95 protein-coding genes, 1 tRNA gene and 2 pseudogenes (1 of these 98 running past the window's edge) are annotated in these 115109 nt (G+C 63.9%); 41 read left to right on the top strand and 57 right to left on the bottom strand.

Features of this window, described 5'->3' with window-relative positions; translation table 11 throughout:
• The 4 genes from CAG00_RS24295 to CAG00_RS24280 form a co-directional block, all read right to left on the bottom strand.
• Nucleotides 1–2427, bottom strand: the 5' portion of a protein-coding gene (locus tag CAG00_RS24295) for a dermonecrotic toxin domain-containing protein (RefSeq protein ID WP_085665515.1). It extends 2004 nt beyond the left edge of the window; 2427 of the gene's 4431 nt are visible here — the first part of the coding sequence; the start codon lies at nucleotides 2425–2427; its stop codon lies beyond the left edge, outside the window.
• A gap of 120 nt (nucleotides 2428–2547) precedes the next feature.
• Nucleotides 2548–7056 (bottom strand): NEL-type E3 ubiquitin ligase domain-containing protein, encoded by a 4509-nt coding sequence (locus CAG00_RS24290; RefSeq protein ID WP_085665514.1) that lies wholly within the window; start codon nucleotides 7054–7056, stop codon nucleotides 2548–2550.
• A 78-nt stretch (nucleotides 7057–7134) separates the two neighbouring features.
• Nucleotides 7135–8157, bottom strand: coding sequence for an AraC family transcriptional regulator (locus CAG00_RS24285; RefSeq protein WP_015269649.1), 1023 nt, complete (start codon nucleotides 8155–8157; stop codon nucleotides 7135–7137).
• A 57-nt stretch (nucleotides 8158–8214) separates the two neighbouring features.
• Complete coding sequence (locus CAG00_RS24280; protein ID WP_015269648.1) at nucleotides 8215–9078, bottom strand: LysR substrate-binding domain-containing protein; 864 nt, start codon at nucleotides 9076–9078, stop codon at nucleotides 8215–8217.
• 112 nt (nucleotides 9079–9190) lie between these two features.
• On the opposite strand from CAG00_RS24280, the gene CAG00_RS24275 reads away from it, so the two are divergent.
• Nucleotides 9191–10297 carry a 2-aminoethylphosphonate--pyruvate transaminase gene (locus CAG00_RS24275; protein WP_085665513.1) on the top strand — a complete coding sequence of 369 codons (1107 nt, stop codon included), beginning with the start codon at nucleotides 9191–9193 and terminating at the stop codon, nucleotides 10295–10297.
• Nucleotides 10298–10331: 34 nt separating this feature from the next.
• Nucleotides 10332–11159, top strand: coding sequence for a phosphonoacetaldehyde hydrolase (gene phnX / locus CAG00_RS24270; RefSeq protein WP_025338370.1), 828 nt, complete (start codon nucleotides 10332–10334; stop codon nucleotides 11157–11159).
• A 170-nt stretch (nucleotides 11160–11329) separates the two neighbouring features.
• On the opposite strand, the gene CAG00_RS24265 is transcribed toward phnX, so the two are convergent.
• Nucleotides 11330–12394, bottom strand: coding sequence for an AI-2E family transporter (locus CAG00_RS24265; protein ID WP_025338369.1), 1065 nt, complete (start codon nucleotides 12392–12394; stop codon nucleotides 11330–11332).
• A 133-nt stretch (nucleotides 12395–12527) separates the two neighbouring features.
• Between CAG00_RS24265 and yegQ the strand changes: the two genes are divergently transcribed.
• Complete coding sequence (gene yegQ / locus CAG00_RS24260; RefSeq protein WP_025338368.1) at nucleotides 12528–13847, top strand: tRNA 5-hydroxyuridine modification protein YegQ; 1320 nt, start codon at nucleotides 12528–12530, stop codon at nucleotides 13845–13847.
• Between the two features lie 9 nt (nucleotides 13848–13856).
• Here yegQ and CAG00_RS24255 read toward each other — a convergent pair whose 3' ends face one another.
• Complete coding sequence (locus CAG00_RS24255; RefSeq protein ID WP_238067495.1) at nucleotides 13857–14723, bottom strand: hypothetical protein; 867 nt, start codon at nucleotides 14721–14723, stop codon at nucleotides 13857–13859.
• Between the two features lie 53 nt (nucleotides 14724–14776).
• Between CAG00_RS24255 and CAG00_RS24250 the strand changes: the two genes are divergently transcribed.
• The 3 genes from CAG00_RS24250 (at nucleotide 14777) to CAG00_RS24240 (ending at nucleotide 16716) form a co-directional block, all read left to right on the top strand.
• Nucleotides 14777–15205 (top strand): DUF411 domain-containing protein, encoded by a 429-nt coding sequence (locus CAG00_RS24250; protein ID WP_015269641.1) that lies wholly within the window; start codon nucleotides 14777–14779, stop codon nucleotides 15203–15205.
• Nucleotides 15205–15642, top strand: coding sequence for a YqaA family protein (locus CAG00_RS24245; protein WP_013971818.1), 438 nt, complete (start codon nucleotides 15205–15207; stop codon nucleotides 15640–15642). The genes CAG00_RS24250 and CAG00_RS24245 overlap by 1 nt, the downstream gene beginning before the upstream one ends.
• A gap of 75 nt (nucleotides 15643–15717) precedes the next feature.
• Nucleotides 15718–16716, top strand: a complete 999-nt coding sequence (locus CAG00_RS24240) for an alpha/beta fold hydrolase (RefSeq protein ID WP_085665511.1) — start codon at nucleotides 15718–15720, stop codon at nucleotides 16714–16716.
• Nucleotides 16717–16891: 175 nt separating this feature from the next.
• On the opposite strand, the gene CAG00_RS24235 is transcribed toward CAG00_RS24240, so the two are convergent.
• The 6 genes from CAG00_RS24235 to CAG00_RS24210 all read right to left on the bottom strand — a co-directional run bounded on the left by CAG00_RS24235 (nucleotide 16892) and on the right by CAG00_RS24210 (nucleotide 22494).
• The gene (locus tag CAG00_RS24235) at nucleotides 16892–17473 is read right to left on the bottom strand and encodes a DinB family protein (RefSeq protein WP_085593228.1); all 582 of its coding nucleotides are present in this window, start codon (nucleotides 17471–17473) and stop codon (nucleotides 16892–16894) included.
• Between the two features lie 14 nt (nucleotides 17474–17487).
• Nucleotides 17488–18594 carry a cell division protein ZapE gene (zapE, locus tag CAG00_RS24230; RefSeq protein ID WP_085665510.1) on the bottom strand — a complete coding sequence of 369 codons (1107 nt, stop codon included), beginning with the start codon at nucleotides 18592–18594 and terminating at the stop codon, nucleotides 17488–17490.
• Between the two features lie 151 nt (nucleotides 18595–18745).
• Complete coding sequence (locus CAG00_RS24225) at nucleotides 18746–19897, bottom strand: PQQ-dependent sugar dehydrogenase (RefSeq protein ID WP_085665509.1); 1152 nt, start codon at nucleotides 19895–19897, stop codon at nucleotides 18746–18748.
• Between the two features lie 23 nt (nucleotides 19898–19920).
• Nucleotides 19921–20238 carry a hypothetical protein gene (locus CAG00_RS24220; protein WP_085665508.1) on the bottom strand — a complete coding sequence of 106 codons (318 nt, stop codon included), beginning with the start codon at nucleotides 20236–20238 and terminating at the stop codon, nucleotides 19921–19923.
• Between the two features lie 185 nt (nucleotides 20239–20423).
• Nucleotides 20424–21389: an agmatinase gene (gene speB, locus CAG00_RS24215; RefSeq protein ID WP_085665507.1), complete on the bottom strand. Its 966-nt coding sequence runs from the start codon at nucleotides 21387–21389 to the stop codon at nucleotides 20424–20426.
• 25 nt (nucleotides 21390–21414) lie between these two features.
• A complete protein-coding gene (locus CAG00_RS24210) occupies nucleotides 21415–22494 on the bottom strand; it encodes an extracellular solute-binding protein (protein ID WP_085619387.1) in 1080 nt (359 codons plus the stop codon).
• 102 nt (nucleotides 22495–22596) lie between these two features.
• On the opposite strand from CAG00_RS24210, the gene CAG00_RS24205 reads away from it, so the two are divergent.
• The gene (locus tag CAG00_RS24205) at nucleotides 22597–23487 is read left to right on the top strand and encodes a LysR family transcriptional regulator (protein WP_085665506.1); all 891 of its coding nucleotides are present in this window, start codon (nucleotides 22597–22599) and stop codon (nucleotides 23485–23487) included.
• Between the two features lie 753 nt (nucleotides 23488–24240).
• Here CAG00_RS24205 and CAG00_RS24190 read toward each other — a convergent pair.
• Both CAG00_RS24190 and CAG00_RS24185 read right to left on the bottom strand, forming a co-directional pair.
• Entirely contained in the window at nucleotides 24241–26667 is a 2427-nt protein-coding gene (locus CAG00_RS24190; RefSeq protein ID WP_085665503.1) for a TonB-dependent receptor, read from the bottom strand.
• Nucleotides 26668–26893: 226 nt separating this feature from the next.
• On the bottom strand, nucleotides 26894–28015 hold the full coding sequence (locus tag CAG00_RS24185; RefSeq protein WP_085665502.1) for a sigma-70 family RNA polymerase sigma factor: 1122 nt from the start codon (nucleotides 28013–28015) through the stop codon (nucleotides 26894–26896).
• Nucleotides 28016–28150: 135 nt separating this feature from the next.
• Here CAG00_RS24185 and CAG00_RS24180 point away from each other — a divergent pair, with 135 nt between their 5' ends.
• The gene (locus tag CAG00_RS24180) at nucleotides 28151–28633 is read left to right on the top strand and encodes an LEA type 2 family protein (protein WP_075044241.1); all 483 of its coding nucleotides are present in this window, start codon (nucleotides 28151–28153) and stop codon (nucleotides 28631–28633) included.
• A 17-nt stretch (nucleotides 28634–28650) separates the two neighbouring features.
• Here the strand turns inward: CAG00_RS24180 and CAG00_RS24175 are convergent, their stop codons facing one another.
• A complete protein-coding gene (locus CAG00_RS24175; RefSeq protein WP_025338356.1) occupies nucleotides 28651–28914 on the bottom strand; it encodes a hypothetical protein in 264 nt (87 codons plus the stop codon).
• Between the two features lie 129 nt (nucleotides 28915–29043).
• Between CAG00_RS24175 and CAG00_RS24170 the strand changes: the two genes are divergently transcribed.
• Nucleotides 29044–29364: a YqjD family protein gene (locus CAG00_RS24170; RefSeq protein WP_025338355.1), complete on the top strand. Its 321-nt coding sequence runs from the start codon at nucleotides 29044–29046 to the stop codon at nucleotides 29362–29364.
• A 22-nt stretch (nucleotides 29365–29386) separates the two neighbouring features.
• Here the strand turns inward: CAG00_RS24170 and CAG00_RS24165 are convergent, their stop codons facing one another.
• Nucleotides 29387–30004 (bottom strand): tRNA-(ms[2]io[6]A)-hydroxylase, encoded by a 618-nt coding sequence (locus CAG00_RS24165; RefSeq protein WP_085665501.1) that lies wholly within the window; start codon nucleotides 30002–30004, stop codon nucleotides 29387–29389.
• A gap of 154 nt (nucleotides 30005–30158) precedes the next feature.
• Between CAG00_RS24165 and CAG00_RS24160 the strand changes: the two genes are divergently transcribed.
• Nucleotides 30159–31022, top strand: a complete 864-nt coding sequence (locus CAG00_RS24160; RefSeq protein ID WP_025338353.1) for a universal stress protein — start codon at nucleotides 30159–30161, stop codon at nucleotides 31020–31022.
• A 163-nt stretch (nucleotides 31023–31185) separates the two neighbouring features.
• On the opposite strand, the gene CAG00_RS24155 is transcribed toward CAG00_RS24160, so the two are convergent.
• From CAG00_RS24155 to CAG00_RS24125, 7 genes are all read right to left on the bottom strand, one after another.
• A complete protein-coding gene (locus tag CAG00_RS24155; protein ID WP_015269628.1) occupies nucleotides 31186–31389 on the bottom strand; it encodes a formate dehydrogenase subunit delta in 204 nt (67 codons plus the stop codon).
• Nucleotides 31386–34268: a formate dehydrogenase subunit alpha gene (gene fdhF, locus CAG00_RS24150; protein WP_025338352.1), complete on the bottom strand. Its 2883-nt coding sequence runs from the start codon at nucleotides 34266–34268 to the stop codon at nucleotides 31386–31388. The genes CAG00_RS24155 and fdhF overlap by 4 nt, the downstream gene beginning before the upstream one ends.
• The gene (locus tag CAG00_RS24145) at nucleotides 34265–35842 is read right to left on the bottom strand and encodes an NADH-quinone oxidoreductase subunit NuoF (protein WP_085665500.1); all 1578 of its coding nucleotides are present in this window, start codon (nucleotides 35840–35842) and stop codon (nucleotides 34265–34267) included. Before CAG00_RS24145 ends, fdhF begins: the two co-directional genes overlap by 4 nt.
• Nucleotides 35836–36318 carry a formate dehydrogenase subunit gamma gene (locus CAG00_RS24140; RefSeq protein WP_015269625.1) on the bottom strand — a complete coding sequence of 161 codons (483 nt, stop codon included), beginning with the start codon at nucleotides 36316–36318 and terminating at the stop codon, nucleotides 35836–35838. The genes CAG00_RS24145 and CAG00_RS24140 overlap by 7 nt, the downstream gene beginning before the upstream one ends.
• 440 nt (nucleotides 36319–36758) lie before the next feature.
• A complete protein-coding gene (gene sfnG / locus CAG00_RS24135) occupies nucleotides 36759–37853 on the bottom strand; it encodes a dimethylsulfone monooxygenase SfnG (protein ID WP_085665499.1) in 1095 nt (364 codons plus the stop codon).
• A gap of 177 nt (nucleotides 37854–38030) precedes the next feature.
• A complete protein-coding gene (locus CAG00_RS24130; protein ID WP_085617267.1) occupies nucleotides 38031–38318 on the bottom strand; it encodes a DUF3077 domain-containing protein in 288 nt (95 codons plus the stop codon).
• Between the two features lie 103 nt (nucleotides 38319–38421).
• Nucleotides 38422–38679, bottom strand: a complete 258-nt coding sequence (locus CAG00_RS24125) for a hypothetical protein (protein WP_085665498.1) — start codon at nucleotides 38677–38679, stop codon at nucleotides 38422–38424.
• 483 nt (nucleotides 38680–39162) lie between these two features.
• On the opposite strand from CAG00_RS24125, the gene CAG00_RS28555 reads away from it, so the two are divergent.
• The 3 genes and pseudogenes from CAG00_RS28555 to CAG00_RS24105 all read left to right on the top strand — a co-directional run bounded on the left by CAG00_RS28555 (nucleotide 39163) and on the right by CAG00_RS24105 (nucleotide 42551).
• Nucleotides 39163–39585 carry a hypothetical protein gene (locus tag CAG00_RS28555; protein ID WP_139832828.1) on the top strand — a complete coding sequence of 141 codons (423 nt, stop codon included), beginning with the start codon at nucleotides 39163–39165 and terminating at the stop codon, nucleotides 39583–39585.
• Between the two features lie 932 nt (nucleotides 39586–40517).
• A pseudogene (locus tag CAG00_RS24110) lies at nucleotides 40518–40847 on the top strand (nucleotidyltransferase family protein); the annotation flags it as partial.
• 291 nt (nucleotides 40848–41138) lie between these two features.
• On the top strand, nucleotides 41139–42551 hold the full coding sequence (locus tag CAG00_RS24105) for an ATP-dependent endonuclease (RefSeq protein ID WP_085665496.1): 1413 nt from the start codon (nucleotides 41139–41141) through the stop codon (nucleotides 42549–42551).
• A 382-nt stretch (nucleotides 42552–42933) separates the two neighbouring features.
• Here the strand turns inward: CAG00_RS24105 and CAG00_RS24100 are convergent, their stop codons facing one another.
• On the bottom strand, nucleotides 42934–43794 hold the full coding sequence (locus CAG00_RS24100; protein ID WP_085665495.1) for an OST-HTH/LOTUS domain-containing protein: 861 nt from the start codon (nucleotides 43792–43794) through the stop codon (nucleotides 42934–42936).
• A 295-nt stretch (nucleotides 43795–44089) separates the two neighbouring features.
• On the opposite strand from CAG00_RS24100, the gene CAG00_RS24095 reads away from it, so the two are divergent.
• Both CAG00_RS24095 and puuE read left to right on the top strand, forming a co-directional pair.
• The gene (locus CAG00_RS24095; protein ID WP_085665494.1) at nucleotides 44090–44962 is read left to right on the top strand and encodes a GNAT family N-acetyltransferase; all 873 of its coding nucleotides are present in this window, start codon (nucleotides 44090–44092) and stop codon (nucleotides 44960–44962) included.
• The gene (puuE, locus tag CAG00_RS24090; protein ID WP_061302810.1) at nucleotides 44962–45855 is read left to right on the top strand and encodes an allantoinase PuuE; all 894 of its coding nucleotides are present in this window, start codon (nucleotides 44962–44964) and stop codon (nucleotides 45853–45855) included. The genes CAG00_RS24095 and puuE overlap by 1 nt, the downstream gene beginning before the upstream one ends.
• Nucleotides 45856–45888: 33 nt before the next feature.
• Here puuE and CAG00_RS24085 read toward each other — a convergent pair whose 3' ends face one another.
• Complete coding sequence (locus CAG00_RS24085) at nucleotides 45889–46926, bottom strand: sterol desaturase family protein (RefSeq protein WP_085665493.1); 1038 nt, start codon at nucleotides 46924–46926, stop codon at nucleotides 45889–45891.
• 243 nt (nucleotides 46927–47169) lie between these two features.
• Between CAG00_RS24085 and CAG00_RS24080 the strand changes: the two genes are divergently transcribed.
• From CAG00_RS24080 to CAG00_RS24055, 5 genes are all read left to right on the top strand, one after another.
• The gene (locus CAG00_RS24080; protein WP_085665492.1) at nucleotides 47170–49581 is read left to right on the top strand and encodes a TonB-dependent receptor; all 2412 of its coding nucleotides are present in this window, start codon (nucleotides 47170–47172) and stop codon (nucleotides 49579–49581) included.
• A 253-nt stretch (nucleotides 49582–49834) separates the two neighbouring features.
• The gene (locus CAG00_RS24075; RefSeq protein WP_085665491.1) at nucleotides 49835–51355 is read left to right on the top strand and encodes an NCS1 family nucleobase:cation symporter-1; all 1521 of its coding nucleotides are present in this window, start codon (nucleotides 49835–49837) and stop codon (nucleotides 51353–51355) included.
• A gap of 346 nt (nucleotides 51356–51701) precedes the next feature.
• Nucleotides 51702–52712, top strand: a complete 1011-nt coding sequence (gene dusA, locus CAG00_RS24070; protein ID WP_085617249.1) for a tRNA dihydrouridine(20/20a) synthase DusA — start codon at nucleotides 51702–51704, stop codon at nucleotides 52710–52712.
• A 345-nt stretch (nucleotides 52713–53057) separates the two neighbouring features.
• Nucleotides 53058–53984 (top strand): transaldolase, encoded by a 927-nt coding sequence (gene tal, locus CAG00_RS24060; protein ID WP_085665490.1) that lies wholly within the window; start codon nucleotides 53058–53060, stop codon nucleotides 53982–53984.
• 206 nt (nucleotides 53985–54190) lie between these two features.
• The gene (locus tag CAG00_RS24055) at nucleotides 54191–56041 is read left to right on the top strand and encodes an alkaline phosphatase D family protein (protein WP_085665489.1); all 1851 of its coding nucleotides are present in this window, start codon (nucleotides 54191–54193) and stop codon (nucleotides 56039–56041) included.
• A 140-nt stretch (nucleotides 56042–56181) separates the two neighbouring features.
• Here CAG00_RS24055 and rssC read toward each other — a convergent pair whose 3' ends face one another.
• Both rssC and rssB read right to left on the bottom strand, forming a co-directional pair.
• Nucleotides 56182–56664 (bottom strand): anti-sigma factor antagonist RssC, encoded by a 483-nt coding sequence (gene rssC / locus CAG00_RS24050; RefSeq protein ID WP_013971741.1) that lies wholly within the window; start codon nucleotides 56662–56664, stop codon nucleotides 56182–56184.
• Entirely contained in the window at nucleotides 56661–57845 is a 1185-nt protein-coding gene (gene rssB / locus CAG00_RS24045) for a two-component system response regulator RssB (protein WP_015269551.1), read from the bottom strand. Before rssB ends, rssC begins: the two co-directional genes overlap by 4 nt.
• Before the next feature lie 282 nt (nucleotides 57846–58127).
• Here rssB and CAG00_RS24040 point away from each other — a divergent pair, with 282 nt between their 5' ends.
• The gene (locus CAG00_RS24040; protein ID WP_025338339.1) at nucleotides 58128–58427 is read left to right on the top strand and encodes a PilZ domain-containing protein; all 300 of its coding nucleotides are present in this window, start codon (nucleotides 58128–58130) and stop codon (nucleotides 58425–58427) included.
• A gap of 166 nt (nucleotides 58428–58593) precedes the next feature.
• On the opposite strand, the gene CAG00_RS24035 is transcribed toward CAG00_RS24040, so the two are convergent.
• Complete coding sequence (locus CAG00_RS24035) at nucleotides 58594–59301, bottom strand: VacJ family lipoprotein (protein ID WP_015269550.1); 708 nt, start codon at nucleotides 59299–59301, stop codon at nucleotides 58594–58596.
• A gap of 200 nt (nucleotides 59302–59501) precedes the next feature.
• Here CAG00_RS24035 and CAG00_RS24030 point away from each other — a divergent pair, with 200 nt between their 5' ends.
• Entirely contained in the window at nucleotides 59502–60065 is a 564-nt protein-coding gene (locus CAG00_RS24030) for a phosphonoacetaldehyde phosphonohydrolase-related protein (RefSeq protein WP_085665488.1), read from the top strand.
• A 122-nt stretch (nucleotides 60066–60187) separates the two neighbouring features.
• Nucleotides 60188–60451 carry a DUF4404 family protein gene (locus CAG00_RS24025; protein ID WP_015269548.1) on the top strand — a complete coding sequence of 88 codons (264 nt, stop codon included), beginning with the start codon at nucleotides 60188–60190 and terminating at the stop codon, nucleotides 60449–60451.
• 146 nt (nucleotides 60452–60597) lie between these two features.
• On the opposite strand, the gene queF is transcribed toward CAG00_RS24025, so the two are convergent.
• Entirely contained in the window at nucleotides 60598–61428 is an 831-nt protein-coding gene (gene queF / locus CAG00_RS24020) for an NADPH-dependent 7-cyano-7-deazaguanine reductase QueF (RefSeq protein ID WP_085617240.1), read from the bottom strand.
• Between the two features lie 264 nt (nucleotides 61429–61692).
• Here queF and cinR point away from each other — a divergent pair, with 264 nt between their 5' ends.
• Both cinR and CAG00_RS24010 read left to right on the top strand, forming a co-directional pair.
• Nucleotides 61693–62373: a two-component system response regulator CinR gene (gene cinR / locus CAG00_RS24015; RefSeq protein WP_025338336.1), complete on the top strand. Its 681-nt coding sequence runs from the start codon at nucleotides 61693–61695 to the stop codon at nucleotides 62371–62373.
• Complete coding sequence (locus CAG00_RS24010) at nucleotides 62370–63722, top strand: heavy metal sensor histidine kinase (RefSeq protein WP_085617238.1); 1353 nt, start codon at nucleotides 62370–62372, stop codon at nucleotides 63720–63722. The genes cinR and CAG00_RS24010 overlap by 4 nt, the downstream gene beginning before the upstream one ends.
• Nucleotides 63723–63863: 141 nt before the next feature.
• Here the strand turns inward: CAG00_RS24010 and CAG00_RS24005 are convergent, their stop codons facing one another.
• The 3 genes from CAG00_RS24005 to CAG00_RS23995 form a co-directional block, all read right to left on the bottom strand.
• Nucleotides 63864–65105 (bottom strand): lipoprotein-releasing ABC transporter permease subunit, encoded by a 1242-nt coding sequence (locus CAG00_RS24005; RefSeq protein WP_085589453.1) that lies wholly within the window; start codon nucleotides 65103–65105, stop codon nucleotides 63864–63866.
• 61 nt (nucleotides 65106–65166) lie between these two features.
• Nucleotides 65167–65850, bottom strand: a complete 684-nt coding sequence (gene lolD / locus CAG00_RS24000) for a lipoprotein-releasing ABC transporter ATP-binding protein LolD (RefSeq protein WP_176240912.1) — start codon at nucleotides 65848–65850, stop codon at nucleotides 65167–65169.
• 7 nt (nucleotides 65851–65857) lie between these two features.
• A complete protein-coding gene (locus CAG00_RS23995) occupies nucleotides 65858–67108 on the bottom strand; it encodes a lipoprotein-releasing ABC transporter permease subunit (RefSeq protein WP_085665486.1) in 1251 nt (416 codons plus the stop codon).
• Between the two features lie 93 nt (nucleotides 67109–67201).
• Here CAG00_RS23995 and CAG00_RS23990 point away from each other — a divergent pair, with 93 nt between their 5' ends.
• Both CAG00_RS23990 and CAG00_RS23985 read left to right on the top strand, forming a co-directional pair.
• Nucleotides 67202–67786, top strand: a complete 585-nt coding sequence (locus CAG00_RS23990; protein WP_085617234.1) for a PilZ domain-containing protein — start codon at nucleotides 67202–67204, stop codon at nucleotides 67784–67786.
• Nucleotides 67787–67817: 31 nt separating this feature from the next.
• A complete protein-coding gene (locus CAG00_RS23985) occupies nucleotides 67818–68540 on the top strand; it encodes a glycerophosphodiester phosphodiesterase (RefSeq protein WP_015269542.1) in 723 nt (240 codons plus the stop codon).
• 42 nt (nucleotides 68541–68582) lie between these two features.
• Here the strand turns inward: CAG00_RS23985 and sthA are convergent, their stop codons facing one another.
• The 3 genes from sthA to CAG00_RS23970 all read right to left on the bottom strand — a co-directional run bounded on the left by sthA (nucleotide 68583) and on the right by CAG00_RS23970 (nucleotide 72837).
• Complete coding sequence (gene sthA / locus CAG00_RS23980) at nucleotides 68583–69977, bottom strand: Si-specific NAD(P)(+) transhydrogenase (RefSeq protein ID WP_015269541.1); 1395 nt, start codon at nucleotides 69975–69977, stop codon at nucleotides 68583–68585.
• Nucleotides 69978–70179: 202 nt separating this feature from the next.
• Nucleotides 70180–71178, bottom strand: coding sequence for an FAD:protein FMN transferase (locus tag CAG00_RS23975; protein ID WP_085665485.1), 999 nt, complete (start codon nucleotides 71176–71178; stop codon nucleotides 70180–70182).
• Between the two features lie 195 nt (nucleotides 71179–71373).
• Complete coding sequence (locus CAG00_RS23970; protein WP_031324543.1) at nucleotides 71374–72837, bottom strand: glyceraldehyde-3-phosphate dehydrogenase; 1464 nt, start codon at nucleotides 72835–72837, stop codon at nucleotides 71374–71376.
• A 167-nt stretch (nucleotides 72838–73004) separates the two neighbouring features.
• Between CAG00_RS23970 and mfd the strand changes: the two genes are divergently transcribed.
• The 3 genes from mfd to CAG00_RS23955 are packed head-to-tail and all read left to right on the top strand — an operon-like array spanning nucleotide 73005 to nucleotide 80382.
• The gene (gene mfd / locus CAG00_RS23965) at nucleotides 73005–76454 is read left to right on the top strand and encodes a transcription-repair coupling factor (RefSeq protein WP_085665484.1); all 3450 of its coding nucleotides are present in this window, start codon (nucleotides 73005–73007) and stop codon (nucleotides 76452–76454) included.
• A gap of 9 nt (nucleotides 76455–76463) precedes the next feature.
• Nucleotides 76464–77036 (top strand): CsiV family protein, encoded by a 573-nt coding sequence (locus tag CAG00_RS23960; RefSeq protein WP_004376408.1) that lies wholly within the window; start codon nucleotides 76464–76466, stop codon nucleotides 77034–77036.
• A gap of 1 nt (nucleotide 77037) precedes the next feature.
• Nucleotides 77038–80382 carry a DEAD/DEAH box helicase gene (locus CAG00_RS23955; RefSeq protein WP_085665483.1) on the top strand — a complete coding sequence of 1115 codons (3345 nt, stop codon included), beginning with the start codon at nucleotides 77038–77040 and terminating at the stop codon, nucleotides 80380–80382.
• Between the two features lie 338 nt (nucleotides 80383–80720).
• On the opposite strand, the gene nagZ is transcribed toward CAG00_RS23955, so the two are convergent.
• Genes nagZ through CAG00_RS23940 form a run of 3 tightly spaced genes read right to left on the bottom strand, consistent with a single transcriptional unit; the run spans nucleotide 80721 to nucleotide 83020 of the window.
• Nucleotides 80721–81719: a beta-N-acetylhexosaminidase gene (gene nagZ / locus CAG00_RS23950; RefSeq protein WP_176240913.1), complete on the bottom strand. Its 999-nt coding sequence runs from the start codon at nucleotides 81717–81719 to the stop codon at nucleotides 80721–80723.
• Nucleotides 81720–81741: 22 nt separating this feature from the next.
• Nucleotides 81742–82266, bottom strand: a complete 525-nt coding sequence (locus CAG00_RS23945) for a L,D-transpeptidase (RefSeq protein WP_085665482.1) — start codon at nucleotides 82264–82266, stop codon at nucleotides 81742–81744.
• Between the two features lie 40 nt (nucleotides 82267–82306).
• A complete protein-coding gene (locus CAG00_RS23940) occupies nucleotides 82307–83020 on the bottom strand; it encodes a TetR/AcrR family transcriptional regulator (protein WP_025338327.1) in 714 nt (237 codons plus the stop codon).
• A 215-nt stretch (nucleotides 83021–83235) separates the two neighbouring features.
• Between CAG00_RS23940 and lexA the strand changes: the two genes are divergently transcribed.
• Nucleotides 83236–83844: a transcriptional repressor LexA gene (gene lexA, locus CAG00_RS23935; RefSeq protein WP_004376420.1), complete on the top strand. Its 609-nt coding sequence runs from the start codon at nucleotides 83236–83238 to the stop codon at nucleotides 83842–83844.
• A 13-nt stretch (nucleotides 83845–83857) separates the two neighbouring features.
• On the top strand, nucleotides 83858–84334 hold the full coding sequence (sulA, locus tag CAG00_RS23930; RefSeq protein WP_085589440.1) for an SOS-induced cell division inhibitor SulA: 477 nt from the start codon (nucleotides 83858–83860) through the stop codon (nucleotides 84332–84334).
• A 49-nt stretch (nucleotides 84335–84383) separates the two neighbouring features.
• Here the strand turns inward: sulA and CAG00_RS23925 are convergent, their stop codons facing one another.
• The 7 genes from CAG00_RS23925 to CAG00_RS23895 form a co-directional block, all read right to left on the bottom strand.
• A complete protein-coding gene (locus CAG00_RS23925) occupies nucleotides 84384–84617 on the bottom strand; it encodes a hypothetical protein (protein ID WP_004376430.1) in 234 nt (77 codons plus the stop codon).
• Nucleotides 84618–84667: 50 nt separating this feature from the next.
• Nucleotides 84668–85183 carry a DUF6586 family protein gene (locus CAG00_RS23920; protein ID WP_025338325.1) on the bottom strand — a complete coding sequence of 172 codons (516 nt, stop codon included), beginning with the start codon at nucleotides 85181–85183 and terminating at the stop codon, nucleotides 84668–84670.
• Nucleotides 85184–85370: 187 nt separating this feature from the next.
• Nucleotides 85371–87980, bottom strand: a complete 2610-nt coding sequence (gene topA / locus CAG00_RS23915) for a type I DNA topoisomerase (protein WP_025338324.1) — start codon at nucleotides 87978–87980, stop codon at nucleotides 85371–85373.
• Nucleotides 87981–88080: 100 nt separating this feature from the next.
• Complete coding sequence (locus CAG00_RS23910) at nucleotides 88081–88332, bottom strand: DUF1653 domain-containing protein (RefSeq protein ID WP_023661154.1); 252 nt, start codon at nucleotides 88330–88332, stop codon at nucleotides 88081–88083.
• A 77-nt stretch (nucleotides 88333–88409) separates the two neighbouring features.
• On the bottom strand, nucleotides 88410–89585 hold the full coding sequence (gene fadA / locus CAG00_RS23905; RefSeq protein WP_013971712.1) for an acetyl-CoA C-acyltransferase FadA: 1176 nt from the start codon (nucleotides 89583–89585) through the stop codon (nucleotides 88410–88412).
• Nucleotides 89586–89616: 31 nt separating this feature from the next.
• Nucleotides 89617–91764: a fatty acid oxidation complex subunit alpha FadB gene (gene fadB / locus CAG00_RS23900; protein WP_085665481.1), complete on the bottom strand. Its 2148-nt coding sequence runs from the start codon at nucleotides 91762–91764 to the stop codon at nucleotides 89617–89619.
• A gap of 636 nt (nucleotides 91765–92400) precedes the next feature.
• Nucleotides 92401–92838 (bottom strand): hypothetical protein, encoded by a 438-nt coding sequence (locus CAG00_RS23895; RefSeq protein WP_013971710.1) that lies wholly within the window; start codon nucleotides 92836–92838, stop codon nucleotides 92401–92403.
• A gap of 110 nt (nucleotides 92839–92948) precedes the next feature.
• Here CAG00_RS23895 and CAG00_RS23890 point away from each other — a divergent pair, with 110 nt between their 5' ends.
• Complete coding sequence (locus tag CAG00_RS23890) at nucleotides 92949–93389, top strand: universal stress protein (protein ID WP_085665480.1); 441 nt, start codon at nucleotides 92949–92951, stop codon at nucleotides 93387–93389.
• 125 nt (nucleotides 93390–93514) lie between these two features.
• On the opposite strand, the gene CAG00_RS23885 is transcribed toward CAG00_RS23890, so the two are convergent.
• Nucleotides 93515–95443 (bottom strand): ATP-binding cassette domain-containing protein, encoded by a 1929-nt coding sequence (locus CAG00_RS23885; RefSeq protein ID WP_085665479.1) that lies wholly within the window; start codon nucleotides 95441–95443, stop codon nucleotides 93515–93517.
• 221 nt (nucleotides 95444–95664) lie between these two features.
• On the opposite strand from CAG00_RS23885, the gene CAG00_RS23880 reads away from it, so the two are divergent.
• A complete protein-coding gene (locus CAG00_RS23880; protein WP_085665478.1) occupies nucleotides 95665–97590 on the top strand; it encodes a transglycosylase SLT domain-containing protein in 1926 nt (641 codons plus the stop codon).
• Between the two features lie 127 nt (nucleotides 97591–97717).
• Here the strand turns inward: CAG00_RS23880 and CAG00_RS23875 are convergent, their stop codons facing one another.
• Both CAG00_RS23875 and CAG00_RS23870 read right to left on the bottom strand, forming a co-directional pair.
• Nucleotides 97718–98521 (bottom strand): MOSC domain-containing protein, encoded by an 804-nt coding sequence (locus CAG00_RS23875; RefSeq protein WP_085665477.1) that lies wholly within the window; start codon nucleotides 98519–98521, stop codon nucleotides 97718–97720.
• A gap of 56 nt (nucleotides 98522–98577) precedes the next feature.
• Nucleotides 98578–99513: a chemotaxis protein CheV gene (locus tag CAG00_RS23870; RefSeq protein ID WP_015269524.1), complete on the bottom strand. Its 936-nt coding sequence runs from the start codon at nucleotides 99511–99513 to the stop codon at nucleotides 98578–98580.
• Nucleotides 99514–99863: 350 nt separating this feature from the next.
• Here CAG00_RS23870 and CAG00_RS23865 point away from each other — a divergent pair, with 350 nt between their 5' ends.
• The 3 genes from CAG00_RS23865 (at nucleotide 99864) to CAG00_RS23855 (ending at nucleotide 102294) form a co-directional block, all read left to right on the top strand.
• Nucleotides 99864–100373, top strand: coding sequence for a hypothetical protein (locus CAG00_RS23865; protein WP_025338319.1), 510 nt, complete (start codon nucleotides 99864–99866; stop codon nucleotides 100371–100373).
• A gap of 375 nt (nucleotides 100374–100748) precedes the next feature.
• Nucleotides 100749–101645: a sensor histidine kinase gene (locus tag CAG00_RS23860; protein WP_084785094.1), complete on the top strand. Its 897-nt coding sequence runs from the start codon at nucleotides 100749–100751 to the stop codon at nucleotides 101643–101645.
• Nucleotides 101635–102294: a response regulator transcription factor gene (locus tag CAG00_RS23855; protein ID WP_025338317.1), complete on the top strand. Its 660-nt coding sequence runs from the start codon at nucleotides 101635–101637 to the stop codon at nucleotides 102292–102294. The genes CAG00_RS23860 and CAG00_RS23855 overlap by 11 nt, the downstream gene beginning before the upstream one ends.
• On the opposite strand, the gene yegS is transcribed toward CAG00_RS23855, so the two are convergent.
• On the bottom strand, nucleotides 102278–103165 hold the full coding sequence (gene yegS / locus CAG00_RS23850) for a lipid kinase YegS (protein ID WP_085665476.1): 888 nt from the start codon (nucleotides 103163–103165) through the stop codon (nucleotides 102278–102280). The two genes, CAG00_RS23855 and yegS, sit on opposite strands and share 17 nt — an antisense overlap.
• Before the next feature lie 406 nt (nucleotides 103166–103571).
• Here yegS and CAG00_RS23845 point away from each other — a divergent pair, with 406 nt between their 5' ends.
• A complete protein-coding gene (locus CAG00_RS23845; RefSeq protein WP_085665475.1) occupies nucleotides 103572–104798 on the top strand; it encodes a glycosyltransferase family 4 protein in 1227 nt (408 codons plus the stop codon).
• Between the two features lie 9 nt (nucleotides 104799–104807).
• Here the strand turns inward: CAG00_RS23845 and glp are convergent, their stop codons facing one another.
• Complete coding sequence (glp, locus tag CAG00_RS23840) at nucleotides 104808–105995, bottom strand: gephyrin-like molybdotransferase Glp (RefSeq protein ID WP_085665529.1); 1188 nt, start codon at nucleotides 105993–105995, stop codon at nucleotides 104808–104810.
• A 22-nt stretch (nucleotides 105996–106017) separates the two neighbouring features.
• Entirely contained in the window at nucleotides 106018–106557 is a 540-nt protein-coding gene (moaB, locus tag CAG00_RS23835; protein ID WP_025338313.1) for a molybdenum cofactor biosynthesis protein B, read from the bottom strand.
• A gap of 188 nt (nucleotides 106558–106745) precedes the next feature.
• Between moaB and CAG00_RS23830 the strand changes: the two genes are divergently transcribed.
• Complete coding sequence (locus CAG00_RS23830; protein ID WP_025338312.1) at nucleotides 106746–106967, top strand: YgdI/YgdR family lipoprotein; 222 nt, start codon at nucleotides 106746–106748, stop codon at nucleotides 106965–106967.
• A gap of 80 nt (nucleotides 106968–107047) precedes the next feature.
• Nucleotides 107048–107124: transfer RNA gene (locus CAG00_RS23825), tRNA-Pro, on the top strand.
• Between the two features lie 200 nt (nucleotides 107125–107324).
• Here CAG00_RS23825 and mqo read toward each other — a convergent pair.
• From mqo to CAG00_RS23810, 4 genes and pseudogenes are all read right to left on the bottom strand, one after another.
• Nucleotides 107325–108899, bottom strand: coding sequence for a malate dehydrogenase (quinone) (gene mqo / locus CAG00_RS23820; RefSeq protein WP_085665474.1), 1575 nt, complete (start codon nucleotides 108897–108899; stop codon nucleotides 107325–107327).
• 307 nt (nucleotides 108900–109206) lie between these two features.
• Complete coding sequence (locus tag CAG00_RS29360; RefSeq protein ID WP_371915774.1) at nucleotides 109207–109911, bottom strand: methyl-accepting chemotaxis protein; 705 nt, start codon at nucleotides 109909–109911, stop codon at nucleotides 109207–109209.
• A 228-nt stretch (nucleotides 109912–110139) separates the two neighbouring features.
• Nucleotides 110140–110250: pseudogene (locus CAG00_RS29355) on the bottom strand (hypothetical protein); the annotation flags it as partial.
• A gap of 764 nt (nucleotides 110251–111014) precedes the next feature.
• Nucleotides 111015–112778 (bottom strand): ABC transporter transmembrane domain-containing protein, encoded by a 1764-nt coding sequence (locus CAG00_RS23810; protein ID WP_085665528.1) that lies wholly within the window; start codon nucleotides 112776–112778, stop codon nucleotides 111015–111017.
• A gap of 213 nt (nucleotides 112779–112991) precedes the next feature.
• Here CAG00_RS23810 and CAG00_RS28905 point away from each other — a divergent pair, with 213 nt between their 5' ends.
• Nucleotides 112992–113165: a PA1571 family protein gene (locus CAG00_RS28905; protein ID WP_170978823.1), complete on the top strand. Its 174-nt coding sequence runs from the start codon at nucleotides 112992–112994 to the stop codon at nucleotides 113163–113165.
• A 175-nt stretch (nucleotides 113166–113340) separates the two neighbouring features.
• Here the strand turns inward: CAG00_RS28905 and pdxB are convergent, their stop codons facing one another.
• Together pdxB and tusA are read right to left on the bottom strand one after the other, a co-directional pair.
• Entirely contained in the window at nucleotides 113341–114483 is a 1143-nt protein-coding gene (pdxB, locus tag CAG00_RS23805; protein ID WP_025338308.1) for a 4-phosphoerythronate dehydrogenase PdxB, read from the bottom strand.
• A gap of 60 nt (nucleotides 114484–114543) precedes the next feature.
• A complete protein-coding gene (gene tusA / locus CAG00_RS23800) occupies nucleotides 114544–114786 on the bottom strand; it encodes a sulfurtransferase TusA (protein WP_003248727.1) in 243 nt (80 codons plus the stop codon).
• Between the last annotated feature and the right edge of the window lie 323 nt (nucleotides 114787–115109).

The following is a 115109-nucleotide window of genomic DNA, read 5'->3' as shown; positions in this document are numbered from 1 at the left end:
TGGCTGCATCGCGAGTTTTCGGCCTCGCCCGTCGTACAGGGCAAAAACCCCTTGCTCACGCACCAGCACCCGCTGGTCGACCACGTCAGCAACCGAACCGATGCGCTTCAGCTCCACGGCATCGGAAACAGCTTTTCTCAATGCCAGGCTGAACGCATCCATGGCCTCGACATTCAGCAATGCCAACACAAGCATTCCCGTTTCATCGCTATACGCGCTCGGCAGATAAAGCCCTGCCATCGCCCTGCTCACCTTCGCCACCGAGCACAATGACCTGGCCTGGATGGCCAACCTGTGCGACAGCTGCCCACTGTTGACGAACTGCTGACGGGCCTCGTGACTTGCCCCATCGGCCAGATCGCGCGCATAGGGTTCAGGCAACCCCAGCGCCATCAGCGGCTTGAGCAAAGGTTCCGACGATTCTTGCAGGCGTGTCAGCCGAGCGAACAGCAGGTCGCTTGACCTTGGTCGGTCCGCAAGCACTGCGGCACGCCCTTTTTTACTGCCCGGTCGGGCCTCGCACCAGGCCAGCAGCTGCAAGTCCTGATCGGAGACAGTGTCGCGCTCCAGATCGCGAAAGAATGTGTCGATCCGAGCATCGGCATCGAATGCCCTGAGGGTTTCCCGCAAGCTGGCGGGCGTTCGCCGGTTTTCCACCAGCAGGCCGCGCAGCTCGTCCTCATCGATGCCGGCCATGCGCAAGATCTGCTGCGCCTGATGGCTATCGAAAGGTTGATTGCGCGGCCAAAGGGTATCGAGCATTTTCGCAGGGTCGCGCCAGCGCTGCGGCTCATCGTGCATCAGGCGCCAGCCACGTTCGCCATTGTGCAGCACGACCGGGCCATACGCCTCTTCGCGACCGGGATGGCGCAGACGCCAGGGACCATCGGGGTCAGGCCGGTGAACCTCGTAGAAGACTCCGTCGGCCTTTATCCAGCGGCGCCCTCCATCGGCATAGGCACCGTCCGCGCCCAAGGTGACCGCTCCAGGTGTCGAGGCAAAGACCGCCAAGTCACCGGCCCACAAGCGCCCCGCCCCATTGGCGAGCCTTACCGGCTCCAGCGCCGCGACGAACGCGCTGCGCACGAAGGTGACGCCCGCCACCGTCGCGGCGGTGCCCGCCAGTATCTCGGCAACGCCCAGCATGTGCTCCAGCGCCTCGTGCTGATGGCCTCGCAACCAGTCCTGCGTGCCCTCGAAAACCTCCGAGAGGGTGTGGGCCACCAGTTGCCCGAGCAGCAAGCCACCCACCACCGGAATGAACAGGCCAGCGAGGTTGAGCACATCGAGGCCGGCGGCCTTCCACGCCTCATGCCGTTCACGCGACGCAGCTTCATCGGCATCGGCGGTCGGCACCAGCAACAGGCGGCCATCCTGCTTCACCCGGTTTGTCTGCTGTGCAGCCAGCGCCTGGAAAATGTCATGCTGCGGCACGCTGCCATCGAGCTCCAGGTCCGGCTGGTCATCCTCCAGTCGGGCCCGCAGCTTGTGCATGAACCCGGCACGCTGATCCAGGCCGATCAACTGGCTGAATGACTGGCGATAGGGTTCATGGCGCAGCTCGGCCACCAGCGCGCGGTTGATCGAGGCATGGCTGTCGAAGTGTCGCAACGCCTGTACCGGGTCACTGGGCAGGTAGAGCACGCCGCCCTGCGTTTGCCCATGTCTGTCGCGAAGTTGAATCCACACACCATCTGCCACTGGGCAACCGAGGGCTTCGAGCAGGCCCGGGTGGCCCGTGAGGCTGGCAGATCGCCGATCCGCGGGTTTATCCACCAGGGCGTGCAATGCCTCCTTGACCGGCTCGGTAATCTCGCCTTTCAGCGCGGCAACCTGCACGGCCAGGCGCAGCCCGGAGCGTTTGTCTTCACACAAGATGCGCTGTGCCGCGGCATCGAATGTGCGGTCCAGTTCCTGCTGGTACAGGCGCCCGGCATCGAGCTTGCGGCACGCCTCGACCAGTTCATCGGTGCCTCGCGAAAGTACCCGTTCCTGCCCCGGCGCGACCAACCCGGTTCCCAGGTAGAAATCGTTGCTGACGGCAAAGTTGCGCATCAGGCGGAGCAAGCCGTTTTCACGCCGTTGCCCGTAAGTGGGAAATGGCGGCTCTGCGCCGGGCGTGGACGAAAAACGATGGGAAACCTCCAGCCACTCCAACTGCCAGAACGCTACGTCGCCCGGCAGCGGCTCGCGCAACAAACTGGCGAATTGCCGTTCGGCGAACTGCTGCGGTGACGGCAACGCCAGGGTGATCCCGCGCAACCGGGCCTGGGTGGCATGATGGGCTTCCAGGCTTTCGCGCAAGGTGCGTATCTGGCTTTGCGTGGCCTGTTTGAGCCAGGCAGGCAACCGGTCACCGATGAAACCGTCGTGCAAGTGGCTGGAAGACGCAGAGGCGGGCTGTGGGGCGTGTGGTTCGCGGGTCATGGCAGGTCCCTGGATGACTGTCGAAAGCCACGCATGGTGTGCAACCTGCCGGCGCTTGCGCAGAGGGAACCCCTGCGGTAGAAGCAGGACGGCACACTGCGTGCCGCCCCTGAAGCACCGTCACTTTGCCTCTGGCACCATGAACGCTTCGCGCGTAAGGCGCTGGGCAAGGCTGGCCAGGGCCTGCTCGCGCTCGTCGCGCAGAGCGTTGCTCAGGTTCCAGTACTCGTCACTGGTCAAGGCCTCCCTTTGCTCGTCCAGTGTTTCCAGCCGCAGGGAGAATTGCGTTTCCAGGCTTTCGAAGTCGTCCGCATGCTCTGCCCGCAGTACCGGCAACCAGAAATCACGCTCGCTTATGAACACGATCCGTTGCTCGCCCGCCTCAACCTCAAGCACTTCCTTGAAGGCCTCCTCCAGTTGCAGCGGCGACACGTTGGCCAGCCTGCCAAACTGCATGTGGCGAGGTTGGCCCAACAGGTCCAGGCGCTGGGCCAAGCCGCTGAGGTAGGCAAGATTGACCTCCACCTCCTCTTCATCATGGTTCCCGCGGCTCCAACGTCCGTCCTGGTAGCGGGCGTCGATTTCGCGTCGGGCGATTTTCTCTACCCAGTGCACGCGAAACAGCCGCTTGGCCAACTGCAGGCGTGCCGCGCGAGTCGAAATCGGGTCGCCGCCGCGGGTGACCTGCTCGACATGCATGCGCACCTCAAGGCGGCTGAACACGGTGGAAACGCTGTCCACACAGGTGGTGGGCTCCGCTGCCAGGTCAAACAGCGCCATGCGCGTGGTGGTATCGGCATGGGCGGCATCCAGCATTGCCCATACCCTGAACCCGAGTTCGGCCGGCGCCTTGCTGAATTCGGCCGTGCTCGTAAGTTGCCTGAGCAGCTCGAAGAAAGCCAGGCTGCCGGGCTCGGCATTCAGCGCATCCCATTTCCCTTGCTGCTCCTGCCGCGCCGCTGGGTCCAGGGTCTGCAGCCATTGTTCCCGGGCCGGGGCGTGCCGTTGCGGGCGGGGCGTGGCCAACAGGCGTTCGGCGGCATAAAGGCGATCGAGATCCTGCACTGGCAGCGCATTGCCCTCCAGGTGCATGGCGCGGCGCAACTGCAACGGGGCCTGAAACAAGGTTGCCGGCAACTCGGCTATCTGGTTGTTGCGAAGGTCGGCGAACACCAACAGGCCACACCACTCCAGGCCCCGGGGCAGCGCCGTCATCTGCACCCGGTTCAAGCGCAGGATCCGCAAGCTGGGCAGCCGCTCGAACTGTAGCCTGATGTCGCCGAGCGGGTTGTCACTCAGGTCCAGCGAACGCAAGAGCGCCAGGCCAGTCAGCACATTGGCCTGCGGCTCCGAGATACGAATACGGTTGCGCGGCATCAGCAACTGGCGCAAGGCGGTCAACCGCTCCAGCCCCGCAGGTAGCGCGCGCAAGGCGTTGTCGCTCATGTCCAGGCACAGCAGATCAGGGAAGCAGGCGAGGAACCCCGACGGGATGGCATCCAGACCGAGCGCCGACAGGGTCAATTCCGACACGTGCGAGAAGTCCGTCCCGATCGGCAATACAGGCAGGCTGCCCACCGGTACGGCGACGATGCTCAGGCTGAGCACCGCATCGTTGCCGATAGCCCCGACGGCGCGGTCGCTGCGCATCTGCCAGGCACGCCGCAACGAATCTGCGACGCGTCGGCGTGCGCGGCTGGCGCTGCCCGCCACCTCTGCAACCCAGGCCTGCAAGCTGTCATCCAGGCGGCGGTATTCCTGCTCGACACGCAGCAGGTTCTCGAACAGGCCCCCGCGCATGTCCAACAGGCTCTGGACATAGCGATCGACGCCGACATCCCCGATACCGGGGTACAAGGCGCGCACCCGCTGCCGCACCACACGCTCCGGCGAGCCGATGCACGACTGGCAGCCACCCAGTGGATAGCCCGCTCGGCCATCGGCCAAACGCTGCATGGGCGATGCCATGGGCCTTGCCTCCCGCCAGCCGAGCAGGCGCAGCAGGGCCTGCCGGTCACCGGGTAGCCAGGCCTGCATCTGCTCGCGGATTCTGGTCGGCGCATCGGTGCCATTCCAACCCTGTCGCACCCGGTATTCCACGGGCAGGCAAGCGGCCAGCACCTCGAACAGCCCCTGGGGGGCGGCGACCTCGCGCTCATCCGGCAAACCTCTGTCGTTGTAGAGCTGGAAGCGCCCTTCCCGCCTGACCAGCACCACGTCCTGCTCAAGGTCGGTCTCGGCGAACAGCCGTTCCATCGCCGCCCCAGCATACGGGTCACGACGCAACACCAGGTTGAACCCGGCAGCGCCGGGGCCATGCCGACGCAGCAGGGCAAAGGCCAGCGCCACCACTTCCGGCCGGTAACTGCCTTGCAGGTACAACGCTTCGCGCATGCGGGTCAGGCGCGCCAGTTGCAGGGCCACCCGCGCCTGCTCAGCCAATGCCAGCGGCAGACGGGACTCTGCCTGCATGCGCAAGCGTACAGCCTCGGTGGCCTGCTCCAGCACATCGAGGGCATAGGCTTCTGGCAGCGTAGGGAAGTCGCGCTGGATCAATCCCAGCAGCGGGTCGTCAGCCAGGTAAAGCCTGGAGAAATGCTCGAGCATCGCCTCACGCAACTCGATTGCCGCGTCACCGATCGACAGCGCCTGTTCTTCGACGGTTTCATCCTGCAGCTGCAGCCTTTCGATGCACCATTGCCACAAGTCGGAATCGGTATCGGCCTCCCCCGCTTCCAGCCGGCTGAAAAAGGCTTGCGCGCGCGCGTCCACGGCAAAGCGCTGCAAGGTATCGCGCAGCTGCACTGGCATCGCTCGCCGCTCCACCAGCAGGCCACGCAGGTAGGCCTCGTCGACATCCGCGACTTTCAGCACCTGCTCCACCCGCACAGCGTCCATCGCGGCCGCAGCCGGCCAGAGCCGCCCGAGCAACAGCGCGGCGCCCTGCCATTCCAGTGGCCGCTCATAAGCCAGCCGCCAGCCACGCGCAGAGCAGCGTTCCAGCACCGGCCCGAACGCTGCCTCACCGTCGGCATGCAGCAAGCGCCAGACGCCATTGGCGGTTTGCCTTACCCGATACAAGGCTCCATTCAACCGCCACCAATGGCGCTCACCCTCGGCGAGCAAGCCGTTGTCGAGCTCCGTCAGCTGTACTGGTGGTGTAATGTCCTGGTAAGGCGCCAGCTCATTGCGCCAAAGCCGTTGCCGGCCATCCTCGGTGATAATCGGCTCCAAGGTTTCGACGAATGCGCTGCGGGCCAGATGGACACCGACAACCACCGCACCGGTGGTTGCCACGCTGAAGGCCACCTGAAGCATATGCGTCAAGGCCTCATGCTGATGGCCCAACTGCCAGTCACGCACGCCCTCGAAAGTTTCGGTCAACAGTTGCCTGGCAAGGTCCGCCAGCAGCAAAGCCCCGATGACCGGCACGAACAGGCCCGCCAGGTTGAGCAATACCAGGCCGGCGCCTTTGAGCTCGTCCAGGCGCTGCTCCGAAGCCGCGTCATCGGCCTGGGCGGTGGGCACCGCAAGGAAACGTGCATCGGCCTTGATTCGCTGAATGTGCCAGGCGGCCATCGACGCAAAACCGTCCCCCGCTTCCAACACCCTGCGGGGTTCCAGGTCAGGTTGTGCATCCTGCAAGCGTGTGGCCAGGGCCTGCTCACAAGTGGCGCGATCACCCAAGGCAATGCGCCGCACGAATGCCTGCCGATAGTCCTGGTTGCCCATCGCCGTGGCCAGGACGCGGTTCGCCTCATCCCAGTTGGTGAACGCGCGCAGGGGTTGCGCCTGATCGTCAGGGGTGTACAGGATCACTCTTTTCAAGCGCCCAGGTACCCCGAAGGGAAACGTGGACTGGTGGCGGGACTGCTCGATCAATTCAACCGCCAGCGCGCCATCCACCCGGCAGCCAAGGACCTCAAGCGCACCGATCTCCAGCTGCAGCGGCCCCTTGATCACGGCGTGTTCATCCTTGCACGCGACACGCAGCAGCAGCAGGTCTTGCGGATCCAGCTGCTGCTTGATGGCCGCGATCTCGACCGCCACGGCCAGTTCCAGGCGCCGGTCGGTGGTCAGGGCTTTTTCATAGTCAGGGGTCAATACCTGCGCCAGGTGCCGCTGGTAGGCGCTGCCGACATCCACCTGGCGGCACAGGCTGACAATCCGGTCGATGTCTTCGCTCACCACCTGCTCGTCCTGGTGGGCTCCCGGGAGGGTCAAGGCGGTGCCGAGGAAGAAGGACTCGTTGGCCTTGAAGTTCTGCAACAGCTTTTGCAAGGCCGGCATGCGCACGAAGTACGGTTGATAATCAGGGATCAAGCCGGTTCTCACATCCAGCCGTGCGCGTGTTTCGCGCCACACCAGCTTGTCCAGGTCAACCTGCAGCTTCAGCTGGCTGTCCTGACGCAAGGCAGGCTCGAACAGTTGCTTGGCAAAACGGTCCAGAGGCTGCAGGCGGTCGGCGAACCCTGCCATCTGCCGCTGACTCGCAAGATAGGCATTGAAACGCAGTTGCAGCCTGGCAAGCTGCTTGGGCTTGGCCGCCTTCAACCAGGCGGGCAAGCTTTGGGCGATGAAGTCTTCGGCGGGGTGAAGCAACTTGGGATGCAAGGCAGGTTGAGACATCGTCGATTTCCTGGTCAGTGATCGACTCGTCACGATGCTTGCCAGCGGCGGCGGCCGGCAGCGGGAAGGCGTGGTCCCCTAGCCGCCACTGCCGCGCTTGAGGATCAGCGCACGGTAATGCCCGGGGTTGCAGCCGAACCACTTGCGAAACGCCTTGTAGAACGAACTGCTGTCGGCAAAGCCCAGGCGTTCGGCGATTTCGCTCATGGCTGCGTCTTCCTGGCTCAGCCAGGCAATCGCCAGCTCACGCCGCACACTGTCCTTCAACCCCTGGTAATTCTGACCCTCTTCGGCCAGCCGCCGGCGCAGGGTAGAGGGCGACAGGCACAACTGCCGCGCCAGGCTGTCACCATCGGGCCACTGCCCCGGATCCAGGCGCAGCAGGTCGGTGCGAATGCGCCGCCCGAGGCTGGCCGGGTCACGGTACTTGACCAGGATGTTGCCCGGCGCCTCGGCCAGAAAACGCTGCAGTTCTTCTTCGCTGCGCCGCAGCGGCAGCTCAAGGCATTCGGCAGCGATGATCATGCGCGTGCGCGGGCGCTCGAACTGCAGGTTTTCCGAAAACATCACCCGGTAGTCATCGCAGAACGGCGGCTCGGCACAGCGCAGATCGATGGCCAGGATCGGGATACGCCGCCCGGCCAGCCAGCAGGTCACACCGTGCACGATCATCCAGAAGGTGAAATAGGTGAAAGCGCGGCGCGGTGTGTCACGCGGCTCGTTGATGACGATTTCGGCCAGGCCTTGCTGGCGCACCAGGCTTGGCTGCAGGTCTTCAAGCATCAGTGACAGGAACGCCAGCGCGGTTTCCAGGCCAGCGCCCAGGGTCGGCTGGCCCATGCTGGCACGGCACATGAACGCCAGGCTGCCGCTGCGCAGACCGCGCGGGTCCATGGCGAAGAACTCATCGTTGCAGCGCCGCGCCAGCAGGCGCCAGAGCCGGGCATAGGACTCGGCGCTGACTCGCGCCGCAGGCAGGTGCAGCTGTTCGACGGCGATACCCGCCCGGGCCAGCAAGCCGATATCGGGCTCGCCAGCGGGGCAGGTCTGCAACAGCGCCTCGCGCACCAGCTGCATGGAAATGGTGTCTTTCTCGCTCATCGACGGTCCTGTCGGCTCAATGCCGGCCATCTTAGGCCGCCCCGTTGAAAACAGCCATCACAGCCCTGCCGCCAGGCCGAGGAACGCCTGGATCAGGCGCAGCTCACGGCGGCGCTCCAGGCAGCCGATCAGGTGCTGGTTGACCAGGCCGTCACCGGCCAGCGGGCGCGCCACTACCCGCGGGTCATTGGCGACTTCGGTGGACGACACCACGCCAATGCCCAGCTCCGAGGCCACCGCTTCGGTCACCGCCTCGCGGCTATCCAGCTCCAGCAGCACCCGAGGTTGCACGGCGGCCTTGCTGCAGGCCTTGTCGAAGGTGCGCCGGGTGGTGGAGCTGGGCTCGCGCAACACCATGATCTGCTGGTGCAGCTCGGCCAGCGGCAAATCACCTTCGCCGCTGGCCCAGGCATGCCCCGCCGGCAGCAAGGCGCACAACCGCGACTCGCACAGGTTCTGCAAATGCAGGCCTTTGCGCGGCTCGATCTCGGTCAGCACGGCCACGTCGGCATGTTCGCTGAGCAATGCCGCCAAAGTTTCCTGGGCATTGCCCAAGCGCAGGTTGACGGTAATGCCCGGGTAGCGCTCGCGCAGCAGCGCCAGCATCGGCATGACCCGGTGCGGGCCATCGGCCGCCACCTCCAGGCGCCCGGTCAGCAATTGGCGATTAGCCTCGAGCATGGCCTGCGCCTCTTCGGCCAGCCCGAACATGGCGCGGGTGATGGCTGCCAGGCGGGTGCCCTCTTCGGTCAACTCAACCCGCCGCGCGGTACGCCGCAGCAAGGTGATCTGGTAGTGCTCCTCCAGCGCCTTCACGTGCCCGGTCACTGCCGGCTGGCTGATGAACAGGCGTGCGGCGGCACGGGTGAAGCTGCCCTCACGGGCCACGGCATCGAAGGCACGCAACTGGAACAGGTTCATATTTATCGGCCTTACTTATAGCTCGGATAACAACAAACAATTTGATTGATGGCAACGCCAATTGCAACCTAGGCCCCGTAGTTTCAGCCCACCGCTTGTGAGGAATAACGGAATGAGCAACGCCCCGATTCTGCTGACCCCCGGTCCCCTGACCACATCAATCCGCACCCGCCAAGCCATGCTGGTGGACTGGGGCTCCTGGGACCGCGACTTCAACCAACTGACTGCCAGTGTCTGCGAGCAACTGCTGGCCATCATCGACGGCAGCGCCAGCCACCACTGCGTGCCCCTGCAAGGCAGCGGTACCTTCGCCGTGGAAGCGGCCATCGGCACCCTGGTGCCGCGTGACGGCAAGGTTCTGGTGCTGATCAATGGCGCCTATGGCCAGCGCCTGGCGAAGATCTGCAAAGTGCTGGGCCGTGCCTACAGCACCTTCGAAACCGCCGAAGACCAGCCGACCACCGCCGCCGACGTCGACCGCCTGCTGGCCGCCGATCCGGCCATCACCCACGTCGCGCTGATCCACTGCGAAACCAGTACCGGCATCCTCAACCCGCTGCCCGAGATCGCCCAGGTGATCAAAGGCCACGGCAAGCGCCTGATCATCGACGCCATGAGCTCGTTCGGCGCACTGCCGATCGACGCCCGCGCCATCCCCTTCGAGGCGCTGATCGCCGCCTCCGGCAAATGCCTGGAAGGGGTACCTGGCATGGGCTTCGTGTTCGCCGAGAAAACCGCCCTGGCCGCTGCCGAAGGCAACGCCCACTCGCTGGCCATGGACCTGCACGACCAGCACACCTACATGGCCAAGACCGGCCAGTGGCGCTTCACCCCGCCGACCCATGTGGTCGCTGCCCTGCACGAAGCGCTGCAGCAATACAACGAGGAGGGAGGCCTGCCGGCACGCAACCGGCGCTATGCCGACAACTGCAAGACTTTGCTCGACGGCATGGCCGCCATCGGCCTGCGCAGCTTCCTGCCCGCCGAGATCCAGGCGCCGATCATCGTCACCTTCCACGCACCGAACGATCCCCGCTACCAGTTCAAGGACTTCTACGAGCGGGTCAAGGCCAAGGGCTTCATCCTCTACCCGGGCAAGCTGACCCAGGTGGAAACCTTCCGTGTCGGCTGCATCGGCGTGGTCGGAGCGGATGGCATGCAGGCCGCCGTGAATGCCGTGGCCGAGGTGCTGCGGGAAATGGAAGTGCTGGACATCTGACCCTTTGCCCACCCAATTTCAGGAACAAGCGCACATGAACTACAGCAACCCTACCCAGCTGCAAGCCGCCATCCTTGACTGGGCCGGCACCGTGGTCGACTTCGGCTCCTTCGCCCCGACCCAGATCTTTGTCGAAGCCTTTGCCGAATTCGATGTGCAGGTGTCCATCGAAGAAGCCCGCGGCCCGATGGGCATGGGCAAGTGGGACCACATCCGCACCCTGTGCGATGTGCCGGAAATTGCCGAGCGCTACCGCAAGGTGTTCGGCCGCACCCCGACCGACGATGATGTCACCGCCATCTACAACCGCTTCATGCCGCTGCAGATCGAGAAGATCGCCGTGCACTCGGCGCTGATCCCCGGCGCTCTGGACACCCTCACCGGGCTGCGCCAGGACGGCCTGAAGATCGGCTCTTGCTCGGGCTACCCGAAGGTGGTGATGGACAAGGTGGTGGAGCTGGCCGCGCAGAACGGCTACGTGGCCGACCATGTGGTGGCTACCGACGAAACCCCGAACGGCCGCCCATGGCCGGCCCAGGCCCTGGCCAACGTGATCGCGCTGGGTATCGACGATGTAGCGGCGTGCGTGAAGGTCGACGATACCGTGCCGGGCATTCTCGAAGGCCGCCGTGCCGGCATGTGGACCGTGGCCCTGGTGTGCTCGGGCAATGCCCTGGGGCTGACCTGGGAAGGCTACCGCGCGCTGAGCGCCGAGAAGCTGGAAAGCGAGCGCCAGCGCATCCACGCCCTGTTCGCCGGCTCCCGCCCGCACTACCTGATCGACACCATCAACGAACTGCCAGAAGTGATCGCCGACATCAACCGGCGCCTGGCCAAGGGTGAGATGCCGCAGGCATCCTGAACGTTTGCGCGATAGATGTAGGAGCGGCCTTGTGTCGCGATCGGGCTGCGCAGCAGCCCCAGGGTTTCTGCGTCAATGCGAAATTTGCTGGGGCTGCTGCGCAGCCCGATCGCGACACAAGGCCGCTCCTACAAGGATCGCCGTATCGGCAGGCCTTTCTCGAACAAGTGCTACTCCGGCAACTGCACCCGGGGTTTGGTTGCCGCGAAGATCGCCCAACTCGACACGAACAGCGCCGCGATCAATGGCCCGATCACGAAGCCATTGAGCCCGAACACCGCCAGCCCGCCCAGCGTCGACACCAGAATCAGGTAGTCCGGCATGCGCGTGTCCTTGCCCACCAGGATCGGCCGCAACAAGTTGTCCACCAGGCCGATCACCAGCACGCCGAACGCGGTCAGGATCACCCCCGACAAAATCGCACCGGTCAGCAGGAAGTACGCCGCCACCGGCGCCCACACGATCCCCGCCCCTACCGCCGGCAACAGCGACAGAAACGCCATCAGCACCGCCCACACCAGCGCACTCGGTATATCCAGCACCCAGAAAATGAAACCACCCAGCGCCCCCTGGGTAATGGCCACCAGCACGTTGCCTTTTACCGTCGCCCGCACCACACGGTTGAACTTCAGCTGCAAACGGCGTTTCTGGTGTTCGGGCAGCGGCACTGCCAGACGCACCTGGCGGGCGACCTCCGCGCCTTCGCGCAGGAAGAAGAACAACAGGTACATCATGATGCCGAAGCTGATCACGAACTCGAACGTGCCCTGCCCAAAGTTGAACGCCTGGCTGGCCAGCACCTGGCTGCCTTGGGTGGCCCATTTGGTGATCTTGTCGCGCAGCCCGTCGAGATTGCCCATGCCCATGCTGTCCAGCCCCCGCTGGGCAAAAGCCGGAAGCATGTCCTTGCCGCGCTCGACATAGCCGGCAATATCCAGCTCCCCGTGCTCGATGCGCTGGTACAGGGCGGCTCCCTCCTGCACCAGCAGCGCGCTGGTGATGATTACCGGCAGGATCGCCACCAGCAGGCACACCAGCAAGGTGGCCGCCGCAGCCAGATTGCGCCTTCGGCCGAAACGCAGCAGCAGGTGGCGCTGCAGCGGGGCGAACAGGATGCCGAGTATCACCGCCCAGAAGATCGCACCGTAGTACGGCAGCAGGATCCAGATGAAGGCAATGGTCACCAGCGCCAGCAGTACTGCCAGGGCTTTGTTCTGCAGGGCGGTCTGGTTCATCGCGGGTCCTCGCATGGCTTATGCGTTATTAGTGCGCCGCACCTTGGCAAAAGTGCCGCCATTCCCTTGATGCAAATCAATACGGGCCGTATCTGCCAGCCCTAGCATCCGCGCCTTTTGCTCCGGTGCGCACATGACCCCTATCGCCAAGCCCGAACTGCTGGCCCCCGCCGGCACCCTCAAGACCATGCGCTACGCCTTCGCCTATGGCGCCGACGCGGTCTACGCCGGCCAGCCACGCTACAGCTTGCGGGTGCGCAACAACGAGTTCGACCATGCCAACCTGGCCTTGGGCATCCAGGAGGCGCATGCCTTGGGCAAGCGTTTTTACGTGGTGGTCAACATTGCCCCGCACAATGCCAAGCTCAAGACCTTCCTCAAGGACCTGGCGCCGGTGATCGAGATGGCACCGGACGCGCTGATCATGTCCGACCCAGGCCTGATCATGCTGGTACGCCAGCACTTCCCGCAGATGCCGGTGCACCTGTCGGTGCAGGCCAACACGGTCAACTGGGCCAGCGTGCAGTTCTGGCAGCAACTGGGCCTGAGCCGGGTGATCCTGTCGCGCGAGCTGTCGCTCGAAGAGATCGAAGAAATCCGCCAGCAGGTGCCGGAAATGGAGCTGGAGGTGTTCGTCCATGGTGCCCTGTGCATGGCCTACTCCGGCCGTTGCCTGCTGTCGGGCTACCTCAACAAGCGCGATGCCAACCAGGGCAGCTGCACCAACGCTTGCCGCTGGAAGTATGACGCCACCCCGGCCACCGAGAACGCCACCGGCGACATCGTGCGCGAAGTGCAGCCGACGCTGGGCCTGGGTGCACCGACCGAGCAGGTATTCCTGCTGCAGGAAAGCAACCGCCCCGGCACCGAAATGCCGGCGTTCGAAGACGAGCACGGCACCTACATCATGAATGCCAAGGACCTGCGCGCCATCCAGCACGTCGGGCGCCTGGCCGCCATGGGCGTGCACTCGCTGAAGATCGAAGGCCGCACCAAGTCGCACTTCTACTGCGCCCGCGCCGTGCAGTCGTACCGCCAGGCGATCGACGACGCGGTGGCCGGGCGGCCATTCGACCGCTCCCTGATGGACAACCTCGAATCCCTGGCCCAGCGCGGTTACACCGAAGGCTTCCTGCGCCGCCACGTGCACGACGAATACCAGAACTACCAGCGCGGCAATTCGGTGTCCGAGCGCCAGCAGTTCGTTGGCGAGCTGACCGGGGTGCGCGTCGACGGCCTGGCCGAGGTCAAGGTGAAGAACCGCTTCGCCGTGGGCGACCATCTGGAACTGATGACCCCACGCGGCAACTACCACTTCGATCTCGAGCACATGAGCAATGGCCAGCAGCAACCGCTGCAGGTCGCCCCGGGCGATGGCCACACCATCTACCTTCCTGTTCCCGAGCAGGTGCCATTGGCATACGGCCTGCTGATGCGTGACCTGCCAGCTTGAGCGAGGTGGCTAGAGTTCAATCCTGGTAATGGCGCCAAGCCGCCGGTCACCCAATTCCTTACGAATCTGCTGACGAAAAGCGGCGAAACGTTCCACGTCAAAACGGTAAGCAGTGCCGGTGTTCCACACGACGATGTCACGCTGGGCCTCGCTCCAGAACCCGAAGTCGCGCATCTCCACGGTGCCGTTGAAACGAAACGAGTAGACCGCCAGATGGATCTGGCCCTCCTCGTCCTTCTGGCAGGGTGTTATCAGAAACGATGAGGCGACGTCGTTCTGCCAACCAGACTGCAGGAACTTGCTGGCGTGTGCACTGATGCGCAGTTCCTGCATGGATGCGCGCGCCAGTTGGGCCAACAGCGTTGGTGTGCTGCCTGTGCCGATGGGCTCGAGCCTGGTATCGAAATCGTCATGGTCCCTGATGACCTGGGGCGGCAACTCCAGGGCGGCCGTCCTTACGCAGCCATGTTTCTCCAGGCGATTGCGGAAGCGGTCGAACCAGCTTTTCCATAGCTCGTCCCGGTCGAGGAAGCGGCTTGCGAACTCATCGGCATGGTCCAGCAACGTTTGCACGTCCTGGCGTTCCTCGTCGGACAGGTTTGGTCCGATGCCGATCAGATTGGTCTTGGAGTACAACAGGCAGTCCAGTGGTAGCGTCATGATCCAGCAGGCTCTCAGATAGGTGTGCCGCACGTTAGCCAGCGTGATGACAGGCCGGCATCCGGAACCACTACCTGACAGGTAGACTGGCTGCCTGACAACGCTGGCGAACAGCAACAGGCCGCGCTGCGCCTGGAAGCCGCTTACGCTATGCTGCTGGCCGACCGCTGGATATCGGACCGCCCCTGGGGCCGCAACGACACCGGGCGCGTGCAAGGCATAGGCCTGGTCGCCGGTATCCGCCCACGTTTTTGAAGGAGTGCTTCATGATGCTGCGTAAACACCTGCTGCCCCTGGGCCTGCTGGCCATCACCGGCCTGGCCCAGGCTGCCGAGACCATCGACGTCTACCGCGACCCCAACTGTGGCTGCTGCAAGGCCTGGATCAGCCACCTGCGCGACAACGGCTTCACCGTCAACGACCATGTCGAGCCGAACATGAGCGAGGTGAAACAACGCCTGGGCGTGGCGCCACGCCTGGCGTCGTGCCATACCGGGGTGATCGATGGCAAGTTCGTCGAAGGCCACGTACCGGCCGAGCAGGTGCGCCTGCTGGCCAAACGCAACGACCTCAAGGGCCTGGCCGTGCCAGGCATGCCCATGGGCTCGCCCGGCATGGAAATGGGTGACCACAAGGATGCCTACCAGGTCATCGGCGTGACCCAGGACGGCAAGGACACCGTGGTCGCCAACTACTGATGCTCAGCCTGTGGGCGCTGTTCCTCAGCGCCTTCGGCGCCGCCACCCTGCTACCGCTGCAATCGGAGGCCGTGCTGGTCGGCCTTTTGCTGCGCCAGCCCGAGGCCTGGGCCACCCTGCTGCTGGTGGCGACCCTGGGCAATGTGCTGGGCTCGGTGGTCAACTGGGTGCTGGGCCGGGCCATCGAGCACCTGCGTGACAAGCGCTGGTTCCCGTTCAGCCCTGCCCAGCTGGAACGCGCGCAACAGCGCTACCAGCGCTGGGGGCAATGGTCGCTGCTGCTCAGCTGGATGCCGGTGATCGGCGACCCGCTGACGCTGATCGCGGGCATCATGCGTGAGCCGTTCTGGCGCTTCCTGCTGCTGGTGACCCTGGCCAAGGCCGGCCGCTATGGGGTGCTGGCGATGATTACCCTGGGCTGGTTTCACGCCTGGTAACACCTTTCACGTTCCGCGTGGTCCACTGGCTGTTACAGTCGCCCCTTCCTACATGGCCCTACACGGAGTGCCCCCATGCTGCGCGCAACCGCCCTGGCCCTGGCCTGCCTCGCCGGCAGTCCGGCCATCGCCGCCGAATCGCCCACCTACGGCCCCCAGCTGGAGGGCTTCAGCTACCCGCATCCGCTCAAGCATTTCGACTTCAAGTCCCAGGGCCAGGCCCTGCAGATGGGCTACATGGACGTGCCTGCCCAGGGCCAGGCCAACGGCCACAGCGTGGTGCTGATGCATGGCAAGAACTTCTGCGCCGCCACCTGGGAAACCACCATCGATGCCCTGAGCAAGGCTGGCTACCGGGTCATCGCCCCCGACCAGGTCGGCTTCTGCAGCTCCAGCAAGCCGGCGCATTACCAGTACAGTTTCCAGCAGCTGGCGAGCAACACCCATGCCCTGCTCGAACAGCTGGGCGTGAAGCAAAGCATCGTGCTCGGCCACTCCACCGGCGGCATGCTCGCCACCCGCTATGCGCTGATGTACCCGCAGCAGGTGGAGCGCCTGGCGATGGTCAACCCCATCGGACTGGAAGACTGGAAAGCCCTGGGCGTGCCCTACCGCACGGTGGACCAGTGGTATGCGCGCGAGCTCAAGCTGGATGCCGAAGGCGTGCGCGAGTATGAGCGCAAGACCTACTACGCCGGGCGCTGGAAGCCGGAGTACGAGCGCTGGGTGCAGATGCTGGTGGGCCTGAACAAGGGGCCGGGGCATGAAGCGGTGGCGTGGAACTCGGCGCTGATCTACGACATGATCTTCACCCAGCCGGTGTACCACGAGTTCAAGGACCTGCAGATGCCCACCCTGCTGCTGATCGGTGACCAGGACACCACAGCCATCGGCAGTGATATCGCACCGCCGGAGGTGAAAGCGAAGCTGGGCAAGTATGCAGTGCTGGGGCCGCAGGTGGCCAAGCTGATTCCCAAGGGTGAGCTGATTACCTTTGAAGGCATGGGGCATGCGCCGCAGATCGAGGAGCCGGTGCGGTTCAACCGCACGCTGGTGGAATGGTTAGGGCGCTAGATCTAATTTGGGGGCCGCTTTGCGGCCCATCGCCGGCAAGCCAGCTCCCACCTTGACCGCATCAACCTCAAGCTTTGTTCAGCACCTGTGGAAGCTGCCCTGCTTCTGAACCTAGCGCGGTCGAGGTGGGAGCTGGCTTGCCGGCGATGGGCTGCGCAGCAGCCCCATTGGCCCGTCACATCTTCCAGACCTGCTCCTCGGTCCAGCCCAGCTCGGCAAAGTCCGCCGCCCGCAACCCCGCCTCTTCCTCGCAGAAAAACTCATCCAGCTGCGGCGGCCTCACTGCCGTGTCACTGAGCATCGCATGCACCTGCCCACGGTGATGTACCTGGTGCTCGAACAGGTGCGCCAGCAGCCGCAGCCGTTGCTCGCGCTGTACCCGCTCGGGGCGCACGATGCTCACATAGCGCCCCAGCTCACCATCGCGCAGGCCGCGGCAATAGGCGATCAGCCGGTGATCGGCCTGGGCCTGTTCGGCATGCAGGTCGGTGCAGGTGGCAAACGGCTGTTCGGGGTCGAAGAAGCGCTCGCCGTCGGCGTCGGGCTGCTCGCCACGCTGCTCGCACTCGAGCATGTGCAGGTAGAACCAGTCCACCGTCAGCAGGTGGTTGAGGGTGGCCTTGATCGACGGGAAAAAGCTGCAGCGCGGGGCGACGAATTCGTCCTGGGTCAGTTGCAGGCAGGCCTTGTACAGACGGTGGTTGGCCCAGCCATTGTTGTAGGCCTGGGTCAGCAGATGATGCGACAGCGGCTCCATGGTTCGGCTCCTTTTCAGGCGAAGCGTTGCAGTTGCATCTCCCGTAGCCGGCTCAGGGTCCGTTGGTACGGGAACGCCAGATACCCTTGAGTGTAGAGGGCATCCAGCGGCACCTGTGCCTCCAGGTACAACGCCACCCGGCGGTCGTAGCATTCGTCGACCAGGGCAATGAAGCGGCGCACCGCGTCGTCCTTGGGCGACAGCGCTGGCAGCTCGCGGTCACCCGCCACCACCCGCGCCGCAGCATCCTCGGTGCCCCGGGCAATGCGCCCGGCCCGCTGTTCACCCCCCAGCGCCGGAATGCCCGACACCAGGATGGCCGGGAACCGGTCGCACAGGGCCATGAACTCCATGGCCGCCAGCGGCTGTTCGCACAGGTCGGTGAAGCGGCACCAGATGGCCTGCGCGCTGCGCCGCACCACCTGCACCTGCCGGGAGCCGATCGCCAAGGGCTGATCGTGGCCTGCGTCGCCGGGGCTGAGCTGGCGGAACACCTCGCCCAGCTGGCTGGCCTGCCCCGCTTGCGCCACCCAGTAACGCTGGCGCTCGGCGCCGGGGTGCAGGCGGTGGTCCTGCTCGCCGGCTACCGGCAGTACCTGCATGTGCCGCTGGATGGCGGCGATGGCCGGCAGGAAACGCTCGCGGTTGAAGCCGTCGCGGTAGAGCTGCTCGGGTGGCTGGTTGGAGGTGGCGACGATAACAACGCCTTGGTCGAACAGTATCTGGAACAGGCGGCCGAGGATGATCGCGTCACCGATGTCGTTGACGAACAGCTCGTCGAAGCACAGCACGCGAATCTGCCCGGCCAGTTCCCCGGCCAGCGCCAGCAGCGGGTCGGCGGTGCCGTTGAGCTGGAACAGGCGCTGGTGGACCCAGGCCATGAAGTGGTGGAAGTGCTGGCGCCGGCTGGGTACCCGCAGGCAGTGGTGGAACTGGTCCATCAGCCAGGTCTTGCCGCGGCCGACCGGGCCCCAGAGGTAGATACCCTGGGTGGGGCGGCCCTGTTCGACGGCCTGGAAACAGGCCTGCAAGGCCTCGACGGCGCGGGCCTGGGCGGGGTCGGCGACATAGCCCTGGGTGGTCAGGGCCTGCTGGTAGAGGGAATGGGGATCGATAGCCATGCGGCATTCTACACATACCTTGTGGGAGCGGCCTTGTGTCGCGAAAGGGCCGCGCAGCGGCCCCAGCAATATTCGTCGTGACGCGAAAATCCTGGGGCCGCTCTGCGGCCCTTTCGCGACACAAGGCCGCTCCCACAAGTACTGTACTGCGTCAGGTGCCGTCGCCCAGGCCTACCTTGAGCAACGCGCCGTCCTTGTCATCGGTCAGCACATACAGGTAGCCATCCGGCCCCACCCGCACATCGCGGATACGCGCCTTCAGCTCACCCAGCAAACGCTCTTCATGCACCACCTTGTCGCCATCCAGTTGCAGGCGGATCAGCTCCTGGGTAGCCAGCGCGCCAATGAACAGGTTGTGATCCCAGGCCTTGAACCTAGAGCTGTCGTAGAAGGCCATGCCGCTGATACCCGGCGACTTCTCCCATACATGGTGCGGGTCGACCATGCCCTGCACATGCTTGCCCTTGGCCTCGGGAATCGGCAGCAGCGAATAGTTGATGCCGTGGGTCGCAATCGGCCAGCCATAGTTCTTGCCAGGCTCGGGAATGTTGATCTCGTCGCCGCCGCGCGGGCCGTGCTCGTGGGTCCACAGCTTGCCGGTCCACGGGTTGAGTGCGGCGCCTTGCTGGTTGCGGTGGCCGAACGACCAGATCTCCGGCCGCACGTTGTCCTTGCCGACGAAGGGGTTGTCCCTGGGCACTTCGCCGTCCGGCAAGATACGCACGATCTTGCCTTGCAGCTTGTCCAGGTCCTGGGTGGTCGGGCGCTGGTTGTTCTCGCCAAGGGCGATGAACAGGTAGCCGTCGCGGTCGAACACCAGGCGCGAGCCGAAGTGGTTGCCCTCCGACAGCTTGGGCTGCTGGCGGAAGATAACGTTGAAGTTTTCCAGCCGGACGCGGTCCTGGGACAACTGGCCACGGCCGACCGCCGTACCGGCCTTGCCGTCACTGCCCTCTTCGGCGTAGGACAGGTAGACGGTGCGGTCCTTGGCGAACTCCGGCGACAGCACCACATCCAGCAGGCCGCCCTGGCCCTCGGCCCAGACCTTGGGCACACCGCTGATCGGCGGGCCGACCTTGCCTTCGGCATTGACCACCCGCAAGTTGCCGGCGCGCTCGGTGACCAGCATGTCCTTGCCGCCCGGCAGGAACGCCAGGGCCCAGGGGTTGCGCAGGCCGTCGGCCAGGGTGCTGACGGTCAAGGTGCCTTCTTCACTGCGAAACTGCTGTTCGGCCGCCGCCTGTGCCAGCAGGGGCAGAAGTGCGGCGGCGGTCAGGGTGACAAGCCAGGGTGCTCGAAGCATGCAGGATTCCTTTCGTAGGGCGCTCATGGCGCGCGCGGGTTGCCGCGGGGTGGTCGGGTGGGCTCCAGGTTCGGGGTTTGCTGCTGGCGGCGCAGGTTGTCGCCATTGCCGATGCCGCGGTTGTCCAGGGTGGGCGTGCGCTGGTACGGGTCGGTAGACGGGCCGCGCACGGGAGGTGCGGCCGGCATGCTGCCCTGGCGGCTGTTGGGGTTGGCGCGCTGGATCGGGCTGTTGTAGGGGTTGTTGTTGCCGGCGGCGAGTTGCAAGGGCGGCTCGGGGGCCGCTTGCGCGGGCAGGCACAGCACCAGGCCGAGGGCCAGGATGGGCAATGTCGGGGTCATGCTTCACCTCCTGTACGAAAATGCCGCGCCTGGTGGGTTTGATAGCCTAAGGCGCGAAGGGTTCGCGGCAAAAGTGTGAATGCGGGTGGAGATGATTCCTGATGTTTCAGTATGGGCCCTGGGGGCTGCTACGCAGCCCTTTCGCGACACAAGGCCGCTCCCACAAAGACCCTACGGACGCCGAATTACTGGCCCTTGTCCACCTTGTGCCGCGCCGCATACAGGCACAGCATTTCCATCGCCAGGGTCGCTCCGGCCAGTGCGGTGATATCGGCATGGTCATAGGCTGGCGCCACCTCCACCAGATCCATGCCCACCAGGTTGATACCGCGCAGCCCGCAGAGGATCTCCAGTGCCTGCACCGTGCTCAGCCCGCCGCACACCGGCGTGCCGGTACCGGGCGCATAGGCCGGATCGAGGCAGTCGATATCGAAGGTCAGGTACACCGGCCGCTCGCCCACCCGCTGGCGAATCGCCGCGATCACCGCCTCGGTGCCCTGCCGGTGCACCTGACGGGCGTCGAGGATGGCAAAGCCCTGGCTGTCATCATTGGTGGTGCGCAGGCCGATCTGCACCGAGCTGGCCGGGTCCACCAGGCCTTCGCGGGCGGCATGCCAGAACATGGTGCCGTGGTCGATGCGTTTGCCCTCCTCGTCCGGCCAGGTGTCGCTGTGCGCATCGAAGTGGATCAGCGCCAGCGGGCCATGGCGGCGGGCATGGGCCTTGAGCAGCGGGTAGCTGATGAAGTGGTCGCCACCCAGGGTGAGCATGGCGCAGCCTGCTTCCAGAATATGCGTGGCATGGGCCTCGATGCTTTCCGGTACCGACTGCGGGGTGCCGCTGTCGAAGGCGCAATCGCCATAGTCGATCACCGCCAGGTGGTCGAACGGGTCGAACGCCCACGGCCAGTGCCGGGCCCAGGCCTGCTGCACCGAAGCGGCGCGGATCGCCCGCGGGCCGAAGCGCGCACCGGGGCGGTTGCTGGTGGCAGTATCGAACGGCACACCGCTGACCACCACATCGACGCCACGCAGGTCGCGGCTGTAGCGGCGGCGAGAGAAACTGGTAATGCCGGCGTAGGTACTTTCCGCAGCGGTGCCATACAGGCTGTCGCGGGTCATGGCCTGGTCGTTGTTTGCGGCTTGCTCCACGGTCGGGCTCCTTTGTCGTTATCGGTTACTGGCGGCTGCGGAACGCGGTCCACAGGCGGTTGCGCTGGCGCAGGTCGGCCAGGGCCATGCTGCGGTCGGCATACAGGCGCTGGCGCACCGCGGCCGACGGGTAGATGTCCGGGTCGTTGCGCACCGCTTCGTCCACCAGCGGCGTGGCCGCCTGGTTGGCGTTGGCGAAGAACAGCGTGTTGGTCAGCGCGGCCACCGACTCGGGCTTGAGCATGAAGGCGATGAACGCCCGTGCGGCTTCGGGGTGCGGGGCGTCCTTGGGAATGACCAGATTGTCCTGCCACACCAGCGTGCCTTCGCGGGGGATGCGGTAGATCAGCTCGAACGGCTTGCCGGCGCGGCGTGCCTGGTCGGCGGCCATCGCCGCATCGCCGTTGTAGGTCAGCGCCAGGCACACGCTGCCATTGGCCAGGTCGCTGATCTGCCGGCCATTGGCGACGTAGCTGATCGACGGCTGCAGCTGGCTCAGCAGGCTCTGCGTGGCGGCCAGGTCGTCCTTGTCCTGGCTGTAAGGGTCCTTGCCCAGGTAGTTCAGGGCCACGCCGATCACCTCCTGCGGCGAGTCGGGCATGGCGATGCCGCAGTCCTTCAGCCGGCTGGCGTACTCGGGCTTGAACAGCAGGTCGAGGCTGTCCAGCGGCACATCTCCCAGGCGTTGGCGCACCGCTTCCACATTCACCCCCAGGCCCAGGGTGCCCCAGGTGTAGGGCACGGCATGGCGGTTGCCGGGGTCGGCCTCGGCGAGCTTGGCCAGCAGGTCCTTGTCGAGGTTGGCATAGCCAGGCATGGCCTGGGGGTCGAGCGGCTGCAGGGCGTTGGCCTTGAGCGCCCGGGCCAGCACGGCCGACGACGGCACCACCACGTCATAGCCGCTGCCACCGGTCAGCAGCTTGGTTTCCAGCACTTCGGTGGTGTCGAAGGTGTCGTAGCGCACCTTGTAGCCGGTTTCCTGCTCGAAGCGCTGGAGGGTTTGCGGGGCGACGTAGTCGGCCCAGCTGTAGAGGTTGACGACCTTTTCTTCGGCCTGCAGCGGCAAGGCCAGGACCAGGGACAGCAGGCACAACGATCGACGCATGGCGGACACCTCGGCAAATGGGTGGATGCCGCGAGCATGCCAGCCGGGTTACATTGCAGGAATGGCAAGTTTGCAAAGCTGACATTCACCAGAGGCAATGTAATGCTCGGACAAGTGCACGACCCCGACCTGCACCTGCTGCGGCTGTTCGTCACTGTAGTCGAGGCCGGTGGCTTCAGTGCCGCGCAAGGCGTGCTGGGCCTGAGCCAGCCCACCATCAGCCAGCGCATGGCGCAGCTGGAAGCGCGGCTGGGCTACCGCCTGTGCAGCCGCGGCAAGGGTGGTTTTCACCTGACAGAAAAAGGCGCGTTGTTGCTGGACGCCGCCCGTGGGTTATTGCTGAACATCGAACAGTTTCGCCAGCAGGCCAATGGCGTTGCCGGGCGGCTGCTGGGGACCGTGCGCATAGGCATGGCGGAGAACCAGGACAAGGCGGTGAGCCTGAAGCTGGCGGCGGCCATTGCGGCGTTTCGCAGGCGCGAGGAGGCGGTGCAGCTGGAGCTGATCAGTGCGCCACCGGCAGAGCTGGAGCGCTTGTTGCTAGAGCAGCGGCTGGATTACGCCATCAGCTACTTTTCCGGCAACCAGGCAGCCTTCGATTACCAGCCGCTGTTCGAGGAGCGGCAACGGCTGTATTGCGGCAAGGGCCATGAGCTGTTCGGTGAGGCTGGCGTTGGGCGGGAGCGGTTGCTGGCGATGGACCAGGTGCGCCATCCGTACCGGTTTCTCAAGGGCGGTGAGCCGTTCCAGAGCCAGCGCAGCATGGCGGTGGCGGAGCAGATCGAGAGCGTGCTGACGTTCATTCTGTCGGGGCGGCATATTGGTTATCTGCCGTGCCATTGCGTGCAAGCTTGGGAGGATGAGGGGCTGTTGTGGGCGCTGGACCCGGGGTTGGACTTTGTGGTGCCGTTTACCCTGGCCAGGCACCGGGCGCAGGCGGTTGGCGAGGCACAGCAAGCGTTTGCACAGGATTTGCTGGCGGCGTTTGCCTGACCCGGCCTCTTCGCGGGCTTGCCCGCTCCCACAGGGACCGCGACTTCCTCAGGCATGTGCGGTCCCTGTGGGAGCGGCCTTGTGTCGCGAAAGGGCCGCAAAGCGGCCCCGGCAATATGTGCTGCGAAGCTGAAGTCCTGGGGGCGCTTCGCACCCCTTTCGCGACACAAGGCCGCTCCTACAGAACCGCGCAGCGTCAGTAAGCCATGCTCCAGGTCAGCACCGGGCGGCGAGGCACAGCAGGCGTTTGCACAGGATTTTCTGGCGGCGTTTGTCTGACCGGGTCTCTTCGCGGGTAACCCGCTCCCACAGGGACCGCGACTTCCTCAGGCATGTGCGGTCTCTGTGGGAGCGGCCTTGTGTCGCGAAAGGGCCGCAAAGCGGCCCCGGCAATATGTGCTGCGCAGCTGAAATCCTGGGGGCGCTTCGCACCCCTTTCGCGACACAAGGCCGCTCCCACAGAACCGCGCAGGGTCAGTAAGCCATGCTCCAGGTCAACACCGGGCGGCGAGGCACAGCAGGCGTTTGCGCAGGATTTGCTGGCGGCGTTTGTCTGACCGGGTCTCTTCGCGGGTAAACCCGCTCCCACAGGGACCGCGACTTCCTCAGGCATGTGCGGTCTCTGTGGGAGCGGCCTTGTGTCGCGAAAGGGGTGCGAAGCGCCCCCAGGACTTCAGCTTCGCAGCACATATTGCCGGGGCCGCTTTGCGGCCCTTTCGCGACACAAGGCCGCTCCCACAGAACCGCACAGGGTCAGTAAGCCATGCTCCAGGTCAGGGTGTAGGTACGCCCGCGCCCTTGGTAGTCATACAGGTAAGCCGGCCCGTAAGTCGGCGAGTAGAACAGCGTCGCACGCTGCCCCCAGACCGTGCTGTACTGCTTGTCCAGCAGGTTCTGGATGCCGGCGCTGAAGGTGCCGAAGCCGGTGTCCTGGCTGCCCAGCAGGTCGAAGGTGGTATAGCCGTCGATCTCGTGGTCGGCATCGTCCTTCAGGCTGAAGGCATGGTTGGCCTGCAGCCGTGCACTGCGGCCATCGCCCTTCCAGCCGACGAACGCTGTAGCCTTGGACAACGAGGCATAGCGGGCATCGCGCTTGATCCAGCCACCATCGACATCCTCTTCCTCGGAGCGGGTCAGGTGCAGGGTGCCACCGGCTTCCCAACCTGTCTGGAAGTGTCGGGTCAGAGCGCCCTCAAAACCAAAGTCGCGGCTTTTCTGCTCTTCCACGTTGATGGTCAGCGTCTGCGAATCGACGTTGATGATCTTGTCCGACCAGATGTAATACAGCGCCGCCTGGGCATCCCAGTCCAGGTCGGCATAGCGCCAGCCCAGCTCCACCTGGCGGCTCTTGATGCCGGCCAGCGGGTTGTCGGCCACGCTCAGGCCGGGCTTGCCGTAGTACTTGGCCGGGTCGGGCAGGTCGAAGCCTTCGCCGTAGTTGGTCCATACCTGGTGGCCATTCTTGAAATCGTAGATGGCACCGACGTTGAACAGGTTGACCTGGTAATCGTTGCTACCACCCGGCACACCCTTGAAGTCGCTGACGTCCACATCCATCTGCTGGCGCCGGGCGCCGCCGGACAGGGTCAGGTTATCGGTGGCATGCCAGTCCAGTTGGGCGTACACCGAAACGCCATCGACTCGGTAGCTGGGGTAGCGTGCGGCCTTGCTTTCCTTTTCCAGCTCCAGGCCACCCGACTCGGACGACGTCTGGGCGTTGAAGGTGGTCTGTTCGGCATTGAAGCGCTCGCGGTCCAGGTCCACGCCGTAGGTCAGCTTCAGCGCGTCCCACTGCTTGGCGAACAGGCCCTTGAGGCTGGTGACTTCGAAGTTTTGCTGCGAGGCGGCGAAGTACACCCCGCGCGAGCCGGTGGGCGTGGCGCGGTTGTAGTACGGGAACGGGTAGAAGTTGTCGTCTTCCTTGCGGTACGAGGCCTGCAGGTAGAAGTCCTGGCCCAGCACGTCGGTGTGGTGGTAGTTGGCGTTCAGCAGCAGGCGCCGGGTGCGCGGCTCCAGGTCCGACGAGTAGCCGCTGCGCAGCTCGGCGTCTTCAAGGTCGGATGGGGCGTTGTGGTTCAGGTTGGGGAAGTAGATACCGGTGCTGCCGTGGTTGCCCGAGTCATAGTACTGGGCCAGCAGGTCGAGGCTCTGCTGGTCGTTCAGTTGCATCCCCAAGGTGCCGAGCACGTCGATGGTGCGGTTGTACTGCAGGTCGGTCTGGGTGTTGTCGATGAAGATCTGGTCGCCGGCGCCATCGTAGAAGGCTTCGTTCTGCTCGCCGGAAACCCCCAGGCGGGCATTGAACCGCTCGTTGCCGCCACTGATCGACTGGGCAAAGCGGGTGGCCAGGTCGTCGCTGTTGTTGAAACCGCTGCTGGCGCCGAGCTGGGTCTCGAAGCGCGCCGGGCCGGGTTCGCCCTTCTTGGTCACGATATTGATGATGCCGCCGGTGGCGCCGCCGCCGTAGATGGCACTGGCGCCAGACAGCACTTCGACGCGCTCGACGTTGAACGGCGAAATGCTGTCGAACTGGCGCGACAGGCCGCGCGAGCTGTTCTGGCTGACCCCGTCGATCATCACCAGCACGTTGCGCCCGCGCATGTTCTGGCCGTAGTTGGTACGGCCTTCCGGCGCCAGGTCGAGGCCTGGCACCAGCTTGCCGATGGCTTCCTTCAGGCTGACGCCGCTGTCGATCTGCTCGCGCAGCTGCTGTTGGTCGACCACCCACACGGTGCCGGGGATTTCGCTGATCGCGGTGCTGGTGCGCGAGGCCACGCTGACCTCGATCGGCTTGAGGTTGACCGCCTGCGGCGCAGCGTCGGCCTTGCGCAGGGTCACCGTGCGGGCATCGCTGAAGTGCCAGCTCATGCCGCTGCCGGCCAGCAACTGCTGCAGGGCCTGCTCGATGCTGTAGCTGCCCTGCAAGGCCGGGCTGGCTTGGCCGGCGACATCGCCAGTGGTGTACAGCAGGTGCAGGCCGGCCTGGTCGGCGAAGGTGGTCAGGGCCTGGTCCAGCGGCTGGGCCGGCAGGTCGAGCTGGACCAGGCGGGCCTGGGTCTGGGCCTGTTCGGTGGCGGTCGAGGCAAACGCCTGCAGCGGGCCGACCAGCATGGCCAGGGCACTGCAGGACATCAGGGCATGGTGAAGCGGACCGCGGCGGCGGTGCAAGGGCTTGAGCATCAGAGGCACGAATGAGCTTCCTGACAAGTCGTAAATGAGAATTGGTTGCTGATCAGTCCCACTACGACGATCTGGCAGGCAGGAACTTGCAGTGCAAAATAAAAAATTTTTCCTGTGCCGGCCTCTTCGCGGCTAAAGCCGCTCCTACAGGGATCTCCACAGCCTTCCAGACCTGTGCAGTACCTGTGGGAGCGGCTTCAGCCGCGAAGAGGCCGGCACAGGCGAATCAATGAACCACGGCCAACCACGGCAGGTAGGTCACCTTCAGCCCATAGCGCTGCTCAAGGGTCCGCAACAGGGCCTCCGGCTCATCGAGGTCGAACACCCCGCTGACCTCCATCGCCGCCAGCTTGCTATCGGACAACACGATCCGCCCATGCCGGTAACGCTCGAGCTCCGCCAGCACCTGCCCCAGCGGCTTGCCGTTGAAGATCAACTTGCCGCGCTGCCAGGCCATCTGCGTGCCGGCATCGGCCGCTACTGCCAATTCATGCTCGCCAACCTTGGCTTCGCCGTGTGCCAATACCACGCGGCCATCGCGACGCACGCTGAAGGTAGCCGCACTCCCTTGCACCCGCTCACCGGCCGTGTCGACCACAAAGGGCCGTGAATCATCGGTGGTTTCGAACAAGGCCTCACCAGACTCCAGCACCACCCGCCGCTCACGGTCGCTGAATACCACGCTCAGGGCAGTGGCGCTGTTCAACGTCACCCGCGTGCCGTCGGCCAGGGTAATCACCTGTCGCTCACCGACCCCGGTGTGGTAATCCGCCAGCAGCACCGGCGCCTGCTGCCAACCTGCCACAGCAACGGCAAATACCAGCGCCGCAGCCACGCCCGCCTGTTTGAGCCAGTTGCGGCAATGGCGCAGGGCCTGGCCGATGTACTTCGCCACCATGCTTTCGGAAACCCCCAGGCGTTGCGCGATCTGCGCCTGGGTCAGGCCATCGACGCGGTTTAGCAACAGTGCCTGGCGGGCATTGTCGGACAGCTGCAGCAGCGCCTGATCGAGGATCTGCAGGCGCTCCCGGGCCAGCAAGGCCGCTTCGGGTGCAGGCGCCGGGCAGGCCACCTCACCTGCCCGCTCGCTGTCGTCGTGGCTGGCGGCAATGCGCTGCTCACGGCGCAAGGCATCGATCGCCAGGTTGCCGGCCACGCGGAAGATGAAACTGCGCGCGTGCAGCACCGGCACCGCCTGCTGGTCGATGTTCACCAGCCTCAGGTAGGTTTCCTGCGCGACGTCGGCAGCGCGCTGACGGTCGCTCATGCGCCGGGTCAGGAACTGCAGCAGGTCGTCGTAGTGCTCCTGGAAACTTGCCAGCAGGCCCGGCGCGGGAGAGGTCAGCATGGGTTTGGGAACGGCCAGTAGGAGAAGTTATCGGGCGTTAATGAGAAACAGTATCTTTCATCTGGGCGGAGACTTTCAACGCCGACGCGTATTTGCCACACTGCCCATTCGCCCACTCTGGCAAGGTCGCACCCCATGGCTGCCCGTCTGCACCGCTACGCCCGCCTGTTCCTGGTCCTGCTGCTGGCCTGCGGCCTGGGGGCCTGTGCGCTGTTCCAGGCACACGACCCGGTCAATATCAGCGTGATCGGTATCGAACCGCTGCCCGGGCAGGAGCTGGAACTGCGCATGGCGGTGAAGATGCGGGTACAAAACCCCAACGAGGCGCCGATCGACTACAACGGCATCGCCATCAACCTGGAAGTGAACGGCCAGCCGCTGGCCGCCGGGGTCAGCGACCAGCAGGGGCACATCGGCCGTTATGGCGAAGCGGTGGTCGTGGTGCCGGTGAGCATCACGGCGTTTTCCTTCCTGCGCCAGGCCTATGGGCTGGGCCGGGTGGACTCGTTGCAGGGCCTGCCCTATGTGCTGCGCGGCAAGCTGGCCGGCGGGCTGCTGGGGACCGTGCGCTTTACCGACGAGGGCAAGCTGGACCTGCCCAAGGGCGCCTACTGGTAGGCGCCTGGCGGGTGTGATCAGCGGTTGGCGCTGGCTGCGGCCATCAGCTTGTTGACTTCGCTGCGCACCATGTTGGCGTATTCGGGCGGCGACATGCCATCCAGCTCGGCGCGCACCCACTCGGCCCATTTGCCTTTGCGCCGGGGTTTTTCGGCGATCAGCCGCGCCGCTTCGCCCTTGGCCTTGCCCAGGTTGTTCTGCCACAGCTCGAACAGCCGGGCCTTCTCTGCCTCGATCTGCGCCCGTTCCTCGAAGCTCATGTTGGCCAGATTGAAACTCATGAAGGTACCTGCAGGTTTGAAAATGGCCGCTATCTTACACCCAGGTACTGCAACAGCCCAAAGCCGCCGCAACTTTCCCGACGCGCCGGCATCCATTGTTCAAACCACACCATCGACGAGGACGAGTTCATGGCCCGGAAAAACGCCGCGCTGGCCGACAGCGATCAGATCAAGGACCAGGTATTCAGCGAACTGCAGGCGCTGATCGAAGAGTCGGAAAGGCTGCTGAACGACAGCGCCGCCCTGGTGGGTGACGAGGCGGAAACCCTGCGCGCGCAGGTAAGCCTCAAGCTACGCCAGGCGCGCCATGCCGCCGACAAGGTGCGTAGCAAGGCGCAACCGGTGGTGGAGGCTACCCAGGACTACATCGGCGGCCACCCGTGGCAGACCGTGGCCATTTCCGCAGGCCTCGGGCTGGTGGTCGGCCTGCTGCTGGGCCGCCGTCACTGACGCCTGGGCCGCCTGGTGCGAATCAGGCGGCCTGCGCCATCGGGATACCGCTGTGGAAGCGCAGCTCCTGGTCCGGTGACTGGATCAGCTCCACCTCCGCTGCGCGCACCAGTTCCACCCGGCGGGCGATGTCTGCCTCATCGCCGTAGTTGTGCGCCAGTTTCAGGTAACCCTGGTAGTGGCGCGCTTCGCTCTTCAGCAGGCCGTGGTAGAAGCGGCCCAGCTCCTCGTCCAGGTGCGGTACCAGCGCGGCAAAGCGCTCGCAGCTGCGCGCCTCGATGAACGCCCCCACCACCAGCGTATCCACCAGTTTGACCGGCTCGTGGGCGCGCACCAGGCGCCTCAGCCCCGACGCATAACGCCCCGCCGACACCGGGCGCAGCGGCACGCCGCGGCGCTTCATCAGGCGCAGCACCTGCTCGTGGTGCACCAGCTCCTCGCGGGCCAGGCGCGACATCATGTTGATCAGGTCGAGGTGGGTGTTGTACTTGGCGATCAGGCTCAGCGCGGTGCTGGCAGCCTTGAATTCGCAGTTCTTGTGGTCGATCAGCAGGGTTTCCTGGTCGGCGAGCGCCGCTTCGATCCAGGCGTCTGGTGTCGGGCAACCAAGAAAGGCGTCGATTTCGGGGATCAGGGACATGAGCGTGCAACCACAAAGAACAGGCAGGGCCGGCGATTATACCGGCGGCGGCGGGCGGCGCCAGTGACTATGCTTGATGTACATCAAGCGCCAGCGGGGGAAGCGCCGACTATAGTCAGGCATTGGTCGCCACCTTTGAAGGGAGTTAACGCCCATGCAAGCCGTCCGCAGCATCCTCGTCGTCCTCGACCCCGAGCACGCCCACAGCCGGGCGCTGACCCGGGCCAAGCTGATCGCCGGTGTCACCGGCGCGCGCCTGCACCTGCTGATGTGCGACAAAAGGCATGACCACAGCGCGCTGCTGAGCCTGCTGAGCAGCCAGTTGCATGATGACGGGTACGACAACGTCACCCATGAGGAGGCCTGGCGCGACAACCTGCACGACACCATCATCTACGTGCAGCAGGCCGAGGGCTGCGAGCTGGTGATCAAGGAACACCGCCCGGACAACCCGCTGAAAAAGGCCCTGCTCACCCCCAGCGACTGGAAGCTGCTGCGCCAGTGCCCGTGTGCCGTGCTGATGGTCAAGAGCGAGCGGCCGTGGACCGGCGGCAAGGTCCTGGCCGCGGTGGACGTGGGCAACCAGGACGAGGACCACCGCCGCCTGCATGCCAGCATCATCGACCATGGCTATGACATTGCTGCGCTGGCCAAGGGTGAATTGCACGTCATCAGTGCGCATCCGTCACCGATGCTGTCGGCGTCGGACCCGGTGTACCAGCTGAGCGAGACCATCGAAAAGCGCTACCGCGAGGCGTGCAAGGCATTCCAGGCAGAGTACGACATCAGCGAAGACCGCTTGCATGTGGCCGAAGGGCCGGCGGATGTGCTGATTCCGCATACCGAGAAGAAGATCGATGCCGTGGTGACGGTGATCGGCACGGTTTGCCGCACGGGGATTTCCGGGGCGTTGATTGGTAATACCTCGGAGGTGGTGCTGGATTCGCTGGAAGGGGATGTGCTGGTGCTCAAGAGCGAGGAGGCAATTGCCCACCAGGCGGAACTGGCCCGCGGCTAAAAGTGACGCGCGCCATGTAGGAGCGGCCTTGTGTCGCGAAAGGGCCGCAAAGCGGCCCCAGGATCCTGGCGTCTACGCAGGAATCGCTGGGGCTGCTACGCAGCCCTTTCGCGACACAAGGCCGCTCCTACAAGGACCGCGCACGTCTTGGAACTTGAGCCAGTCAGGCCAACGCTTCCTGCACCTTCGGGTCCAGCCCCTCCCCTGCATTGGCCTCGATCCATTGCGCCAGCTGCCGGCGCATCGCCGGCGTCCAGAAGCTCTGCAGATGCTGCCGTACCCCTTGCACCGCCAGCGCCCGGTCTGGCTCGCTGTCGAAGTAATGGGCAATCTGGTTGGCCATCTTGACCAGGTTCTCACTGCTCATCGGCGCACCTCGGCTTTTTCCGCAATACGGCGCTCCTTCAGCAAGCGCCGCTGCTCGTCACTGAAGTCCTGGTAGCGCTTCTGCCACTGCGAAGGCTGGAACACTTTCACCACCTCCACCGCCGTCACCTTGTACTCAGGGCAGTTGGTGGCCCAGTCGGAGTTGTCGGTGGTAATCACGTTGGCCCCCGACTCGGGGAAGTGGAACGTGGTGTACACCACCCCCGGCGCCACCCGTGCACTGACCTTGGCGCGCAGCACCGTCTGCCCGGCGCGGCTGCCGATGCCGACCCAGTCACCGTCCTGGATGCCACGGCTTTCGGCGTCGGTCGGGTGGATTTCCAGGCGGTCGGCGTCATGCCAGGCGACGTTGCCGGTACGCCGGGTCTGGGCGCCGACGTTGTACTGGCTGAGAATGCGCCCGGTGGTCAGCAGCAGCGGGTAGCGGTTGTTGACCTTCTCCTCGGTGGGCACGTAGCCGGTAAGCATGAAGCGCCCCTTGCCACGTACGAACTGGTCGATGTGCATGGTCGGCGTGCCATCCGGCGCTGCGTCGTTGCACGGCCACTGCAGGCTGCCGTGGCGGTCGATCTCGGCGTAGCTGACGCGGTGGAAGGTGGGCGTCAGGCGGGCGATCTCGTCCATGATCTCGGACGGGTGGCGGTAGTTCATCGGGTAGCCCAGGGCATTGGCCAGGGCCACGGTCGCCTCCCAGTCGGCCTTGCCGGCCAGCGGTTCCATGACCTTGCGCACCCGCGAAATGCGCCGCTCGGCGTTGGTGAAGGTGCCGTCCTTCTCCAGGAACGAGCTGCCCGGCAGGAACACATGGGCGAACTTGGCTGTTTCGTTGAGGAAGATGTCCTGCACCACCACGCATTCCATGGCCAGCAGGGCCGCGGTGACGTGCTGGGTGTTGGGGTCGCTCTGGGCAATGTCCTCGCCCTGGCAGTACAAGGCCTTGAAGCTGCCGTCCAGCGCCGCTTCGAACATGTTGGGGATGCGCAGGCCCGGGTCGGGCTGCAGGGTCACGCCCCAGGCACGCTCGAACTCGGCGCGCACGCCCTCGTTGGAAATGTGCCGGTAGCCGGGCAATTCGTGAGGGAACGAACCCATGTCGCACGAGCCCTGCACGTTGTTCTGCCCGCGCAGCGGGTTCACCCCTACCCCTTCGCGGCCGATGTTGCCGGTGGCCATGGCCAGGTTGGCGATGCCCATCACCGCGGTGCTGCCTTGGCTGTGCTCGGTCACGCCCAGGCCGTAGTAGATCGCCGCGTTGCCGCCGGTGGCGTACAGCCGGGCGGCGGCGCGGATCTGCTCGGCAGGCACGCCACAGACCGGGCCAAGCACTTCGGGGGCGTTTTCCGCCAGGCTGACGAAGTCGCGCCAGCGGGCGAAATCTTCGGTTTCGCAGCGGGCATCGATGAAGCGCTGGGCCAGCAGACCTTCGGTGACGATCACGTGGGCCAGGGCGTTGAGCATGGCCACGTTGGTGCCGGGGCGCAGTTGCAGGTGCAGCTCGGCACGGGCGTGCGGCGAATCGACCAGGTCGATGCGCCGTGGGTCGATCACGATCAGCCGCGCCCCCTGGCGCAGGCGGCGCTTGAGCTGCGAGCCGAATACCGGGTGGGCGTCGGTGGGGTTGGCGCCGATCACCAGCACCACGTCGGCCTGCATCACCGAGTCGAAGCTTTGTGTACCAGCCGACTCACCCAGGGTCTGCTTCAGGCCATAGCCTGTGGGCGAATGGCATACCCGCGCGCAGGTGTCGACGTTGTTGTTGCCGAACGCCGTGCGCACCAGTTTCTGCACCAGGTAGGCTTCTTCGTTGGTGCAACGGCTGGAGGTAATGCCGCCGATGGAATCGCGACCGTACTTCAGCTGGATGCGGCGGAACTCGCTGGCGGCGTAGGTCACCGCCTCGTCCCAGCTGACTTCCTGCCATGGGTCTTCCAGGCGCTTGCGGATCATCGGCTTGGTGATGCGGTCCGGGTGGGTGGCGTAGCCCCAGGCGAAGCGGCCCTTGACGCAGGCGTGGCCGTGGTTGGCGCCGCCGTTCTTGTCCGGGACCATGCGCACCAGCTGGTCGCCCTTCATTTCGGCGCGGAACGAGCAGCCGACGCCGCAATAGGCGCAGGTGGTGATGACCGCACGCTCGGGTTGGCCCAGCTGTACCAGGCTCTTTTCGGTCAGGGTCGCGGTCGGGCAGGCCTGCACGCAGGCGCCGCACGACACGCACTCGGAGGCGAGGAAGTTCTCACCACCCGCCGCCGCCACTCGCGATTCGAAGCCGCGCCCGGTGATGGTCAGGGCGAAGGTGCCCTGGATATCCTCGCAGGCGCGCACACAGCGGCTGCAGACGATGCACTTGCTCGGCTCGTAGTCGAAATACGGGTTGGATACGTCCTTTTTCTCGGCCAGGTGGTTGGCGCCGTCGTAGCCGTAGCGCACCTCGCGCAGGCCCACCTGGCCGGCCACGGTCTGCAGCTCGCAGTTGCCGTTGGCCGAACAGGTCAGGCAGTCCAGCGGGTGGTCGGAGATGTACAGCTCCATCACGTTGCGGCGCAGGCCGGCCAGGCGCGGGGTTTCGGTGTGCACCACCATGCCTTCGCTGACCGGGGTGGTGCAGGAGGCCGGGTAGCCGCGCATGCCTTCGATTTCCACCATGCACATGCGGCACGAGCCGAAGGCTTCGAGGCTGTCGGTGGCGCACAGTTTGGGAATGCTGGTGCCGAGCATGGCCGCGGCACGCATCACCGAGGTACCGGCGGGCACAGTGATGGCACGGCCATCGATGCTCAGGCTGACCTGTACCTCGCTGTCACGGGCCGGGGTGCCGAGGTCGCTGCTTTTATCAGAAGCGGGGTCGAAGAAATTGATCACTGCGCGGCCTCCGTGTGGGTCAGCCCGAAATCGGCGGGGAAGTACTTCAGCGCGCTGGCCACCGGATAGGCGGTCATGCCGCCCATGGCGCACAGCGAGCCGTACTGCATGGTGTCGCACAGGTCGCGCAGCAACAGAGCCTGGTCATGCCGTTCGGTCATGTCGCTGGTGGCGATCAGCCGGTCGACCACTTCCATGCCCCGGGTCGAGCCGATGCGGCACGGGGTGCACTTGCCACAGGACTCCTCGGCGCAGAACTGCAAGGCAAAGCGCGCCATGCTGGCCATGTTCAGGGTGTCGTCGGCCACTACCACACCACCGTGACCGAGCATCGCGCCCATGGCGGCGAAGGCTTCATAGTCCAGCGGCGTGTCGAAGTGGCTGGGCGGTACCCAGGCACCGAGCGGGCCACCCACCTGCGCAGCCTTCAGCGGCCGGCCGCTGGCCGTGCCGCCGCCATAGCCTTCCACCAGCTCGCGCAGGGTCAGGCCGAAGGCGCGTTCCACCAGGCCGCCCTGGCGGATGTTGCCGGCCAGCTGGAACGGCATGGTACCCAGCGAGCGACCCATGCCGAAGTCGCGGTAGAACGCCGCGCCCTTGGCCATGATGATGGGTACCGAGGCCAGGGTGAGTACGTTGTGCACCAGCGTCGGCAGGCCGAACAGGCCCTGCAGCGCGGGCAGCGGAGGCTTGGCGCGGACGATGCCGCGCTTTCCTTCGATGGATTCGAGCAGCGCGGTTTCTTCGCCGCAGATATAGGCGCCGGCGCCGACCCGCACTTCCAGGTCGAAGGCCTGGCCGCTGCCGGCCACGTCGCTGCCGAGATAGCCGGCGTCACGGGCGATGGCGAAGGCCTGGTCGAGCACGCGGATGGCGTCGGGGTATTCCGAACGCACATAGATGTAGCCCTTGTCGGCACCCACGGCGAGGCCGGCAATGATCATGCCTTCGATCAGCAGGAACGGGTCGCCTTCCATCAGCATGCGGTCGGCGAAGGTACCGGAGTCACCCTCGTCGGCGTTGCACACCACGTACTTCTGCCCGGCCCCGGCGTCACGCACGGTGCGCCACTTGATGCCGGCCGGGAACGCCGCACCGCCGCGGCCGCGCAGGCCGGAATCGAGCACGGCGGCGACCACCTCGGCACCGTCCAGGGCCACGGCCGCTTCAAGGCCGGCGAAACCGCCATGGGCACGGTAGTCGTCCAGCGACAATGGGCGGGTGATGCCGGCGCGGGCGAACAGCAGGCGCTGCTGGGTCTTGAGGTAAGGGATGTCCTCGACCGGCCCCAGGGCCAGCGAGGGGCCAACAGATTCACCGGGCTCACCGGGCTCACCGGTAAAGGCGTCGAGCAAGGACGGCACGTCTTCCGGGGTGACCGGGCCGAAACCCAGGCGCCCTTGCGCGCTGTCGCACTCCAGCAGCGGCTCCAGCCAGTACAGCCCGCGGGAACTGGTGCGCTGGATGTCCAGCGGCAGCTGGCGGCGCTCGGCCTCATGTTGCAAGGCATCGGCGACCTGGTCGGCGCCCACGGCACGGGCTACCGAATCGCAGGGGATGTACAGCTTCAGCATGCTGCGTCCTCCCGGCAAGCGTTGACCAGCGCGCGCAGGCGCTCAGGGGTAAGGCGCGCATGCACCTGGCCGTCCAGTTCCAGCGCTGGCGAGCAGGCACAGGCGCCCAGGCAGTACACCGGGCGCAGGCTGATGGCGCCGTCGGCGCTGGTGCCGTGGTCGTCCAGCGCCAGCTGTTCGCGCAGTTGCGCGGCCAGCGCCTCGGCGCCCCGGCTCTGGCACGACTCGGCGCGGCACAGGCGCAGGGTGTGGCGCGCCGGTGGCGTGGTGCGGAAATCGTGGTAGAAGCTGATCACCCCACGCACCTCGGCCAGGCTGAGGTTCAGGGCATGGGCAATTTCGGCGACAGCGGCATCGGGGATGTAGCCGATGTCGTGCTGGATGGCATGCAGGATCGGCAACAGCGCGCCGGGGGTATCCTTGTCACGGGCCAGAATGCGGTGGATCACAGGCAGGTGGAGCAATTCATCAGGCATACAGCGGACCTCGGCATCACGGACCCTGCCTGAATTGTTGTAAGGGCAGGTATCCGGCGTGTTCTGCTGCGGCGCGCCGGCCACGTCACGGTTGCGTGGAGCCAGCGGCCTCCTTGCCTGCGGCCGTACGTCTGCGCGCACTGGTCCGAGGCATCCTGCAAGCATGGCACTTGTGGCGCCGGGGGGTTGCGTGCGAACGACCAGGCGCATCCTGAAACCGACGCGGGTTGTTTCTGGCCTTATGCAGTCTGCTGCGCTGTCGCTTAGAGAACTGAATTCACAAGCGGTCCGCGTACCCTGTGGGAGCGGCTTTAGCCGCGAAGAATCCAACGCGGTGCATGGCACCGGCTACGCCGGTGCTCCGGTAGCCCAAGGAATGCGCCCTACCTGTGGGAGCGGGCGCGCCCGCGAAGAATCCGACGCGGTGCATGGCATCGGCTTCAGGCCACCGCCTTGTCCACGCTGCGCCCGGCCTCCAGTTCACGCACCAGCGGCAGCACATGTTCGCCGAAGTACGCTACTTCCTCCTGGAAGTGCAGGAACCCGGACAAGATCAGATCCACACCCACCGCCTTCAGCACAACGATGCGCTCGGCAATCTGCCGTGGTGTACCGATCAGGTTGGTCTTGAAGCCATCGTTGTACTGCACCAGGTCTTCGAAGCTGGACCTGGCCCAGTTGCCCTCGCCCTCCGGGCTGGCAGAACCGGCATGCTTCACTTCCTGGCCAAACGCCCGCACCGCCTCGGGGTTGGCCTTGGCGATGATCTCCTGCAGCACCGCACGCGCCTGCTCTTCGGTGTCGCGGGCGATGATGAAGGCATTGACTCCAACCTTTACCGAATGGCCGTTGGCCGCCGCCTTGGCGCGGATATCGTCGACCTGCGCCTTGATCCCTTCCACGCTGTTGCCGTTGGTGAAGTACCAGTCCGACACGCGCGCCGCCATGTCCCGTGCGGCACGCGAGCTGCCGCCCTGGAAAATCTCAGGGTGCGGCTGCTGCAGCGGCTTGGGTTTGAGGTTGTAGTCGCGAAAGCGATAGAAGTCGCCGTTGAAGGTGAAGTTGTCCTGGGTCCAGATGCCCTTCAGCGCGCGGATGAATTCCTCGGAACGGCGATAGCGTTCGTCGTGGTCCAGCCAGGGTTCGCCGATGGCGTGGAACTCGCCCTTGAACCAACCCGAGACCACGTTGATGGCGATGCGGCCATTGGTGAACTGGTCGATGCTCGCCAGCTGCTTGGCCGCCAGCGCCGGGTTCCACGGGCCTGGCAGGATGGCGGCGATGACCTTGAGCTTTTCCGTGGCAGCAAGCAGCGCGTGGCTGATGGTGACCGACTCGTGCTGGTTGTCGGCGCCGTAGCCGGCGGTGAAACGGATTTGCGACAGGGCGTAGTCGAAACCAGCCTGTTCGGCGATTTGCGCGAGCTTGCGGTTGTAGTCGATGTCCCAACTGGTGCGCTGTTCGATGGTGCTGACCACCAGGCCACCACTGACGTTGGGGACCCAGTAGGCGAACTTGATCGGGGCTTGGCTCATGGTAAGGCTCCTTGGTGATCCTCGGGTTCAAGGAGGCAGGAGCAGCAAACATGCCAGGCTTTAAAGTGTTTTTATTTCAATTGGTTAGCTGAAATTGGCGGCGATGTTGGCTGCATGCGGTCGAACAAGCTGCTGGATCGCTGTTGGCTGCACAACATCGCCGCCCGGGGGGGCAGGTCAGCGGTTCTTGCGCATGCCCATATGCGCGTCATCCATCAGCGCCTTGGCCATGTCGCAAAGAAAGTGCGAAGCCCAGACCAGCACCGGTTCGTTGTCCATAACCCCGATAAACGATGCTCGCCGAGAGCAGTCCATCAACACCGACGCTTGTTCGATGGCATGGTCGCAGCAGTTTCCCGGTTCTACGCGGAACAGTTTCCTGCCGTCCAGCACACCGTCCAGGAACGTGGCCGCGCCTACGGTCAGGCCCAGCGTGCCGGTGTCGTCATCCAATTCCTTGTCCATCTGAAACCCTCTTTTGAATCTGCCGGCCAGTGCGATTTCCCGGTTGCAGTCCCTGGCAGGAAAACCACACCGCCCAGGCTGGCAAAATTTGAAAATCAGCTCATCAGTGCAATGTATGCACCGGCTGCCCGGCCCGAAGCTGCACCTGCGCAATCGCCGACTCCAGCAGCGTGCGCACAGCCTCCATTTCATGCATGACCGCCAGGGTCATGATCGTGGCGGGAGACTTGGGGAGCGAGGCTATCGCGTGATGGCCTACGGACAAGGCGCAGAGTACGTATTCCGTGGCCTGGATCAGGGTGTCTTCCAAGTGATGGGGTGAGTCAGTGGAGAAAGGTGGATCGGGAACGAGTTTCAGCATGACAGCCTCCAGACAATAACAAGTCGGACCGTCGCCAGATCACTTGCAGATGATAGGGTGGCGGCTACATGCGGGCCTGCAAGACCGGGCTTGGAGGTCGATTCCCGGCTGGCCCGAAGACCACCCGCACGCAGCCACCGTTGAACGAAGCCAACAGCAAACTGAGACCAAACCAAGCATCGGGCTTGCAGACCCGGTCGTTGAATTTGCAACGACAGGGCGAGACTAGGGGGCTCAGGTTTCCATCGCAATGGTGAAACGGCTTGAAAAGGATGATTCAGAAATGGACTACGAGGAAGGGGAAAAAACTGATTCGGTCTTGTAGGACCAGCTCACACCGACGCACCAGAACCATACGCTCAACGTTTTTTAGGCTTACAATTTCCAGACTTGGCAGCAATTGACTATCAGGCTTCAACGCCGATAATTGCCCCCAAGTTTTCAGTAATCGCAGCAAAATCCGAGCAGCAAATGGAGGTATTCATGCCAGTCAAAGCAGCAGCACCGGCGCTCATCGTCGCCGCGCTCGCATTGGTGGGTGATTACACAACTCTCTCACTTCAATCACGTGCCGTTGAGGTTCGTGAAGCCAGCGCTACCCCCCCCTCTTCCCCTGACCTGCGCAGCGTAATCGCTGAGCTGACTCATGGCTGGCTGGTCCTGGAGTCGATCTATTCGAGGCGTGTCGTTGCACTCATGAAATCGGATACCTTCGACCAGACCAAATACCTCAAGAATGCTGAGTTGCTCAAAGCGGTAAGGCAGTTGGAGGGCGGACTGCAAGCGGCAAACGTGCCAACCGCTCTTTACGATGAGCACCAGAACCTGCGCCGAGCAGTGGAAGGTACGCAGCAAAATGGTTGTCATCGATGGGATCTACCAGCAGTTCTTCCTCACGCCGGATGAGTTCCAGAGCGCACTGAGTGCCCCTGGCCTTCGCGATCTTGCCGATCACACTACCCGCAAGCTCAACCGACTGGCGTAAGGTGACCAATGCCAGTCTGGTTATGGCCGGATGCGCACACCAAAGCCCGGGATATTTCGACCATGCAGTATCTGGCTCGACTGGCGAAAGAATGGCGCGATAACAATTGATCGCGATTATCCGAAACGACGGCGTGACTCTCGGATGGCTGGCGTAGATTGAGGTGTAAGGGCGACCACGCCATCGCAACGGAAACACACACCCACCAGGATATCCTTGACCACCCCTTGACCATCGCTGAACGGTACATCACGGCGTGCATAGTACGTAGGCACCACTACCTGGCAGTGTTCGCAAAGCGCTTTACCGGTGACCCCTTCGGCAAGAATTTTCATTATCTGAGTACTCGTTAGTGAATGCTGATCAACCGGATGACCTGGCCGGAGCAATAATTGGCGCCGTAGCCTGCTAAACTCGAAAAAGCATGCATTATGAACCCATCGTCCGCACCGTAGCGCAGAGCTGTGTAACCAACGCTTTCATGACTAGCCCCGACTGCCCAGTTCGCGGGTAAACTCTCCCCAGGGAACACCTCGCTCAGGCATTCAACTACACGAAATCCGGCGCTGTTCAGCGCCACGGCGGGCGGGCGCTCATAGAGCAGCACATAACTCATTGCATTAGCAGGGACCCTGTGGGAGCGGCTTTAGCCGCGAACACCGGCGCAGCCGGTGCCATGCACCGCGTTGGATCTTCGCGGCTAAAGCCGCTCCCACAGAGTACGCGCCAGCACAGGCCAACGGGCTGGACGATCTTCCAATGGGATCACGGCAAGCAGCAACCCATTGCGCACAGCCACTCACCCTGGCATTCAGGTAAGCTCAGCGCAATGCAACCACCAAGGACGGTACCCATGCATTCACTGACGAATGAACAAGTGCTGGCAATCATCCACGAGAACCCGATAAACCGGGCATTGCTGGCCGCCCTGCCAGCGCTGGATGTCCCCCACTGCATGCTGACGGCAGGCGCCCTGTTCCAGACATTCTGGAACCACCGCGCCGGGCTACCTTCGGAGAGGGGCATCAAGGACTATGACATCGCCTACTTCGACGCCGACTTGTCCTGGGAGGCAGAGGACCGTGTCATCGCCCGGGTTCATCAGGCGTGCGCGCACCTGGGCGTCAACGTGGAAGTGCGCAACCAGGCCCGTGTTCACTTGTGGTACGAGGCGAAGTTCGGCGCATGAGCGAAATTGAAATACTGTCCGTTCCGCCTGAACGCCCGTTCATTCTGTCTACTATCTCTAAACCGCGTTGAGATACTCTGTAAATTTCAGTTAGAGTTGGTTCGCTGGCGCATTTGGCCAAAATCTAATAGTCAATAATTCGTTCGTTTCTAGGCAGCTGTGGGCAGCAGAAACACACCTAGGTTTGCCTAAGACTACGGTCTAATAGGCGTCGGGCAGCCAGCGATGAGCCTTGTGCATAGCCTACTGTAGGGGCTTACCTCTTTTTAGTTTGGATCATAAATAATGCCAATCAAAACCATCAGCATCCTGGGTTACCGTGGCTTCAAGAATCGTGGAACAGTGACGTTTTCTGTGCCAAATGGCAAAGAAGGCAGTGGTCTCACTATAATTACTGGAGCTAACAATGCAGGGAAGTCTTCCATTCTGGAGTGCCTAAGAGCTCGTAACGGTTATGCAACTCCGAGCTTCAGTGCCGGGGTGCGACATGCTGCCGTCGGACTGGTTGAGATTGATTACGTCTTTGACGGTGCCAAGGAATCCATCCATTCGCTCCGCAAAGGGGCCAGCGAGACCAAACGCATTGGAGAAAAAGCCGAAGAGCGAATATTCGTACTACCATCGCGGCGTGCATTCAACCCTTACTTCAGCAAGCATGCGTATACACGGCATGAGCACATTGAGGGATCGGTGTTGCCACCGCAACGCAGCCCGACGCTCAGCGGTTTCGAATACCGCTTGTTCAATATTCTGAGTGATGAAGCCAAGCTGGCCGCGTTCAATTTGCACGCCTCCGAGGTGCTAGGATTCACCCCAGATTGGTCGATTGACCTATCTGAACAAGGGCAACATTTTCTCAAGTTTTTCTCGGCCGATAACGCCCACTCCAGCGATGGCATGGGCGAAGGCATCGTCAGTATCTTTGCCATTGTCGATTCGCTCTATGACTCGATTGAGGGAGATGTTGTCGTCATCGACGAGCCCGAGCTTTCATTGCATCCTGCCCTGCAAAAACGTTTAGCACGGTTGATCCGAAAGTTCTCTAGCGACCGGCAAATTGTGATCTCCACTCACTCTCCATACTTTGTTGATCTGGAAGCATTGAAAAATGGCGCTGGCTTGGTCCGGGTCACCACTGGCGCCAATGGAACTAAAATCAATCAGCTTGGCCCATCGGCACTTGAGTCGATCAAAAAGTTGTCAGCCCGCAACGTGTACAACCCGCATGTGTTTGGGCTTGATGCACGTGAGCTGTTTTTCCAGGAGGATGGGCTTGTGCTTACCGAGGGTCAGGAAGATGTGGTTCTCCTGCCAGAGATTGCCAATCAACTTGAGCAGGATATGCCAGGCACTTTCTTTGGCTGGGGTGCTGGCGGTGCCGGCAACATCAAGCATCTTTGTCAGATTTTGAGTGAGCTAGGATTTTCACGAGTTGCTGCGGTGTTTGACGGCGACAAGGCTGCCGACGCTGATGAGCTTAAATCGCTCTTCCCGGACTATTTTTCCTGCATACTCCCTGCCGACGATATTAGGACTAAGCCAGCGCGCCCAGCGACGGGAGCGAAGGATGGTGTTCTGGACAGTAAGCACAGCGTTCGCCCAGAATATGTAGATAGCATGGCGGCCGTTTTGGACTCGCTGAGGGCTTATATGGCGGGTCAGCCAAGAACTGTACCGGTTGGCACTGACAATTTCTAAACAGCCCGACGTCTGGTTTGAGCGAGAGCAAATCAATGTCCGCTTCTGGCCGATTCATGCCCTTCACGAACGGCCGCTATGGGTCGATAGCGGCCATTCGCGACTGGCTGCTCCCGACCCTCCTCCTCCCTTCAAGTCCTACCATCCAAGCGGGTTTACCCGCGATGCAGGCGCTGCGGTGGATGGCACCGGCTGTGCCGGTGTTCGCGGGTAAACCCGCTCCCACAAAGATTGCTGTTCGGCTCACCGGCAGCAACGGGTCGATAGCTGCCGGTCGTGGATGACCGCTTTCGCTCCAGAGCGGCCCTTGGCGGAAGGTAACTAACGACCAAAAGCAGTCCCTAAGCGCGCCGACAAATAGAGTGACGATCCAGCGGCCCTTTCAACTGACCTTGCTGCGATACCAAACGCTAGTCCGTTCATTATCAGCTTGGGATTTTCGTATTTCGAACTGCCGTGATTCGTGCAGGACATGCCTCCAGCGATTGCAACCGTAGCGCTTGGGCGACTGCTCTGGATAGGTATCACTAATCCAGCGGATCGCTGCTTCCAGTCGAGTCCAGCCACCTTCGGCAAGCTTGGCTTCTGCCTCACGTAAACAGGAGCAGATCCCACAGCCAAGCCAATCGACCGAGCCGTCCTCCCGTATGCCGTCGAGCGCATCTGCAAATGCCTGGCTCTGTATAAACGAAGCCAATTTAACTTGTGCCTCGCCCATGGTTCTGGCCCAACATCGCAGGTTCAAACAATGCCGATTGATGGTTTGGTAGCTTTCCTCCAGATAACCATCCGCAGCCTGGCAGCCTGACTCTGACCAGAGATCGAAATGCTCAATGAAGTGGTGAACCAGCTTGTTACGCAGGTCGACCAACGCCTTGGTAGCCACCTTCGTTGCCTCATAGTGCTCGACTGGCATTTTCAACTGGTTTCGATAGCTGAACCCGATCTGGTCACCAGCATCGGCTTCCGTCTCTGACTCTTCATTTTGGGGCGACTGGACCAGAAAGCTGTCGGCCAACATCCCGACCAACATGCCCATGGTTTTTTTCTTGGTACGTGCGATCTTCTGCTCACGGATGGCATGCAGCCGATCCACAGGGCCGCTCAACTCAGCATGCGCGACTATGACTTTCAGCAGCTGTTCGTATTGTTGCAAACGCAACAGACAGCGTCCGAGCTTGCGCTGCACCACAGGTTGAAGTTCAGGTACATCATCCGCGGGCATGGTAGTGACTTCATCCATGATCAACGACTCACCTAAAAGTGGCAGTGCTGGAGCAATTCACGGCAATGCGCTTGCCCTGCAAGGAGGGCCTGCAATGCGTATATAAGGCGCTTTTCAAGCGTCAGTATAGGTTGAGGACTTTTTACTCGCATCGGTCGACAGCTACCCCTGGCTCTCAGGACCATTCAATGGCGACGAGCCTGTTCTGCAGGCGTCGTAACGGCCTGGATCAATACTCGTGTTGAAGCTATACCCAAAGGGTTCAGAGTAACGATGAACCATCCGCCCTGTTATCGACCGGGGGAACTTTGCGGTGTCAAATCAGCTGGTCATACGCAACATGACCCGTCCCGAACTGGACAAGCTCGTCGATTGGGCTGCCCGTGAGGGTTGGAATCCCGGCGTTCACGATGCCGATTTGTTCTGGGCCACGGACCCTGCCGCCTTCATCGCGGCGTCCCGGGGCGGCGAATTGATCGGCGGCGGTGCAATCACTTCCTACAACGGCGAATTCGGTTTCATGGGCTTTTTCATCGTCCGGCCTGAGTATCGCGGTCAAGGCCTGGGCGATACCCTCTGGCACGCACGCCGCGAGCGACTCCTCGCCCGCCTGCGCCCAGGCGCTAGCATTGGCATGGACGGCGTGTTCGCGATGCAGGACTACTACGCCAAGGGTGGGTTCGTCTTCTCCCATCGCAACATGCGTTTTCGGGCCAAGGCCACCGAACGCCCGGCGCCTTCGCAGGTAGACAACCAGGACATCGTTCCGCTGGCCTCCTTCCCGTTCGATGAGGTGGTCGATTACGACCGCACCTGCTTCCCTGCCGCGCGCGCAGCCTTCCTGAGCGGGTGGATAGCCCAGGCCGATGCACTTGCCGTGGGTTGCCGCCGCGAGGGCAGGCTTAGCGGCTATGGCGTGGCAAGGCGCTGCCGGGAAGGCTACAAGATCGGCCCCTTGTTCGCCGATGACGCCCTGGCAGCCAATGCCCTCTACGCACGCCTGGCAGAATTTGCGCAAGGTTGCCCGCTGTTTCTGGATGCCCCCGAGAATAACCCCGCCGCGATGGCGCTTGTGCGCCAACAGGGCATGATCGAGGTTTTCGGCTGCGCACGCATGTACCTCGGCCCTCCTCCGGTGATCGCACACGAACGTGTGTTCGCCGTCACGACCTTCGAGCTGGGCTGATGTCCGCTCGCAACCTGATCGGTTATGGCGGCAACCCACCCCACCCGCGATGGCCCGGTGGGGCGCGCGTCGCGGTCCAGTTCGTACTCAACATCGAAGAGGGCGCGGAGTCATGCATGCTCAATGGCGACGCACAGTCGGAGGCCTGGCTTCATGAGCTACCGGGCCGCCCGCCGCGTGTGGGGGAACCGGACCTGAGCGTCGAGGGCATGTACGAATACGGATCGCGCGCAGGTGTATGGCGCATTCTGGAGCTGTTCGGCGCCAGGGGCCTGCCGCTGACCGCCTTTGCCGTTGGCCGAGCACTGGAACTGACCCCGGCGATTGGCCATGCGCTATGCGCCGCCGGGCATGAGATTGCCGGGCATGGCTACCGTTGGCTGGACTATCGCGACATGCCTGAAGACCAGGAGCGGCGCCATATCCGCCTCACCATCGACGTGATCGAGCAGATCTGCGGTAAACGCCCCGTAGGTTGGTATACAGGAAGGGTCAGCCAGAACACCCGCCGCCTGTTGCGTGAGGAAGGTGGGTTTCTCTATAGCTCGGATGCCTACAACGATGATCTGCCCTACTGGCTCCCAGGCTCGCCCGCCCACCTGGTGATTCCGTACACACTGGTCAACAACGACGCCCGCTATCTGCTGCCCAATGGCTTCGCCTGCGGTGAAGACTTCTTCCGGCTGCTGAAGGATGCTTTCGACCTGTTGTGGCAGGAGGGCGCGCACCACCCGAAGATGATGAGCGTGGGCCTGCATGGGCGGATCAGTGGCCATCCTGGTCGTGCGATGGCGCTGGCGCGCTTTCTCGATTACGTGCAGGGCCACGACGGGGTGTGGGTCTGCCGGCGCGAAGAGATTGCCAGGCACTGGATAGCCCAGTTCCCCGCCTGAGCGGTCAGTCGTTCGCAACAAACACGGGATCAGCTAACGACCCGCCCTGCCGGACGCGCCGAGCACAGCCTTGCGCTGGCATTTCATCAGGACCTTACGGCCAGTTTCGACAAAGGGCGTGACGATCAGGCTATAGACCGTCAGGTAACGCTGGTGGTCCTGCTCACCGGTGCCGAAGCGGATGCTTTCGGGCGTTGATGTAGTGACATAGAGCGTGCCGAACATCCAGTCCCAGAGGGACAGGTTGGTGCCGAAGTTCCGGTTGAAATGGCGCGGGGCATCACTGTGATGGATCTGGTGCTGGGCCGGGCTGTTCAACACATGTTCCAGCTGCGGGCCGAACGACAGCCAGACATGGCTATGCCGCAGGTTGGCCGCCAGGCTGTTGAAGATGAACACCAGGTAGGTCACGCCGAACAGGGTGTAGCGGCTGACTTCACCGCCGCAAAGGTACCAGAAGCATCCGGCGTAGAAGCCGATGCCAATGCCGGTGCTCAGTTTCTCGACGATCTTTTCCACGAAATGCACCCGGCTCGCTGTCGCCGGCACCAGCACGGGCGCCGAATGATGGACCTTGTGAAAGGCCCAGAGCCAGCGGGAGTGAAAGGCCCGGTGCGCCCAGTAATGGATGAAGTCCTTGAGCAGGAACACCCCCAACCCATAGAGCAGGGACAGTGCAAGGTTCTCGCCCAGGCGCGGGCGCGCGCCCCAGAGGTTGCTGAAAAAGACCAGGTAATCGCCGGAGCGCAGGATGTAGGGGTCGACCAGTTGGACGACGGGCAGCACCAGTGCAACCTTGAGGATGGCCCGCACGAAGTAGTAGCGGTAGTCCAGCAGCGCCGAGGGATGCAGATGTACCCGGGCGCCGCCGATGAATTGCCAGAACGACTGGGCGTCGCTCAGGCCGCGCTGCTTCCTGAAGCGGAACAGGCCATAGGCTGCGCCATAGGAGATGCAAAGGAACAAGGCCCCGAAACGGCCGTTCACATTGAAAATGCCAAGAAACTGGTCGGTAACGGGCGTGATCACCCAATCGGTCAGGTGCTCATAGACAAGCGACAGGGCATCCACGAAACGTCAGCCTCGGCAAAAGGGACGCAATTGTAAATCAGATTGATTTACTCGAGTGGCTTTCTGCATGAAGTGGTGCTTCAAGCACCGGGTAATCGATTGCCCCCACCCGCAAAACACAACACACCGATTGACAACTGCAGGAGGAAGGACAACTATCCGGCCGCCTATATGCGAAGCTTTATCATTATCAATACGCTTCTCATCATTGCGCCCGCATAGTCCATCGAAAGGAGCCAATGGATGTCCGCCTGTTTTTCTCCCCCCGCCTTCAGCATTCGCCAAGCCGCACTGGTAGCAAGCCTTTCTGGCTCGCTGCTGGCCAGTGCCAATGCCTGGGCCGTGCCTGTCAGCTACAGCATCCCGGCGGGGCCGCTGGGGGCCGCAATCAATCAGTTCGCCACGGCAAGCGGGGTGACTGTCAGCGTCAGCAACGAAGAAATTGCTGGCCAGCGCAGTGAGGGACTGCAGGGTAGTTACGAGCTGGAGCAAGGCCTCGCGCAACTGCTGCAAGGCAGTGGCCTGCAGGTGCTGCAAGCGGGAGACAAGCACTACATGTTGGCCCGCCCGAGTCAGGATGGCACGATGGAACTCGCTGCAACGACGGTCTCCAGCGTGGGGCTGGGTGCCACCACCGAAGGCACCGGCAGCTACACCACAGGTTCGGCCAATACGGCAACCGGGCTGCGCCTCTCGGCACGCGAAACACCACAGTCGATCAGCGTGGTGACCCGCCAGCAGATCGAAGACCAGAACCTGAACGATGTTGCCCAGGTACTGGAACAAACCCCAGGCGTGGTCGTCGATAGCATGGGGCCGGCCGGCAGCGACGCCAATCATATCTACGTACGTGGTTTCGAGGTCGGCACCATCCAGGTCGACGGCCTCAACCGGCCTGACAGCTTTGGCTTTCGCGATGACCTTGCCGACATGGTGTCGTATGACCGGGTCGAGGTGGTACGCGGGGCCACGGGGCTGATGTCCGGCACCGGTGACCCCGGTGCGACCGTCAACCTGATCCGCAAGAAGCCTACCTTTGAAACGCAACGCAAGCTGACCCTGAAAGCAGGCTCGTGGGACACCTACCGCACCGAGTTGGACGTGTCTGGCAAGCTGTCGGAAAGCGGCAATGTACGCGGGCGCCTCGTGGCCTCGAACACCGACAGCCAGAGCTACGTCGACCGCCAGTCCCTGGAGCGGCAGGTGGGCTATGGGGTGCTGGAATGGGACATCACCGACAGCACGATGCTGACCGTGGGGGCGGAATATCAGGAAATGGACAACGATGGCGCCGGTAACCACGGCTTCCCGATGTACAACTCCGATGGCAGTCACTTCAGCCCTTCCCGCTCGTTCAACTCGGCCTCGGACTGGAGCTACCACAAGCGTCGCACCAAGACCCTGTTCACCACCCTGGATCACGACCTGGCCAACGGCTGGCACCTGAAATTCAATGCTGAGCACAGTCGCCGAAGCTATGACGACGTATTTGCCACCGCCGCCAGCGGCACCGTCAACCCTGATGGCAGCGGCATCCAGACCTGGACTGGTCGTTGGGCAGGCGAACCTCGGCAGACCTCGTTCGACCTGTCGGCTACGGGCCCGTTCGAAGTGCTGTCGCGCGAGCACCAGGCGTACGTCGGGCTCAGCCACTACCGGGCCTACTACCGCAACGACGGCTACCATCTGTGGACTTGGCAGGACATCGACAACATCCATGACTGGGATGGCTCGTTGCCGGTACCTGACGCCATCCACAACAAGACGACGGAAAATGCGCTGGACGAAACCCAGGACGGCCTGGTGGCTTCGGTGCGCTGGAGCCTGGCCGATGACCTGTCGCTGATTACCGGCGCACGGGTGATCGACTGGCGACGTGACGAAACCGAGGAGCAGTTGGCGAGCGGTGAAACCAAACACACCTCGCGCAACGAAACCGGGGTCGTCACCCCTTACATCGGGCTGGTTTACGACATCAACGACAACTGGTCGGCCTATGCCAGCTACACCACCATCTTCAACCCGCAAGACAAACAGACTGCATCGGGCAGCTACATCGATCCGTTGGAGGGCGTGAACTACGAGCTGGGCCTGAAGAGCGAGTTCTGGGACAAGCGCCTGACTGCTGCACTCAGCGTGTTCGAAGTGCACCAGGACAACCTGGCCGTGGCGGACGGCGACGTCCAGGCGCCGGACGGCAACCAGGCCTACCGGGCCGAGTCCGGCACCAAGACCCGCGGTTTCGAAATGGAAATGGCGGGCGAGATCCTGCCTGACTGGCAAGTATCGGCCAGCTACACCTATGCCGTGAGCAAGAACTCGGATGGCGACCGCCTGCTCACCGAGGTGCCCCGCGACACCCTCAAACTGTTCACCAGCTACCGCCTGCAGTCACTGCCGCAACTGAAAGTGGGCGGCGGTGTGCGCTGGCAAGGATCGGAGTACGAGAAAAACGCAGACCCCAACAAAGAGACCTTCACCCAAGGCGCCTACAGCGTGGTCAACCTGATGGCGCAATATGCCTTCACGCCGCAAACCAGCGTCTCGCTGAACCTCGACAACCTGTTTGACAAGACCTACTACACGGCGATCGGCTCACGTGGCTGGTACGGCAGCCCACGTAGCGCCACGGCCACGTTGGTGTACGCGTTCTGACCCAGCCGGCGTTCGCTGCCTATGCCCGGCAGCGGCGCCGAACAAGTATCCATATTTGGCGCAGCCAGTAACACATGCGCACAATATGTGTGTACAAATTTCCCATCTCCAGGCTCGCATAAAATGTGACGGCGACCAATGAAGAGGATACAAAAGCCCGAGCACCGCCAACTCCAACTCCTCGGCGGGTTGGTATGAATCTTGTTTGTATACAAAACCAAAAATAAAAGTACACAAGAGTTACGGAGTCCCGATGGCGTCAATTTCACGTTCCGGTGTCAGCCAGCTTGATGTTCTCCCTGCCGAAACGGCTGGGCCCACTCAGTTGGAGTTGAGCCCGCGCCTTTACAGTGCCGACCTTGCACCGACCCGCGCGGCAAATCGCACCTGGGGCCGCTACAGCCTGTTTGCACTGTGGACCAACGATGTGCACAACATCGCCAACTATTCCTTCGCCATCGGCCTCTTCGCCCTGGGCATGAGCGGCGCCCAGATCCTCGCAGCCTTCGCGCTCGGCGCACTGGTGATCTACGGCCTCATGAACCTGTCCGGCTACATGGGGCAGAAGACCGGCCTGCCCTACCCCGTCATGTGCCGGATCAGCTTCGGCATCCATGGTGCGCAGATCCCGGCACTGATCCGCGCGGTCATCGCCATCGCCTGGTTCGGCATCCAGACATACCTCGCCTCGGTAGTGCTGCGCGTTCTGCTCACCGCCATCGCTCCCGAGCTCAAGCCCTACGACCAGAACTCGATCCTCGGCCTGTCGACCCTGGGCTGGATCACCTTCCTCGGCATCTGGTGCGTGCAGGTGGCGATCTTCGCCTATGGAATGGAGATGGTGCGCCGCTACGAATCCTTCGCCGGGCCGATCATCCTGGTCGCCTTCGCAGGCCTGGCGGGCTGGATGTACTGGCGCAGCGGCCTGTCGATTTCCTGGTCCAGCGGCAACGCGCCGACCGGCGCCACGATGTGGCTGAAGGTACTGGGTGCCGCCGCGCTGTGGGTCTCGCTGTACGGCACCATGATCCTCAACTTCTGCGACTTTACCCGCAACTGCCCGGACCGGCGTACCATCAGCGTGGGCAACTTCTGGGGCCTGCCGGTGAACATGCTCGGTTTCGCACTGATCGCCGTGGTGCTCGCCGGTGCGCAGTTCAGCATCGACGGCAAACTGGTGCAGGGCCCGACCGAGATCGTTGCAGCCATCCCTAGCACCGCCGGCCTGGTGCTGGCCTGCCTGGCCTTCCTGATCGTCACCGTGGCGGTGAACATCATGGCCAACTTCGTCGCCCCGGCCTACGTACTCACCAACCTGGCCCCGAACCTGCTGAACTTCCGCCGCGCTGGCTTGCTCAGTGCCGGCATCGCCGTGCTGATCCTGCCCTGGCACCTGTACAACAGCCCGTCCGTGATCGTGTATTTCCTCGGCGGCCTGGGCGCCCTGCTCGGCCCACTGTACGGGATCATCGTCACCGACTATTACCTGGTTCGCCGCAGCCGGGTGAACCTGCCAGAGCTGTATAGCGAAAGCAGCGAGGCCGCCTATCACTATCGCGGCGGGGTCAACCTGCGCGCCGTAGCGGCCTTCATCCCGGCGTCGCTGATCGCCATCGTGCTGGCGCTGGTGCCGGCGTTCGATACGCTGTCGCAGTTCTCCTGGTTCTTCGGCGCGGGCCTGGGCGGGCTGATCCATTATGCCCTCGCCAACCGCAGTGCCAGATACCTTGAGGTATCCGGCGAAAGCATCGCAGTGGATAGCACGAACCACTGATCGGGGCTGCCAGCGCGGCCCCCTGTAGGAGCGGCCTTGTGTCGCGAAAGGGCTGCGCAGCAGCCCCAGCAATTTGTGCCTCTGCGCTGAACCCCTGGGGCTGCTGCGCAGCCCTTTCGCGACACAAGGCCGCTCCTACAAGGGTCCCAGCAGCCAGCTGAGATGCCCGCTCGCTCGGCAGGACCATCCGATCTGTTTCCAGACGCATGCCCTGCTCTCTTGGTAAACTAGCCGCCTGCCCTGGCAATCACCGATCTCCTGCCGCCGACTTTTGCTACGTCGCGCCCTCGGTTTGCTACAAACACCCTCGAAATTGCTGAATTTGGTACAAGACACGTTGAACGATATGACCACAAACCCAGGCTCTAACCCAGCAACCACGCGCCCTGAGCCTTCCCGTCGCTTCAGCGTTGCACCCATGATGGACTGGACAGACCGCCACTGCCGCTTCTTCCTGCGCCTGCTTTCCAAAAACACCCTGCTGTACACCGAAATGGTCACCACCGGTGCCCTGCTGCACAACGACGCCCACCGTTTCCTGCGCCACGACGTCTCCGAGCACCCGCTGGCCCTGCAACTGGGCGGCAGCGTGCCGGCCGACCTGGCTGCCTGTGCCCGGCTGGCCGAGGAGGCTGGCTACGATGAGGTCAACCTCAACGTCGGTTGCCCGAGTGACCGGGTGCAGAACAACATGATCGGCGCCTGCCTGATGGCACACCCGGCGCTGGTGGCCGACTGCGTGAAAGCCATGCGTGACGCGGTGTCGACCCCGGTGACGGTCAAGCACCGCATCGGTATCAATGGCCGCGACAGCTACGCCGAGCTGTGCGACTTCGTCGGCCAGGTGCGCGAGGCAGGTTGCCGGAGCTTTACCGTGCATGCGCGCATCGCGATCCTGGAAGGTTTGTCGCCGAAGGAGAACCGTGAGATTCCGCCGCTGCGCTATGACGTGGCGGCGCAGTTGAAGGCGGACTTCCCGGACCTGGAGATCGTGCTCAACGGCGGGATCAAGACCCTGGACGAGTGCCAGGCACACCTTGAAACCTTCGATGGGGTGATGCTGGGGCGCGAGGCGTACCACAACCCTTACCTGTTGGCCGAGGTGGACCAGCAGCTGTTCGGCAGCGAGGCGGCGGTGGTCAGCCGCAGCGAGGCGCTGGCGCAGTTGCGGCCTTATATCGTCGCGCACATGGAAAGTGGTGGCGCGATGCACCACGTTACCCGGCATATTCTGGGGCTGGCCCAAGGGTTCAAGGGGGCGCGGCGCTTCCGTCAGCTGCTGTCGGCGGATATCCATAAGGCGGCGGAGCCGCTGGCGGTGTTCGACCAGGCGGTGGAGTTGTTGCAGGGGCGGTGATTCAGCAGGTGGGCCTCATCGCCAGCAAGCCATCCCCTGCAGGATGCTGCAGGGGTTCAGATATATGCAGATCCTGTGGGAGCGGGTTTACCCGCGAAGAAAACAACGCGGTACATGGCACCGGCTTCGCCGGTGTTCGCGGGTAAACCCGCTCCCACAGGGATGGCGCAAACCACCACATTTTGTGTAAGCCAGTTGTATCTCCAGCGGCCCTTGCAAGCAGATGCGGAACCTCGGGGCCGCTTGCGACTCGAAACCTCACCTTTCGCACCGCGCTTCGCGAGCCCTTGAGTGGCCGTCGGGGCTCGGGTAATGTCGAGTCATTGCACAGGACAGAGCACGCCCATGACCTCCAAGCTGGAACAACTCAAGCAGTTCACCACCGTGGTCGCCGACACCGGGGACCTGGACGCCATCACCCGCCTGAAACCGGTCGATGCCACCACCAACCCGTCGCTGCTGCTCAAGGCTGCGGCCATCCCGGGTTACGCCGATCTGCTCAAGCAGGTAAAGGCCGATGCAAAGGGTAATGTCGACCTGGCCTGCGACAAGTTCGCAGTGGCCGTGGGCTCGGGCATCCTCAAGGTCATCCCGGGGCGTATCTCCACCGAGGTCGATGCCCGCCTGTCGTTCGATGAACCCGCGCTGCTGGCCAAGGCGCGCAAGCTGATCGAGCTGTACGAAGCCGCTGGCATTGGCCGCGACCGCGTGCTGATCAAGCTGGCCTCCACCTGGGAAGGCATCCGCGCCGCCGAAAAGCTGGAGAAGGAAGGCATCCAGACCAACCTCACCCTGCTGTTCTCCTTCGCCCAGGCCCAGGCCTGCGCCGATGCCGGGGTGTTCCTGATTTCGCCGTTCGTGGGCCGTATCTACGACTGGTACAAGAAGAGCACCGGCAAGGAATACGTGGGCGCCGAAGACCCGGGCGTGCAGTCGGTCACTCGCATCTACAACTACTACAAGGCCAACGGCTACAACACGGTGGTCATGGGTGCCAGCTTCCGCAATATCGGCCAGATCGAGCAGCTGGCCGGCTGCGACCGCCTGACCATCAGCCCAGAGCTGCTGCAGCAGCTCAGCGATGACCAGGGCGACCTGCCACAGGTGCTGAAGCCGGGCAATGCCGGCGAGCCCAAGCAACAACTGAACGAAAGCCAGTTCCGCTGGGCCATGAACGAAGATGCCATGGGCACCGAGAAGCTGGCCGAGGGCATTCGCCAGTTCGCGCGGGACCAGGAGAAGCTGGAGAAGTTGATGGCTGAAACGGCCTGATACATTTCGGGATTGCCTGACGGGCGGGAAGTGTTCAGCATTTTCCGCCCGTTTTGTTTTACCTGGCCTTAGATTTGTATTGAATTCCAAGGCCTCTTCGCGGGTAAACCCGCTCCCACAAGGATCCCCACAGGCCAGAAGTTGGCGCTGTACCTGTGGGAGCGGGTTTACCCGCGAAGAGGCCCGAGAAGCCACCTGAGCTGTCGATGACCTCCTCTACCCCATTGCCCCTCGTACTCGCCGGCCCGGTACTGCGCCGCCTGGAACCCCAGCGCCTGGCCATCTGGCTGGTCGCCACGCAACCGCTGCAACCCGAACTCATCTTCCCGGCAGGCGAGGCCCAGGTCGATTGCCAGGTGGTCGCGGTGGGCCAGCACGCCTTCATCCACCTGCTGGACATCCACTTCGCCCAGCCGCTGCCCTGCAACCAGCTGCTCGACTATGACCTGCTCATCAACGGCCAGGGCATCGCCGGCTGGGCGCCGCACCTGCTCTACCCCGGCGCCCGGCGCCCAAGCCTGGTGCTGCGCGATCGGCTCGACCACCTGCTGCACGGTTCCTGCCGCAAGCCGCATTTTCCGGCCGCCGATGGCCTGCTCTGCGCCGACCGCCTGCTGCAGGCCTGCGAAAGCCCCGCGGACCGCCCCGCCGTGCTGCTGATGACCGGCGACCAGGTCTATGCCGACGACGTCGCCGGCCCGATGCTGCGCGCCATCCACAGCCTGATTGCGCGCCTGGGCCTGTTCGACGAGCAACTTGAGGGCGCGGTGGTGCCCGACAGCCAGGCGCTGTACCAGCACCCGGCCTGCTATTACCACCGCGCCGACCTGCTGCCGGCGCAGGAACGCAACGAAACCCTGCGCGAACGCTTTTTCGGCGGCAAGCGCAAGCCGATCTTCTCCTCCAGCAACGCCGACAACCATCTGGTGACCTTCGCCGAGGTCATGGCCATGTACCTGCTGGTGTGGTCACCGGTGCCCTGGCAGCTGGTGAACCTGGACATGCCCAACGGGCTCACCGCCCCGCGCCAGGCCCGTTACCGGCAGGAGCTGCCGCTGATCCAGGCGTTTGCCGACAACCTCGGCCAGGTAGCGCGAGTGATGGCCCACCTGCCGTGCCTGATGATCTTCGACGACCACGACATCACCGACGACTGGAACCTCTCGGCGCTGTGGGAAGAAACCGCCTACGGCCACCCCTTTTCGCGGCGGATCATCGGCAATGCCTTGCTCGGCTACCTGCTGTGCCAGGCCTGGGGTAACGACCCGCAGGGTTGCAAGCCCCTGGTCGGGCAATGCCAGGCGTTGAACAGCCAGACCCAGGATGAGCTGATCGGCGCACTGCTGCGCTTCCAGGGCTGGCAGTTCAGCCTGCCCACCAACCCACCCTTGCTGGTGCTGGACACCCGCACCCGCCGCTGGCGCAGCGAAAGCAGCCTGGCCAAGCCGTCCGGCCTGCTCGACTGGGAGGCGCTGAGCGAGTTGCAGCAAGCACTGCTGGACCACCCGTCGGCGATCATCGTGTCGCCTGCGCCGATTTTTGGCGTGAAGCTGATCGAGACAGTGCAGAAGCTATTCAGCTGGCTGGGCTACCCGCTGCTGGTGGATGCCGAGAACTGGATGGCCCATCGCGGTGCAGCGCAGGTCATCCTCAACATCTTCCGCCACTCGCGCACGCCGGGGCACTACGTGGTGCTGTCCGGCGATGTGCATTACTCGTTCGTCTATGAAGTGCTGATCCGCCACCGCCAGCGCAGCCCGCACTTGTGGCAGGTGACCAGCAGCGGGATCAAGAACGAATTCCCGCGGCGCCTGCTGGATGTGCTCGACCGGCTCAACCGCTGGCTGTATGCGCCACGCTCGCCGCTCAACTGGTTTACCAAGCGGCGGGAAATGGAGGTGGTGCCGCGTACACCCAGCCATAGCAAGGCTGGCGAGCGGTTGTGGAATGGCGCGGGGTTGGGACAGGTGTTCTTCGATGAACAGGGGCGGCCGGCGCGGGTGTATCAGCTGGATGCGGGTGGGGGTGAGGCTACCGAGTTTGCGCGGCGGGGGTGATCAGGCAGGTAATGCTTGTGTTGGCCTTGCCGGCCTCTTCGCGGGCACGCCCGCTCCCACAGGACCACCACAGGTTCCGAATGCAGCGCAGTACCTGTGGGAGCGGGCGCGCCCGCGAAGAGGCCGGTACAGGCTGAAGATCAGGTCCGCTCCAGCGCATTGACCAGGTCATGGAAGGCTTCGCGGTTGGAGTCGTTCAGGCCCATGAGGATCTTGTGCGCCTCCAGCACCTTGGAGCGCACCACGTCTTCGTTCTGGTCCTGGGACGGCAGGTCGGTCAGGCATTCCGGGCACGGGATCGGCCGATCGACGATGTTGAACACCTGATCGAAGCCCATCGACTGCAACAACCGGGAAATGTCCGGGTTGGTGGTGACCACGGTCGGCAACAGGCCCACCTTCTGGCGCGACAGGATCGACAGCTTGGCCAGCAGGCCCAGGGTGGTGCTGTCGATGCTCTCGGTTTCGGTCAGGTCGATGACAATCGCCGAGAAGTTCAACGCGGTGAAAATCTTCTCGATCGTCGCATCCAGCGCCGAACACAGGGTCAGGCGCACTTCACCGACGAATTTCAGGACGAAGGTACCGCTCTGCTCGGCGAACTGGATTCTACCGGTACTCATTGAAGGTTCCTGCTCAACACCAATAGGGCGATATCATCCGGCATCTCCCCAAGCGTAGCCAATCCAAATCGTTGACGCAGCCCATCCAGGCTGCCACCTGCTGCCCTGACGATTTCCGGCAGGGCGGTTTCTTTATCTTTGAGCGTGTCACCCGGCAAAAGGTCCAGAATGCCATCGGACATCAGGCTGAGGCTGAACTGCGGCGGCAGCTCCACTACCAGGTCCTGGTAGGTGGCCTCGTCGAACAGCCCCACCGGCAGGCCGCGGCCTTCCAGGTAGCGGGTGTGCTCGGGGGTGTGCAGCACCGGCAGCGGCAGATGGCCGCCAACGGCGTAGGTCAGCAGGCCGGTGTCTTCATCGATCACCCCGCCAACCATGGTCACGTGCTTGCCCAGCTTGCAGTTGATCAGCCCGCGGTTGATGTGGCTGAGCACCTGCGAGGGTTTGAACTCGCGCATCTTGCTGCCGCGCTTGAATTCGAACAACAGCCGCGTGGTCATGAACTTCAGCAGCACGGTGACGAACGCTGACGACGCGCCATGCCCGGAGACGTCGGCGAGATAGAAAGCGATGCGCCGTTCGTCCACCCGGAAGTAATCGGCAAAATCACCCGACAGGTACAGCGACGGGATGATCTGGTGCTCGAAGGCGAACTCGCCGGCCACCCAAGGGCTTTCCGGCAGCATGTTCATCTGCACCTGGCGACCGGCGGTCTGGTCCTCCTGCAGCAGGTGCAGGCTGGCCTCCAGTTCGCGGTTGGCGGCTTCGAGCTTGTCGCGGTAGCGCTGGTTTTCCAGCACCAGGCGCGAGCGGTCGAGGGCGCGGCGCACCGAATGCTCGAGCACGGCCAGGTCTTCCAGCGGCTTGATCAGGTAGTCGGCAGCGCCCAGGCGCAACGCTTCCACCGCATCACTCATGACGCCGGCACCGGACACCACGATCACCGGTAACTGCGGGGCGCGCTCGCTGACCTGGCGGATCAGTTCGAGGCCGCCCATCTGCGGCATGCGCAGATCGCAGATCACGAGGTCGGGCTGGTGTTCTTCGAAGACCTGAAGCCCCTGCTGGCCATTGCCGGCCTGGAGGACGCTGAAGCCACTGTCTTCAAGATAGGCGGCGAGGCTTGCACGGACCACGTCGTCGTCATCGATGATCAGCAGCGTTGCACTGGTTTTCTGCATGTGGGCGAACGGCGCCGATTTAGGTTGGTGCAGCGGTGTCGGCAAGGCAGACGGCCAGCTACGGGAATTCTTTGTGGTCACACTCTACTTTGAGTTGTAGGACAAGATCACCTGCCCGGCAACTGTCCGGCAACTGTGAGAGCTACCTTGTAAGGCGCAGACGGTACTCCCATCCGGCAGGCGTTTCAAGCATGCAAGGGTCGACCTCGGCGCACTTTACAGGGCAAATCACCGGGAGTTATAAGAAAGTCGACCAGCGCAACCCGACGGGAAGGATGCAGCATGCCCCACACGCCCTCCAGCCATGGCGAGAAACGCGATTTCATCCGCATGCGCATCGACACCGAGGTCAGCCTGCTGCACGAAGGCCAGGTGATCGCGGCAGTGTGCCTGGACCTGTCCAGCGGCGGCATGCAGGTGCAGGCACCGCAGCGCTTCCACGTGGGAGACCATATCGAGGTACGGATCGAGTCCGACCACCCGGCGCTGAAGGGGCTGCACGCCAGCACCGAAGTGGTGTGGATTGCCGACCAGCCGGGCGGGCAGCAGAAGTTCGGGTTGCGGATTCTGGCGATGCATTGATGGGTCTGCTGGGCACCCCTGTAGGAGCGGCCTTGTGTCGCGATGGGCTGCGCAGCAGCCCCCGGCTTCAGCTTCGCCACATGAATTGCCGGGGCCGCTTTGCGGCCCTATCGCGACACAAGGCCGCTCCTACACGGGGACTGTGCAGGACCAAGCACGCGCAGGATCAGAAGTCGTCTTCGACCTCGCCATCCTTGACCTTGAACTCGCGGTTCTGCAGGTAGGCGTTGCGAATGAAGATGTACTTGTCACCCTGGATCAGCTTCTCGGCCGACAGCAGGTCGGCGCGGGTGTCGATGATGTCCAGGGCGAAGATCGAATTGCGCGTCGGCACATGGTCGATGTAGCGGTAGGGCTTGGTGTAGGTATCCGGGTACTTGGCCACGCCGTCACGCACGGTGCTCGGGCCCAGCAGCGGGATGACCACGTACGGGCCGCTCGGCACGCCCCAGTAGCCGAGGGTCTGGCCGAAGTCCTCGTCGTTGCGCTGCAGACCCATCTTGGTACCCACGTCGAAGAAGCCGCCCAGGCCGAAGGTGGTGTTGACGATCAGCCGCGCCGTGTCCACGCCCGCAGCATGGGGCTTGAACTGCAGCAGGTCGTTGGCCAGGTTGGTCACATCACCCAGGTTGCGGAAGATGTTGTGGATGCCATCTTCGAGGAACTGCGGGGTGACCGCCTGGTAGCCCTTGGCCAATGGCTTGAGGGCATAGGTGTCGAGGGTATCGTTGAAACGGAAGATCGGGCGGTTGACCGCTTCCCAGGGATCTTCCTCGGTGGCGGCCTGGGTGGCTGCCACGGGCGCCAGCAGCATGCTGGCGCAGACACAGGCCTGGGTGACTCGTTCGATCACACTGGCACCGATCCTACGCATAGGTGTTTCTCCATCGAATTTCTCGGCCGCAAGCGCAAACGGGTGCGCTGCTGTACGGCGGCAGTATAGAGGCTTGCGGGCTGATAAACAGCTTTACACATCTCTGCTCAATATTTTGTGAACAACTGTTGCGCGGTGCCCGTTGTCACAGGGCGGTAACAATCGCCGCATAGCCTGCGGACTATTTGAGGGAAGTTGCCATGGACGCTGCACCCGCCTTCACCGCTGTGCTGTTCGGCTTGCGCGGCTGCCTGGTTCAAGCCGCCAATGGCGCCCCCTCGCCCGCCCCCGGCGCCCTGGCCACCCTCGCCAGCCTGCGCCAGCGCCAGGTGCCATGCATCTGGCTGGACGACCTCGACGCCACCCAGAGCAAGCGCCTGGCGCACGTACTGCCCGCCTGGCTGCCGGGGCATTCGGTGAACGGCGCGCGCTGGCCGGCGCCGAATGCCTGCTGGCAGGCCCTGATGACGCTGGACAGCCAACGCCTGGACGGCTGTGTGCTGGTCAGCGGCGACCCTCGCCTGCTGCAATCTGGCCTGAACGCAGGGTTGTGGACCGTAGGGCTGGCAGCCTGCAGCCCGTTCTGCGACCGCAGCTCGCGGCAATGGCAAGCCATGTCTGCGCAGGAACAGGACCTGGCCCGTGGCAAGGCGACGCTGGAACTGTTCAGCCTGGGCGTGCACTCTGTCATCGACCACCTGGAAGCGCTGGACACCTGCCTGCAGGACATTGCCCAACGCCGGCGCAAGGGCGAAAAACCCTGATACAGCACCTTTGACGCGGATCATGCAAAGCAACGGCAGGTGGATTACGCTGAAGACAGGCCAGAACCTTTGCCGCTTCGCTGAGGTCCATGGCTTGCCAAGCCATTGATGGAGAACTGCCAATGCCTGCCCGCGAATTGCAAGAGCGCCTGAACAGCTTGCGCGAGCAACTGGACCGCAACGTGCCGCTTTCTGACGAGGAACTGGCCGCGCTGCACGAAGAAGCGCGCCAGATCGAGGCGCAACTGAAGCTTGAGGAAGCCACGCCAGACCATAACCTGGTGGACGGCGTGAACCTGGCGATCGAACGCTTCGAGGCCGATCACCCCGACCTCACCGCCACCCTGCGCAGCATTGCCAACTCGCTGCACAGCATGGGGATCTAGAAATACTGGGGCCGCTTTGCGGCCCTATCGCGACACAAGGCCGCTCCTACAGATACAGCGCAAGATTTGAGGCTTGCGCTGTACCTGTAGGAGCGGCCTTGTGTCGCGATAGGGGCGCGAAGCGCCCCCCTGCGTACTTGCGAACCTTACTGCCGAACCAGGCGCTTGTTGTCCGGGCTGATCGCCCCCGTGCTGCGGTAAGGGTTGATATCCAGCCCACCCCGGCGCACATAGCGCGCATACACCGTCAAATGCTCCGGCTGCAGCAGGTTCTTCAAGTCCAGGTAGATCCGCTCCACACACTGCTCGTGGAAGTCGGCATGCTGGCGGAAGCTGATCAGGTAGGTCAGCAGGCTGGCATGGTCCAGCGCCCTGCCCTTGTACTCGACCACCACGCTGCCCCAGTCCGGCTGGCCGGTGACCGGGCAGTTGGACTTCAGCAGGTGGCTGTGCAGGGTTTCTTCCACCTGCCGCTCCGGGTTGCAGTGCAGCAGCTCTGGCTGTGGCTGTTCGTAGTTGCTGATGGCAACGTCCAGCGCATCGATGCAATGCCCCGGCAAGGCCACCACGCCTTGGGCCTCGACCTCGGCCAGGGTACGCACTTTCACGCCGACCGGCTTGCCGGCGGCGGCGGACAGGTCTTTCTCCAGGCACGCCTGCAGTTCGCCAAGCGAGGCGAACACCGTCTGGTTCAATGAGTTCAGGTACAGCTTGAACGACTTGGACTCGATGATGTTCGGCGAATCGGCGGGGATGGCGAACTCGCCGATTGCCACCACCGGCTTGCCCGACGGCAGCAGCCAGCTCAGCTCGAAGCAGTTCCAGTAATCCACACCCTGCCACGGCAAGGTCTGGGCGGTAACGCCCAGTTCGGCCCACTTGGCGGTACGCGGGATCGGGAACAGCAGCTCCGGAGAATAGGTGGCAATGTATTCGCTGGACTTGCCTAGCGGGGAATGTTCGGCAGCGGGATGCATGGAAACTGACCTGAAGGTTCGAAATTGCCCCTAGTCTACCGGTTTTGCCCCCCGCCTTGGAGCGCAAGTCAGCGGGATTACATCTTCGTCAGTTTGGGGCGAGCGGGTGCATCGTCACGTATCATCTCAGCATCACCCAACCCCTGTGGGAGCGGGTTCACCCGCGAACACCGGCAAAGCCGGTGCCATGCACCGTGTTGAATTCTTCGCGGGTAAACCCGCTCCCACAGGGTTTTGTGCCGTTTGCTGGAGTCAATTCACCCAATGAAACTGCTGATCGTCGAAGACCAGGCCCGTACCGGCCAGTACCTGAGCCAGGGCCTGAACGAGGCCGGCTTCGCCACGGAACTGGCCACCGACGGCGAGACCGGCCAGTTCCTCGCCCTGACCGGCGACCACGACCTGCTGATTCTCGACGTGATGCTGCCTGGCCGTGACGGCTGGCAGATCCTCCAGGCCGTGCGCCAGGCCGGCCTGGACACCCCGGTGCTGTTTCTCACCGCCCGCGATGCCGTGGAAGACCGGGTGCACGGCCTGGAATTGGGCGCCGATGATTACCTGGTCAAGCCGTTCGCCTTCTCCGAACTGCTGGCGCGGGTACGCAGCCTGCTGCGCCGGGGCACCAGCCCCAGCCAGGACACCACCCTGGGCCTGGCCGACCTGCGCCTGGACCTGATCCGCCGCCGCGCCGAGCGCGCCGGCCAGCGCATCGACCTGACCGCCAAGGAGTTCGCCCTGCTTGAACTGCTGCTGCGCCGCCAGGGCGAGGTGCTGCCCAAATCGCTGATCGCCTCGCAGGTATGGGACATGAATTTCGACAGCGACACCAATGTGATCGAAGTGGCGATCCGCCGCCTGCGCCTGAAGATCGACGACCCACACCCCAACAAGCTGATCCATACCGTACGCGGCATGGGCTATGTACTCGAAGAGCGTACTGAGTGATGCGTCGGGTCTCCCTCGGCAGCCGCCTGGCCCTGCTGTTCGCCGCCTGCACCGCCGCTGTCTCGCTCGGTGCCGGCCTGATATTCAGCCGGGCCAGCGAGCAGCACTTCGTCGAACTGGACCAGCAACTGCTGGACTCGCGCCTGTCGCTGTTCCGCACCCAGCTGGCCGGTATCACCACCCCGGCCGAGCTGCAGGCGCGCCTGCCCGCCTTGCGCGATGAACTGGGCCACCAGGCCGACCTGGCCTTGCGCATCAATGGCAGCGACGGCGCCACCTGGTTCGAAAGCCGCACAGGCCTGCCGCGGACGCCACTGCCCGACGGCCTGGCAACCCTGCATGCGCAAGGCACCGACTACCGCAGCCTGGCCGTGCACCTGGCGCAAGGCGCCCCGCAGTCGCCACAACTGACCCTGTACCTCGACATCACCCATCACCAGCACTTCCTGCAGGGCATGCAACGGCTGATCTGGCTGACGGTGGGCCTGTCGGCACTGGCCACGGCACTGCTCGGTGCCTGGGCTGCACGCCGCGGGCTGCGACCGTTGCGGCAGATGGGCCAGGTGGCTGCCAGTGTATCGGCGCGCTCGCTCACCACACGCCTGCCGGTGGCACAGATGCCCGAAGAGCTGGCCGAGCTGGCGACGGCCATGAACGCCATGCTGCAGCGCCTGGACGATGCCTTCCAGCGCCTGTCGGCATTCTCCGCCGACATCGCCCACGAGCTGCGCACGCCGCTGTCCAACCTGCTGACCCACACCCAGGTCACCCTCACCCGCCCGCGCAGCCTCGAAGAGTACCGCGAAGCCCTGCACGGCAACCTCGAGGAGCTGCAATGGATGGCGCAGATGATCAACGACATGCTGTTCCTGGCCAAGGCCGACCATGGCCTGCTGGTGCCGGGGCAAGCACCGCTGGTGCTGCATGAGGAGGTGGATGCGCTGCTGGAGTACTACGCGCCGCTGGCAGAGGACAGCGGCGTGCAGATGCTGCGCGAGGGTGAGGCGCTGCTGCAGGGCGACCGGCATATGCTGCGCCGGGCGCTGTCCAACTTGCTGGACAATGCCTTGCGCTTCACCCCGTCGGGTGGGCAGATAAAGGTGACATTGGGGCCAGGGCCGAGGATTGGCGTGGCCAATACCGGGGCGGCTATCGAGCCGGCAGTGTTACCACGGTTGTTCGACCGCTTCTACCGGGTGGATCCGGCGCGGCGGGAAGGCAGTAGCGAGCATGCCGGGTTGGGGTTGGCGATTACCCGGTCGATCGTGCAGGCCCATGGTGGAAGCATTCGGGCGCAATGCGAGGATGGGTGGACGCGGTTTTTGATCGAGTTCACTCAGGATCGGTGAAACTGGGGCTGCTTCGCAGCCCATCGCGACACAAGGCCGCTCCCACAGGGATCGCGTCAGCTTGGCCAATTCGCGATGCTTGTGGGAGCGGCCTTGTGTCGCGAAAGGGGCGCAAAGCGCCCCCAGACTCTCAGGTAAACATCAAACCGCCAGACCAATCGCCGGCTGCACCTGCGATGCCCGATAAGCCGGGTAAATGGTCGCCAGGAAGCTCATCACCAACCCGGCAGTGCAGATGATCGCCACATCGCCCCACTGCAGCTGCGACGGCAAGCTGCTGACGAAGTACACATCCGAAGTAAAGATGTGCTGCCCGCTCACCCGCTCCAGCCAACCGACGATCTGGCTGACGTTGAACGCCGCAATCACCCCCAGCACGCCACCGATCAGCGTCCCGACAATGCCGATCAGGCTGCCCTGGACCATGAACGTGCCCATGATCTGCGCCGGTGTGGCGCCCAGGGTGCGCAGGATGGCGATGTCCGGGCCCTTGTCGTTCACCACCATCACCAGGGTGGCGATGATGTTGAACGCTGCCACCGCGATGATCATCAGCAACAGCAGGCCGATCATGGTCTTTTCCATCTTCATGGCACTGAACAGGCTGCCCTGGGTATGCGACCAGTCGTCGGCCCGGTAGGCATCGCCCAGTCCGGCAGCGATGGCCTTGGACACCTGCGGCGCGGCATACAGGTCGTGCAGTTTCAGGCGCACGCCCTGCACCTGGCCCGGCGCCCAGCGCTGCATGGCGCCGGCATCGTCGACGTGGATGTAAGCCTGCGAGCCATCCAGCTCGGCGCCGACCTTGAAGATGCCGACCACGGTCAGGCGCTGCATGCGCGGGGTGATGCCGCCCGGCTCCTTGCTGATTTCCGGCACGATCAGGGTCAGTTTGTCGCCGGTATTCAAGCGGAAGCGCCGCGCAGTCAGCTCACCGATGACCACGCCGAACTCTCCCGGCTGCAGGTCCTGCAGGCGGCCCTGGACGATATGCTGGCCGACGATCGAGACCTTGCCCTCTTCGGCCGGGTCGATACCGCCGACCTGGATCGGCTGCATCGCGCCCTTGTACGACAGCATGCCTTCCATTTCGGTAATCGGCGCCGCCGCCATCACCGCCGGGTCGCGCATGGCCGCGTCGGCCACCTTGTGCCAGTCGTCCAGCGGCTGCACGCCGAGGATGGCGGCATGCGGCACCAGGCCGAGGATGCGCGAACTCATTTCGCGCTGGAAACCGTTCATCACCGACAGCACCACGATCATCGCCAGCACGCCCAGCGACAGGCCGATCATCGAGGTCATCGAGATGAACGAGATGAAGTGGTTGCGGCGCTTGGCTCGGGTGTAGCGCGCGCCGATGAAGATGGGCAAGGGTCTGAACATGTACGAAAACACCCAATGAAAACAGGAAAACGGGGCGGCACCGGCCACCCCGTGCAGTCGATCAGATCGCCACCAAGTGGCCGTCGTCGAGCTTCAATACACGGTCCATCTGGCGCGCCAGGTTGAGGTCGTGGGTGACCACCAGGAACGCCGTGCGCGACGCACTGGACAGTTCCTGCATCAACTCCTGGATGCCCTGGGCGGTGTGGTGGTCGAGGTTGCCGGTCGGCTCGTCGAGCATTACCAGGCCGGGGCGGTTGACCAGTGCCCGGGCGATCGCCACCCGCTGGCGTTCACCACCGGACAGTTCGGCCGGCTTGTGGTTGAAGCGGTGGGCCAGGCCCACGCGCTTGAGCAGCGCCTCGGCACGCTCACGGGCCTCGGGGATCGGCGTGCGGCCGATCAGCAACGGCATGCACACGTTTTCGATGGCCGTGAATTCCGGCAGCAGGTGGTGGAACTGGTAGACAAAGCCCAGCTCGCGGTTGCGCAGCAGGCCACGGGCACGCTCGCCCAATGCCGACAGCTCCTCACCGGCCAGCCAGACACTGCCCTGGGTCGGCCGGTCGAGGCCGCCCAGCAGGTTGAGCAAGGTACTCTTGCCCGAGCCGGAGCTACCCACGATGGCTACCCGCTCACCGGCGTTCAGCTCGAGGTTGAGCCCGGACAGCACCTGCACCGATTCCGGGCCCTCGTCGTAGGACTTGCCCAGGTTGCGGCAACTCAGAACGGCTTTATCACTCATGCGCGACTCACTCATAACGTAGCACCTCTGCAGGCTGGGTGCGGGCCGCACGCCAGGCCGGGTACAGGGTGGCGAAGAAACTCAGGACCAGCGCCGCACCGCAGACCATGTACACGTCCTGGGCCTGGATCTGCGACGGCAGGTAATCGATGAAATACACGTCGGCGTTGAGGAACTTGTGCCCGATCAGTTTCTCGATGCCGGCGATCACCGCGCTCACGTTCAGCGCGGCGACGATCCCGACCACGGCGCCGATCAGGGTACCGATCACCCCGATCACCGTGCCCTGGACCATGAAGATGAGCATGATCTGCCCGGGCGTGGCGCCCAAGGTACGCAGGATGGCGATGTCGCCACGCTTGTCGTTGACCACCATCACCAGGGTGGAAATGATGTTGAACGCCGCCACCGCCACGATCAGCAGCAACAACAGGCCGATCATGGCCTTTTCCATGCGGATCGCCTGGTACAGGTTGCCGTGGGTACGGGTCCAGTCACGGCTGTAGAACTCCTGGTCACCCAGGCGCTGGGCGATGTCCCAGGCCACCCGTGGCGCCTGGAACAGGTCGTCGAACTTCAGGCGCAGGCCCTGTACCTGGTCGGGCTTCCAGCGGTGCAGGCGGGACAGGTCGCTGATGTTGGTCAGGCCCAGGTAGCCGTCGATCTCGCCCGCGCCCACGTGGAAGGTGCCGACCACGGTGAAGCGCTTCATGCGCGGGAACATGCCGGCCGGGGTCACGCTGACCTCAGGGGCGACGAAGGTGAGCTTGTCGCCGATGCCCACGCCCAGCTTGGCCGCGGCCTTGTCGCCGATCATGATGCCCCACTCGCCCGGCGCCAGCTGGTCGAGGCGGCCTTGAAGGACGAACTTGTCGATGATCGACACTTCGCGCTCGCGGGCCGGGTCGATGCCGTTGAGCAGCACCTTCTGCACCTTGCCTTCATGGGTCAGCAGGCCCTGCATCTGGGTGAAGGGCGCAACCGCCACCACCTGCGGATTCTGCTTTACTTGTTGGGCAAGGGCCGGCCAGTCGGCAATGGGCTGGCCGCTCTCCAGCGTGGCATGCGGGATCATGCCCAACACGCGGGTGCGCATCTCGTGGTCGAAACCGTTCATCACCGAGAGCACCACGATCATCACCACCACGCCCAGGGCGAGGCCGATCATCGAGGTCAGGGAAATGAACGAGACGAAGTGATTGCGACGTTTGGCACGGGTATAACGCGTGCCGATGAATGCGAAAAGAGGTCTGAACATGTCGGGGCTTGTTCGGATGAAAGGGAACGTCCTTGTGGCGAGGCGCCTACGGCGGCTTTACACTCGGACCACCGCCGCTACCTTGGGTTCGCCATGACGACATTAGACGAAGAAGATCGCCGCGAATACTACCGCATCGAAGATCGGATCGCACTTCAAATAAGCCCCCTCAGCGCGGCCGAAGCCCTTGACCCAGATGTGTTGCAAGATGATTCGCCACTATTCAACCTGCTCAGCGAACTGCACCTGTCCGACTTCGAGTCGCAGCACCTGCTGCGCCAGCTGAGCGAAAAGGACCGCACCCTCGCCGCCTTCCTGCGCGCGCAGAACAAACGCCTCGACCTGCTTAGCGCGGTGGTTGCCCAGACCCTGATCGGCGAAGTTGGCCAGCCCCAGCCGGTGGTCATCTCCGAGGGCGGCATCGAATTCGCGCAAGCCACAGCGGTGGCCCCCGGCACCCGAGTCAAGGTGAAGATGGTGCTGATGCCGCGCGCCCATGGCCTGCTGCTGCGCGGCAAGGTAACCCATTGCGACCCGCGCCCGGAGGGCGGCTTCGAGGTCGGCACCGAATTCACCGACATGACCGACGCCCAACGGCAACTGCTGGCTCGCTACATCCTGCAGCGCCAGCAGCAGCAACGGCGCCAGCAGCTGGAACAGAACGACCCCGCCTCCTGAGCCCATTTTTCTCTGATTTGAAGGAACGAACGTGACCCTGATCTACGGCCACCGCGGCGCCAAGGGCGAAGCGCCCGAGAATACCCTGAAGAGCTTCCAGCAATGCCTCGCCCATGGCGTGACCCGCTGCGAGCTGGACCTGCACCTGTCGGCCGACAACGAGCTGATGGTGATCCATGACCCCACCCTCAAGCGCACCACCGGCAAACGCGGCAAGGTGGTCGAGCACCCGGCCGCCGAGCTGGTCAAGATCGATGCCCGCAAAGGCGGCCCGGGCCACGTCCAGCCCTGCCCGATCCCGAAACTGGAAGAACTGTTCGAGAAATGCCCGTTCGAGCACTGGCAGCTGGAGGTGAAAAGCGCCTCGCGCACCCGTGCCGCCACCACCGTGCTGGCAATCCGCGAACTGGCCCAGCAGTACGGCCTGCTGGACAAGGTGACCATCACCTCCAGCTCACGCGAAGTGCTGGGTGCCGCCCTGGAGCTGGTGCCGGACGTCAAGCGCGGGCTGGTGGCCGAATACGCCTGGCTCGACCCGCTGAAGGTGGCGCAGAACTACGGCTGCGAGCTGCTTGCATTGAACTGGACACTGTGCACCCCCGAGCGCCTGCTCAAAGCCCAGGGCCAGGGTTTGCACGTGTCGGTGTGGACGGTCAACGAACCGGCACTGATGCGCCGGCTCGCTGATTTTGGCGTGGACAGCCTGATTACAGACTTTCCCGGTTTGGCCAAGACCACCCTCGGGCAGGGTTGAAATCGGTCTCTCCGACCGGCTCAGGCCACCGGTCGGAGCCGCTCAAAAAAGCCGGTTCAGGCCGTCGTAGGCAGCTACCCGATAGGCTTCGGCCATGGTCGGGTAGTTGAACGTGGTGTTGACGAAGTACTTCAGGTTGTTCTGCTCACCCGGCTGGTTCATGATCGCCTGGCCGATGTGGACGATCTCCGAAGCCTGGTAGCCGAAGCAGTGCACGCCAAGGATTTCCAGGGTTTCGCGGTGGAACAGGATCTTCAGCATGCCCTGCGGCTCACCGGCGATCTGCGCGCGCGCCATGCCCTTGAAGAAGGCCTTGCCCACTTCGTACGGCACCTTGGCCTGGGTCAGTTCCTGTTCGTTGCGGCCGATCGAGCTGATCTCCGGAATGGTGTAGATGCCGGTCGGCACGTCGTTGACGAAGCGCCAGCTGCCATTATCCACGATGCTGCCAGCGGCAGAGCGGCCCTGGTCATGAGCGGCACTGGCCAGGCTCGGCCAGCCAATCACATCGCCGGCACCATAGATGTTCGGCACGCTGGTGCGGTAGGCCTCGTCGACCTCGATCTGGCCGCGGCTGTTGACCTTGATACCGATGTTTTCCAGGCCCAGCTTGTCGGTGTTGCCGGTACGGCCGTTGCACCACAGCAAGGCGTCGGCCTTGATCTTCTTGCCCGACTTCAGGTGCAGTATCACACCGTTGTCCAAGCCTTCGACGCGCTCATACTCTTCGTTGTGGCGCACGGTGATGTTGTTGTTGCTGAAGTGGTAGCTCAGCGCCTGGGAAATTTCCGAGTCGAGGAAGCTCAGCAACTGGCCACGGTTGTCCACCAGCTCTACCAATACACCCAGGCCGCTGAAGATCGAGGCGTATTCGCAACCGATCACGCCGGCACCGTACACGATCAGCTTGCGTGGGGTGTGACTGAGGCTGAGGATGGTGTCGCTGTCGTAGACGCGCGGGTGGTGGAAGTCGATATCGGCCGGGCGGTACGGGCGCGAGCCGGTGGCGATGATGATGTGCTTGGCGTTGAGCTTTTCCACCACACCGTTCGGGCAGACCACTTCGACGGTCTGCTCGTCGGCGAAGCTGCCGGTGCCGAAGAACACGTCCACGCGGTTACGCGCGTAGTAGCCGGTGCGCGACGCTACCTGCTTGGCGATGACCTTCTCGGCGCTTTTCAGCACGTCCGGGAACGAGAACCAGCGCGGCTCACCGATGGCACGGAACATCGGGTTGGTGTTGAACTGCATGATCTGCCGCACCGAGTGACGCAGTGCCTTGGACGGGATGGTGCCCAGGTGGGTGCAGTTGCCCCCGACCTGGCGACGGCTATCGACCATCGCCACCTTGCGCCCTGCTTTGGCGGCGTTCATTGCCGCACCTTCTCCGGCCGGGCCGGAACCCAGCACCACTACGTCGTAGTTGTAGACAGCCATGCGTACTCCTTCAGAACTGGCCCGCAAGCCACGGTCGCTCGCGGGGCGCGATCATGCCGCCGGGGCGTCATGAGAAAATTCGGGTGCAGTCTAATCAAGCGTGAACGCCGCGCACATTAACCCTTGGTCGCGTCGTAGGCCAATTTTGCCCGCACTACATGTGTGAACCATTCCCTGGCGGCGATCATCCCTGCTTGCGCTTTCATTCGCCTTTCACTGCCCGTTCGAATGCGGGCGTAGCTCGGGAGACGAAGCCACCCTCGGCCCGAGTCACCAATACCGCGGCCAGGTCATGCGCCACGGCAAAATCCCAGCCACGTTCCGGGCCCAGGATCAACAGCAGCGTCGAATAGCCGTCGGCCTGCAGCGCCGAGCCATCGAGCACGGTGACCGCGGCCAGGTCGTGCTGCACCGGGCGCCCGAGGCGGGCATCGAAGGTGTGCGAATAGCGCCGGCCATTCTCCTCGAAATAGTGCCGATAGTCACCCGAGGTTGATACTGAAAGGCCATTGACCGGGATGATCTGGCGGGCTATCTGGCGATCTTCGCGGGGCAGCTCCAGGGCGATGCGCCATGGGCTGCCATCGGGCTTGCGGCCGGCGGCCTTGAGCTCGCCGGTGGCTTCGGCGACAAAGCTGGCCACGCCCATGGCCTGCAGGCGCGCGGCGATCAGGTCGACGGCATGGCCGGCGGCGATGCTGTTGAAGTCGAGTTGTACCGGGGCGTCCTTGCACAGGGCCTGGCCGTCGATGTGCAAGTGCCGGTAGCCCACGCGCTGGCGCACCTGGGCCAGCGCCAGCGGGTCGGGCACCTGCTCGTGACGGGCCTGGGGGCCGAAGCCCCACAGGTCGAGCAAGGGTTCGACGGTAAGGTCGAAGGCGCCGCCGCTCTGCTCGGCCAGGTGCTGACCAAGGCTGACCAGTTCGAGCATGTCGGGCGGCAGGACCTGGCACTGGTTGGCGGGCAACTGGTTGAAACGGCTGACGGTGGAGTCGCCGCGGTAGGTCGAGTAATGCTGGTCGATGTCGTGCAGGATGGTTTCGACTGCCGCCTGCACCTGGACCGGCGCCGGGCCGCCGGGTTCGCGCACGTACTGGATGCTGTAGCTGCTGCCCATGGTCGGGCCGCCCAGGCGCTCCAGGGTGGGGGCCTGGTTGCATGCAGTGAGCAGCATGAGGATGAACAGCAAGGCTGTGCGCAAGGTTCGGGCTCTCGGTTGCCTGTGCCGGCCTCTTCGCGGGTAAACCCGCTCCCACAGGTATACCACTGCCCCCACGGACGACGCGGCCCTGTGGGAGCGGGTTTACCCGCGAAGAGGCCGGCACAGGAAACACAAATTCTGGATAAAAAAACGGGAACCCGAAGGTTCCCGTTTTTTCATTGCCTTACAAGCGTATCAGTGCGGAAACGCTGGCGGGTTCACACCGGCCATCTCTTCCATCACACGAACCACCTGGCAGCTGTAACCGAATTCGTTGTCGTACCAGACGTACAGAACAACGCGGTTGTCATTGCAGATGGTCGCTTCGGCGTCAACCACACCGGCGTGGCGCGAACCGACGAAGTCGGTCGAAACCACTTCCTGCGAGCTGACGTAATCGATCTGCTTGTGCAGTTCCGAGTGCATGGCGGTCTGGCGCAGGTACTCGTTGATCTCGTCGCGGCTGGTGGCCTTCTCGAGGTTCAGGTTGAGGATGGCCATCGAAACGTTCGGCGTCGGTACGCGAATGGCGTTGCCGGTCAGCTTGCCCTTCAGCACTGGCAGTGCCTTGGCGGCAGCAGTGGCGGCGCCGGTTTCGGTGATGACCATGTTCAGCGGCGCGGCACGGCCACGGCGGCTGCCCTTGTGGAAGTTGTCGATCAGGTTCTGGTCGTTGGTGAACGAGTGAACGGTTTCGACGTGGCCGTTGACGATGCCGTACTGGTCGTTGATGGCCTTGAGCACCGGCACGATGGCGTTGGTGGTGCAGGAAGCGGCCGAGATGATCTTGTCATCGGCAGCGATGTCACCGTGGTTGATGCCGTGCACGATGTTCTTCAGCGCGCCCTTGCCAGGTGCGGTGAGGATCACGCGGGCAGCGCCCGGGCAAGCCAGGTGCTGGCCCAGGCCGTCGGCATCACGCCATACGCCGGTGTTGTCGACGATCAGCGCGTTTTCGATGCCGTACTGGGTGTAGTCGACTTCGCTCGGGCTCTTGGCGTAGATAACCTGGATCAGGTTGCCGTTGGCGGTGATGGTGTTGTTGGCTTCGTCGATGGTGATGGTGCCATCGAACGGGCCGTGCACCGAGTCACGGCGCAGCAGGCTGGCACGCTTGACCAGGTCGTTCTCGGCGCCCTTGCGCACGACGATGGCGCGCAGGCGCAGGCCGTCGCCGCCACCGGTCTTCTCGATCAGGATGCGCGCCAGCAGGCGGCCGATGCGGCCGAAGCCGTACAGGACAACGTCGGTGCCCTTGCGCGCCGAAGCGTTCTGCTGGCCAACCACCTCGGCCAGTTCTTCACGGACGAACTGCTCGGCAGTGCGGCCATTGCCTTCCTGCTTGAACTTGTTGGCCAGCTTGCCCAGGTCGACCGAAGCGGCGCCCAGTTTCAGCTCGCTCATGGCCTTGAGCAGGGGGAATGTCTCGTGGACGGACAGTTCGGTTTCGTCGGCTTGACGATGACGCGCAAAGCGGTGCGCCTTGAGGATCGAGATAACCGAACGGTTGATCAGGCTACGGCCATAAATCGAGCTCACCACGTTGTTGTTGCGGTAGAGCTGACCGATAAGCGGGATCATCGCTTCAGCCAGGGCTTCACGATCGATCCACTCACCAAGACACTGGTCGGGCTTCTGAGTCACGGGAACCTTCCACATGTAGGGACAGAAAAAAGGGGCTACATTATGACGCCCCAACGCGTTACGGGCAATGAGCGCCTGTCGCGGCCACGCAAGCCAGCGTTCACGCCCTTTCGAACCTGACAGCCGGCACCGTCACCGGTACAATTGATCTCTTTGCCGCAACGCTTGGAGTGCAATCTCCCGTGTCAGTTCTGCGCCTACCGCAAATGTCGGCCACGGCCGGCAAACAAACCTGGGGCAATCTACCCGGTGCCACCCTCAGCCTGGCCATCGCCGAGGCCGCCAGCAGCGCGGGCCGCTTCACTTTGCTGCTGACTGCCGACAGCCAGGCTGCCGATCGTCTGGAACAGGAACTTCGCTTCTTTGCCCCGGACCTGCCGGTGCTGCCGTTCCCCGATTGGGAAACCCTGCCCTACGACCTGTTCTCGCCGCACCAGGACATCATTTCCCAGCGCATCGCCAGCCTCTACCGCCTGCCGGAGCTGAGCCACGGCATCCTCGTGGTGCCGATCACCACCGCCCTGCACCGCCTGGCGCCGACCCGTTTCCTGCTGGGCAGCAGCCTGGTGCTGGACGTGGGCCAGACCATCGACGTGGAGCAGATGCGCCTGCGCCTGGAGGCCAGTGGCTATCGCTGCGTCGACACCGTCTACGAGCATGGCGAGTTCGCCGTGCGCGGCGCGTTGATCGACCTGTTCCCGATGGGCAGCAAGCTGCCCTACCGCATCGACCTGTTCGATGACGAGATCGAGACGCTGCGCACCTTCGACCCAGAGACCCAGCGCTCGATCGACAAGGTGGATTCGGTGCGCCTGCTGCCGGCGCGCGAGTTCCCGATGCAGAAAGAGGAAGTGACCCGTTTCAAGGCGCGCTTCCGCGAACGCTTCGATGTCGATTTCCGCCGCAGCGCGATCTTCCAGGACCTGGCCAGCGGCATCATCCCCGCCGGCATCGAGTACTACCTGCCGCTGTTCTTCGAAGAAACCTCGACCCTGTTCGACTACCTGCCGGCCGACACCCAGGTGTTCTCGCTGCCCGGCGTGGAACAGGCCGCCGAACACTTCTGGAACGACGTGCGCGGGCGTTATGAAGACCGCCGTGGCGACCTGAGCCGGCCGCTGCTGCCACCGGCCGAACTGTTCCTGCCGGTGGAAGACTGCTTCGCCCGGCTCAAGCAATGGCCACGGGTAGTGGTCAGCACCGAAGACCTCGACCCGGGCGTGGGCCGCGAGCGCTTCCCGGCGCGCCCCCTTCCCAACCTGGCAATCGAGGCCAAGGCCAACCAGCCCTTGGCCGAACTGGCCAATTTCCTCGACCAGTTCCCTGGCCGGGTGTTGTTCACCGCCGAATCGGCAGGCCGGCGCGAAGTGCTGCTGGAGCTGCTCGAACGGCTGAAACTGCGCCCGCATACCGTCGACGGCTGGGCCGACTTCATCACCGGCAGCGAACGCCTGGCAATCACCATCGCCCCGCTGGACGAAGGCCTGCTGCTGGACGACCCAGCCATCGCTCTGGTCGCCGAAAGCCCGCTGTTCGGCCAGCGGGTCATGCAGCGCCGGCGCCGCGACAAGCGCGGCGAAACCGCCAACGACGCGGTGATCAAGAACCTGACCGAGCTGCGCGAAGGCGCGCCGGTGGTGCACATCGACCATGGCGTGGGTCGCTACCTGGGCCTGGCAACCCTGGAAATCGACGGCCAGGCCGCCGAATTCCTCACCCTGGAATACGCCGAGGGCGCCAAGCTGTACGTGCCGGTGGCCAACCTGCACCTGATCGCCCGCTACACCGGCAGCGACGATGCCCTGGCACCGCTGCACCGGCTGGGCTCGGAGGCCTGGCAGAAGGCCAAGCGCAAGGCCGCCGAACAGGTGCGCGACGTGGCCGCCGAGCTGCTCGACATCTATGCCCGCCGCGCCGCGCGCAAGGGCTATGCATTTGCCGACCCGTCCGCCGACTACGCCACCTTCAGCGCCGGCTTCCCGTTCGAGGAAACCCCGGACCAGCAGGCTGCCATCGAAGCGGTGCGCGCCGACATGCTGGCGCCCAAGCCGATGGACCGCCTGGTGTGCGGCGACGTCGGCTTCGGCAAGACCGAAGTGGCCATGCGCGCGGCATTCATTGCCGTGCACAGCGGCCGCCAGGTGGCCGTGCTGGTGCCCACCACCCTGCTCGCCCAGCAGCACTACAACAGCTTCCGCGACCGCTTTGCCGACTGGCCGGTGACCGTGGAGGTGATGAGCCGCTTCAAGTCGGCCAAGGAAGTGGCCAACGCCGCCGCCGATCTGGCCGAAGGCAAGATCGACATCCTCATCGGCACCCACAAGCTGCTGCAGGACGATGTACGCTTCAAGGACCTGGGCCTGGCCATCATCGACGAAGAGCACCGTTTTGGCGTGCGCCAGAAGGAACAGCTCAAGGCCCTGCGCAGCGAGGTGGACATCCTCACCCTCACCGCCACGCCGATCCCGCGTACGCTGAACATGGCGGTGGCGGGCATGCGCGACCTGTCGATCATCGCCACGCCGCCGGCGCGCCGCCTGTCGGTACGCACCTTCGTCATGGAGCAGAACAAGAGCACGGTCAAGGAGGCGCTGCTGCGCGAGCTACTGCGCGGTGGCCAGGTGTACTACCTGCACAACGATGTGAAAACCATCGAGAAATGCGCCGCCGACCTTGCCGAACTGGTGCCAGAGGCGCGCATCGGCATCGGCCACGGGCAGATGCGCGAGCGCGAGCTGGAACAGGTGATGAGCGACTTCTACCACAAGCGCTTCAACGTGCTGGTGGCCTCGACCATCATCGAAACCGGTATCGACGTGCCCAGCGCCAACACCATCGTCATCGAGCGTGCCGACAAGTTCGGCCTGGCCCAGCTGCACCAGCTGCGCGGCCGTGTTGGCCGCAGCCACCACCAGGCCTACGCCTACCTGCTGACGCCAACCCGGCAGAAGGTCAGCGCCGACGCCGAAAAACGCCTGGAGGCGATCGCCAACACCCAGGACCTCGGCGCCGGCTTCGTGCTGGCCACCAACGACCTGGAGATTCGCGGCGCCGGCGAGCTGCTGGGCGAAGGCCAGAGCGGGCAGATCCAGGCGGTGGGCTTTACCCTGTACATGGAAATGCTCGAGCGCGCGGTCAAGGCGATCCGCAAGGGCACCCAGCCCAACCTTGAGCAGCCGCTGGGCGGCGGCCCGGAAATCAACCTTCGCCTGCCGGCACTGATCCCCGAGGACTACCTGCCCGACGTGCATGCGCGGCTGATCCTGTACAAGCGCATTGCCTCGGCGGCCGATGAAGAAGGCCTCAAGGACCTGCAGGTAGAGATGATCGACCGCTTCGGCTTGCTGCCCGAGCCGACCAAGAACCTGATGCGCCTGACCTCGCTCAAGCTGCACGCGGAAAAGCTCGGCATCAAGAAAGTCGACGCCGGCCCCAACGGCGGCAAGATCGAGTTCGAGGCCGAGACCCCGGTCGACCCGCTGACCCTGATCAAGCTGATCCAGGGCCAGCCCAAACGCTACAAGTTCGAAGGCGCCACCCAGTTCCGCTTCCTGGTACCGATGGAACGCCCCGACGAACGCTTCAATAACCTGGAGGCGCTGTTCGAGCGCCTGACCCCACAGCCTGCCTAAGGAAGATCCATGCGTGCCATCCGTTGCCTGACCCTGCTGCTGGCGCTGTTCGCCCCGGCCGCCTTCGCCGAAGGCCTGTATCAGGTAGAAATGATCCTGGTGCGGCAGAACAGCGTGCCCGCCTTCACCAGCCCGTTCGCCCCCGAAGACTGGAGCGCTGGCGCTCCACGCCTGGAAAAGGACGCCGAGCGCCGCCTGGCGCTGGAAGACGAAGCCACCCGCCTGGAAGCCACCGCGGACTACACCGTGCTACTGCACAAGGCCTGGCAGCAGCAAGTGGGCAGCGAGCCCAGCCGCATCGCCCTGGGCGAAGGCACCGAGCAGTTCGGCCACTTCCCCATCGAAGGCAACCTGAGCATCGCCGAGGGCCGTTTCATTGCGGTCGAGGCCAACTTCTGGGTCAACCAGCTGGACGGCAACGGCAGCGTGCTGCAAAGCGAGCAGTTCAAGCAGAGCAACAGCAACGTCAAGGGCGGCCAGCTGACCTTCCTCGACGGTGGGCACCTGGCGGTGCTGCTGAAGGTGACACCACCAGGTACGCCTAAAATGCCAGTGATGGACCCGGAGATGATGGAGCAGTGATGTGAGCGAGAGCGATGCGCAGTTCTTTGTGCGGGAGCACGACGGCTGGACGTTCGCGTTTGACCGCAAGTCCCTGCAACGCGGCCTGGACTACGCCGAGGAAGGCAGAAGCGAAATCGTGTCCATCCTCGACATGACCGTCCGCGCCCAGTGCGCAGGTTCCGGCGGCCGGACCTACTACCAGCGCATCACGCTGGACATGACGGAAGATGGCCTGGAGTGCCGAGGCACTTGCTCATGCCCGGTGGGCGAAGACTGCAAGCATTGTGCGGCTGCGCTCTATTTGCTGGAGCGCGGGCCGGATTACGCCGAGGGCAGCCATGATGCCCCTCACCCAACGGTTGACGCAGCCCGGCAATCTCTGGACCTCCCACCTGAACTCGCCCATTGGGTCGAGGCCCTGGAAGCTCCGACAAAGCCTGCCGAGCCTGCCAGGCGCAAAGGCCCGTCGCTCTACTACAAGGTCGTTAATGAGCACGGCCTTTGCACGCTCAGCGTATCCAAAGGCACCCGCGAAGCCGATGGCCAGCTGAAACTCGCCCGTGCCAGCTCGCTGCCTGAGATGCTCTACTACACGCCACGTTACGTAACTGATGAGGACCTGCGCATCCTCAGGCTGATTGACGCCCTTGGCAAAAACACCAACATGCCAATCGCAAGGCTGGAAGGAAAGCAAGGCGCAGAGCTGTACGAGTTCGCACTGGCCAGTGGCCGCCTGATCTACGGCGAGCAACTGTTGCCACTAGCCCCCGGGCCGACACTGCCGGCCGAGTTTCGCTGGATGAGGCTTGAGAACGGCAGCTATCGTGGTGCGTGGCACCATGATGAGCGGATGCATGACATGGCACTGCCGCTCGACCCGCTCTATTACATCGATACCCAGACGGGCATGACTGGCAAGCTTGTACATGATCTTGACCCGTTCATTGCCAGCCAACTGGCAAGCGCACCTACGGTGCCCGAACACTTGATCATCCCCCTGAGCCACCGCTTGAACGCACTGAATCGCCAGGTTCCAACGCCTACAAGCGTACGCAGTGAAGAGATCGACAGTATTCAACCCAGGCCGCACCTGACGCTGGGCAGCCTTGAATTCAGCGCCTACATGCCCAAGACCGGCCGCATGCAGCGGCAGATGCAGCATCGGGCCGCACTGGCGTTCGACTATGACGGTTTACGCGCCAGCGGCAGCGACGAAAAACCGCTGACCCGCCTGGTAGACAACACCAGCCAGCGCATCCGCCGCCAGCCGCAAGCCGAGCAGGCGCTGCGCAAGATGCTGCGCGACCTGGGCTTCAAGGCCGCCACCCGACAAAGCAAGGCCCTGCCTGACAGTGCCGGCGAGATGCTCCAGTTGCCCGATGACGAAGCCTGGCTGCGCTTTGCCCGCGAAGGCCTGCCGAGCCTGCGCGAAGCCGGTTGGAACATCGACATCCACCGCGACTTCGCCTTCAACCTGCAGGAAGTGGACGACTGGTACGCCACCATCGACGAAGCGCCCGGCCATGAATGGTTCGACCTGGAGCTGGGCATCGTGGTCGATGGCCAGCGCCACAGCCTGCTGCCGATCGTGCTGCAACTGCTGCGCAGCAACCCGGAACTGCTGCGCCCCAGCGAACTGGCCCGGCGCAGTGACGACGAGCACCTGCTGATCGACCTCAACCGTGGCCGTCTCGATGCCCCGGCCCTGCGCGTTGCCTTGCCCTATGGCCGCATCAAGGCAGTGATGGGCACCCTGGGCGAACTGTACCTGCACGAAGACGCCGCAGGCCCGTCCCTGCGCCTGGACCGTGCCGATGCCTCACGCCTGAACGACATCGACGGCCTGCCCCTGCATTGGGAGGGTGGCGAGCATGTGCGCGACCTGGGCCGTCGCCTGCGCGATGCCCGTGACTTGCAGGTAGAACCGCCGTCCGGGCTGCAGGCCAGCCTGCGCCCTTACCAGCAACAAGGCCTGAACTGGCTGCAGGCGCTGCGCGAGATGGGCACCGGCGGCATCCTCGGCGACGACATGGGGCTGGGCAAGACCCTGCAGGCCCTGGCACACCTGCTGTTGGAGAAACAGTCCGGGCGCCTGAGCGCACCGGCCCTGGCGGTGATGCCGACCAGCCTGGTGCCCAACTGGCTGGACGAAGCCCAGCGCTTCGCCCCCGGGCTGCGCGTGCTGGCCCTGCAAGGCCCGGGGCGCAGCAAGCATTTCGCCAAACTGCACGAATACGACCTGGTCCTGACCACCTATGCCCTGGTGCCGCGCGACCTCGAGCACCTGCGCGCCCAGGCCTGGCATGTGCTGGTGCTGGACGAGGCACAGAACATCAAGAGCAGCACCAGCAAGGCCGCCCTCGCGGTTTGCGAGCTGCGGGCCAATCAGCGCGTCTGCCTGACCGGCACGCCAATGGAAAACAACCTGGGCGAGCTGTGGTCGATCTTCCACTTCCTCATGCCTGGCTGGCTGGGTGACCTGAAGCGCTTCAACCAGGACTACCGCACACCGATCGAGCGCCACGGCGACAGCGAGCGCATGGCCCACCTGGCCAGCCGCATCCGCCCGTTCCTGCTGCGCCGCACCAAGGAGCAGGTGGCCACCGAGCTGCCGGCCAAGACCGAGATGGTGCACTGGGTCGAGCTTAGCGATGCCCAGCGCGACACCTACGAAGCCGTGCGGGTGGCCATGGACAAGAAAGTCCGCGATGAAATCGCCCGCAATGGCGCCGCGCGCAGCCAGATCATCATCCTCGACGCCCTGCTCAAGCTGCGCCAGGTATGCTGCGACCTGCGCCTGGTCAAAGGGGTGGAAAGCAAAGGCAACCAGGCCGACAAGGGCAAACTGGGCGCGCTGCTGGAAATGCTCGAAGAGCTGCTGAGCGAAGGGCGCCGGGTGCTGTTGTTCTCGCAGTTCACCTCGATGCTGGCGTTGATCGAGCAGGAGCTGGAGAAGCGCAAGATCCGCTACAGCCTGCTGACCGGTGACACCCGCGACCGGCGCACGCCGGTGCAGCAGTTCCAGCAGGGTGATAGCGAAGTGTTCCTGATCAGCCTCAAGGCAGGTGGCGTGGGCTTGAACCTGACGGCTGCAGACACGGTGATCCACTTCGACCCCTGGTGGAACCCGGCCAGCGAAAACCAGGCCACCGACCGCGCCTACCGCATCGGCCAGGACAAGCCGGTGTTCGTGTTCAAGCTGATCACCCGGGGGACAGTGGAAGAAAAGATCCAGCTGTTGCAGCAGGAGAAGGCGGCGCTGGCGGCGAGCCTGCTGGATGGCGGGCAGGCCGGGCAATGGCGGCTGGGGGATGAAGAGATCGAAGCGCTGTTTGCGCCGCTGCCGGGGAAGCGCGGGCGGTAGCCTAGAATCCCTCGCTGCCTGTACCGGCCTCTTCGCGGGCACGCCCGCTCCCACAGGGATATCAGTGCCCTCAAGGGCGGTGCTGTACCTGTGGGAGCGGGTTTACACGCGAAGAGGCCAGCACAGCTACAACACCAATTTCGAAACCAGCGCCGCACCTGTGGGAGCGGGTTCACCCGCGAAGAGGCCAGCACAGGTACAACACCATTTTCGAAACCAGCGCCATACCTCTGTGGGAGCGGGTTCACCCGCGAAGAGGCCGGCACAGGTACAACACTAATTTCGAAACCAGCACAGCACCTGTGGGAGCGGGCATGCCCGCGAAGGGGCCGGCGCGGTCAATCGACCAGCTGCGCCTCCCGCAACGCCCCCAACGCCTCCAGCCACCGCGGCTGCTGGCGATAATCCGTCCGCGCAAACCCTTGCCCACGCATCCGCGCAATCCGGGGCGAGGGCTTGACCTTCATCCGCTGCGCCGCACTCAACGCCAGCTCCGCCGCCGCCCGGTCATTGCACACCAGGCCCATGTCGCAGCCAGCGCTCAACGCCGCCTCGATCCGACTGGCCGCGTCCCCGACCACATGCGCACCCGCCATCGACAGGTCATCACTGAAGATCACCCCGTCAAAGCCCAGCTCGCCACGCAGGATGTCCTGCAACCAGCGCCGCGAGAAGCCAGCCGGCTGGTTGTCGACCTGCGGATAGATGACATGCGCCGGCATCACTGCCGCCAATTGTCCGCTCAGGCGGGTGAACGGCACCAGGTCGGCCTGGCGCAGCTGTTCGAGGCTGCGCTCATCGGTGGGAATGGCCACATGCGAGTCCGCCTCGGCCCAGCCATGCCCCGGGAAGTGCTTGCCACAAGCCGCCATGCCCGCCGCATTCATGCCACGGATGAACGCCCCGGCCAGTTGCGTGGCACGCAGCGGGTCACCCTCGAAGGCGCGGCTGCCCACCACGGCGCTGCGCTGGTGGTCCAGGTCGAGTACCGGGGCAAAGCTGAGGTCCAGGCCAACCGCCAGCACCTCGGTCGCCATCAACCAACCGCACTGCTCGGCCAGGTACTCGGCGTTGTCATTGTCCGCTATCGCCCGCATGGCCGGCAGGCGCACAAAGCCCTGGCGCAGGCGCTGCACCCGGCCGCCCTCCTGGTCCACCGCCAGGATCAGGTCGGGGCGGATGGCGCGGATCGACGCGCACAGTTCACGCACCTGGCGCGGGCTGTCGATGTTGCGGGCAAAGATGATCAGGCCGGCCACTTCAGGCTGGCGCAGCAGGTGACGGTCTTCGGCGGTCAGCCATTTACCGGCGATATCCACCATCAGGGAGCCTTGCAGGCTGACAGTCATGGGTAATCCTTCATTGAAGACTGAGAGAAGCCCACTGGGGGCAGGCGGCCTGCTCGATGCGCACCGGGCAATGGGCCGGCACCTGCTCGAACAGGCTTAGCAAATCGGTGTTGCGCAGGCGTATGCAACCATGGGACAGCGCTACGCCCATGGGTTCCGTATCCGGGGTGCCGTGCAAGTAGATATAACGGCGGAAGGTGTCGACCGCACCCAGGCGGTTGACACCCGGCTCGCAGCCACTGAGCCAGAGAATGCGGGTAAGGATCCAGTCCCGGCCGGGGCATTGCGCATGCAAGGCCGGCGACCACACCTCGCCGGTCCAGCGCCGCCCGGCAAATACCGCATTCAGCGGCAAGCCCGCACCGATCTTCGCCCGCACCTGGTGCAGGCCACACGGCGTGCAACCCGAGCCGTTGCGCTCGCCGGCGCCGTTGCGCGCCGTGGAAACCGGCACGCGCAGGCGCAGCTGGCCATCGGCAAAGCCATAAAGGCACTGGTCAGCGAGGGAAATGTGCAGGAAGTCGAGGTCGGGCATGGGCGCTAGCTTAGCCGAAGCGCCCTGCCCCGCCCAGCCTTCAGGCCTTGGCGGTGGAGGCGCCTGCGCTGGTCTTGGTGCGCGGGCGCAGCTGCGCGGTGGCCATGGCGTCGTCGGTAACACCGCTATCGGCACGCATGCCCGCAGCCAGGAAAGGCACCATCAGGCGCATTACCTGCTCGATCGAGGTGTTGATGCCGAAATCGGTCTCGGCAATCGCCCGCAGGGCCTTGATGCCGGACATGCTGAAGGCGGCGGCGCCAAGCATGAAGTGCACTCGCCAGAACAGCTCCAGCGGCGGGATGCGCGGTGCAGCCTCGTTGACCAGCAGCATGTAGCGGCGGAACACCTTGCCGTACATGTCTTCCAGGTAACGCCGCAGGTGGCCCTGGCTCTGGCTGAAGGCCAGGCCCAGCAGGCGCATGAAGATCGACAGGTCGTTGTTGCTGCGCGGCTGCACGGCCAAAGCCTGCTCGACCAGCATTTCCAGCAGCTCTTCGAGGCTCGGCTTGTGCTCCGGCTTGGCCTGGCGCCGCTCCAGCTCACGTTCGAGGCTGGCGCAGAACGGCCCGAGGAAACGCGAGAACACTGCCTGGATCAGGGCCTTCTTGGAGCCGAAGTGATAGTTGACCGCCGCCAGGTTGACCCCGGCCTTGCTGGTAATCAGCCGCAACGAGGTTTCTGCGAACCCCCTTTCCGCGAACAGCTGCTCGGCAGCATCGAGAATGCGTTCAACGGTTTCCGATTGGGCCATGACTACTCCGACTACTCCGCCAGACAAACAGGTGTTTGAAACATACGTTTCAGCCCTGCTTCTGTCAAGGCTCGGTGACCGGCCGGTCGCCATTTAAAAGCGCCAGGCGGGCGGCTGCAAGCGCCATTGCTGCTGTTTATTACAGGTTTTGGCTTGCAGCGCATCCAGTACTGTATATAATCCCAGTCACTGTACAAAAAGACAGAGCGCTCACCATGTTGAAACTGACGCCACGCCAAGCCGAAATTCTCGCGTTCATCAAGCGTTGCCTGGAAGACAACGGCTTCCCGCCGACGCGCGCCGAGATCGCTCAGGAGCTGGGCTTCAAGTCGCCCAACGCCGCCGAGGAGCACCTCAAGGCCCTTGCCCGCAAAGGCGCGATCGAGATGACCCCGGGCGCCTCCCGTGGTATTCGCATCCCCGGTCTGGAAGCCAAGGCCGAAGAAAGCGGCCTGCCAATCATCGGCCGGGTTGCCGCCGGTGCGCCGATCCTTGCCGAACAGCACATCGAGCAATCCTGCAACATCAACCCCGACTTCTTCCACCCCCAGGCCGACTATCTGCTGCGCGTACACGGCATGAGCATGAAGGATGTCGGCATCTTCGATGGCGACCTGCTGGCGGTACACACCTGCCGCGAAGCCCGCAACGGCCAGATCGTCGTGGCCCGCATCGGCGACGAAGTCACCGTCAAGCGCTTCAAGCGCGAAGGCAGCAAGGTCTGGCTGCTTGCCGAAAACCCCGAATTCGCCCCCATCGAAGTCGACCTGAAAGAACAGGAGCTGGTGATCGAGGGCTTGAGCGTCGGCGTCATTCGCCGCTGATCCAGGAGGCGTCATGCAGCAGTTCATTCACGCACCCGAGCAAGTCCAGTTGCCATTGTTCGAAGCATTCCTCGCCCAGCCCGTACTGCCTGGCCTGAAAACCAGCGAAGTGGCGCGCAAAAGCAGCCAGCCCGAGCTGTTCAGCGAACTGTCGCTGCGCGGAGCCCCCGGGCACTGCCAAAGCCTGCTGGCACCCGTGCTGCGCGAACTGAGCGAAGAGGACGAGACCCGCTGGCTGACCCTGATCGCCCCGCCGTCAAGCCTGACCCAGGCCTGGCTGCGCGATGCCGGGCTCAACCGTGAACGCATCCTGCTGCTGCAACCTCGCGGCAATCAGAGCCCGCTTCAACTGGCCTGCGAAGCCTTGCGCCTGGGCCGCAGCCACACCGTGGTCAGCTGGCTGGGCAACGTCAACGCCACTGCACGCCAGCAATTGCTGCGCGCTGCCGGTGCCGGAAACGCACAAAGCCTGAACATCCGCCTCGGCTGATGTTCAGGCTTTGCCTGTCATTGTATGAAACCTGATGCCCTGCTGCACCTCAGTGCAGCACACGCGGCCCTTCATCACGCTCAAGCTCGCCATCCATCAGGCGACCGGCCATCTGCACGCCCACGCTGAGCATGGCCTTGGCCACTTCCACATGCTGCCCCTGCAGGAACGCCTTGGCGTCTTCCGAGAAATCCAGGGTTACCAGAGAGCCCTCATCCTCGGCGCGACGCAGTTCGATGCGGCCATCAGGCAACTCGACAATTTCCAGAAACGACGTAGACATAAATGGCAGTTCTCCGCGAAAGGCCGGTATTGTACCAGCCGTAGCAGCTATCAGCACTCACTCAACGCGTCGCGGAAACGTCTCACCAGGCCCTTGAGGTTGCTGCGCCAGCTTTCCAGTTCGGCACGCGACAGCGCCGGATGCTCGGGCTCATCGAGATTGACCGCCTGGATCAATGGCTGGGTGACGTCGGTTTTTGGCGCTTTTTTCGCGACCGGTGGTCGGAACAAATCGGCATAAGCACTGAGCATTTGCGCCAGCCAGGTTTCGCGCTGGCGGGCCAGTTCCAGCAGTTCGGCCACTTCCGGGATGGCGATGCCGTTCAGCGCATCGTCAGCCAGTGCTTGCTCGACCGTTGCAACAACTGGCAGGCGGTAGAAGCCACCAATTTCATGACACAGGCCCAGCAGTGCGCCGTAGAGATGGAACAGCGCCGACTCGCGCTCGGCCTGGACCAGGCCCTGGGCATTCATGGCCTGGCTTTGTTCGGCCTTGGCCATGGACTCCAGGGCGAGGCCGGCAAAGAACAGTTTCTGATTGGTGCGGGTGTAGAGTTCCTGGGCCATTTCAGTGCCCTCCCTAAGGCTGCAAGGCGGATAGCCTCATCATAAATGATTGGGGCCGCTTTGCGTCCCTTCGCGGGCTTGCCCGCTCCCACAGGAACTCCATCAAGCCCAAGGCCTGCGCTGTACCTGTAGGAGCGGGCAAGCCCGCGAAGGGGCGCGAAGCGGCCCCAATTACAGCACTGACGGATCAGCGCTTGTCTTCAACCTTCCACGCATTGCCGTCGTAGAACGCCTTCCAGCCGGTCGGCTTGCCATCAACCTCGGACTGCACGTACTGCTCCTTGGTCTTGCGGCTGTAGCGGATCACCGCCGGGCGGCCTTCCGGGTCTTTCTGCGGCGCATCACACAGGAAGTGGTACTTCGGATCGATCTCATGCTTGTGTGGCACGATCTCCAGCACCAGCGGTGCGCGGGTTTCGCGGTTCTTGGGGAACTGGCTGGCGGCCAGGAACAGCCCCGAAGCGCCATCACGCAGCACGTAGGTATCGTCGACCTTCTCGCACTTGAGCTCTGGCATGTCCACCTTGTCCATCTTCGGTGGCGCCGCCTCGCCGCTCTTGAGCAGCTTGCGGGTGTTCTTGCACGCCGGGTTGGTGCAACCGAAGAACTTGCCGAAACGGCCAGTCTTCAACTGCATCTCGCTGCCACACTTGTCGCACTCCAGGCTCGGCCCTTCGTAACCCTTGATGCGGTAGTTGCCTTCCTCGATCTCGTAGCCAGCGCAATCCGGGTTGTTACCGCAGATGTGCAGCTTGTGCTTCTCGTCCAGCAGGTAGGCATCCATCGCCGTGGCGCAGATCGGACAACGGTGCTTGCCCAGCAACACGCGGGATTCCGATTCGCCCTCGTCGTCCGCGGCAATCTCGTCGCCCGGCACCAGGTTGACGGTGGCCTTGCAGCGCTCTTTCGGCGGCAGGCTGTAGCCCGAGCAACCGAGGAACACGCCGGTGGAGGCAGTGCGGATCATCATCGGCCGGCCACATTCCTTGCACGGAATGTTGGTCATGGTCGGTTGGTTGGCGCGCATGCCGTCTTCGCTGGACTCGGCGGTCTGCAGTTTCTTGCTGAAGTCGCCGTAGAACTCGTCGAGCACGTTCTTCCAGTCACGCTCGCCCTGGGCCACGTCGTCGAGGTTCTCCTCCATGTCGGCGGTAAAGCCGTAGTCCATCAGGTTGGAGAAGCTCTCGGACAGGCGCTCGGTGACGATGTCGCCCATCTTCTCGGAATAGAAGCGGCGGTTGTGCAGGGTCACATAGCCACGGTCCTGAATGGTCGAGATGATCGCCGCATAGGTCGACGGGCGGCCGATACCGCGCTTTTCCATTTCCTTGACCAGGCTGGCTTCGGTGAAGCGCGCCGGTGGCTTGGTGAAGTGCTGGCTCGGGTCGATCTGGATCAGCTTCAGCGCTTCGCCCTGGACCATTTCCGGCAACACGTCGTCTTCGCCAGGCTTGCTCTGCTGCGGCAGCACACGGGTGTAACCGTCAAACTTGAGGATACGGCCCTTGGCACGCAGTTCGAAGTCGCCCGCGGCCACGGTGACGCTGGTGGACAGGTACTGCGCTGGCGGCATCTGGCAGGCCAGGAACTGGCGCCAGATCAGCTCGTACAGGCGCTCGGCGTCGCGCTCCATGCCAGTGAGCTTGCTCGGGTGGGTATTCACGTCGGAAGGACGAATCGCTTCGTGCGCCTCCTGGGCGCCTTCCTTGCTGCCGTACACCAGCGGTGCCTCGGGCAGGTACTGCTTGCCGAACTCGCGCTCGATGTAGCTGCGCGCCATGTCCAGGGCGTCGGCCGACAGGTTGGTGGAGTCGGTACGCATGTAGGTGATGTAGCCGGCTTCGTACAAGCGCTGGGCCATCATCATGGTTTTCTTCACACCGAAGCCCAGGCGGTTGCTGGCGGCCTGCTGCAAGGTGGAGGTAATGAACGGTGCCGACGGCTTGCTGCTGGTCGGGCGGTCTTCGCGCTTGACCACGCTGTAGCTGGAAGCCTTGAGCTTCTCCAGCGCCGCCATGGCCTGGGCTTCGTTCAGCGGCTTGAAGGCCTCACCCTTCTCGCGTGCCACTTCGAAACGCACCTTGGCGTTCTTGGCGGTGCCGAGGTCGGCGTGGATTTCCCAGTACTCTTCCGGGATGAACGCGCGGATTTCGCGCTCGCGCTCCACCACCAGCTTCACCGCCACCGACTGTACACGGCCGGCGGACAGGCCTCGGGCGATCTTGGCCCACAGCAGCGGCGAAACCATGTAGCCGACCACGCGGTCGAGGAAACGCCGCGCCTGCTGCGCGTTGACCCGGTCGATATCCAGCTCGCCCGGCTGCGAGAAGGCTTCCTGGATGGCCTTCTTGGTGATTTCGTTGAACACCACGCGCTTGTAGCGGGTGTCGTCGCCGCCGATGGCCTCGCGCAGGTGCCAGGCAATGGCTTCCCCTTCGCGGTCCAAGTCGGTTGCGAGATAGATGGTGTCGGCGTCCTTCGCCAGGCGGCGCAGCTCTTCGATCACCTTTTCCTTGCCAGGCAGGATCTCGTACTTGGCCTTCCAGCCATGGTCGGGGTCGACGCCCATGCGTGCCACCAGCTGGCGGCGGGCCTTTTCCTTCGGCGACAGGGCCGGAGCCTCACCCGCGGCCTTGCCACGCTTGGCGGCTGGCTCTTTGCTGGCGCTGGCCGAACCGCTGGTGGGGAGGTCTCGGATATGGCCGATACTCGACTTCACCACGTACTGGTTGCCCAGGTACTTGTTGATGGTCTTGGCCTTGGCCGGGGATTCCACAATGACCAGCGATTTGCCCATGGATCGGAGTATTCCTGAATCTGAAGATGAAAAACGCGTCAGGTGCCAGACGCGGCACCGCTATATATAGTGGCAAAAGTGTGAGGTCAAGTTCGGACTATCACTCGTGCGACTTGCCCAGCAACCCGGGCAGCCCCTCTTCGGCCTTGACCAAAGCAAAGCGTGGCACCTGCTCGCCGTCAACCTCGACGGACTCCTGGAACATCGAAAGTGGCCGAACCCAGAAGCTGTAATCACCATACAGGCATTGGTAGAACACCATCCACTCTTCGCTCTCGGAGTGCCGCGCAACACTGAAGACACGGTACTCAGGCCCTTTGTAATGCCGGTATACGCCTGGTTGTATCTGCATGTTGCCCACCCTCTTGAATAAAACCTGTAAAAAACAAAACCGGGGCACAAGGCCCCGGTCGCTGTCCCGCTACGCGATCAGACGCGTTCGAAGACAGTGGTGATACCTTGGCCGAGGCCGACGCACATGGTCGCCACCCCCAGGGTACCGCCATTCTGCTTCATGACATTGAGCAGGGTGCCGGAAATCCGTGCCCCGGAGCAACCGAACGGGTGGCCCAAGGCAATGGCGCCGCCGTGCAGGTTAACCTTCTCATCCATCTTGTCGAGTACTTTCAAGTCTTTCAGCACTGGCAGGGCCTGTGCAGCGAAGGCTTCGTTGAGCTCGATGAAGTCGATGTCGGCCATGGTCAGGCCAGCACGCTTGAGGGCTTTCTGGGTCGACGGCACCGGGCCATAGCCCATGATCGCCGGGTCGACACCAGCCACCGCCATGGAACGGATGACCGCCAATGGCTGGATACCCAGGTCCATGGCGCGCTGGCCGGACATGACAATCATGCACGACGCACCGTCGGTGATCTGCGACGAGGTACCGGCAGTGACGGTACCGCCTTTCGGGTTGAACGCCGGCTTCAGCGACGCCAGGCCTTCGAGGGTGGTTTCCGGGCGAATGGTTTCGTCGAAATCGAACACCTTCAGGAAGCCGTTCTCGTCATAGCCCTGCATCGGGATGATTTCGTCCTTGAACTTGCCTTCGACCGTGGCCTTGTGGGCCAGCTGGTGCGAACGCAGGCCGAACAGATCCTGCTGCTCTCGGGTGATGCCGTGCATCTTGCCGAGCATTTCCGCGGTCAGGCCCATCATCCCGGAAGCCTTGGCGGCATGCAAGGACAGGTGCGGGTTGGGGTCGACGCCATGCATCATGCTGACGTGGCCCATGTGCTCCACGCCACCGACCACGAATACATCACCGTTGCCGGTCATGATCGCCTGGGCGGCGGTGTGCAGCGCGCTCATCGACGAGCCGCACAGGCGGCTGACGGTCTGCGCCGCGGAGGTGTGCGGGATCTGGGTCATCAGCGAGGCCATGCGGGCGATGTTCCAGCCCTGCTCGAGGGTCTGGTTGACGCAGCCCCAGATCACGTCCTCGACTTCTTTCGGGTCGACCTTGTCGTTGCGTTCCAGCAGCTTGCTGATCAGGTGCGCCGACATGTCTTCGGCGCGGGTATTGCGGTGCATGCCACCCTTGGAGCGGCCCATCGGCGTGCGACCGAAGTCGACAATCACCACGTCTCTTGGATTCAGGCTCATATCAAATCTCTCGCTCTAGCTCGTTGACCGCTCAGTTGAAGAAGCGCTGGCCGTTCTTGGCCATTTCACGCAGCTTGGCGGTCGGGTGGTACAGCGGCCCCAGGTCGGCGTACTGATCGGCCAGGGCAACGAATTCGGCCACACCGATCGAGTCGATGTAGCGCAGCGCACCACCGCGGAAGGGAGGGAAGCCAATGCCGTAGACCAGGCCCATGTCGGCTTCGGCGGCGGTTTCGACGATGCCGTCTTCCAGGCAGCGCACGGTCTCCAGGCACAGCGGGATCATCATCCAGTTGATGATGTCTTCGTCGGTGACTTCACGCTGCTCGAAGACGATCGGCTTGAGCACGTCGAGCACGCTGGCGTCGGCGACCTTCTTCGGCTTGCCGCGCTTGTCGGTTTCGTAGGCGTAGAAGCCCTTGCCGTTCTTCTGGCCCAGGCGGTTGGCCTCGTACAGTGCGTCAACGGCCGAGCGGCGCTCGTCCTTCATGCGGTCCGGGAAGCCTTCGGCCATCACGTCGCGGCCGTGGTGGCCGGTGTCGATGCCGACCACGTCCATCAGGTACGCCGGGCCCATCGGCCAGCCGAACTTTTCCATGACCTTGTCGATACGCACGAAGTCGACACCGGCGCTTACCAGCTTGGCGAAGCCGCCGAAGTACGGGAACAGCACGCGGTTGACCAGGAAGCCCGGGCAATCGTTGACCACGATCGGGTTCTTGCCCATTTTCTTGGCGTAGGCCACGGTGGTGGCGACCGCCACTTCACTGGACTTCTCGCCACGGATGACTTCCACCAGCGGCATCATGTGCACCGGGTTGAAGAAGTGCATGCCGACGAAGTTTTCCGGGCGCTTGAGCGCCTTGGCCAGCAGGTTGATGGAAATGGTCGAGGTGTTGGAAGCGAGGATCGCATCGTCCTTCACCTGGGTTTCCACTTCAGCCAGCACGGCCTGCTTGACTTTCGGGTTCTCGACCACGGCCTCGACGACGATGTCGACATTGGCGAAATCGCCATAGGACAGGGTCGGGCGAATGGCGTTGAGTGCCTCGGCCATCTTGGCCGGGGTCAGGCGGCCCTTCTCGACGCGGTTGCCGAGCAGCTTGGAGGCCTCGTTCAGGCCCAGCTGGATGGCTTCCTCGCGGATATCCTTCATCAGGATCGGTGTGCCCTTGACCGCCGACTGGTAGGCGATGCCGCCACCCATGATGCCAGCGCCGAGCACGGCGGCCTGCTTCACGTCGTGGGCGATTTCGTCATGCGCCTTGGCCTTGCGCTTGAGTTCCTGGTCGTTTAGGAACAGGCCGATCAGGCTCTCGGCAACCGAGGTCTTGGCCAGCTTGGCGAAGCCTGCGGCTTCGACTTCCAGGGCCTTGTCACGGCCGAAGTTGGCAGCCTTCTGGATGGTCTTGATGGCTTCGACCGGGGCTGGGTAGTTCGGGCCGGCCTGGCCGGCGACGAAGCCCTTGGCAGTCTCGAAGGCCATCATCTGCTCGATGGCGTTGAGCTTGAGCTTTTCCAGCTTGGGCTGGCGCTTGGCCTTGTAGTCCAGCTCGCCACTGATGGCGCGCTTGACCAGGTCAAGGGCACCGGCAATCAGCAGTTCAGGCGCGACCACGGCGTCGACGGCACCCACTTTCAGGGCGTCTTCGGCACGGTTTTCCTTGCCGGCGGCGATCCACTCGATGGCGTTGTCCGAACCGATCAGGCGCGGCAGGCGCACGGTGCCGCCGAAGCCCGGGTAGATACCCAGCTTGACTTCCGGCAGGCCGATCTTGGCGCTGGTGGACATGACCCGGTAGTCGGCGGCCAGGCACATTTCCAGGCCGCCGCCCAGGGCGATACCGTTGATGGCGGCGACGGTCGGCACTTCGAGGTCTTCGAAGGCGTTGAAGATGCGGTTGGCTTCCAGGTTGCCGGCGACCAGTTCGGCCTCGGGCAGCTTGAAGTTGTCGACGAACTCGGTGATGTCGGCGCCGACGATGAACACGTCCTTGCCACTGCTGACGATCACGCCCTTGACCGAGGCGTCGGCCTGGATGGCATCGACGGCCTGGCGCAGTTCGTTCAGGGTCAGGCGGTTGAACTTGTTGACGGACTCACCCTTGAGGTCGAACTTGAGCTCGACGATGCCACTTTCAAGAGCCTTAACCGTGATGGCTTTACCTTCGTAAATCATCAACTGATCTCCACGATATGGAAGCTGAACAGTACACGCCGATCGCTGCAGCAAAAGCAGGCCTAGCTGCCCTGCCCCAGGCACACCCGTCAGCGCGCTAGTCGGAAGTATGGCTTGGCGTCATGACATACAAACGCTCAATTCATACGCCCGTTTGATTTGGGTGTGCACACATTCTCCGAAAAGATCGGCGTTGTCAAATGCTCGCGAGCAAGGTGAAAACACGACTTTCCGGTCATTTTGTAGCGTCCCGGTACAAAACATGATGACAGTGATTGCTGACCATTCATGTCGGCGATTGACCATGAGCCGCAGGAGAATGCTGCAGCTTTTGCCTTGCGCGGTGACCTCGAACGGCTACACTGGCACTTGCTTGAATGCATACCCGGCCTGCCTGGCCTTTTCTGCGCAGCAGAACGCAAAGCGGCGACTTGGCACCCCACCCCTTCAGGGGATCGGCCAAGCCGCCGCTTTGTCGTTTTGTGCTTGCCTTCGGATGAGAAGACCAATGGGCGGGCTTAGCGTGGCCCTGTGGGAGCGGGTTTACCCGCGAACACCGGCAAAGCCGGTGCCACCCACCGAGTCGCCTTCTTCGCGGGTAAACCCGCTCCCACAGAGGCCGCGCAAAGGCAAATTTCAGGCCAAGGTTTCGAGGACGTGGGCAATATCCTGCAACACAGCCGTATCGCCCCGCTCGGTCCAGTACAGCGCGATCATCCGGGCATCGGCCTCGACCTTGTAGACACTCGCCGGCAAGCGCGCCAGGGCCTCCATGAAGCGTGGGTCCTCGCAGGGTTCACGCCACTGGTTCCACCACACCCCCGGGGTGATCTGCCAGAAGCTGAAGCTGTCCTCATGCCCGCGGCGACGTGCCCGGTGGTATTGCGGGCACGGGCTTGGCGGCTCCTTTTCCAGCCAGTGCGGCCACTGCTGCGGCGCCAGCTGCATGGCCAGACCCATGCGCCGAGCCTCCAGGCGCAGCTTCATCTGCTCGCTCTGCTTGCGCGAGGTGCGCAACCAGGAAAGCGGGCTGAGAATCAGCGCGAGGATTGACACCACCAGCAATACCGTCATATCTGTAGTTCCCATAAAACGTTGCAAATGAGCTGGTTAGCCATTTTTCACGGAAGACCCGCCCGAAAGCGACCATACTTCTTCTATCGCGATTGTCAGGAGTTCCGCTCATGTCCTACGAACATCTTCTGGTCGCCGTCGACCTGACCGAAGAATGCGACCCGGTGATCAAACGTGCCATGGCGCTGGCTGCACCTTCGAATGCCAAGGTTTCGCTGGTACACATCGTCGAGCCGATGGCCATGGCGTTTGGCGGTGACGTGCCGATGGACCTGTCGCAGTTGCAACAGCAGCAGTTCGACCAGGCCAAGGAACGCATGGAGCGCCTGTTCAACAAATACCCGGACATCCACCGCGGCGACTCGCACCTGACCTATGGCCAGCCGCGCCAGGAAATCCACCAGCTGGCCAAGGACCAGAAGTGCGACCTGATCGTGGTCGGCAGCCATGGCCGTCACGGCCTGGCGTTGCTGCTGGGCTCCACGGCCAATGACGTGCTGCATGGTGCGCCGTGCGATGTACTGGCGGTGCGGTTGCAGAAGAAGGAATGATTCAACCTGTGCTGGCCTCTTCGCGGGTGAACCCGCTCCCACAGGGACCGCGCCGCCGTTGAATGCGGCGCAGTACCTGTGGGAGCGGGTTCACCCGCGAAATGGCCGGGTCAGACTAACGCCGATCAGCCTTCCAGCTCGGCCCAGCGCTCCACCAGCACATCCAGCTCACCCTGCAGTTTCTCGATCTTGGCCAGCACTGCCGAGGTTTCCGCAATCGGCCGCTGATAGAAGCCCGCCGCATTCACTTCTTCCTGGGCCTCGGCCATGCGCTGCTCCAGTTCGTCGATCTGCCCCGGCAGCATTTCCAGCTCACGTTGCAGCTTGTAGCTGAGCTTCTTCTTCGAACCATCGGCCACCTCTGCAGCAGGCGCAGGCGCCGGCTTGGCCTCGACCTTCTCCACCACCGCGCTGTTGAGCTCGGACTTGCCGCCCTTGCTCTCGGTCACGCCCAGCAGCTTCGGCGAGCCACCCTGGCGAATCCAGTCCTCGTAACCACCGACGTATTCGCGCACCTTGCCCTCGCCTTCGAACACCAGGGTGCTGGTGACGACGTTGTCGAGGAAGGCCCGGTCGTGGCTGACCATCAGCACGGTGCCCTTGTAGTTGGACAGCACCTCCTCGAGCAGCTCGAGGGTTTCCACGTCCAGGTCGTTGGTCGGTTCGTCAAGCACCAGCAAGTTGGCCGGCTTGCTGAACAGCTTGGCCAGCAACAGCCGTGCACGCTCGCCACCCGACAGCGCCTTGACCGGCGTACGGGCACGCTGAGGGCTGAACAGGAAATCGCCCAGGTAGCTCAGCACATGGCGGTTCTGGCCATCGATCTCGATGAAGTCGCGGCCTTCGGCCAGGTTGTCGATAACGGTTTTTTCCAGGTCGAGCTGGTGGCGCATCTGGTCGAAATAGGCCACCTCCAGCTTGGTGCCGCGCTCGACCTTGCCGGTGGTCGGCTCCAGGTCGCCGAGCATCAGCTTGAGCAGGGTGGTCTTGCCGGTACCGTTGGCGCCCAGCAGGCCGATGCGGTCCTCACGCTGCAGGACCATGGAGAAGTCCTTGACCAGCACAGGCCCGTCGGGGTGATGGAAGCTGACGTTTTCCAGCACCATCACCTGCTTGCCGGACTTTTCCGCCGCCTCGATCTGGATGTTGGCCTTGCCCTGGCGCTCGCGGCGTTCGCTGCGCTCCACACGCAGGGCCTTCAGCGCGCGCACGCGGCCTTCGTTGCGGGTGCGGCGAGCCTTGATGCCCTGGCGGATCCACACTTCTTCCTGGGCCAGACGCTTGTCGAACAATGCGTTGGCGGTTTCCTCGGCGGCCAGCGCGGCCTCCTTGTGCACCAGGAAGCTGGCATAGTCGCCGTTCCAGTCGATCAGGCCGCCGCGGTCCAGTTCGAGGATGCGGGTGGCCAGGTTCTGCAGGAAGGAACGGTCGTGGGTGATGAACAGCACCGCGCCGTTGAAGCCGCGCAGGGCCTCTTCGAGCCAGGCGATGGCACCGATGTCCAGGTGGTTGGTCGGTTCGTCGAGCAGCAGCAGGTCGGGTTCCGACACCAGCGCCTGGGCCAGCAGCACGCGGCGGCGCCAGCCACCGGACAGTTCGGCCAGGGTCTTGTCGGCCGGCAACTGCAGGCGGCTGAGGGTGCTTTCCACCACCTGCTGCAGGCGCCAGCCGTCACGGGCTTCCAGCTCGTGCTGGACGTGCATGAGTTTTTCCAGGTCTTCATCGCCCTGGATGTTCAGGCTCAGGTGGTGGAACTGCGCCAGCAACTCGCCCACGCCATCCAGGCCTGCGGCCACCACATCGAACACCGTGCGCTCGTCGGCCACCGGCAGTTCCTGCGGCAGCTCGCCGATCTTCAGGGCCGGGGCGCGCCAGATTTCGCCGTCGTCGCCCTTCTGCTCGCCCTTGACCAGGCGCAGCATGCTCGACTTGCCGGTGCCGTTGCGGCCGATGATGCACACCCGCTCGCCACGAGCGATCTGCCAGGACACTTTGTCCAGCAGCGGCATGGCGCCGAATGCGAGGGACACATCGCTGAATTTGAGCAGGGTCATGTTGGTCTCCATAAATCGGGCGCGCATTCTACCTGACTTGGCCCTCGACGGCATCCGCCTGGCCAACCGGCGAGGCCTTTGCGACATCTGGTCGAACTTAATATCCCGATACAAGCACAGTGCTTTCACCCGCCGCCGGCAAACAGCTAAGCTAAGGCAATAGCTTCCAACAGTGCTGGCTCCGCCGTCACTTCCCCATGGTTCAACTGCCCGGACGTATCATGCGCAGCCGCCTGTTACATATTGCATCCTGCCTGCTGCTCACCGCCGCCACCTGCGCGGCGCAGGCCGCCGACCTTACCCTGCAACGCCAATACTATGACGAGGCCAAGCGCGCGCTGGCCAAAGGCGACAAAGGCCCGTACCTGCGCTATGCCCAGGCCCTCAGCGACTACCCGCTGACGCCCTACCTGGCCTACGACGAACTCACCGCCCGCCTGAAAACCGCCAGCAACCAGGAAATCGAAGGCTTCCTCGCCAAGCATGGCGACCTGCCCCAGGCCAACTGGATGAAACTGCGCTGGTTGCGCTGGCTGGCCGAACGCGGCGAATGGAACACCTTCGTCAAGTACTACGACCCCAAGCTCAACTTCACCGAACTGGACTGCCTCAACGGCCAGTACCAGCTCAGCCACGGCCTGCGCGCCGAGGGTTTTGCCACGGCCGACAAACTGTGGAACGTCGGCAAGTCGCAGCCGGCCACCTGCGACACGCTGTTCGGCATGTGGGCGGCCGAGGGCCAGCTGACCGAGGCCAAGCGCTGGCAACGCACCAAGCTGGCGGCCCAGGCGCGCAACTACGGCCTGGCCAACAACCTGGTCAAGACCCTGACCACCCTTGCCCCGCAAGGGCGCCTGCTGGTCGATGTGGCGCAGAAACCCGAGCTGCTCAACCAGCCGTCGCGCTTCACCCCGGTCAACGAAGCCATGTCCGACGTGGTCAGCCTCGGCCTGCGCCGCCTGGCCCGGCAGGACCCGGAGCGGGCCATGGCACTGCTCGACGACTACGCCCAGCGCATGCACTTTTCCCGTGACGAGAAGGTGGCCATCGCCCGTGAGATCGGCCTGACCCTGGCGCGCCGCTACGACCCGCGCGCACTCGACCTGATGACCCGCTACGACCCCGAACTGCGTGACAACACCGTCAGCGAATGGCGCCTGCGCCTGCTGCTGCGCCTGGGGCGTTGGGAAGACGCCTACGAACTGACCCGCCGCCTGCCCCAGGACCTGGCCAGCAGCAGCCGCTGGAAATACTGGCAAGCGCGCAGCCTGGAGCTGGCACAGCCGAACAACCCTCAGATCCCGCTGCTGTACAAGACCGTGGCGCGTGAGCGTGACTTCTACGGTTTCCTCGCCGCCGACCGGGCACAGACCCCTTACCAGCTGAACAACAAGCCGCTGGTGCTCAGCCCGCAGCTGGTCAACAAGGTACGCAACACCCCGGGCATCCGCCGTGCCCTGGAGTTCCACGCCCGTGGCCAGATCGTCGAAGGCCGCCGCGAATGGTACCACGTCAGCCGCCACTTCACCCGCGACGAAATGGTCGCCCAGGCGCGCCTGGGATACGACCTGCGCTGGTACTTCCCGGCCATTCGCACCATCAGCCAGGCGCAGTACTGGGACGATCTGGACATTCGCTTCCCGATGGCCCACCGCGACACCCTGGTGCGCGAGGCCAAGGTCCGCGGCCTGCATTCAAGCTGGGTATTCGCCATTACCCGCCAGGAAAGCGCGTTCATGGAGGATGCCCGTTCCCCGGTGGGTGCCAGCGGCCTGATGCAGTTGATGCCGGCCACGGCCAAGGAAACCGCGCGCAAGTTCAGCATCCCGCTGGCATCACCGGCGCAGGTGCTCAACCCGGACAAGAACATCCAGCTGGGTGCCGCCTACCTGAGCCAGGTGCACAGCCAGTTCAACGGCAACCGGGTACTCGCTTCGGCAGCCTACAACGCCGGGCCCGGGCGCGTGCGGCAGTGGCTCAAAGGCGCCAAGCACCTGAGCTTCGATGTGTGGGTGGAGTCGATCCCGTTCGACGAAACGCGCCAGTATGTACAGAACGTGCTGTCGTATTCGGTGATCTACGGGCAGAAGCTGAACTCGCCGCAGCCGCTGGTGGATTGGCATGAGCGGTACTTCGATGACATGTGATTGCTAGTGAGCCTGTGCCGGCCTCTTCGCGGGTAAACCCGCTCCCACAGATTTCACCGGTCCTGAATGCGGTGCAGTACCTGTGGGAGCGGGTTTACCCGCGAAGAGGCCGGCACATGCAACACAGCTACTCCAGGATTTCGACCTGCATCCCTACCTCCAACCACCCACTGCCATCCACCGCCAGGTTCTGCCCGAACAGCACATCCCCCTCCTTCTCACGGAAGGTCCTGAGCGTGGCCATCGGCTCGCGGTCCTCGCTGCGCTCGCCGGTAGCCGGGTCGATGGTGGTAAAGATGCAGCGCACACTGGGCTTGAGCACGCGAAACTCCAGGCTGCCGATACGAATCCGCTTCCAGCCATCTTCGGCAAACGGTTCAGCCCCCTGCACCACCAGGTTGGGCCGAAAGCGCAGCATCTCCATAGGCCGTCCGACACGCCGCTCGAGTTCGTCCAGCGAACCCTGGCCGATCAGCAACAACGGGAAACCGTCCGGGAACGCCGCCCGGTCACTGTTGAAGCCATAGCCATTGGGCAGGTAACGCGCGCGCTGCTCCGGGCAATGCACCAGGCGCACGGCCTTGCCCAGCAGTTGGCTCAGCCAGGCCGCCGCCGCATCGCCCGCATCCGGCACGCGCAGGGTATCGCGCCAGATGGTCACGCCGCGCAAGGCGTCATCGGCAGGTGGCACAGGCAGCCGCAACGGTGCCTGCCCAGGCGCTTCCAGCAGCAACTGGCCGCTGTCATCATCGCTTGCCTTGATCTGGCCTAGCCGAGGCCAGGCGCGCTGGGTAAGGAAGCGTCCGTTTTCTTCCTCCACCACCATCCAGCGCCGGTCACCCTGCAACCCCAGCAATCCCACCGGTGAAGCCTGCAGGCGTTGCGCCTGCCCCGACTTCACCGGGTACCGATACAGCTCACTGAGAAACATCCCTGCCGCCTCGCGTCATGCCAAAACGCCAAGCTTATACCCGGCAGGGGCCGGGATCACGCGGTAGCGGCATCCAGCAACAGGCGTTGCTTGACCACGTCGACCAGGCGATCGGGCTGGAACTTGGACAAGAAGTTGTCGCAGCCCACCTTCTTCACCATGGATTCGTTGAAACTACCCGACAGCGAGGTGTGCAACACCACGTACAACTGGCGCAAACGGGCATCGCCACGGATCTCGGTGGTCAACCGGTAGCCATCCATTTCCGGCATCTCGGCGTCAGTGAACACCATCAGCAGCTTCTCGCACACGTCCTCACCAGCGTCAGCCCAGCCCTTGAGCATGCGCAGCGCCTTCAGGCCATCACTGGCCACGTGCAGCTTCACGCCCAGCTGGGACAGGGTGTCGCGCAATTGCGCCAGGGCCACGCTGGAGTCGTCCACCAGCAGCACTTCGCGGCCACGGGCACGGGCCAGCACCGGGTCGGCGAGCTTGTCGCCGGAAACCCGGGCGTTGTACGGCACGATCTCGGCCAGCACCTTCTCCACGTCGATCACTTCCACCAGCTTGTCATCGACCTTGGTGATGGCAGTCAGGTAATGCTGGCGTCCGGCGCTGGATGGCGGCGGCATGATCGCTTCCCAGTTCATGTTGACGATGCGGTCGACACCGCCCACCAGGAAAGCCTGCACCGAGCGGTTGTATTCGGTGACGATGATGGTGCTGTCCGGCCCCGGCTGCAGCGGGCGCATGCCGATCGCCTGGGACAGGTCGATCACCGGCAGGGTCTGGCCGCGCAGGTTGACCACGCCGCAGACGAAAGCGTGGCGCTGGGGCATCAGGGTCAGCTTGGGCAGTTGCAGCACTTCCTGCACCTTGAACACGTTGATCGCGAACAGCTGGCGGCCGGCCAGGCGAAACATCAGGATTTCCAGGCGGTTCTCACCCACCAGTTGCGTGCGTTGGTCTACCGTGTCGAGAATGCCAGCCATTGGAAAGCCCCCAGGCTTGAGTCGGAAAAAGTGAAATCATCCACCCTGTATCGGCGGCTTCACGCACACCTTGACCCTTGCGGGAAAATGCCGTGAAGGCGATTGATATCACTTTACCATCATGCTTTACTGCGGGAAGCACGGGTGATCAAGCGGGACAGTAAAAGTTCCCCACCTGAGGCCCTTATCAGGGAAACCCTTAGCCACAATCGGGTGCAACCTGATGTTCGCGATATCCTTTAGCCATTAATGTGACGCCATTCTCATTGCATGAATGGAGTCAGGCTTTTGCTAGCTATCGTTTTGGCGTGCCCGTCCCCTGCGCCTGCCCCACGCGCGGGGGCATCATGATGGACAGCGCCTTGTCGTTCGATAACGCCCTGCAGGGGTTCCTGCTGGATGCCCAGGTATTGCTGACCCAGGCCCAGGAATGCCTGCAGCATCTGGAGCTGATCGACAACGACCCGGATGCCTGCCATTGCCTGGACAACGCCCTCGACAACCTTGCTCGACAGGCCACACACCTGGGCCTGCGCGAAGTCGCCCATTACACCACCGCCCTGCAGCAGTTGCTGGCCCCGGCCTGCCAGGTCGGTCGCCTGCAGCGCGAAGCCCTGCCCGCGGTAGGGGCCTGCCTGACCCTGCTGGCCTGGCAACTGGAACTGGTCGACCCTTGCACCGGGCGGCTCAACCTGGACATCGGCGAGCAGCTGGTACTGCTGGGTGAACTGGCCAAGGCCGTGCAGCAAACGTTTGCACAACCCTGCACCTCCTGCGACGAGCAAGGCAGCGTGTGCATCCACCCGCATACCGAGACGGCAGGCAGCACGCACTCCGGCCGCTCATCTGCCACATATTGAACTGGCTTGAAATGCAGCCGGGCACGTTTATTCAGGCCCACCCAGGTCGAACTTGGAAAGTTCTCGAAGTTTTCCAGGTTGCCGGGGGCCAAGTTGAATCAACAGCGCGCAAGTTCAATGGCAAGTGCCTGTTGTGCGATCAAGCCAAGTGGCACTTTGCTACCCTCCAGCGCCCGCCCCGCAGGCGTTTCATAGCGTCACCCGATCGCGACCAATGCACTGCGAAGTGGTAATATGCGGCCCCACAAACGCTTGCGACCTGCAGCAAGGTCGCAAGATCACGTGTTCGAAAGAAAATAGAAAGTACTGCTCCAAAGCCTCTGACATGGATTGTGCAAGGCCTCCATCAGCAATACTTCAGTGGCTTCCCTACCTATGTTTCCACGCTTGAAGACTTCTTTGCGGTGCTGCTTCCGCACTACCCTGCTGCGCTGGGCGACGGTCGGGCTGTGCGTGGCCTCGCTGGTCGCCACCCTGTCGCTGTACCTGACCGACCAGGCGATCCCGGCCAGCCTGCTGCTGCTGCAGCTGGCCGCCACGCTGGGCGCTGCCGTGCACCTGGCCCTGGGCGCCAGGTCGATCAACCTGCGCCCGGCGGAACTGGCCGAGCGCATGCTCAAGGTCCAGGAAGACGAGCGCCAGCACCTGAGCCGGGAATTGCACGATGACATCGGCCAGCTGCTCACCGCCGCCAAGCTGCAGCTGCAGTGGCTGCAGAAGCGCATGCCCGATGACCTGCAAGGCCACTGCGACGCCCTGCGCAGCACCCTGGATGACACTCTGGGCAACGTGCGCGATGTCTCCGCCCTGCTCAACCCGCGGCAGCTGGCCAGCCTGGGCCTGGAGGCCAGCCTGCGCGCACACCTGGTGCGCACCCTGGGCAACAGCGGCGTGCACTGGAGCCTGGCGTGCAACCAGCGCCTGGGCGGCATCGACGAGGCCGTGGCCATGGCGGTGTTCCGCATTACCCAGGAAGCCGTGACCAACATGCTGCGCCACGCCCAGGCACGCAACCTGGTCGTCCGCCTGCAGCGCACCCCCGAGGGGTTGGCGTTATCGATCCACGACGATGGCCGCGGCTTCGTGCCAGCCAGGCAACCGGCCGAAGCAGGCCAGCGGGGCTTGGCCGGCATGCAGGAGCGGGTAACCGCGTTGCAGGGCAGCCTGGACATCACCAGCCAGCTCGGCCTGGGCACGCGCATCGAGGCAATGTTCCCATGGCCACCGCGCACCCAGGAACGCGCCAGGAGTACTGCAACCCATGACCTGTAGACTGCTGCTGGTAGACGACCACTCGCTGATCCGCGCCGGGGTGCGCGCACTGGTCTGCGACATCCCCGGCTATGACGTGATCGGTGAAGCCGACGACGGCAGCCAGTTGCTCGAACAGGTGCGCACGCTGGCGCCGGACATCGTCTTGCTGGACATCTCCATGCGCTCGACCAGCGGCCTGGACGCCCTCACCCAACTGCGCGCCAGCGGCAACACCTGCAAGGTGCTGATCCTGTCGATGCACACCGACCCGGACCTGATCATGCGGGCCCTGGAAAGCGGCGCCCACGGCTACCTGCTCAAGGACACCAGCGCCACCGAACTGGAACAGGCCCTGGCCGCGGTGCGCAACGGCGAGCGCTACCTCAGCCCAGCCATCGCCCATACGGTCATCAACCAGGCGCTGCAGCACGCCAGGCAGGGCAAGCAGCCCGCGGGCGAGCGGCATAACCTCACGGCGCGACAGCTGGAAATCCTGCGCCTGATCGTGCGTGGCAAGTCCACCCGGGAAATCGCCACCGGCCTGGGCCTGTCGATCAAGACCGTGGAAACCCACCGCTCGCAAATCATGAAACGCCTGCAGATTCATGACGTGGCCGGCCTGGTGCTGTTCGCCGTGCGCGAGAAAATCATCAGCCTGGACGACTGAGCAACGGCGACCCCTCCGGCAGATGCAGGCGCAGTGCAGCGGGCCTGGCCTGGAAGCGCAACTTGTCGGCCTGCACCGGCTCGCCATCGAGGTTGATGTCCAGGCCCTGCGAGCACTTGATCTCGACCCAGGGCAACCTGGCCCTGACTAACAACCCGTTGCCAGCCAACAGCTCACGCAGCGCCCCGACCATCTCCTGTGGTGCCGGCAGGATGGCGATGTCGAGCAAGCCGTCGTCCACCAGGGCCTCGGGGCACAGCACTTGCCCACCCCCGGCCTGGCGGCCATTGCCGATCCCCAGCGCCAGCAGGTCACCCTGCCAGTCGAAACCCGGCCCTTGCAGCTCCACCGAGGCTGCCTGCAGTTCGCTGAAGCGCGACAAGCCGGTGAACAGGTAGGCGGCCGCGCCCAGCACTTTCTTCAGATCTTCGGAGGTGTTGGCCGTGACCTGGCTGCCAAAACCGCCCGTGGCCATGTTGAGGAACAACTGGTCGCCGGCCTGGCCCAGGTCTATTGGCCGTGCGGGTATGTTCAGCAATGCCAGTGCCGTGGCAGGCTCCAAGGGTATACCGGCGGCCTTGGCAAAATCATTGGCCGTGCCCAGCGGCAACAACGCCAGGGTGGCCTCGGTACCTGCCAGCCCCATGGCCTCGGCGACATCACGCAGCGTGCCATCGCCGCCTCCGGCGACGATATGGCCGTAGCCGGCGGCCAGCGCCTCGGTGACCAGGCGCTGCGCGTCACCGGCCTCCCAGGTGACCCGCACATCCAGTACCCAGCCGCTGTCGCGCAGACCATGCACGGCGTTGCGCACATCTTCGTTCATGGCCTGCTTGCCGTGCAGGATCAGCATTGCCTTGCGCCCTTGCATGTGCGCGCCTCCGTGAAGTGATCAACCAAGATCTCGACCCTTTGCAGTCGCGGATCGTTGCATGCGCCCGAAAAAAATAGCAGGCCAACGCGATCAGTTTTTGTAGGAGCGGCCTTGTGTCGCGATAGGGGCGCGAAGCGGCCCCACATTTTTTGCTTCGCTGCGGAGATTGCCGGGGCCGCTCTGCGGCCCTATCGCGACACAAGGCCGCTCCTACAAAAATTGACCGCATGGGCCGGACGTCAACCGACAAGCGTTGGCCGGTCTTTTCCCACACACCTGGCAATGCACGGCTATGCTCAGCAGATACACTTTATTGCCACGGACGCGCCCCCGGCAGTGGTTCTACCACTGCTGCCCACGGGCGCGTCTTGCTATCCGCGGCCTTTAGCGAGGATTCCGGGTCATGCGCATTCTCTGGACACTGCCGTACCTGCCCTGGCCAACCACCAGCGGCAGCAAGACCCGGCAATACCACCTGATACGCGCACTGGCACAGCGGGGCCACCGGATTACCCTGCTGGTGCAATCGAAGATCCCGCTCGGCGATGCCGCCCGCGAAGCCCTGGAACCGCTGCTCGAGCGCCTGATCGTGCTGCCCCGTCGGCCCCTGCACAGCCCGCTGAACCTGCTGGCCTCACCGATCATCGCCTACCCCATGCGGGCAATCATCAATGGCCTGGCCCCTTGCCTGCGGCACCGCTTCGAGCATTTGCTGGACGAGCCCTGGGACGTGATCCAGATCGAACACAGCTACAGTTTCCAGCCCTTCGAAAAGGCCCTGCAGGCACGCGGACTGCCGTACATGCTCAGCGAGCACACCCTGGAGTCGGTGATGGGTGGCGCCAGCCACGATCGCCTGCCGCTATGGCTGCGCCCGCTCAACGCCTTCGACCGCTGGCGCTATCGACGCTGGGAACAGCGGGTATTGCGCCAACCCACCGAACTGGTGGCAGTCAGCGCCCACGACGCCGAATTGATCGCGCAGATCAGCGGGCGCCCGGTGAACGTGGTGGTCAATGGCGTGGACTGTGATTTCTACCAGCACGTGCAACCCGCGCTGCACAGCCAGCGCCTGCTGTTCGTTGGCAACTTCGAGTATGGCGCCAACCTGGAGGCCATCGAATGGGCGCTGGAAGACATCATGCCGCAGGTCTGGATGAGCAACCCGGCGGTGCGCCTGGCGATTGCCGGGCATGCCATGCCGGCCAGCTGGAAACTGCACTGGAACGACCCGCGCATCGAATGGTTCGGCTACCGCCCCGACCTGCGTGAACTGCAACGGCGTTCAGCATTGTTCTTCGCACCGCTGCGCTATGCCGGTGGCTCCAAGGTGAAAATCCTCGAAGCGATGGCCGCTGGCTTGCCGGTGATCACCACCGGCAAAGGTGTTTCAGGCCTGGCCGCGAACAATGGTGAGCACTACCTGGGCAGTGAGGATGGCGACCAGTTGGCCTTGCTGATCACCCAGTTGCTCAACCAGCCCTGGCGCATGAGCCAGTTGAGCGACGCCGGGCGCCAGTTCGCCCGCCAGCGCCACGACTGGAGCGTGGCCGCCCAGCAACTGGAGAACGTGCACATGCGCCTGGCACTGGCGGCACCGGCCGAGGCCACGCCGCTGGCCAGTGCCTGACTGGGCCGCTCAGCCAAGTAGTTCGCTGAAGGGGATGAACGGCACGCTGTCACCCTGCTTCGGCGTACTGCCTTCGCGCACCTCCACCAGCCCCTCGGCCCAGGCCGCACTGCGCAACACGCCAGAGCTCTGGTTCTTGTAGATGCGCACCTGGCCCTGCTCGATGCGGGCGCGCAGGTATTCGCGGCGCGTGCCAGGCTTGGGCCAGTCAAAGCCGGCCGGCATGTCGAAGCGCAACGGCGTGACATCGGCCACGCCCTGACGCCGCAACAGGTAGGGCCGGGTCAGCAGGCCGAAGGTGACCAAGGTCGAGGCCGGGTTACCCGGCAGGCCGATTACCGGCACGCCCTGGAAGTGGCCGAAGGTCAGCGGCTTGCCCGGTTTGATCGCCAGCTTCCACAAGGCCAGCTCGCCGGCTTCGCGCAGGGCGGCGCCGAGGTAGTCGGCCTCCCCCACCGAGACACCGCCGGTGGACAGGATCAGGTCGACATCGCCCACCTCGGCCAGGCAGCTGCGGGTGCGCGCCAGGTCATCCGGCAGGATGCCCGCATCGACCACGTCGCAGCCCAGCCTCTGCAGCCAGCTGACCAGCAGCCGGCGATTACTGTTGTAGATCTGCCCCGGCCCCAGCGGCAGGCCGGGTTCGACCAGTTCGTCACCGGTGGACAACACCGCCACCCGCACCTTGCGCACCACGTCCAGCCGGCCATGGCCCAGGGTCGCGGCCAGGCCCAGCTCAATCGGCCCCAGCCGGGTGCCGGCGCTCATCACCTGTTCGCCCTTGCGGGTTTCCTGGCCCTGGGGACGAATGTTCTGCCCGGTCTTCAGCGCTTCGAGAAAGCGTACCCGGCCATCCTCCGCCACTTCGGTGTTTTCCTGCATCTCGACGCAGTCGGCACCTTCGGGCAGCGGTGCCCCGGTGAAGATGCGCGCGCAGGTGCCCGGTTGCAGCGGCTGCGGCGCATGGCCGGCAAAAATCCGCTGGCTGACCGGCAGTGGTTCGCCCTGCCAGTCGGCCATGCGCAGGGCGTAACCGTCCATGGCACTGTTCGGCCAAGGCGGCAGGTCGAGCGAGGCCACCAGGTCGGTGGCCAGCACACGGCCCTCGGCCTCGGCCAGCGGCAGGTTCTCGGTGTCGCGGATCGGTGCCGCTTCGGCCAAAGCCAGCAGCTGCTCCAGGGCCTGTTCTACCGGCATCAGCGGCCGGGCATGGCGGACCTCAGCCACGGCTGTCGCAGGCCGCTGCCTGCTTCAGGTGCGGCACGAAGTTGCACGGGCGATGGCGGGCATCCAGCTGCTCGGCGAGGATACCGTCCCAACCGGTGCGCACCGCGTTGGTCGAACCCGGCAGGCAGCACACCAGGGTACCGTTGGCCAGCCCGGCCAGGGCACGCGACTGCACGGTGGAGGTGCCGATGTCGGCCACGGAAATCTGCCGGAACAGCTCACCAAAGCCTTCTACCTGCTTGTCCAGCAGGCAGGCCACGGCCTCGGGCGTGCTGTCGCGGCCGGTGAAGCCGGTGCCGCCGGTGATCAGCACCACCTGCACGCTGTCATCGGCAATCCAGGTGGCGACCTGGGCGCGAATCTTGTACAAGTCATCTTTCAGCAGCACGCGCTCGGCCAGGCGATGGCCAGCCGCGCTCAGCCGGTCGACGAACAGCTGGCCGGAGGTATCGGTGTCGAAAGTACGGGTGTCGCTGACCGTGAGCACGGCGATGTTCAGCGGCACGAAGGGGGTATCTGCCTTGGCTTTCATGGGGGTCCGTCACAAGAAGATGGGATGGCCGCAGTTATAACACAGCGCGCCCCCATCACAGCGTGACGCCCGTGGCCCTTGCCCTCGATCAATGCCCCGGGTTTGCCGCTATGCTGCACTGTAGACGGAACTTGCGTGGACGCCCTGCGTCTTAATGTCATCTAGCACCATCGCACTGGAGAAACACGATGATTCAACGGACCCTACCCGCCTTCCTGCTCGCCTTGGGCCTGGGCGCCCTCGCTGGCTGCGCATCGCCAACCGTCATTACCCTGAACGACGGTCGCGAAATCCAGGCCACCGACACACCGAAGTTCGATGAAGACTCCGGTTTCTACGAATTCGAGCAGCTGGACGGCAAGCGCACACGCCTGAACAAGGACCAGATCCGCACCGTCAAAGAGCTCTGATCGCAGCCTGTTTTTTGCAAAGGCCCTTTTAACAACAAGGGCTTGCGTGCAAAAAAAGTATGCAGTAGGATTTCCTTCATCGGAGTGTAGCGCAGCCAGGTAGCGCGTCTCGTTCGGGACGAGAAGGCCGCAGGTTCGAATCCTGTCTCTCCGACCAAATCCTCGTCAAAAAGCCCGCCTAGTGCGGGCTTTTTGTTGCGCATTGAAAAGTGCCCTGCCCCAGCGCGCGCCCCTTTGTGGGAGCGGCCTTGTGTCGCGAAAGGGCTGCAAGGCAGCCCCCAGCAACTTGTGCAGCCTGGCTGAAATCCTGGGGCCGCGTTGCGACCCTTTCGCGACACAAGGCCGCTCCCACATGTGTCAGTGCGACAGTTCGGCCTCCACCGGCACATACAGCAACTGCAGGCGCTCACTGCTCCAGGCCCGGGTCTGGTTGGTCAGCGCCAGGTTGTTGTTCAGCTTCTGCCCATAGCTTGGCACGATTTCCTTGAGCCTGGCCTGCCAGGCTGGCGACTGGATACGGTCCTTGAAGGTCTTTTCCAGCACGGTCAGCATGATCGGCGCCGCGGTCGAGGCACCCGGCGATGCCCCCAGCAATGCAGCGATGCTGCCGTCCTGGGCCGCCACCACTTCAGTACCGAACTGCAGCACACCGCCCAGTACCGGGTCCTTCTTGATCACCTGCACCCGCTGGCCGGCCTGCAGCAGCTTCCAGTCCTCGTTCTTGGCGTTGGGGAAGTACTCGCGCAGCGCGTTCATGCGGTCATCGAAACTGAGCATCAACTGCCCCATCAGGTAGGTGCTGAGGTCGATGTTGTCGATACCGGCATTGACCATCGGCAGCACGTTGTGGCCGTTCAGCGAGGCGAACATGTCCAGCAGCGAGCCGTGCTTGAGGTACTTGGTGGAGAAGGTGGCGAACGGGCCGAAAAGCAGCACCTGCTTGCCATCGATCATCCGCGTGTCCAGGTGCGGTACCGACATCGGCGGCGCGCCGACCGAGGCCTTGCCGTACAGCTTGGCCTGGTGGCGGGCGACCAGGTCGGGGTTGTCGGTCATCAGGAACTGCCCACCGACCGGGAAGCCGGCATAGCCTTCAGCTTCAGGGATACCCGACTTCTGCAGCAGCTTCAGCGCGCCACCACCGGCACCGATGAACACGAAGCGGGCGTTGACGGCCTTTTCCTCGCCGCCGTTGGCCAGGTCGGCCACCCGCACATGCCAGGTGCCGTCGTCGTTGCGCACGATGTCGCGCACTTCATGACGCAGGTTCAGCGACACATTGGGGTTGCGGGTCATCGCCGCGAACAACTGGCGGGTGATTTCGCCAAAGTTCACGTCGGTGCCGATGGCCATGCGCGTGGCGGCGATTTTCTGCTCCGGGTCACGGCCTTCCATCACCAGCGGTGCCCATTTGCGGATCTGCTCGTGGTCTTCGGAGATTTCCATGCCGCGGAACAGCGAGCTGTGCTGCAGGGCGTCGACGCGCTTGTGCAGGAAGGCGACGTTGTCGTCACCCCAGACAAAGCTCATGTGCGGCACGTTGTTGATGAACGACTTCGGGTTGCTCAGCACGCCCTGCTCGACCTGGTAGGCCCAGAACTGCTTGGACACCTCGAACTGCTCGTTGACCCCAACGGCCTTGCTGATGTCGATGCTGCCGTCTTTGCCGACGCTGGTGTAGTTCAGCTCGCAGAACGCGGAGTGACCGGTACCGGCGTTGTTCCAGGCGTTGGAGCTTTCTTCGGCCACCTGGTCCAGGCGTTCGTAGACGTCGACCTTCCAGGAAGGCTCCAGCTCGGTGAGGTAGGTGCCCAGGCTTGCACTCATGATGCCACCGCCAATCAGCAGCACATCGACGGTCTTTTCCGGCTCCGCGGGTTTGGAGCAGCCGATGACGCCCAGGCAGAGGAACGTCAGCAGGAATTTCTTCATTGATGTTATCCAGTTGTTGTGTACACGCGCGCCGCCTTGAGCAGGGAACGTGCCAACTGGGTCTGGAGCAGTGAATACAGGGGGCGGGCGACGGGGAGGATGGCGGCAATCCGCCAGAGGGCATGGAATGAAGCAGTGGAAGTGGCGGGTTTCCCCAGTAGCCAACCTGACGCCGCACCGTTGTGGGAGCGGCCTTGTGTCGCGAAAGGGCCGCGCAGCGGCCCCAGGATATCAGCGTCCGTGCAGAGATTGCCGGGGCCGCTTTGCGGCCCTTTCGCGACACAAGGCCGCTCCCACAAGAGCCGCGTCAGGCGGTGAGGCGGGAGGTGACTTCACCCAGCTGCCCCGACAACCCATGCAGGCGCTGCCCCGCCTGTTCGGTATGCTGCACCGCCTGCTGGTTGGCCGTGGCGATGCGGGTGATTTCGATCAGGTTGCACGAGATGTCCTCGGCCACGCTGGTCTGCTCTTCGGCCGCCGTGGCGATCTGCCGGTTCATGTCGCGGATCGCTTCCACTGCCAGGGTGATGCGCTGCAGCATCTGCCCGGCCTGCTGCACCTGCTCGGCACCCTCCTCGCTGCGCTGCTGGCCGCTTTCGATGGCCTTGACCGCCTCCACCGCCCCCGACTGCACCGCCTCGATGATCTGGTGGATCTCGGCGATCGACGCCGCCGTGCGCTGGGCCAGGCTGCGCACTTCATCGGCGACGACCGCAAAACCTCGCCCGGCCTCGCCAGCACGGGCCGCTTCGATGGCCGCGTTGAGCGCCAGCAGGTTGGTCTGCTCGGCAATGCCACGGATCACTTCGAGCACTTTGCCAATGCGCGTGCTGTCATGCTCCAGGTCGCGAATCACCGCCGCCGTGCCGGCAATTTCGCGGTTGACCGCGCCGATGATGTCGATGGTCTGCTGCATCACCTGCTCGCCCGCCTGGGCACTGTGGTCGGCGTCGTCCGCCGCGCGGGCGGCCTCGGCGGCGTGGCGCGCGACTTCCTGGGCGGTGGCGGACATCTCGTGCATGGCCGTGGCCACCTGGTCGGTGCGCTGGAACTGGTCGTGGGTACCACGGGCCATGTCGCCGGCGATGCTGCGCAGCTGGCCGCTGGCACCTTCCAGTTCCTGGGCGTTGTCCTGCAGCCGGCCGACCGTGTCGGCGAGGAAATCGCGCAGAGTGTTGGCGGCCCGCGCCAAGCGCCCCAGTTCGTCCTCGCGGCGGCTGTCTACCCGGGCGGCAAAGCGGCCCTGGCTCAGCTGCGCGACATAGTCGATCAACTGGCGGATCGGCTCGACCAGGCTGCGGTTGACCAACCACAGGCTGAGCAGCCCCACCAGCACGGCCGAAGCCAGCATCACCAGCAAGCCCAGCCATACCGTGCGCTCGGCGCCGGCACTCAGGCTGGCGGCGTGCTGACGGGCTTCGGCACGCAGTTGCTCGACCAGTTCGCTCATCTGCTCGCTGACAGCGCGGTCCACGCCCTTGACCGCCTGGTCGCCGGCTACCGGGTCGCCGCCCGCCGCCAGGAATGCCTGGCGCCCCTGCGCATAGGCCTGGCCCAGCTGCCGGTGGCTGTCACGCAGTTGCTGCAGCGGCGCCTTGAGCCTGGCGTCGCTGCTGTCGATCAATTGCCCGAGCAGTTGCTGCACCTGCTGCTCGCGAGCCTGGAACTGCTGCCAGTACTTGTCCATGTCAGCCGGCTGGCGCCCGCGCAACAGCACATTCTTCCATTCCTGCACCTGGATCTTGAACTGCAGGTTGGCTTCGTCGATCAACTGCGAGGCCCGCAGCGGCCCGTCGACCAGCTCGGCGTAGCCGCGCACGCTGGAGGAGAGGAACTGGAAGCACACCAGGGCGATCAGCAACATCGCCACCAGACTGCCGCCGAGCAGGGAGAGAATTTGCACTCTGAGGGATTTACGCAACATCTTGGATCTCGGAAAGCAGGAGGAAGACCGGGGGCCGCGCAAGTTGGCAATGGGGTGCAACGCAGCCCGGTTACTGGCAGGCCAAAAAAAGGCTGCCATCAAGCAATGGCAGCCAGGTCGAGCACTTACGCAACAGTTGAGCTAGATACTCTCAGGCAAATACTACAGAAATGTTACAACGCCACTACAAGCTACCCCGTGGTGAACTGCAAGGCCGCCAGCCGGGCATACAGCGGGCTCTCTTCGATCAGCTGGCGATGCGTCCCCACCGCCACCAGCCTGCCCTTGTCGATGACCGCGATACGGTCAGCATGCTGGACCGTAGCCAGGCGATGGGCGATCACCAGGGTGGTGCGCCCGGCCATCAGGCTGGGCAGCGCCTGCTGGATCAGGTGTTCGCTTTGCGCGTCGAGTGCGCTGGTGGCTTCGTCCAGCAACAGGATCGGCGCATCGACCAGCAACGCACGGGCGATGGCCAGGCGCTGCCGCTGCCCGCCGGACAGGCCGATGCCGCCCTCGCCCAGCGGTGTCTGGTAGCCCTGCGGCAATTGCCGGATGAATGCGTCGGCATGAGCACCCCGGGCGGCTGCCTCGACCTCGGCCAGGGTCGCCTCGGGCCGGCCATAGCGGATGTTGGCCTCGACCGTGCCGCGAAACAGCGAGGGGTTCTGTGCCACCAGGGCGAACTGCTGGCGCAGGTGATCGGGGTCGAGTTCGGTGATCACCCGGCCATCGAGCAGGATGCGCCCCTGCTGGGGGTCGTAGAAGCGCAGCAACAAATCGAACAAGGTCGACTTGCCCGCCCCCGACGGGCCCACCAGCGCCACGGTCTGCCCCGGCTCGATGGTCAGGCTCAGGCCATCGACAGCCGCCACCGAGGGCCGTGACGGGTAGGCGAACACCAACTGCTGCAGCTCGATACGCCCACTGGCCCGCTGCTGCGGCAGCACCTGCGCCACGGCGGGCGGCAGGATTGCACTGCGCGCCGCCAACAGTTCGGCAATGCGCTCGGCGGCGCCCGCCGCCCGCTGCAACTCGCCGATCACCTCGCTGAGGGTGCCGAAGGCACTGCCGACGATCAGGCTGTAGAACACGAAGGCGGCCAGTTCGCCCGCGGAAATACGCCCGGCGATCACGTCCATGCCGCCAACCCACAACATCACCCCCACCGCTCCCAGAACCAGCACGATCACCAGGGTGATAAGCCAGGCGCGCTGGGCAATCCGCTGCCGGGCTACGGCAAACGCCGCTTCCACCGTGCCGGCGAACAGCTGGCGGTCATGTGCCTGGTGGTTGTAGGCCTGCACGGTCTTGATCTGCCCGAGGGTCTCGGCCACATAGCTGCCCACATCGGCCACCCGGTCCTGGCTCTGCCGCGACAGGCTGCGTACCCGGCGGCCGAACAGCAGGATCGGCGCCAGCACCAGCGGCAGGGCCACCACCACGATGCTGGTGAGCTTGGGGTTGGTGATGAACAGCAACACCACACCACCGATGACCATCAGCGCGTTGCGCAGGAACATCGACAGCGAAGAGCCGATTACCGATTGCAGCAAGGTGGTGTCGGCGGTCAGCCGCGACTGGATCTCGGAGCTGCGGTTGTCTTCGAAAAAACCGGGATGCAGGCCGATCAGGTGGTCGAACACGGCCCGACGGATATCGGCCACGCAGCGCTCGCCGATCCACGACACCAGGTAGAAGCGGCTGAAGGTACCCACCGCCAGTGCCACCACCAGCAGCAGGAACAGGCCGATGGTCTGGTTGAGCTGACGCGCGGAGCGGGTCATGAAGCCCTGGTCCACCAGCAGGCGGATGCCCTGCCCCATGGACAGGGTGATGGCGGCGGTGACTACCAGGGCCAGCAAGGCCAGCAGCACCTGGCGACGGTACGGACGGACAAACTGCCAACCCAGGCGCAAGGCGCGGCGTTGACGCGGGGAAACCGATTCGGGCATGGCGCTGACCACATTGGCGGGGAAACCGCAGCCTACCACTCATCCACGCCTGTGGAACCCTTGCAGGGTTGCTATAGCCTATCGGTCTAACCAGGCTATGGAGCTTTACCGCCGTTTCTGTTCGACTGTGCCTGCCGTGACCCTGCAGGTACTGTCACAGGCCAGTCACGGCACAGGGTTAACCTGCGCTTGAACCTGATGAGGAGACAATACATGAGCTTGCAGCATGGCAGCGACAACCAGAAGCCCCGGACTACCCCTCAGCCGCAGGTGTGCGGTTCGATCATCGATGCCCAGGGGCGCGAAGTACCGATCACCGAGCAGATGATCCAGAAGGCCTGCAAGGCCCTGGAAGAAAGCCGGGTCGAGCGCGTACGCAAAGGTTGATCGGCGAATTCTTGCAACCCGGCGCTTGCGCCGGGTTTTTATTTGCCTGAATCCTGTACCGGCCCTTTCGCGGGTAAACCCGCTCCCACAGGGACAACACAAGCCTTGAGGTCAGCGGGCTACCTGTGGGAGCGGGTTTACCCGCGAAGAGGCCGGCACAGCTTTCAAACGGCTGTCAGACCAACACCCCACCCAAGGCACTGACCAGCTGCGCCAACTGCGGCGACTCCCCGCGCAAGCGCACCGCCAGCCCCTCGATCTCGCGCCGTGGCGGGTACTGCTTGCGCAACTGGTCGAACGCTGCACGCTGCTGCTGCGGGTCGTCACTGAGGCTGCGGCGGAAATCGGCATCGTCGCGGCGTGGGTCGTACACCGCGCGGCACAGGGTGGCCAAGGCCCAGGCCGGGTCGGTGCTGGCATCCAGCTCGATCTGCGCCAGCGGCGGCCGGGGCAGCAGGTCGGCCAGTTGCACCTGTTCATCCACACCGAGGAAGCGGCACAGCGCCTGGTAGATCTGCGCCGTACCACGCTGGCGGCCGTCGAGGCTGTAGCCGGCAATGTGCGGCGAAGCCAATGTGCACAGGTCGGCCAGTTGCAGGTCGACCTGCGGCTCCCCCTCCCACACATCCAGCACCGCATGCAGGTCTTCGCGGTCCAGCAGCAGTTCGCGCAGGGCGGCGTTGTCCACCACTGGACCACGGCTGGCGTTGACCAGCCAGGCCCCCGGGCGCAACTGCGCCAGCTGCGCCTGGCCCAGCAGGTGCCAGGTCGGGTGCTCGCCGCCACGCTGCAAAGGGGTGTGCAGGCTGATCACATCGCACTGTTGCAGGATGGTCTCGAGGCTGACGTAGTCACCGCCCTCGGCGGCCTGGCGCAGCGGGTCGCATACCAGTACCTTCCAGCCCAGGCCGTGCAGCACCCGCACCAGGCGGCCACCCACCTCACCCGCGCCTACCACGCCATACACGCGCTCGGGCAGTGCCACGCCATCCAGTTCGGCCAGGGTCAGCAGGCTGCCCAGCACGTAATCGACCACGCCGCGGGCATTGCAGCCCGGTGCGCTGCTCCAGTGGATGCCGGCCTCGGCAAAGTAGTTCAGGTCGAGGTGGTCGGTGCCGATGGTGCAGGTGCCGACAAAGCGCACGCGGCTGCCTTCGAGCAACTGGCGGTCGACCTTGGTCACCGAGCGCACCAGCAGGATGTCGGCGTCCTTTACGCTGGCGGCATCGAGGCTTCGGCCCGGGTAACGACGGATTTCGCCGAAACCCTGGAAGAAGGCATCGAGCAGCGGGATGTTCTCGTCGGCAACTATCAGCATGGCGCTCTCCTGTCTGGGGAACGCAGTGTAGGCGCAACGCCGGGCGTGTTCCAGAGCGGCTCAGTCGGCTTTCTTGCGGATCCAGTACAGGAAGGTACCGGCGTCTTCCTGCTGCTGCAGCAGTTCGTGGCCGAGGAAGTTGCAGAACTTGGGGATGTCGCGGCGGGTCGAGGGGTCGGTGGCGATGACCTTGAGCAGGCCGCCAGCGGCCAGGTTGCGCACGTGCTGGTGCAGCATCATCACCGGTTCCGGGCAGTTCAGGCCGGTGGCGTCGAGGATGGCGTCGGGGGTGAAATCGGTCATGGGGGACTCCGCAAATGATCGCTATTGTCGCGCATCGCGCGACGTGGTCCAAGCACCGCCTGTGAAGACGCGCCCTGCTCCTGCTCCTGCGCCTGCGCCTGCGCCTGCGCCTGCGCCTGCTCCTGCTCCTGCTCTTGCTCTTGCTCTTGCTCTTGATCTTGATCTTGATCTTGATCTTGATCTTGATCTTGATCTTCGCGACTTCAGGAGGCCGAGCAGAGGGCTTGCGGAGGGAGGTGACGGGCATGGATGCCCGTCAAGCGCTGAGGCCCCATGGATGGGGCCTGCAGCGCGTCCTCCCGGGAGCAAGACCGGCGCGAGGG

Origin of the sequence: Pseudomonas sp. B5(2017), from assembly GCF_002112825.1 — a bacterium.
GTDB lineage: Bacteria > Pseudomonadota > Gammaproteobacteria > Pseudomonadales > Pseudomonadaceae > Aquipseudomonas > Aquipseudomonas putida_Z.
This window is presented reverse-complemented; position numbering and strand designations above follow the sequence as displayed.

Coding starts and splice junctions, on each gene's coding strand:
- CAG00_RS24105 (WP_085665496.1), top strand. CDS start 41,139: ATGCCAATCAAAACCATCAGCATCCTGGGTTACCGTGGCTTCAAGAAT.
- CAG00_RS23910 (WP_023661154.1), bottom strand. CDS start 88,332: ATGCAGATACAACCAGGCGTATACCGGCATTACAAAGGGCCTGAGTAC.
- CAG00_RS28555 (WP_139832828.1), top strand. CDS start 39,163: ATGCCAGTCAAAGCAGCAGCACCGGCGCTCATCGTCGCCGCGCTCGCA.
- CAG00_RS23865 (WP_025338319.1), top strand. CDS start 99,864: ATGGACAGCGCCTTGTCGTTCGATAACGCCCTGCAGGGGTTCCTGCTG.
- CAG00_RS23885 (WP_085665479.1), bottom strand. CDS start 95,443: ATGACCCTGCTCAAATTCAGCGATGTGTCCCTCGCATTCGGCGCCATG.
- topA (WP_025338324.1), bottom strand. CDS start 87,980: ATGGGCAAATCGCTGGTCATTGTGGAATCCCCGGCCAAGGCCAAGACC.
- CAG00_RS23830 (WP_025338312.1), top strand. CDS start 106,746: ATGATTCAACGGACCCTACCCGCCTTCCTGCTCGCCTTGGGCCTGGGC.
- CAG00_RS24175 (WP_025338356.1), bottom strand. CDS start 28,914: ATGAGTTTCAATCTGGCCAACATGAGCTTCGAGGAACGGGCGCAGATC.
- CAG00_RS24190 (WP_085665503.1), bottom strand. CDS start 26,667: ATGCTCAAGCCCTTGCACCGCCGCCGCGGTCCGCTTCACCATGCCCTG.
- CAG00_RS24145 (WP_085665500.1), bottom strand. CDS start 35,842: ATGCTGAAGCTGTACATCCCCTGCGATTCGGTAGCCCGTGCCGTGGGC.
- CAG00_RS23940 (WP_025338327.1), bottom strand. CDS start 83,020: ATGGCCCAATCGGAAACCGTTGAACGCATTCTCGATGCTGCCGAGCAG.
- rssB (WP_015269551.1), bottom strand. CDS start 57,845: ATGCAGAAAACCAGTGCAACGCTGCTGATCATCGATGACGACGACGTG.
- sulA (WP_085589440.1), top strand. CDS start 83,858: ATGCAGCAGTTCATTCACGCACCCGAGCAAGTCCAGTTGCCATTGTTC.
- CAG00_RS23990 (WP_085617234.1), top strand. CDS start 67,202: ATGACGACATTAGACGAAGAAGATCGCCGCGAATACTACCGCATCGAA.
- CAG00_RS24165 (WP_085665501.1), bottom strand. CDS start 30,004: ATGTCCCTGATCCCCGAAATCGACGCCTTTCTTGGTTGCCCGACACCA.
- CAG00_RS24155 (WP_015269628.1), bottom strand. CDS start 31,389: ATGAGCAGTGAGAACCTGGTCAAGATGGCCAACCAGATTGCCCATTAC.
- CAG00_RS23875 (WP_085665477.1), bottom strand. CDS start 98,521: ATGTTTCTCAGTGAGCTGTATCGGTACCCGGTGAAGTCGGGGCAGGCG.
- CAG00_RS23895 (WP_013971710.1), bottom strand. CDS start 92,838: ATGACGGTATTGCTGGTGGTGTCAATCCTCGCGCTGATTCTCAGCCCG.
- CAG00_RS23995 (WP_085665486.1), bottom strand. CDS start 67,108: ATGTTCAGACCTCTTTTCGCATTCATCGGCACGCGTTATACCCGTGCC.
- CAG00_RS24005 (WP_085589453.1), bottom strand. CDS start 65,105: ATGTTCAGACCCTTGCCCATCTTCATCGGCGCGCGCTACACCCGAGCC.
- rssC (WP_013971741.1), bottom strand. CDS start 56,664: ATGAGTACCGGTAGAATCCAGTTCGCCGAGCAGAGCGGTACCTTCGTC.
- CAG00_RS24290 (WP_085665514.1), bottom strand. CDS start 7,056: ATGTCTCAACCTGCCTTGCATCCCAAGTTGCTTCACCCCGCCGAAGAC.
- CAG00_RS24210 (WP_085619387.1), bottom strand. CDS start 22,494: ATGCGTCGATCGTTGTGCCTGCTGTCCCTGGTCCTGGCCTTGCCGCTG.
- CAG00_RS23880 (WP_085665478.1), top strand. CDS start 95,665: ATGCGCAGCCGCCTGTTACATATTGCATCCTGCCTGCTGCTCACCGCC.
- CAG00_RS24235 (WP_085593228.1), bottom strand. CDS start 17,473: ATGGAGCCGCTGTCGCATCATCTGCTGACCCAGGCCTACAACAATGGC.
- fadB (WP_085665481.1), bottom strand. CDS start 91,764: ATGATTTACGAAGGTAAAGCCATCACGGTTAAGGCTCTTGAAAGTGGC.
- CAG00_RS24220 (WP_085665508.1), bottom strand. CDS start 20,238: ATGACCCCGACATTGCCCATCCTGGCCCTCGGCCTGGTGCTGTGCCTG.
- CAG00_RS24285 (WP_015269649.1), bottom strand. CDS start 8,157: ATGAGCGAGAAAGACACCATTTCCATGCAGCTGGTGCGCGAGGCGCTG.
- CAG00_RS24030 (WP_085665488.1), top strand. CDS start 59,502: ATGGACGCTGCACCCGCCTTCACCGCTGTGCTGTTCGGCTTGCGCGGC.
- queF (WP_085617240.1), bottom strand. CDS start 61,428: ATGCATCCCGCTGCCGAACATTCCCCGCTAGGCAAGTCCAGCGAATAC.
- CAG00_RS24170 (WP_025338355.1), top strand. CDS start 29,044: ATGGCCCGGAAAAACGCCGCGCTGGCCGACAGCGATCAGATCAAGGAC.
- CAG00_RS24265 (WP_025338369.1), bottom strand. CDS start 12,394: ATGAACCAGACCGCCCTGCAGAACAAAGCCCTGGCAGTACTGCTGGCG.
- CAG00_RS23925 (WP_004376430.1), bottom strand. CDS start 84,617: ATGTCTACGTCGTTTCTGGAAATTGTCGAGTTGCCTGATGGCCGCATC.
- phnX (WP_025338370.1), top strand. CDS start 10,332: ATGAACTACAGCAACCCTACCCAGCTGCAAGCCGCCATCCTTGACTGG.
- CAG00_RS23960 (WP_004376408.1), top strand. CDS start 76,464: ATGCGTGCCATCCGTTGCCTGACCCTGCTGCTGGCGCTGTTCGCCCCG.
- dusA (WP_085617249.1), top strand. CDS start 51,702: ATGACCACAAACCCAGGCTCTAACCCAGCAACCACGCGCCCTGAGCCT.
- CAG00_RS23855 (WP_025338317.1), top strand. CDS start 101,635: ATGACCTGTAGACTGCTGCTGGTAGACGACCACTCGCTGATCCGCGCC.
- CAG00_RS28905 (WP_170978823.1), top strand. CDS start 112,992: ATGAGCTTGCAGCATGGCAGCGACAACCAGAAGCCCCGGACTACCCCT.
- CAG00_RS24100 (WP_085665495.1), bottom strand. CDS start 43,794: ATGGATGAAGTCACTACCATGCCCGCGGATGATGTACCTGAACTTCAA.
- CAG00_RS24040 (WP_025338339.1), top strand. CDS start 58,128: ATGCCCCACACGCCCTCCAGCCATGGCGAGAAACGCGATTTCATCCGC.
- CAG00_RS24025 (WP_015269548.1), top strand. CDS start 60,188: ATGCCTGCCCGCGAATTGCAAGAGCGCCTGAACAGCTTGCGCGAGCAA.
- puuE (WP_061302810.1), top strand. CDS start 44,962: ATGTCCGCTCGCAACCTGATCGGTTATGGCGGCAACCCACCCCACCCG.
- pdxB (WP_025338308.1), bottom strand. CDS start 114,483: ATGCTGATAGTTGCCGACGAGAACATCCCGCTGCTCGATGCCTTCTTC.
- CAG00_RS23810 (WP_085665528.1), bottom strand. CDS start 112,778: ATGCCCGAATCGGTTTCCCCGCGTCAACGCCGCGCCTTGCGCCTGGGT.
- lolD (WP_176240912.1), bottom strand. CDS start 65,850: ATGAGTGATAAAGCCGTTCTGAGTTGCCGCAACCTGGGCAAGTCCTAC.
- CAG00_RS24140 (WP_015269625.1), bottom strand. CDS start 36,318: ATGCCTGATGAATTGCTCCACCTGCCTGTGATCCACCGCATTCTGGCC.
- CAG00_RS24130 (WP_085617267.1), bottom strand. CDS start 38,318: ATGGACAAGGAATTGGATGACGACACCGGCACGCTGGGCCTGACCGTA.
- lexA (WP_004376420.1), top strand. CDS start 83,236: ATGTTGAAACTGACGCCACGCCAAGCCGAAATTCTCGCGTTCATCAAG.
- CAG00_RS24080 (WP_085665492.1), top strand. CDS start 47,170: ATGTCCGCCTGTTTTTCTCCCCCCGCCTTCAGCATTCGCCAAGCCGCA.
- zapE (WP_085665510.1), bottom strand. CDS start 18,594: ATGGCTATCGATCCCCATTCCCTCTACCAGCAGGCCCTGACCACCCAG.
- CAG00_RS23970 (WP_031324543.1), bottom strand. CDS start 72,837: ATGTGGAAGGTTCCCGTGACTCAGAAGCCCGACCAGTGTCTTGGTGAG.
- tal (WP_085665490.1), top strand. CDS start 53,058: ATGACCTCCAAGCTGGAACAACTCAAGCAGTTCACCACCGTGGTCGCC.
- CAG00_RS23870 (WP_015269524.1), bottom strand. CDS start 99,513: ATGGCTGGCATTCTCGACACGGTAGACCAACGCACGCAACTGGTGGGT.
- CAG00_RS23890 (WP_085665480.1), top strand. CDS start 92,949: ATGTCCTACGAACATCTTCTGGTCGCCGTCGACCTGACCGAAGAATGC.
- sthA (WP_015269541.1), bottom strand. CDS start 69,977: ATGGCTGTCTACAACTACGACGTAGTGGTGCTGGGTTCCGGCCCGGCC.
- CAG00_RS24055 (WP_085665489.1), top strand. CDS start 54,191: ATGACCTCCTCTACCCCATTGCCCCTCGTACTCGCCGGCCCGGTACTG.
- CAG00_RS24225 (WP_085665509.1), bottom strand. CDS start 19,897: ATGCTTCGAGCACCCTGGCTTGTCACCCTGACCGCCGCCGCACTTCTG.
- CAG00_RS24275 (WP_085665513.1), top strand. CDS start 9,191: ATGAGCAACGCCCCGATTCTGCTGACCCCCGGTCCCCTGACCACATCA.
- CAG00_RS23920 (WP_025338325.1), bottom strand. CDS start 85,183: ATGGCCCAGGAACTCTACACCCGCACCAATCAGAAACTGTTCTTTGCC.
- CAG00_RS24240 (WP_085665511.1), top strand. CDS start 15,718: ATGCTGCGCGCAACCGCCCTGGCCCTGGCCTGCCTCGCCGGCAGTCCG.
- CAG00_RS24035 (WP_015269550.1), bottom strand. CDS start 59,301: ATGCGTAGGATCGGTGCCAGTGTGATCGAACGAGTCACCCAGGCCTGT.
- CAG00_RS29360 (WP_371915774.1), bottom strand. CDS start 109,911: ATGTCCGCCACCGCCCAGGAAGTCGCGCGCCACGCCGCCGAGGCCGCC.
- yegS (WP_085665476.1), bottom strand. CDS start 103,165: ATGCAAGGGCGCAAGGCAATGCTGATCCTGCACGGCAAGCAGGCCATG.
- CAG00_RS24185 (WP_085665502.1), bottom strand. CDS start 28,015: ATGCTGACCTCTCCCGCGCCGGGCCTGCTGGCAAGTTTCCAGGAGCAC.
- sfnG (WP_085665499.1), bottom strand. CDS start 37,853: ATGAGCCAAGCCCCGATCAAGTTCGCCTACTGGGTCCCCAACGTCAGT.
- cinR (WP_025338336.1), top strand. CDS start 61,693: ATGAAACTGCTGATCGTCGAAGACCAGGCCCGTACCGGCCAGTACCTG.
- CAG00_RS24125 (WP_085665498.1), bottom strand. CDS start 38,679: ATGCTGAAACTCGTTCCCGATCCACCTTTCTCCACTGACTCACCCCAT.
- moaB (WP_025338313.1), bottom strand. CDS start 106,557: ATGAAAGCCAAGGCAGATACCCCCTTCGTGCCGCTGAACATCGCCGTG.
- glp (WP_085665529.1), bottom strand. CDS start 105,995: ATGCCGGTAGAACAGGCCCTGGAGCAGCTGCTGGCTTTGGCCGAAGCG.
- tusA (WP_003248727.1), bottom strand. CDS start 114,786: ATGACCGATTTCACCCCCGACGCCATCCTCGACGCCACCGGCCTGAAC.
- CAG00_RS24180 (WP_075044241.1), top strand. CDS start 28,151: ATGGCTGCCCGTCTGCACCGCTACGCCCGCCTGTTCCTGGTCCTGCTG.
- CAG00_RS23845 (WP_085665475.1), top strand. CDS start 103,572: ATGCGCATTCTCTGGACACTGCCGTACCTGCCCTGGCCAACCACCAGC.
- yegQ (WP_025338368.1), top strand. CDS start 12,528: ATGACCCCTATCGCCAAGCCCGAACTGCTGGCCCCCGCCGGCACCCTC.
- mqo (WP_085665474.1), bottom strand. CDS start 108,899: ATGAAGAAATTCCTGCTGACGTTCCTCTGCCTGGGCGTCATCGGCTGC.
- CAG00_RS24280 (WP_015269648.1), bottom strand. CDS start 9,078: ATGAACCTGTTCCAGTTGCGTGCCTTCGATGCCGTGGCCCGTGAGGGC.
- CAG00_RS24205 (WP_085665506.1), top strand. CDS start 22,597: ATGCTCGGACAAGTGCACGACCCCGACCTGCACCTGCTGCGGCTGTTC.
- CAG00_RS24160 (WP_025338353.1), top strand. CDS start 30,159: ATGCAAGCCGTCCGCAGCATCCTCGTCGTCCTCGACCCCGAGCACGCC.
- CAG00_RS24250 (WP_015269641.1), top strand. CDS start 14,777: ATGCTGCGTAAACACCTGCTGCCCCTGGGCCTGCTGGCCATCACCGGC.
- CAG00_RS24075 (WP_085665491.1), top strand. CDS start 49,835: ATGGCGTCAATTTCACGTTCCGGTGTCAGCCAGCTTGATGTTCTCCCT.
- fadA (WP_013971712.1), bottom strand. CDS start 89,585: ATGAGCCTGAATCCAAGAGACGTGGTGATTGTCGACTTCGGTCGCACG.
- CAG00_RS24245 (WP_013971818.1), top strand. CDS start 15,205: ATGCTCAGCCTGTGGGCGCTGTTCCTCAGCGCCTTCGGCGCCGCCACC.
- CAG00_RS23945 (WP_085665482.1), bottom strand. CDS start 82,266: ATGCCCGACCTCGACTTCCTGCACATTTCCCTCGCTGACCAGTGCCTT.
- CAG00_RS23860 (WP_084785094.1), top strand. CDS start 100,749: ATGTTTCCACGCTTGAAGACTTCTTTGCGGTGCTGCTTCCGCACTACC.